Annotated in this window: 87 protein-coding genes, 1 tRNA gene, 1 pseudogene and 1 riboswitch (1 of these 90 cut by a window edge); of the genes and pseudogenes, 37 read left to right on the forward strand and 52 right to left on the reverse strand. The window is 53.7% G+C overall.

What is annotated here, in order from left to right:
- From K1V27_RS07230 to surE, 3 genes are all read right to left on the reverse strand, one after another.
- Positions 1–817, reverse strand: partial view of an ArnT family glycosyltransferase gene (locus K1V27_RS07230; RefSeq protein ID WP_258928957.1) — the beginning only. Its footprint begins 896 nt before the window's first position; only the first 817 of its 1713 coding nucleotides appear in the window; it begins with the start codon at positions 815–817; the stop codon falls past the left edge of the window.
- 253 nt (positions 818–1070) lie between these two features.
- Positions 1071–1343 carry a YMGG-like glycine zipper-containing protein gene (locus K1V27_RS07235; RefSeq protein WP_258928958.1) on the reverse strand — a complete coding sequence of 91 codons (273 nt, stop codon included), beginning with the start codon at positions 1341–1343 and terminating at the stop codon, positions 1071–1073.
- 337 nt (positions 1344–1680) lie between these two features.
- Positions 1681–2433, reverse strand: coding sequence for a 5'/3'-nucleotidase SurE (gene surE / locus K1V27_RS07240; protein ID WP_258928959.1), 753 nt, complete (start codon positions 2431–2433; stop codon positions 1681–1683).
- 250 nt (positions 2434–2683) lie between these two features.
- Between surE and K1V27_RS07245 the strand changes: the two genes are divergently transcribed.
- The 3 genes from K1V27_RS07245 to K1V27_RS07250 all read left to right on the forward strand — a co-directional run bounded on the left by K1V27_RS07245 (position 2684) and on the right by K1V27_RS07250 (position 3870).
- A complete protein-coding gene (locus K1V27_RS07245) occupies positions 2684–3214 on the forward strand; it encodes a hypothetical protein (protein ID WP_258928960.1) in 531 nt (176 codons plus the stop codon).
- Between the two features lie 51 nt (positions 3215–3265).
- On the forward strand, positions 3266–3439 hold the full coding sequence (locus K1V27_RS22765; protein WP_353740537.1) for a DUF72 domain-containing protein: 174 nt from the start codon (positions 3266–3268) through the stop codon (positions 3437–3439).
- A gap of 218 nt (positions 3440–3657) precedes the next feature.
- Positions 3658–3870 carry a dodecin family protein gene (locus tag K1V27_RS07250; RefSeq protein ID WP_258928961.1) on the forward strand — a complete coding sequence of 71 codons (213 nt, stop codon included), beginning with the start codon at positions 3658–3660 and terminating at the stop codon, positions 3868–3870.
- Positions 3871–4071: 201 nt separating this feature from the next.
- Here the strand turns inward: K1V27_RS07250 and K1V27_RS07255 are convergent, their stop codons facing one another.
- Complete coding sequence (locus K1V27_RS07255) at positions 4072–4713, reverse strand: Ntn hydrolase family protein (RefSeq protein WP_258928962.1); 642 nt, start codon at positions 4711–4713, stop codon at positions 4072–4074.
- Positions 4714–4742: 29 nt separating this feature from the next.
- Positions 4743–5354: a helix-turn-helix domain-containing protein gene (locus K1V27_RS07260; RefSeq protein WP_258928963.1), complete on the reverse strand. Its 612-nt coding sequence runs from the start codon at positions 5352–5354 to the stop codon at positions 4743–4745.
- 345 nt (positions 5355–5699) lie between these two features.
- Here K1V27_RS07260 and K1V27_RS07265 point away from each other — a divergent pair, with 345 nt between their 5' ends.
- The 9 genes from K1V27_RS07265 to K1V27_RS07305 all read left to right on the forward strand — a co-directional run bounded on the left by K1V27_RS07265 (position 5700) and on the right by K1V27_RS07305 (position 13303).
- Positions 5700–7313: a sigma-54-dependent Fis family transcriptional regulator gene (locus tag K1V27_RS07265; protein ID WP_258928964.1), complete on the forward strand. Its 1614-nt coding sequence runs from the start codon at positions 5700–5702 to the stop codon at positions 7311–7313.
- 452 nt (positions 7314–7765) lie between these two features.
- On the forward strand, positions 7766–7909 hold the full coding sequence (locus tag K1V27_RS07270) for a hypothetical protein (protein ID WP_258928965.1): 144 nt from the start codon (positions 7766–7768) through the stop codon (positions 7907–7909).
- Between the two features lie 85 nt (positions 7910–7994).
- Positions 7995–8402 (forward strand): 4Fe-4S dicluster domain-containing protein, encoded by a 408-nt coding sequence (locus K1V27_RS07275; RefSeq protein ID WP_258928966.1) that lies wholly within the window; start codon positions 7995–7997, stop codon positions 8400–8402.
- An 8-nt stretch (positions 8403–8410) separates the two neighbouring features.
- Entirely contained in the window at positions 8411–9310 is a 900-nt protein-coding gene (locus K1V27_RS07280; RefSeq protein WP_258928967.1) for a CoB--CoM heterodisulfide reductase iron-sulfur subunit B family protein, read from the forward strand.
- A gap of 143 nt (positions 9311–9453) precedes the next feature.
- A complete protein-coding gene (locus K1V27_RS07285) occupies positions 9454–10257 on the forward strand; it encodes a 4Fe-4S dicluster domain-containing protein (protein ID WP_258928968.1) in 804 nt (267 codons plus the stop codon).
- A 123-nt stretch (positions 10258–10380) separates the two neighbouring features.
- Positions 10381–12048, forward strand: coding sequence for an FAD-binding protein (locus tag K1V27_RS07290; protein WP_258928969.1), 1668 nt, complete (start codon positions 10381–10383; stop codon positions 12046–12048).
- Between the two features lie 131 nt (positions 12049–12179).
- Positions 12180–12407 carry a transcriptional coactivator p15/PC4 family protein gene (locus tag K1V27_RS07295; protein ID WP_258928970.1) on the forward strand — a complete coding sequence of 76 codons (228 nt, stop codon included), beginning with the start codon at positions 12180–12182 and terminating at the stop codon, positions 12405–12407.
- 1 nt (position 12408) lies between these two features.
- Positions 12409–12831 (forward strand): hypothetical protein, encoded by a 423-nt coding sequence (locus K1V27_RS07300; protein WP_258928971.1) that lies wholly within the window; start codon positions 12409–12411, stop codon positions 12829–12831.
- A 22-nt stretch (positions 12832–12853) separates the two neighbouring features.
- Positions 12854–13303, forward strand: a complete 450-nt coding sequence (locus K1V27_RS07305; RefSeq protein WP_258928972.1) for a pyridoxamine 5'-phosphate oxidase family protein — start codon at positions 12854–12856, stop codon at positions 13301–13303.
- Here the strand turns inward: K1V27_RS07305 and K1V27_RS07310 are convergent.
- The 3 genes from K1V27_RS07310 to lexA all read right to left on the reverse strand — a co-directional run bounded on the left by K1V27_RS07310 (position 13270) and on the right by lexA (position 18313).
- Positions 13270–16368 carry a DNA polymerase III subunit alpha gene (locus K1V27_RS07310; RefSeq protein ID WP_309573999.1) on the reverse strand — a complete coding sequence of 1033 codons (3099 nt, stop codon included), beginning with the start codon at positions 16366–16368 and terminating at the stop codon, positions 13270–13272. The genes K1V27_RS07305 and K1V27_RS07310 overlap by 34 nt on opposite strands.
- A gap of 50 nt (positions 16369–16418) precedes the next feature.
- Positions 16419–17618: a DNA polymerase Y family protein gene (locus K1V27_RS07315; RefSeq protein ID WP_258928974.1), complete on the reverse strand. Its 1200-nt coding sequence runs from the start codon at positions 17616–17618 to the stop codon at positions 16419–16421.
- Positions 17619–17701: 83 nt separating this feature from the next.
- Positions 17702–18313, reverse strand: a complete 612-nt coding sequence (lexA, locus tag K1V27_RS07320; protein WP_258928975.1) for a transcriptional repressor LexA — start codon at positions 18311–18313, stop codon at positions 17702–17704.
- A 165-nt stretch (positions 18314–18478) separates the two neighbouring features.
- Between lexA and K1V27_RS07325 the strand changes: the two genes are divergently transcribed.
- From K1V27_RS07325 to K1V27_RS07340, 4 genes are all read left to right on the forward strand, one after another.
- The gene (locus K1V27_RS07325; protein WP_258928976.1) at positions 18479–19477 is read left to right on the forward strand and encodes a helix-turn-helix domain-containing protein; all 999 of its coding nucleotides are present in this window, start codon (positions 18479–18481) and stop codon (positions 19475–19477) included.
- A 260-nt stretch (positions 19478–19737) separates the two neighbouring features.
- Complete coding sequence (locus K1V27_RS07330; protein WP_258928977.1) at positions 19738–19914, forward strand: hypothetical protein; 177 nt, start codon at positions 19738–19740, stop codon at positions 19912–19914.
- 259 nt (positions 19915–20173) lie between these two features.
- On the forward strand, positions 20174–20905 hold the full coding sequence (locus K1V27_RS07335; RefSeq protein ID WP_258928978.1) for an ABC transporter permease: 732 nt from the start codon (positions 20174–20176) through the stop codon (positions 20903–20905).
- 14 nt (positions 20906–20919) lie between these two features.
- Positions 20920–21030: riboswitch (SAM riboswitch) on the forward strand.
- 270 nt (positions 21031–21300) lie between these two features.
- Positions 21301–22821, forward strand: a complete 1521-nt coding sequence (locus K1V27_RS07340; RefSeq protein WP_258928979.1) for a HEAT repeat domain-containing protein — start codon at positions 21301–21303, stop codon at positions 22819–22821.
- Here the strand turns inward: K1V27_RS07340 and K1V27_RS07345 are convergent.
- Both K1V27_RS07345 and K1V27_RS07350 read right to left on the reverse strand, forming a co-directional pair.
- Complete coding sequence (locus K1V27_RS07345; RefSeq protein ID WP_258928980.1) at positions 22807–23592, reverse strand: histone deacetylase family protein; 786 nt, start codon at positions 23590–23592, stop codon at positions 22807–22809. The genes K1V27_RS07340 and K1V27_RS07345 overlap by 15 nt on opposite strands.
- Before the next feature lie 7 nt (positions 23593–23599).
- A complete protein-coding gene (locus K1V27_RS07350) occupies positions 23600–24049 on the reverse strand; it encodes a hypothetical protein (RefSeq protein WP_258928981.1) in 450 nt (149 codons plus the stop codon).
- 228 nt (positions 24050–24277) lie between these two features.
- Here K1V27_RS07350 and K1V27_RS07355 point away from each other — a divergent pair, with 228 nt between their 5' ends.
- Both K1V27_RS07355 and K1V27_RS07360 read left to right on the forward strand, forming a co-directional pair.
- Positions 24278–25327 carry an FAD:protein FMN transferase gene (locus tag K1V27_RS07355; RefSeq protein WP_258928982.1) on the forward strand — a complete coding sequence of 350 codons (1050 nt, stop codon included), beginning with the start codon at positions 24278–24280 and terminating at the stop codon, positions 25325–25327.
- A 33-nt stretch (positions 25328–25360) separates the two neighbouring features.
- A complete protein-coding gene (locus tag K1V27_RS07360; protein WP_258928983.1) occupies positions 25361–25834 on the forward strand; it encodes a SoxR reducing system RseC family protein in 474 nt (157 codons plus the stop codon).
- Here K1V27_RS07360 and rnhA read toward each other — a convergent pair.
- The 3 genes from rnhA to K1V27_RS07375 all read right to left on the reverse strand — a co-directional run bounded on the left by rnhA (position 25831) and on the right by K1V27_RS07375 (position 27470).
- Positions 25831–26268 (reverse strand): ribonuclease HI, encoded by a 438-nt coding sequence (rnhA, locus tag K1V27_RS07365; protein ID WP_258928984.1) that lies wholly within the window; start codon positions 26266–26268, stop codon positions 25831–25833. The genes K1V27_RS07360 and rnhA overlap by 4 nt on opposite strands.
- A gap of 9 nt (positions 26269–26277) precedes the next feature.
- Positions 26278–27321 (reverse strand): DHH family phosphoesterase, encoded by a 1044-nt coding sequence (locus K1V27_RS07370; protein ID WP_258928985.1) that lies wholly within the window; start codon positions 27319–27321, stop codon positions 26278–26280.
- 74 nt (positions 27322–27395) lie between these two features.
- Positions 27396–27470 (reverse strand) — tRNA-Gly (locus K1V27_RS07375).
- A gap of 154 nt (positions 27471–27624) precedes the next feature.
- Between K1V27_RS07375 and K1V27_RS07380 the strand changes: the two genes are divergently transcribed.
- Together K1V27_RS07380 and K1V27_RS07385 are read left to right on the forward strand one after the other, a co-directional pair.
- Positions 27625–28548 (forward strand): arginase family protein, encoded by a 924-nt coding sequence (locus tag K1V27_RS07380; protein ID WP_258928986.1) that lies wholly within the window; start codon positions 27625–27627, stop codon positions 28546–28548.
- Between the two features lie 115 nt (positions 28549–28663).
- Entirely contained in the window at positions 28664–29440 is a 777-nt protein-coding gene (locus tag K1V27_RS07385; RefSeq protein WP_258928987.1) for an RNA 2'-phosphotransferase family protein, read from the forward strand.
- Between the two features lie 40 nt (positions 29441–29480).
- Here K1V27_RS07385 and K1V27_RS07390 read toward each other — a convergent pair whose 3' ends face one another.
- From K1V27_RS07390 to K1V27_RS07425, 8 genes are all read right to left on the reverse strand, one after another.
- Positions 29481–30197 (reverse strand): ABC transporter ATP-binding protein, encoded by a 717-nt coding sequence (locus tag K1V27_RS07390; protein ID WP_258928988.1) that lies wholly within the window; start codon positions 30195–30197, stop codon positions 29481–29483.
- On the reverse strand, positions 30198–30965 hold the full coding sequence (locus tag K1V27_RS07395) for an ABC transporter ATP-binding protein (protein WP_258928990.1): 768 nt from the start codon (positions 30963–30965) through the stop codon (positions 30198–30200).
- Positions 30962–31870 (reverse strand): branched-chain amino acid ABC transporter permease, encoded by a 909-nt coding sequence (locus K1V27_RS07400; RefSeq protein ID WP_353740548.1) that lies wholly within the window; start codon positions 31868–31870, stop codon positions 30962–30964. The genes K1V27_RS07395 and K1V27_RS07400 overlap by 4 nt, the downstream gene beginning before the upstream one ends.
- Positions 31871–31925: 55 nt before the next feature.
- Positions 31926–32831: a branched-chain amino acid ABC transporter permease gene (locus K1V27_RS07405; protein ID WP_258928993.1), complete on the reverse strand. Its 906-nt coding sequence runs from the start codon at positions 32829–32831 to the stop codon at positions 31926–31928.
- Between the two features lie 80 nt (positions 32832–32911).
- Positions 32912–34033 carry a branched-chain amino acid ABC transporter substrate-binding protein gene (locus K1V27_RS07410; RefSeq protein ID WP_258928994.1) on the reverse strand — a complete coding sequence of 374 codons (1122 nt, stop codon included), beginning with the start codon at positions 34031–34033 and terminating at the stop codon, positions 32912–32914.
- A 219-nt stretch (positions 34034–34252) separates the two neighbouring features.
- A complete protein-coding gene (locus tag K1V27_RS07415) occupies positions 34253–34630 on the reverse strand; it encodes a hypothetical protein (protein WP_258928995.1) in 378 nt (125 codons plus the stop codon).
- A gap of 9 nt (positions 34631–34639) precedes the next feature.
- The gene (locus K1V27_RS07420) at positions 34640–34858 is read right to left on the reverse strand and encodes a hypothetical protein (protein WP_258928996.1); all 219 of its coding nucleotides are present in this window, start codon (positions 34856–34858) and stop codon (positions 34640–34642) included.
- Between the two features lie 56 nt (positions 34859–34914).
- Positions 34915–35577 (reverse strand): AsmA family protein, encoded by a 663-nt coding sequence (locus K1V27_RS07425; protein ID WP_258928997.1) that lies wholly within the window; start codon positions 35575–35577, stop codon positions 34915–34917.
- A 477-nt stretch (positions 35578–36054) separates the two neighbouring features.
- Between K1V27_RS07425 and K1V27_RS07430 the strand changes: the two genes are divergently transcribed.
- Entirely contained in the window at positions 36055–36705 is a 651-nt protein-coding gene (locus K1V27_RS07430; RefSeq protein ID WP_309574000.1) for a YiaD family glycine zipper/OmpA-like lipoprotein, read from the forward strand.
- 176 nt (positions 36706–36881) lie between these two features.
- Here K1V27_RS07430 and rsmG read toward each other — a convergent pair whose 3' ends face one another.
- Positions 36882–38363, reverse strand: a complete 1482-nt coding sequence (gene rsmG / locus K1V27_RS07435) for a 16S rRNA (guanine(527)-N(7))-methyltransferase RsmG (RefSeq protein WP_258928999.1) — start codon at positions 38361–38363, stop codon at positions 36882–36884.
- A gap of 29 nt (positions 38364–38392) precedes the next feature.
- On the opposite strand from rsmG, the gene K1V27_RS07440 reads away from it, so the two are divergent.
- From K1V27_RS07440 to K1V27_RS07450, 3 genes are all read left to right on the forward strand, one after another.
- Positions 38393–39175 (forward strand): RluA family pseudouridine synthase, encoded by a 783-nt coding sequence (locus K1V27_RS07440; RefSeq protein WP_258929000.1) that lies wholly within the window; start codon positions 38393–38395, stop codon positions 39173–39175.
- 121 nt (positions 39176–39296) lie between these two features.
- Positions 39297–39839 carry a nitroreductase family protein gene (locus K1V27_RS07445; RefSeq protein WP_258929002.1) on the forward strand — a complete coding sequence of 181 codons (543 nt, stop codon included), beginning with the start codon at positions 39297–39299 and terminating at the stop codon, positions 39837–39839.
- A 476-nt stretch (positions 39840–40315) separates the two neighbouring features.
- Entirely contained in the window at positions 40316–40483 is a 168-nt protein-coding gene (locus K1V27_RS07450) for a hypothetical protein (protein ID WP_258929004.1), read from the forward strand.
- Positions 40484–40532: 49 nt separating this feature from the next.
- Here the strand turns inward: K1V27_RS07450 and K1V27_RS07455 are convergent, their stop codons facing one another.
- The 6 genes from K1V27_RS07455 to K1V27_RS07480 all read right to left on the reverse strand — a co-directional run bounded on the left by K1V27_RS07455 (position 40533) and on the right by K1V27_RS07480 (position 45662).
- Positions 40533–40961 carry a sll1863 family stress response protein gene (locus K1V27_RS07455; protein ID WP_258929005.1) on the reverse strand — a complete coding sequence of 143 codons (429 nt, stop codon included), beginning with the start codon at positions 40959–40961 and terminating at the stop codon, positions 40533–40535.
- 187 nt (positions 40962–41148) lie between these two features.
- Positions 41149–42297 (reverse strand): acyl-CoA dehydrogenase family protein, encoded by a 1149-nt coding sequence (locus K1V27_RS07460; RefSeq protein WP_258929007.1) that lies wholly within the window; start codon positions 42295–42297, stop codon positions 41149–41151.
- A gap of 11 nt (positions 42298–42308) precedes the next feature.
- Complete coding sequence (locus K1V27_RS07465) at positions 42309–43160, reverse strand: 3-hydroxybutyryl-CoA dehydrogenase (RefSeq protein ID WP_258929009.1); 852 nt, start codon at positions 43158–43160, stop codon at positions 42309–42311.
- A gap of 36 nt (positions 43161–43196) precedes the next feature.
- Positions 43197–44372 carry an acetyl-CoA C-acetyltransferase gene (locus K1V27_RS07470; protein ID WP_353740549.1) on the reverse strand — a complete coding sequence of 392 codons (1176 nt, stop codon included), beginning with the start codon at positions 44370–44372 and terminating at the stop codon, positions 43197–43199.
- Positions 44373–44559: 187 nt separating this feature from the next.
- Positions 44560–44874, reverse strand: coding sequence for a DUF167 domain-containing protein (locus K1V27_RS07475; protein WP_258929013.1), 315 nt, complete (start codon positions 44872–44874; stop codon positions 44560–44562).
- Positions 44875–44969: 95 nt separating this feature from the next.
- Positions 44970–45662: a rhomboid family intramembrane serine protease gene (locus tag K1V27_RS07480; RefSeq protein WP_258929014.1), complete on the reverse strand. Its 693-nt coding sequence runs from the start codon at positions 45660–45662 to the stop codon at positions 44970–44972.
- A gap of 279 nt (positions 45663–45941) precedes the next feature.
- On the opposite strand from K1V27_RS07480, the gene lepA reads away from it, so the two are divergent.
- Both lepA and hemW read left to right on the forward strand, forming a co-directional pair.
- The gene (gene lepA / locus K1V27_RS07485; RefSeq protein WP_258929015.1) at positions 45942–47741 is read left to right on the forward strand and encodes a translation elongation factor 4; all 1800 of its coding nucleotides are present in this window, start codon (positions 45942–45944) and stop codon (positions 47739–47741) included.
- A 3-nt stretch (positions 47742–47744) separates the two neighbouring features.
- Positions 47745–48875, forward strand: a complete 1131-nt coding sequence (hemW, locus tag K1V27_RS07490) for a radical SAM family heme chaperone HemW (RefSeq protein ID WP_258929016.1) — start codon at positions 47745–47747, stop codon at positions 48873–48875.
- Here hemW and K1V27_RS07495 read toward each other — a convergent pair.
- The 13 genes from K1V27_RS07495 to K1V27_RS07555 form a co-directional block, all read right to left on the reverse strand.
- A complete protein-coding gene (locus tag K1V27_RS07495; protein ID WP_258929017.1) occupies positions 48872–49858 on the reverse strand; it encodes an aldo/keto reductase in 987 nt (328 codons plus the stop codon). The genes hemW and K1V27_RS07495 overlap by 4 nt on opposite strands.
- A gap of 26 nt (positions 49859–49884) precedes the next feature.
- Complete coding sequence (locus tag K1V27_RS07500; RefSeq protein WP_258929018.1) at positions 49885–51318, reverse strand: sigma-54-dependent transcriptional regulator; 1434 nt, start codon at positions 51316–51318, stop codon at positions 49885–49887.
- A 51-nt stretch (positions 51319–51369) separates the two neighbouring features.
- Positions 51370–52833 carry an ATP-binding protein gene (locus K1V27_RS07505; protein ID WP_258929019.1) on the reverse strand — a complete coding sequence of 488 codons (1464 nt, stop codon included), beginning with the start codon at positions 52831–52833 and terminating at the stop codon, positions 51370–51372.
- A gap of 146 nt (positions 52834–52979) precedes the next feature.
- Positions 52980–53738 (reverse strand): hypothetical protein, encoded by a 759-nt coding sequence (locus K1V27_RS07510; RefSeq protein WP_258929020.1) that lies wholly within the window; start codon positions 53736–53738, stop codon positions 52980–52982.
- A gap of 34 nt (positions 53739–53772) precedes the next feature.
- Entirely contained in the window at positions 53773–55086 is a 1314-nt protein-coding gene (locus K1V27_RS07515) for a hemolysin family protein (RefSeq protein ID WP_258929022.1), read from the reverse strand.
- Between the two features lie 86 nt (positions 55087–55172).
- On the reverse strand, positions 55173–56060 hold the full coding sequence (locus K1V27_RS07520; RefSeq protein WP_258929024.1) for a 3-methyl-2-oxobutanoate dehydrogenase subunit beta: 888 nt from the start codon (positions 56058–56060) through the stop codon (positions 55173–55175).
- A complete protein-coding gene (gene porA / locus K1V27_RS07525; protein WP_258929025.1) occupies positions 56050–57219 on the reverse strand; it encodes a pyruvate ferredoxin oxidoreductase in 1170 nt (389 codons plus the stop codon). Before porA ends, K1V27_RS07520 begins: the two co-directional genes overlap by 11 nt.
- Positions 57220–57237: 18 nt before the next feature.
- A complete protein-coding gene (locus K1V27_RS07530; protein WP_258929026.1) occupies positions 57238–59034 on the reverse strand; it encodes an FAD-dependent oxidoreductase in 1797 nt (598 codons plus the stop codon).
- A gap of 25 nt (positions 59035–59059) precedes the next feature.
- Positions 59060–59647: a 2-oxoacid:acceptor oxidoreductase family protein gene (locus tag K1V27_RS07535; protein WP_258929027.1), complete on the reverse strand. Its 588-nt coding sequence runs from the start codon at positions 59645–59647 to the stop codon at positions 59060–59062.
- 73 nt (positions 59648–59720) lie between these two features.
- Positions 59721–60323 carry a helix-turn-helix domain-containing protein gene (locus K1V27_RS07540; RefSeq protein ID WP_258929028.1) on the reverse strand — a complete coding sequence of 201 codons (603 nt, stop codon included), beginning with the start codon at positions 60321–60323 and terminating at the stop codon, positions 59721–59723.
- Between the two features lie 363 nt (positions 60324–60686).
- The gene (locus tag K1V27_RS07545) at positions 60687–61148 is read right to left on the reverse strand and encodes a hypothetical protein (protein ID WP_258929029.1); all 462 of its coding nucleotides are present in this window, start codon (positions 61146–61148) and stop codon (positions 60687–60689) included.
- A 351-nt stretch (positions 61149–61499) separates the two neighbouring features.
- Positions 61500–61736, reverse strand: coding sequence for a hypothetical protein (locus K1V27_RS07550; RefSeq protein ID WP_258929030.1), 237 nt, complete (start codon positions 61734–61736; stop codon positions 61500–61502).
- A gap of 55 nt (positions 61737–61791) precedes the next feature.
- Positions 61792–63156 (reverse strand): calcium:cation antiporter family protein, encoded by a 1365-nt coding sequence (locus K1V27_RS07555; protein WP_258929031.1) that lies wholly within the window; start codon positions 63154–63156, stop codon positions 61792–61794.
- Positions 63157–63664: 508 nt separating this feature from the next.
- Between K1V27_RS07555 and K1V27_RS07560 the strand changes: the two genes are divergently transcribed.
- The 3 genes from K1V27_RS07560 to K1V27_RS07570 all read left to right on the forward strand — a co-directional run bounded on the left by K1V27_RS07560 (position 63665) and on the right by K1V27_RS07570 (position 69678).
- Positions 63665–65275, forward strand: a complete 1611-nt coding sequence (locus tag K1V27_RS07560) for an efflux transporter outer membrane subunit (protein WP_258929032.1) — start codon at positions 63665–63667, stop codon at positions 65273–65275.
- 12 nt (positions 65276–65287) lie between these two features.
- Entirely contained in the window at positions 65288–66478 is a 1191-nt protein-coding gene (locus K1V27_RS07565; RefSeq protein WP_258929033.1) for an efflux RND transporter periplasmic adaptor subunit, read from the forward strand.
- Positions 66479–66561: 83 nt separating this feature from the next.
- Positions 66562–69678, forward strand: a complete 3117-nt coding sequence (locus K1V27_RS07570; RefSeq protein WP_258929034.1) for an efflux RND transporter permease subunit — start codon at positions 66562–66564, stop codon at positions 69676–69678.
- A gap of 13 nt (positions 69679–69691) precedes the next feature.
- Here the strand turns inward: K1V27_RS07570 and K1V27_RS07575 are convergent, their stop codons facing one another.
- The 8 genes from K1V27_RS07575 to K1V27_RS07610 form a co-directional block, all read right to left on the reverse strand.
- A complete protein-coding gene (locus K1V27_RS07575) occupies positions 69692–71050 on the reverse strand; it encodes a response regulator (protein WP_258929035.1) in 1359 nt (452 codons plus the stop codon).
- Positions 71051–71113: 63 nt separating this feature from the next.
- Positions 71114–71956 carry a CheR family methyltransferase gene (locus K1V27_RS07580; protein WP_258929036.1) on the reverse strand — a complete coding sequence of 281 codons (843 nt, stop codon included), beginning with the start codon at positions 71954–71956 and terminating at the stop codon, positions 71114–71116.
- A gap of 59 nt (positions 71957–72015) precedes the next feature.
- Positions 72016–73116 (reverse strand): protein-glutamate methylesterase/protein-glutamine glutaminase, encoded by a 1101-nt coding sequence (locus K1V27_RS07585; protein WP_258929037.1) that lies wholly within the window; start codon positions 73114–73116, stop codon positions 72016–72018.
- Positions 73117–73192: 76 nt separating this feature from the next.
- A complete protein-coding gene (locus K1V27_RS07590) occupies positions 73193–73657 on the reverse strand; it encodes a chemotaxis protein CheW (RefSeq protein ID WP_258929038.1) in 465 nt (154 codons plus the stop codon).
- Between the two features lie 23 nt (positions 73658–73680).
- A complete protein-coding gene (locus tag K1V27_RS07595) occupies positions 73681–75765 on the reverse strand; it encodes a methyl-accepting chemotaxis protein (RefSeq protein ID WP_258929039.1) in 2085 nt (694 codons plus the stop codon).
- A gap of 84 nt (positions 75766–75849) precedes the next feature.
- Positions 75850–79050 carry a hybrid sensor histidine kinase/response regulator gene (locus K1V27_RS07600; RefSeq protein WP_258929040.1) on the reverse strand — a complete coding sequence of 1067 codons (3201 nt, stop codon included), beginning with the start codon at positions 79048–79050 and terminating at the stop codon, positions 75850–75852.
- 393 nt (positions 79051–79443) lie between these two features.
- The gene (locus K1V27_RS07605; RefSeq protein WP_258929041.1) at positions 79444–82206 is read right to left on the reverse strand and encodes a PAS domain-containing hybrid sensor histidine kinase/response regulator; all 2763 of its coding nucleotides are present in this window, start codon (positions 82204–82206) and stop codon (positions 79444–79446) included.
- Positions 82207–82311: 105 nt separating this feature from the next.
- On the reverse strand, positions 82312–82716 hold the full coding sequence (locus tag K1V27_RS07610; RefSeq protein ID WP_258929042.1) for a response regulator: 405 nt from the start codon (positions 82714–82716) through the stop codon (positions 82312–82314).
- A gap of 428 nt (positions 82717–83144) precedes the next feature.
- On the opposite strand from K1V27_RS07610, the gene K1V27_RS07615 reads away from it, so the two are divergent.
- Positions 83145–83426, forward strand: coding sequence for a hypothetical protein (locus K1V27_RS07615; protein ID WP_258929043.1), 282 nt, complete (start codon positions 83145–83147; stop codon positions 83424–83426).
- Positions 83427–83587: 161 nt separating this feature from the next.
- Here the strand turns inward: K1V27_RS07615 and K1V27_RS07620 are convergent, their stop codons facing one another.
- Positions 83588–86182, reverse strand: a complete 2595-nt coding sequence (locus K1V27_RS07620) for a PAS domain S-box protein (RefSeq protein WP_258929044.1) — start codon at positions 86180–86182, stop codon at positions 83588–83590.
- A gap of 316 nt (positions 86183–86498) precedes the next feature.
- Here K1V27_RS07620 and K1V27_RS07625 point away from each other — a divergent pair, with 316 nt between their 5' ends.
- From K1V27_RS07625 to K1V27_RS07635, 3 genes and pseudogenes are all read left to right on the forward strand, one after another.
- Positions 86499–87155: a response regulator gene (locus K1V27_RS07625; protein ID WP_258929045.1), complete on the forward strand. Its 657-nt coding sequence runs from the start codon at positions 86499–86501 to the stop codon at positions 87153–87155.
- A 498-nt stretch (positions 87156–87653) separates the two neighbouring features.
- Positions 87654–89054 (forward strand): DEAD/DEAH box helicase, encoded by a 1401-nt coding sequence (locus K1V27_RS07630; protein WP_258929046.1) that lies wholly within the window; start codon positions 87654–87656, stop codon positions 89052–89054.
- 698 nt (positions 89055–89752) lie between these two features.
- Positions 89753–90210, forward strand: a pseudogene (locus K1V27_RS07635) (Druantia anti-phage system protein DruA).
- 145 nt (positions 90211–90355) lie between these two features.
- Here the strand turns inward: K1V27_RS07635 and K1V27_RS07640 are convergent.
- Positions 90356–91420: an OmpA family protein gene (locus K1V27_RS07640; protein WP_258929048.1), complete on the reverse strand. Its 1065-nt coding sequence runs from the start codon at positions 91418–91420 to the stop codon at positions 90356–90358.
- Between the two features lie 292 nt (positions 91421–91712).
- Between K1V27_RS07640 and K1V27_RS07645 the strand changes: the two genes are divergently transcribed.
- The 4 genes from K1V27_RS07645 to K1V27_RS07660 all read left to right on the forward strand — a co-directional run bounded on the left by K1V27_RS07645 (position 91713) and on the right by K1V27_RS07660 (position 95482).
- Positions 91713–92615 carry a poly(R)-hydroxyalkanoic acid synthase subunit PhaE gene (locus K1V27_RS07645; protein WP_258929049.1) on the forward strand — a complete coding sequence of 301 codons (903 nt, stop codon included), beginning with the start codon at positions 91713–91715 and terminating at the stop codon, positions 92613–92615.
- Positions 92616–92673: 58 nt separating this feature from the next.
- The gene (gene phaC / locus K1V27_RS07650; protein ID WP_258929050.1) at positions 92674–93888 is read left to right on the forward strand and encodes a class III poly(R)-hydroxyalkanoic acid synthase subunit PhaC; all 1215 of its coding nucleotides are present in this window, start codon (positions 92674–92676) and stop codon (positions 93886–93888) included.
- 4 nt (positions 93889–93892) lie between these two features.
- On the forward strand, positions 93893–94939 hold the full coding sequence (locus tag K1V27_RS07655; protein WP_258929051.1) for a GAF domain-containing protein: 1047 nt from the start codon (positions 93893–93895) through the stop codon (positions 94937–94939).
- Between the two features lie 123 nt (positions 94940–95062).
- Positions 95063–95482, forward strand: coding sequence for a MaoC family dehydratase (locus tag K1V27_RS07660; protein WP_258929052.1), 420 nt, complete (start codon positions 95063–95065; stop codon positions 95480–95482).
- Positions 95483–95881: 399 nt separating this feature from the next.
- On the opposite strand, the gene K1V27_RS07665 is transcribed toward K1V27_RS07660, so the two are convergent.
- On the reverse strand, positions 95882–96234 hold a 353-nt coding region (locus K1V27_RS07665), incomplete at its 5' end, for a hypothetical protein (RefSeq protein WP_258929053.1).

The following is a 96234-nucleotide window of genomic DNA, read 5'->3' on the forward strand; positions in this document are numbered from 1 at the left end:
GATAAATGTAAAATGGCTGCTTGTGATCAAATGGTTTGAAATACCGAACAATGTTTTCTCTGACCACCATACCGAACCCACTCGCCTGGTAGTCGGGGCGCGTGAAGGAAGCGTAACAGAAAGGCGCCAGATAGACGCCAAGGCCGAGTGCCAGAGCAGCCCAATGGGAGGCTTTGAATAACATGCGCCAGCGCTTTTCCCGCAAAATGTCCGGGAAGATGACAATTATTGGCACGACCACCGCAGTCAACCCTTTGGTCAGGGCCCCAAGAGCCAGAATCAAATAAAAGATCAGGAAACTCCTGAAGCCGGGATTGTCTCTTTGTGACCAGTACCAGGCCACTGCAATGATGATAGCGGCAACATTTTCCATATCTGCAGCGGCGGTACGCGACCAAAACAGAAAGCCATAGGTTGTCAGCAGAATCCATGCTGCAAGTCTACCAATCTCGGCTGACCATAGTCGACCGCCAATATCCCGGGTTGCCCAAATGGTGAGAAATCCACTGACTGCACTTGGCAGTCGCGCAACCCATTCATTCAATATTCCAGTCACCGCAGTGATTGCGGCAATCAGCCAGTAGCTCAGAAGAGGCTTATCGAAATACGGTTCGCCTCCAATGGTGGGATGCAAAAAGTCGCCGGTTAGAAACATCTCTCTGGTGACCTCAGCCCAGCGCCCTTCAGAACCCCATAGGCCGCGTGTGCCAAGGCCCCAAAAGAGCAAAAGGAGGGCAGCCAGAAAAAGGAAAATATCCGGCGAACGTCCTTCTCCGGTCGCTATTGGCCTGTCTTGATTGGGTTGGTGCGGACTCACCCTTTGCTCTCCTGAATCACTTGCATAAACCTAAATTGAACGCATGGTGGGAATCTCGAGCGAATCCGGCAGGCTCGCATCTCCAGCGACTGCGAAGGTAGCATAATATAAAGGGTTTGGAAATCATCCAAATGGATCTTTCGGGTGGATTGCTCTGGGACTGGCCGCTGGAGGGCCGTACTCCAGTGACCGGGAAGTACGAGCCTTGGCCAGGCAAATGATCATGGGTGAGCCTTGAATTGGCAGGCAGGATTTACTGAGAGGCGCGTCCAGCTTGATATCCCTGCTCATACGCCTTTTGTTCTCCCTCTTTGTGCTTGCCGTAGAGAAAACCACCACCGGCGCCGGCGGCCGCACCGATGACGGCTCCCAAGCCGGCATCACCAGCAATGGCTCCGATTAAGGCACCCGCGCCGGCACCCATGGCACCACCGCTCAAAGTCCTTTGTTCGGTTTCCGACATGCCCGCGCATCCAGCAAGCGCCAGGCCGATCACCAGAATCAACGCGATTACCGTCCTGTTCATAGTTCATTCCTTTCAAAGACACCAGGTTATTCCCTGCAAGGCTACTGTTCCATCATGAATCTGAACCGGGTTTCTACCGGCTTTTCATCCATATATCCCGGATGCGCCCTAGTCCAATCAATAAACATCTCGATTGCTTCGTTTCGGGACGGGGCCGGCTCAGGAAAACACACAAAACAACTTTCGATTCATGGCGTTTCTCCTCCTTGTGATGGTTTGAGCAAACCGCAACCGGTGGCCCGATGCCACGCTCGGCAGGAAGGTCCGGTCAGTCTCGGATGCGTTGGCAGGCGCCTGACGCCGTGGACGGTTCGCGTTGCCTCATGGGACTCCCTGATCATGGATACCATTTTCTCAACGTTTCAAGCATCGGGTAATGAGTCAGATCGTAATGTATCGGAGTGATGGATATATAATTGGCCAATACGGCAGACGAATCGGCACACGGGTCGGTATCAGGGAGGGGCGCAGAATTGCACAGCCAATAATAGACATTGTTGCGCGGATCCATACGCCGATCATAGCTTTCAATGTATTTCATATTGCCTTGATGGGTGACGCGGACCCCGCGGATTTTGTCCGCCGGTAGAGCCGGCACGTTCACATTTAACGAGACGCCGGCCGGCAACCCCTCTTGTTCCACCATCTGCAGCAGCATCGGCATGAACTGCAGCACTGCACTGAAATCAGTGGTCGTGAAAGAATCGATGGAAACGGCAACTGACGGGACCCCCATAACGGCAGCTTCGGTCGCAGCAGATACGGTGCCCGAATAGATCACATTGACCCCCACATTGGCTCCTTGATTGATGCCGGAAATGACCACCTCGGGCGGTGGTTTGATCAGCTCTGCAATGGCGATCTTCACGCAGTCGGCGGGAGTACCGTCTAACGCGTAACCAAAAAAGTGACCGTTGCGCTGAACGGATTTGATTCTGAGCGGATTCAAGAAGGTGATGGCGTGTCCGACCGCGCTCTGTTCGGTTTCAGGTGCCACCACGGTCACATCATGTTGGGTTGTGAGCGCTTCGTACAGGGCTTCGATACCTTTCGCGTAAATGCCGTCATCGTTTGTCAGTAATATTCTCATACACCACCACTCTGTCTGCCACTCCATTCATTCGCCGGTGCTCTATCCATATTGCAAATCATGACAATTTTCAACTCCGAGCATCTCTTTCAACAGATAATGATGGACAACAGCAGTGATCATGATTCTATTTCCCCCAAACCATCAGTGGTATAAGTTGCCTGAATCCTTTATACTGATAGAGCGGTTGGGGGAGGTAGATTTCGAGAAATTTTGCAGAACATTTAGAGGAAGTCGAGGGGGCGGCATCATGAGTGTCTGGCTTAGAAGCATTATGTTCGTTATGGCTGCATGTCTGATCGCTTCATGCACAATATTTCCGCAGGGAGTGTTTTCATCCGGGCAGGTAAAACTGCTGAGTATTACTATTCCCGGAAACATGGACGAGGATCTGCCTTATGATGTCGTGGTCACTTTTCGCGCACAAGGTGACGCTAAAATAAGAAAGGCCTGTTTTCGCTGGCTGGATAAAACGGAACTGGTTAAGCAGCCGTCACTCTACTGCTACACGCAGGAAGTAACAGACAACGTTCCAAGCGGTTCCGCATGCTGGCGCTGGTTGGCGGAAGGAAAATACTCGCAGGCATCCCCGACAATATGCACTGACATAGCCGAAATTAAGGATATCGAGTACGAGGACCCCGGAAGATTTACCCTGAGGCTCAGCTCCAAGAACGTGCGACCTTACTACAATGCGGTGGAATGCTATGTGCAATACCTTGCTGACGGCACCCTGAAAAACAGCAATCGAGTGAGCTCTATCATCACCGTGCAGGAATAAGCGTCAGAAAGGACAGAGGGGGAGCGCCATTGCTGCTGTCGCGCCAAAGGTATGAAAGATCAACAGCCCATACACATTGGGACATCGGGCTGGCATTATGCGCCTTGGGAAGGTCCCTTTTATACCCCTGACGTTCCAGCCGCTCGATTCCTTCAATACTATTCCGAACGTTTCCACACGGTAGAAGTCAATAATTCCTTTTATCGACTCCCTCCGAAGCAATGATTTCTGCTCACCGGCCCCTGCCGGTGGGATCCTTACTGTTGACTGTGATGGGGCCCGGTAGTATGCTCAAACGTAAACAGGATGGAAGCATGGGCTAGACGCTATACAGGCTGGCAGGAGCCGGCATTGATCGTCGAGCTCATTCGGGATGGAGAACAAAGCGGCGATCTCTTGTGCGCGAAGCAAGTCATTTGCTTGTGCCAGAAAGGGAGGAAATCATGGGCAGTGTATACAAGATCATCGAGTTGGTTGGAACGAGCGAGACCTCTTGGGAAGATGCGGCGAAAACAGCTGTGGAGAGAGCCAGCAAGACCCTGACGGACTTGCGGGTTGCGGAGGTTGGCGAACTGGACATGAAACTTGAAAATGGCAAGGTCACAGCCTACCGGGCCAGGGTCAAATTGTCATTTAAGTATAAGGGCGATGATTAGTGGTTGAATGAACCGCTGGACCGTCACCGGTTTTGATCCTCACGTAATTTCCGTAGTAGCCGCTTTGTTCTTCAACTCAATTTGTTTGACCGAACCGATGCGCCCACACAGGTGGGCGCTGTTCGATTCCTGGATAAGCGGGATGCACCCCTGCTCGTGGACGATGACGGTATTCCGCGATCACCACCGCCATTTTCCAATCTAATCGAGCAGTTCCTGCGTACGGACTTTTATTCCATCGGAACCGATCCGCACAAAGTAGAAGGGTGGTCCGACTTCTTCGGTTTCACGAGCCAGCTTGATCAAAAACCTCTCGCAAATTGTTTGGGCGTCCTCCAATTCTGACGGGGTCCTGGGAAGTCGGCTCAAACGAAATTCAATGCCCATTTGGCGGGGAATGGCCACTACTTGAGTGGTTTTGATGGGGTGCAGGGGATCTGTGAAATGTTCACATCCGAACAGTTCAAAACGATACGGATCGCCTGTCGAATCGGGAACGAATCCGGCCAAAAGAAAGTAAACCCGCTCCAGATCAGGGCGCTCACCAGCATAGATGTTTTCCGCATGTATCCGGTTGATCTGTTCCTGCAGGTAAGGAACGGTTTGTTCCCTGATGACCTCGAAGCTCAACTGCCCTTGAGACTTGATATGCGCTTGAAACCTTTCGCATGCCAACACCCCGTAGCCGGCCCCTCCAGTGACAAGGACGGCATGCGAGCTCAGCACAAAAATCTTCTGCACGGTCATATGTTCCATCTTGTTGTCTGGAACAAACGCAACCGCTTTGCTGTCGGTAGCCAGGCTGATCCCGTGCCTGCCCTTGTATAAGAGAATCTGAGTCATCGGTCAGTCAAAGCCCCCACCTGATAGGGTTACGTTTTGCTCCAGATCACCGCCAGTGCTTTGGCGGGCGTATCACTCACGCAGCGGAAGCTGTGGCTCAAATCGGATTCAAAGTAAATGCTGTCGCCCGCGTGCAATATTTCCACCCGGTCCAGGGTGCGAAATTCTACGCTGCCCGCCAGCAAGTACAGAAATTCCTCACCCTCATGGCTCATGAATACCATCTCCTCGGCGGTCTGGACAGGGAATTCCACCAGAAACGGATCCATGGATTTGTTGGTCTTTTTGGTCTCCAGCGCCACATAGATATAATTGACCTCACCCTTTTGGTGGTGGGGACGGCGCTCAACCTTGATCCTTTCTTCCTGGCGGGTGATAGAAATCTTATCGCTTCCTTCTTCATCTTGAAAGAAGTAGGTCATTCCCACATTCAAGGCTCGAGCGAGCTTCAAGAGAGTCGCTATGGGCGGAATGACGTGATCATTTTCTATTTGCGAAAGAAACGGCTTGGAAAGCCCGGTTCGCCCTGCCAAATCTTGCAGTGTGTATCGATTTTTCTGGCGCAGTTCTCTGACTTTCTTGCCAATTTTCAGTGCCTTGACGGCCAGGCCAATATCGGTATTTTGTACTGTCTGCGTCATTTCTTCTCCTAAACCTTCGCATGCATTCATTGAGACAAATCACCCCCCCGGAAGTTAACTAATTTATAAACTATGTTTGCTGATATAAAAAACAAAAAATTCAGAGGTGTTGCACCACTCAAGCGGACACTTCCCCAGTGGATCAAATTGTAGCAAAAATGCTCATCGGGGCGGGTAAAAGATTGACAGACAAACCATTTGCGTTTTTTAATGCGAGGTGTGATGCGTACCATACGCAATTTTGGGCAGTGACAGTTAGCAAAATCAATCAGTAGTGCCCCCAATCCAAGCCTCAGATTTACTAGATTTTTCACAGGTGAAAGCGTTCGAGGTGGACTGAAGATTATGACGGTAAAAAATGGTCCCGACAGAAAAAGCCATCTCAACCTGAACCGCGAAGCGGAAGAACTGAAAGTACTCCTGGAAATCAGCCAGACAGTCCAAGCCTATCGCAGCCTGACGGATCTTATTTACTATATCATTAAGAAGGTCCGGGAGATCCTGGACGTAGAGGGAGTCTCCATACTACTGCCCGATGAATCAAGCGATGAGTTCCTCATCTCCTGGACCGCAAATATCCATAAAGAATTCACTGCAAAACTGAAGGAGTTTCGTTTTCCCATCGATAAGGGAATAGCCGGCCGGGTATTTAAGAGTCGAAAGGCTGAGGTGATTCTGAACACTGAATCCGATCCCGACCATTTCAAAAAGGTCGACGATTTCACGGGCTTCCAGACCAAGTCCCTGATAGCGGTCCCATTGCAGGGCAACAGCGATGTCATAGGTGTCCTGGAAGTAGTGAACAAGAGGGAAGGCTGCTTTGACGCAAACGATGTTGATTTCCTGACGACACTTTCCTGCATCGTGGGTCTTGCACTTGAGAACGCGCGCATCCATGCCACTCTGGATCGAGCCTACAAAGAATTGCAAGTGATCGATAAAGCAAAAGATAACTTGATCGAACTGACCCGGGAAGAAAACATCCGGCTGCGTAAAGAGGTGGAAGGACGATACCGTTTTGACCTCATAAAGGGCAACAGCGATTCCATGCTGGAAGTCCTGAAATTGTGCGAGAGGGCCGTTCAGTCGGATATTACCGTGCTCGTGGAAGGAGAAACCGGAACCGGCAAGGAGCTCATCGCGCGGTGCATTCATTATAACAGCAGGCGCAAAGATAAGCCCTTTGTAGCCCAAAACTGTGGGGCCCTCACGGAAACATTGTTGGCCAGTGAATTGTTCGGCTATAAGAAAGGGGCCTTCACTGGAGCCTACAAGGATAAGAGAGGATTGTTTGAAGTCGCTCACGGTGGCACAATTTTTCTCGATGAGGTAGGAGAGATGTCGCCGATGATGCAAGCGAGTCTGCTGCGAGTCCTGCAGGAAGGAGAAATTAAGCCGTTGGGCGCCGAAATGTCGAAAAAAGTGGATGTCAGGGTGATTTCCGCCACCAACCGAAGTCTGGCCAGAGATGTGGAGGAGGGCAGGTTCAGGAACGATTTGTTTTACCGATTGAGCGTTTTCCCCATCACGATTCCGCCGTTGCGTGAGAGAACCAGCGACATCCCCATCCTTGCAATGCACTTCCTGAAGGACTTCAGTGCGAAGCATGAGAAATCCGTCAAAGGATTTAGCCCACAGGCTCTGCGATGCTTGTCGCGCTATCCTTTTCCAGGCAACGTACGCGAACTGCAGAATGAGATTGAGCGTTCAGTGGCAATGGTCGAACAGGGCAGGTATATAGAGATACACCATTTGTCCGAGAAGATGCTGAGCAAAGAGTGTACTACTCCACTTCAGGTTCCGCTGCAGGGATCCTTGAAAGAAATGGTGGAGACCTTGGAAAAGAGATTGGTGGCCGAAGCGCTGGAAAAGCACAACGGGAACAAAACCAGGGTTGCTCAAGAACTGGGTTTGAGTCGCTTTGGCCTGATGAAAAAGATGCAACGTTATGGTCTGTGACGGAACTCGTCGAGGGTGGAGGCAGAAAAAGTTTTCGAGCACATCACAAAGAAATTGACAAGAACAGAAAAGGTTGTAAAGATTTTAATTGAATTGGATTTCACAATCTCCTGCAAATCTTCGTAAACGCTCGATTAGTGGAGTCCCTGCAGTTCATACGCGTGCAAGATCCGATTCGAACAGGATGATCCGGTTTAATGCTCGGTTTAAATAGCCAATCCAACACCGTTAACGCGGTTTTTGCCAGTTTATTTGCCAGAACCTGTTTGGCCTTTCGTTGGGTTTGCCGAAGGCAAACCCAACGAAAGGCGCGCTCATTCCAAGGGAAGTTTCAAAGGGCAAGGGAGCGCGGCAATCGGTCGCTCTTGCTCTCCATCCCAGAAATTTCAGACCATTCTTCATTGCAGCCCACTCTGTCAAGTTCCTGCCCGAAGAAAGGAGATCTATCGCGAATGGACTCGTTGCGCCCGGCCATCGTGCCGGCGAAACGCAGCACAGCCGAACGGGGGCAAAATGAAATCGGTTTGAACGGTGCCGGGTGGTCCCCAATAGCCACCAAGGAACAGTCCCTGGATACAATGAATAGCCGTTCCTAACTTGGCCTTTTGTATGCTCAAATGTTATAAAAAAGAGCTTTTAGCATAGATCTTCGCACAAACCTTATGGAAGAAGAGGAAAGACATGCCGATCACTATCTCAGAAAAGACGATCAAGAGCGACTTTATTGAAAAGGTCAAGAAGCTAAGCGGGCAAAATATTCACAAATGCTTTCAGTGTGGAACCTGCGGAGGAGCTTGCCCAATGTCGGGTCAATTGGCGACTCTACCCCGCAAGATCATGCGCATGGCACAGTTCGGGTTGGAGAATGAGGTTGCCGAGAGCAAGACTTTTTGGACGTGCGCTTCCTGCCACAGCTGCTCGGTGACATGCCCCCGCGGTATTGACCTGGCCAAGGTCATGGAAGCCCTGAGACAGCTTTCTCTCAGGAAAAATGTCAACTATGTGGAACCATCCAAGCTGCCTTCTGAGACCGTTAAGGAAATGCCCCAGATCGCGATGGTAAGCTGTTTCAGAAAAATGACGAGTTGAGGAGTATCATGAAGATAAGCTACTACCCGGGATGTACACTGAAGACTAAGGCAAAAAATTTGGAGGATGCTGCACTCGCCTCAATGGCGGCACTGGAGGTTGATTTCGAGGAGCTGCCGAGATGGAACTGCTGCGGTGCCGTCCACTCGCTTGCCGACGACGATTTGATTCACCATGTGGCACCGGTACGCGACCTGATCCGCGCCATGGAAAGAGGAAGCGACAAGGTGGTGACCCTTTGTTCCATGTGCTACAACACTCTGGCGCGTGCCAATCTGCTGATGCGCGACGACGAAGTCAAGCGGAAGACGATCAACGACTTCATGGACGAGGAAAAAGACTACCACGGTGAAGTGGAGGTGGTACATTTCCTCAATTTCCTGCGCGACGAGGTCGGCTGGGACAAGCTTCGCAGCAAGATCAAGGTCCCGTTGGAGGGACTGAAGCTCGCCCCTTATTACGGGTGCACTCTGTTGCGCCCGAAGAATGTCTCCATCGAACCACCGGGCCATCCTAAAATTTTCAGGGAGTTTTTGGAAGTGCTGGGTGCCAGGGTGATCGATTTTGCAGCCTCGACGCTGTGCTGCGGCTCCTATCAAATTCTGGCGAATCCTGAGGCGGCCGAAACGGTTGCCGCCACGATACTCGAAGGAGGTATAAACTCTGGAGCTGAAGCGCTAGTGCTCAGTTGTCCGCTGTGTGAGTTCAATCTGTCCAAGAAACAGGGGGATTTGCTGCAGAAAAACATGTTGTCGCAGGAAGTGCCCACCTATTACTTCACCCAACTTTTGGCCATTGCCCTTGGACTGGGTGGCGAGGTTTGCCGCTTTGACCTGAACGACAAAATTTCGGCGGAGCTTTTGAAATCCAAAAGCCTCCCATCGTGCGATCAAGCGATTCTGACCTGAAATTTTTTTGGCCGCAAGGCATCGATGGCTGTCTCCGTTCGACGGGATCGCATGGATCAAATCATTGCTTTGGATACAGTACCCTTCATACAGGATTACCCATATTAAGCGTAACAGTTGCACATTGTTAAGGAGAGATGAACATGTCAGATGCACAAACAGCTCCAGCGAAAAGTACTCCAGCGCAACAGGTAGCCACAGGAGACCGGGCTATTCTCCCCGAGGGAGCCAAGACGATACCCATCTATGTCATGGGTAAGAAGTATGAGGTTCCGGAAACTCTGACCATCATGAAAGCCATGGAATTTGCCGGTTTCAAGTTCCTCAGGGGGTGCGGATGTCGCGGAGGAATCTGCGGCGCGTGTCCTACCGTATACCGCAAGGAAGGAGATTACAAACTGCACTTTGGCCTCGCATGCCAAACTGTCGTTGAACCGAACATGTACCTGGCGCAGATTCCCTTTTATCCTGCTAATCGCGCCGGCTACAGTCTGGATGAGATTGAACCCACCGCTGAAGCCATCTTCGCCCTCTATCCGGAGTTGTTTCGCTGTGTCGCTTGCAATAATTGCACAAAGGCATGTCCCATGGGTGTTCAGGTGCTGGATTACATCTCGGCTCTAAAGCAGGGAGACATTGCCAAGGCGGCCAAACTGTCGTTTGACTGTATCCAGTGCGGCCTTTGTGCCAGCCGCTGTATGGGCGAACTTCCCCAGTATCACATTGCTCAGCTGGCTCGGCGTATATACGGAAAGTATATCCAGCCGCATGCGGATCATTTGGCCAAGCGTGTGGCAGAGATTGAATCCGGCAAATACGACGAGATCCTGGGCAAGCTCACCGAAATGAGCAAGGACGAGTTGGCAAAGCTCTACAAGGAACGAGAACGCGAACCGGATCTGGCGCCGCTGGGCACCTGGATGCCGCAGGATACGCAATATCTCTAGTGAAATAGGGGGAGCCTCGGGGCTGTCCCAACGGCTCCGTCGACGAACATTGACAACCACCGGACCGGAAGGTTCGGACCAAGCCCAGCGTACGTACTGAACTGAGGACATGAGGAGAAGATCATGGGTTATACTCCCGAGATGAAAGAACTGATTAAGCGAGTGGAGGCCAGCAGGCCCGAGCGGGTCGAAAGGGCTCGGCGTGGAGAGCATTATCCGGCTTTAAGCCTGGAAGAGCGCGAAGTGGTGCTCAACAAGTTTCACCCGGACTATCAGCAGGAAGGGCGCCGTCCGGTGAGAGTGGGACCGAATAAGGGCCAGGCTTTTCCCGAGGAGGTTGCCGGCATGCTGGAATCAAGATCGATGCTGAGACCCGAACGAATCGATCTCAGCAAGGTCGATTTCGACACCGATGTGTTGATCATTGGCGGCGGCGGCGCCGGAACATCTGCCGCATTGATGGCTTCACAAGCCGGCCTGAACGTCATCATGACCACCAAACTGCGCCACGGCGACGCCAACACGATGATGGCCGAGGGAGGGATCCAGGCAGCCTCGCAGGAATGCGATTCGCCCTTTTACCACTACCTGGATACGATCGGTGGAGGACATTTCACCAACCAACCCGACCTGGTTGCGGCTCTGTCACATGATGCTCCCCTGTCCATCGCCTGGCTGGAATCCCTGGGAATGATGTTCAACAAACTTCCAGACGGCCGGCTCGATGTGCGTCACTTCGGCGGATCATCGCGCAAACGCATGCACTCTGCCGGTGATATGACCGGCGCCGAGATCATGCGCGTCCTGCGTGACGAAGCGCGCAACCGGCGCGATCTCATTACCACATTGGAATTCTGCCCGGCGGTCGAACTGCTTTTGGATGAAGAAGGCAAATGCGCCGGTGCCGTCCTGTACAATATGGAAACCCGTGAATTTTTTGTGGCCCGCGCCAGAGCGGTTATCCTGGCCACGGGTGGATTCGGCCGTCTCCATATCAAGGGCTTTGCCACAACCAACCATTATGGCGCCACCATGGACGGAGTGGTCATGGCCTACCGCGTTGGAGTGGGCACCAACTTTCTTTATTCGACACAGTACCATCCAACGGGAGTGGCGTATCCGGAACAGAATGTGGGATTGTTGATCACCGAAAAAGTGCGTGGTCTCGGTGCGCATGTATTGAACATCGATGGCGAGCAGTTCTGCTTCCCCCTGGAACCGCGCGATGTTGAGTCTGCGGAACTGATCAAGGAGGCTGTCGAAAAGAACAAAGCGGTGATAACGCCCACCGGCCGTTTTGGTTTGTGGCTGGATTCGCCGATGATTGACCTGCTTCATGGAGAAGGCACCGTGCGCAAGGAACTGCCGGCCAAATTTATCCAATTCGATCGCCACGGGATCGACATCAGCAAGGAACCCATGCTGGTCTACCCGACCCTGCATTATCAAAACGGCGGGATTGCTATCAATTCGGCAGCGGCAACGGCTATCCCGGGACTGTTTGCAGCGGGTGAAACTGTTGGAGGAATACACGGGGAAAACCGGTTGATGGGCAACAGCCTGCAAGACATTATCACTTTTGGCCGTCGGGCCGGAGTGAGCGCCGCTAATTACGCGTCCAACGGGGTTGAGCTGAAGAAGCTGACGCTGGATCACGTGAACAAATTTGAAAAGGAGCTGGCGGAGGCCGGTATCACCAATCCGCTGATAGCCCCGATTCTGCTGCCCGATTATGCCACCGACGAAGTATCCTCGCGCCGGCTCATGGATGCCCAAATGGACAGCGAATAAAACAACCCAATCGGAGCAAAGCTTTTCCTTCGAAAACAATCAACAAGACGGGAGCATCATTTGATGCTCCCGTCTTGTAAGTAGTCGAACCTATCAAATTGGTGTAAGCATAGCATGCAGGGAATGAATTTATGAGTAAAGACGCCCAGGTAGTGTATACTTTTCCGAAAAACCCACTGGAGGAAGTTCGGGCTTCCATCACGGTTTTCAAAGGCAAGCAATACGTGGATCTGCGTATCTATTATAAGGGGGACGACGGAGAATTCCACCCATCGAAAAAGGGTTTGACTCTCTCCCTTGATCTTTTCTCAGAACTCGAGCAGGCCGTACAAAAATTAAGTGAAGCGGTTGGAGAATGAAGTGAAAAAACTCAGTGCTTTTTTCATAACGGTTTTGTTTGTTTTGGTGGGGTGCTCGTTGAAACAGGGTGCCCAATTGACGGATCAGAGCGGAACACCGAGCGTTTTCTGCAAAGTTGTCCAGCAGCCGCACCCTTTGCTCATGGGAACCTGGGAATGCTCCTTTCTAAGATATAAGAAAGATGACAATTACTTCAAGTACACCCTGGTGAAACACGCCGACAAATATGCTCTTTACCAACAGCGCACATGGCGCAGTGGAAGAAAAAAGAAGATGGATTGGGTCGCATGGACCATCAACGGCGCTACCATCTATGGCGAACCGAGGAAATACGGGGTAAGGATATTCGTTGAAGGAAACGATGTGTATTACACCATTCGCGGGCTCGACAACCCGGTCAAGATGACGCGTGTGGACGGGTAGGGGAGAGGAAGGCACTGCCGGGATGAGAGAAACGATCAGAAAGCTGGTTCAAGAAAATAACATGTGTGTTTTGGCAACTTGCCATGACCATAGACCGCACTGTTCACTCATGGCCTATCTGACGAATGAACGGGCAGATGGCATTTACATGGTGACGCGTCGGCATACGCAAAAGTACCGGAATTTAACCGCCAATCCTCAAGTGAGTCTGCTCATTGATACCCGCACCCAAGTGGAACCCGACCAGAGGTCTCGAATTCAGGCTCTGACCATCTCAGGAACGTGCAGCGTTACGGTGGACCCAAAGGAACGCGACGAGATTTTGCGTCAGATTGTCATCCGGCATCCTCATTTGAAGGAACTGGCAGACCACCCGGACGCAGCCATCATCTCCATCCAGCTGCATTCTTTCCTGCTGCTGGACGGTGCCCTCAAGGCTTACAGCCTGACAGGAGGCGAAATGGAAGGTTGATTTTTTAGTGGATTGGGCTGCTCACCGTTCAAAGCAATCCGACGAAGTTGGCTCACCGTTAAGCTCACCGCATCGAATTCATTTTCCACCCTACCATGCAGCAGATAGGCTCTGTTGTGGTCCAGATCCTGGCAAAAGCGCCTGAAGGTGTCAGGGAAAAAAACGGCCTCATAAATCGCCGTCTGATCCTCGAAGGAAACAAATTCCATCGGCTCTCCTTCCTTTGTTACCACTTCTTTACGGGTAATCGGCCAGCCCAGCATCCAGACCTTTTGCCCAATGTGTTGTGCCAGATCTGATGCAGGCACAATCGGGCAGGGAAAGGCACGAATGGCTGGTTTCAACGTTTGCAGAGGATGCACCGACAACACAAATCCAAGAGTTTCAATTTCTTGCCGCCATTTTTGCTGCGCAGTCAGATCCGGCAGGGAAGGAACCCGGATTTTGCCACGCCGGCCGAACAGGTTCAGTTGGCAGGGCTTGTCGGCCATGCTCGAACGGCTGCTACGCCCATGGGAATTGAGCCTCGCTTCAACCAGCCAGAGAATCTGGGGGCGATTGAACGTTCCAGCGAGACAATCCAGTACGCCGCTTTTTACCAGAACAGGAGCATCGGCGGGGGAAAGGGCGACACGCAGCAAAAAATCTTCCAGAGACTCGAACGGTCCGTTCCTCTCCCTTTCGCATAAAATGTCTTCCAGGGCGCCGCGATGAACATTTTGCAACTGCTGGAATCCGACTCGAATGGTTTGTTCTCGCCCCCCATAGGTCCACTCGCTTTGATTGATATCCGGTCCCAAAACCGTTATTCCCATACGACGCGCTTCGGAAACGTAGGCGAATGTGCTGTAATATCCTCCGCCGTTGCTGATCACTGCCGCCATGAATTCCGCCGGATAATGCGCCTTGAGATAAGCGGCTTTGAAGCTCACCAGAGCATACGATGCCGAATGAGGTTTACAAAAGGAATATCCGGCAAAGGAGGTGAACATCTCCCAGATGCTGTCGACCACCTCTTTGGAGACGCCCCTCCTGAGGCATCCGTCACGAAAGCATTGGTGATAATGGGAGAGTTGTTGAGTGCTTTTCTTGCTGAGCACCTTACGCAGTCCGTCCGCTTCCGCCCAGTCAAATCCTGCCAGAATCATGGCTGCCTGGACCACCTGTTCCTGGTAAACCAGGATGCCGTAGGTTTCCGCCAGAGTTTCCCGCAGATCCGGATGCAGGGGCTGATAAGGAACTCCATGCAGGCGGCGGATGTATTCTTGAATGTAGCGATTGGCGGCCGGACGAATAATGGACGAATGGATGACCAGGTGCTCAAAGTCGCCGCGTCGAGTTTTTTGCTGCAGCTGCCGCATGGCCGGAGATTCCACGTAGAACACTCCCATGGTGTCGCCACGGCGGATTAATTCCAACGTTGCGGGGTCATCGAGGGGATTTAAGGAAGCGTAATCCAGCACTCTTCCGGTGTTTCTTTGAACCGCAGCCAGCGTATCTCGAATAACGGCCAGAGAGCGATTGCCCAATAGATCGATTTTTACCAGCCCCGCTTGTTCCGTCTGATCTTTTTCCCATTGAATGATATTGTTCCCCTTGGCACTGCGTTCTACGGGAACGTAGCGGGTAACGCGATCGGGAACCAGGATAACCCCGCCGCAATGCACCGCAAGATGCCTGGGAATGGATTCCAGGCGGGTTGCCAGAGCAAGAATTTCCGGCCACGGCGGATCGAGAGCAAAAGCACGGAATTTAGGGTGACTCTCCACGCGCTCCCGGATGCGCCCGGGATGAGTCCAAGAGCCCATGCGCCGGGTCACTTCTTTAATTTCGCCCGCCGGAATTCCGTACACCTTGGCTACTTCCCGCACAGCCGCCCGTCCGCCGAATCCGACATGATTGGCGACCGAAGCCATTCTCTGTGGACCGTAATGGCTGAGTAGCTCATCGAACAAATCGTCGCGCTCATCCCACGGAAAATCGACATCGATATCGGGGTGGTCCCGCCGCTGGGGATTTAGAAATCGGCCGAATAAAAGATTGTGGCGGATGGGATCTACGTGGGTTATTCCCAACAAATAGCTCACCAGGCTGGCTGCAGCGCTTCCTCGCCCGCAATGAATGGGACGGCGTCGGACAATGTCGGCCACTACCAAAAAATAATCCACATAGCCTTTGGCAACGATCAAATCGAGCTCTTCCGCAAGACGCCTTTCAATGGTCTCGTTGGTGCGCCCGTAGCGCCAGCGAATTCCGTCGCGGCATTGGTTCAGCAAAAGTGAAAAATGATCGTCTTGTCGATCCCGATAGTAAGGGAAGACGGTCCGTGAGTGATCCCATGCCGTGTGGCATTGCCGGGCCAATTTGACACTGTTGGCCAGCGCTTCCCAACTGCTGGGAAAATGCCGGATCATTTGCTGAGTCGTCTTGAACCAGCGCTGCGGTTCAACCACTTCGTTCGAAGGAAGGTCGCTCAGGGTGCGATTGAGATCAATCGCCCGAACCAGACGGTGCAGAGAGTAATCATCGGGGTGCGCAAAATAAACGGCATTGCTCGCAACCGGCGGGATCTTCAGACTATTGGCGATTTTCAGTGACTTGCGACTGGCAGGTCCGGCCACAACTTCCATCCAGCAATCGGCATGAGAACTTAAGGCCGTGAGAAGATGCGGATCACTGCTCAATAAAGCCAGATGGAGACGGTTATTGGGAAATTGGTGTATGAGTGAAAAACTTTCCTGCAAATGGCGGCGGGTGATCAAATCTGAGAGGAATTCATAACCCAGAGGAGTTTTCGCCAGGATAACGGCTTCTTCCGTTTTGGTTTGAAGGTGGGCTCCTAGGATGGGACGGATGCCGTATCGGCGGGCGGCTTCCAAAAAATGGATCAACCCGTAAAAGCCATTGGTGTCGGTCAAAGCAAAGGTGTCAAACCCCACTTCCTTTGCCTTCCTGCAAAGGGTTTCAGGGGAACTGACCCCCCTCATCAGGGAGTAGCTTGAATGCACGTGCAAGTGAACAAAGGAGCTCGGCATAGAAAGAATCCAGAGGAGGGAAACAAGCATTCGGTACGTTGTTATTCTGTTGGTATGCCGCTCGTTTAACCCATCCCTTTTTAGCCACGTTGACCGGCGTTCATCTGCGCTTGAAACCACTCATGGGTCTTGCCCCACTCGATTGCCCGGCGACCGAAACGCCGGCGAATGTGATCCATGGCTTGCTGCAGCTTTTCGGTGCGGCGGGTGGCAGCTTCTTCCCAAGGAAAAAGCGACATCTGCCGAAGGGGCACAGAAAACTCATAAAATTCCAAAACCATGCGGCGAACGGCGACGCGGCGCTGAATCAGCCGCTTGAAAACCGGAAGGATGAAGGAAAATAATCGGTAATCGACATGCGCGGCAACGCGCGGCAGGAAAGCCTGACTTTTAACAATTCTACCATCGGCATGGCGGATCTCCAGAGAAAATTTCCCCGGGCAGCGATTCTGTCGGCGGAGGAGCCAACCGGCTTCTTCCACCTGTTGAAACAGGATTGCTTCCAGGCGTTCTCGATCGATTTCGTCCCGCTCCAGGTTGTGGATCACCTTCAAACGGGGGGTCTCCCGGAATGGAAGTATGGGAGTGGAATCGATGCCCCGGGCAAGTCGCAGAAGCCTGGAACCGGCCTCACCGAAAACCTGGTAGAGGGATTTTGCCGGCAAATGAGCCAATTGACCGATCCGCCGGATGTTAAAATCGGCCAGTCGGGAGGCCGTTTTAAAACCGACGCCGGGAAGAAAGGTGACCGGTAAGGGAGCAAAAAAAAAGGTTTCCCCACCCGGGAAAATACAGCTTAAATCCCCTGGTGGAATGCAGTTTGCCGCCACCTGACTGATCAATTTGTTGGCGGCCAGTCCGATGCGCGCATGCAAACCATTTTGCGCCGCCAGTCTATGTTCCAGGCGACAGGCAACATCCGGAGCAGGTCCCCAGAGCCGTCGAGTACCGGTTAGATCGACAAAATAGCGTCCGGGAAGGGCTCCCTCGACCAAAGGGGAAAAATAACCGAGGCTTTCCAGGATATGTTGGTGCCGAGTCCTGTAGAACGACAAGTCGGGGGCAACGGTCACCAGCCTGCGGCAGAAGCGTCGTGCCCGGCTAAGCGGCATGCCTTCCCGAATGCCTTCCCTGCGCGCCATGCCATTCACTCCCTGGACGACAGCCCGCGGTCCATTTTCCGCCAGAGCCAATGGCCGTTTTATCCACTCGGGACGGCGCAGCTCCTCGAGGGTGACATAAAAATCGGGAACATCCAGATGGGCAATACATCGCTCCATGGCTTTACTCATTATATGTATTTAAGAGACTACAATTCCTGCCATCTCTGCGAACATCGCATCCTGTTCAGTCCCCGCCGTGTCTAACGCCATGACCGTCGATAATGGCGCAAAAGCCCTACCACCGTCCCCACGATCTCCACATCGCGGGCCGGCACCCGCAGGGATTTCATGCGGCTGTTTGCCGGTCGCAGTTCTACTTCTTCGCCGTGCGGATAAAATTTCTTGACGGTTGCTTCACCACCGACCAAGGCCACAATCGTTTGCCCATTTTCCGCATGCGACTGCTTGGTGATGATTAAAATGTCTCCCTCACGGATTCCTTCGTCTATCATGGAATCACCCCGCACCTTCAGGGCGAAATTGTTGCCGCTCCCCAGCAAGCTTTCCGGCACTTCAATCGATTCGGGAACCTCGATCGCTTCGATGGGAGTGCCGGCGGCAACCACCCCTAAAAAGGGAATGGAAGCGGCCCCTGTGCGCAGCGGCAACAAGTCCAGAGCGCGTTTTTGATTGCCCCAGGGACTCTGCAGGTAGCCACGTTTTTCCAGTTGCTTGAGATGCTTGGAAACGGCATTGAGGGATCGGAATCCCAAATTTGTTCGGATTTCTTCGTAAGAAGGGGAATAACCGTGCTGTTGCAGGTAGTCCTGCACAAAGCGATAGACTCTTTCCTGTGCCGGTGTGAGCCTCATGACGCCATCCTCCTGCGACTGGTTTCTGCCGCGTTTATTGTGTATGATTACAATGGAAAACTTGCCCATCTCACGGTTTTTAAAATAAGGTGAAAATAAGGTGAAAGTCAAGAGCGATTATTGTTTGCAGAATCGGCTTCACCCATTGAAAGCGCTGCATAGAACATGACGGCCGGGAAACCTTCCCCCCAAGACAGAATATTGCTCGAATTGGAAGCCATCCGAGATTGCTTGAGCCATTTCCAAGAGGCCTTGGCCGAGCTTGCCGACAAGAAACGGGGGTTTTCCCTGGAGGCGATTCTGGATGCTCTTTCAGCCCATATAGCCCTGCTGGACGAAACAGGCGCAATTCTTTTCACCAATCGCGCATGGAAGCAATTCGCCGCTGAAAATGGCATGTCCCAAGAGTTTGGCTGGATCGGTATCAACTATCTGGAAATTTGCTATGCCGCCACCGACGCAGATGCTCCCATTGCGGTCCAAATTGCTGAAGGAATAGAGAACGTCATCCGAGGGAAGATGAAGCAATTTAGCATGGACTACCCCTGCCACTCGCCCACAGAAAAGCGTTGGTTTCGCATTCAAGCGACCCGCTCTTCCATGAACCAAAAGGTATGTGCCGTCGTGTGCCATGACAATATTACCGGGTTGAAGTCGAGCTACGAGAGAATTCGTGCGCAGGAGGAACAATTGCACTTGAAGGCGGAAGAACTGGCAAGGGCCAATACCGCACTCAAAGAGGTGCTGCAGCGGGTCGAAACGGAAAAGCGGGAAGTGCAGGAAAAGATTGCTTTAAACATTCAGGAAAGTGTGTTGCCCTATGTGCAAAAAATGAACGCCATGAGCTTGCCGCCAGATATTCAAAACCACCTAAAATTACTGGAAAATGCTTTACTGGACATCCGTTCTTCCTTTGCCAGAGACTTAACAATCCGTTCAGTAGGATTGACTCCCAGTGAACGACGCATTGCAACTCTTATCAGAAACGGCCTGAACAGCAAAGAAATTGCCGTAATGTTGGGCTTGTCAATCCGCGCCATAGAATTTCACAGGCAAAATATTCGGCACAAACTCGGTCTGAAAAACAGCAAGGCCAATCTTCATTCCTTTTTACTCGAGATGCCGAGCATCACCCTGCCATCCGGAAACACACCCAACGATTGAAATGCTTTTCGGCCTCCTTAAGAGGTGACCTCTCACACTGCTGTTAAGAACAACACTGCGGCGGTCCCACCATGCCAGCGTTTCCGGTTACCACGCCTTGCCGCTTGCGTTGCGTTTGCCGTGCACCGGGCTACGAGTATTTCCCTGGTGTTTATCCAGCAATAATCAATCGTTGTTCCAATGGCAGTGGTGTTTATTTTGTGGTCAAGGACTGAGGCTGGATGAAAAATAACCAAGAATCAACTGATTAGGAGGCAACAATGAGCGAAGTAACGACACCGCAAGGCAGAACCCCGTTTGTTTGGGTCAAAGACAAGGCAGGCAATGAATTTATTTGTGAACTGGGTGCTTTGAAAGATCCTAAGAACGCATCCCAGGATGAATTGAAAAACTGTATCGATGACGCAAAATCTCCGCAGCCTTTTGCGGGTGGCTAACCATGCAGGTTCAGCCTTGGGCAGTGGCAAGATAACAGTTGTACAACCCAAGAGAAATGATCCCTGAGGGCGGTCCGTATGACCGCTCTTTTTATTTGCGGAGCAATCCTCGATTCTGCCGGTTGATCCCCCAAGGGCTGCGATTAACAAAAAGCCTCAAGGAGGATTGTTCGGGGCTCTCAACTTATCCAAACCCCGGGAGGATCTTGAATCCATCCGGGGGACAATTTCGTGTGCTGAGCACAATGTGCAGCGGGTTTTGCGAAAAAGCCTGAAAGGCAAGGAAGCAAACGTCTCCATTCTTGCCAAAATCACTCGCGAAGGAAATTACCTGGCTTCAACCGATACCAATCATGCACTAATTGGAGAGCTGCTTGCCAGGAATTTGCAGGTGCGTCTCGGCGATGAACTGGTTCTGCTGGGTCAGGGGCGGGACGGCTCTATAGCGGCGACCGTGGTTGAGGTGAAGGGGATTTTCAGCTCGGGCCAGGACGAGTACGATCGCAGCATGGTCCATATCCCGCTCAAGTTTTTTCAGGATGTGTACAGCATGAGCGGCTCCGTTCACGAGGCGGTCATTGTGGACGAATCACTGGAGGCCGTACCGGAGATTAAGCAAGAGGTAGCAGCAAAGCTAAGCGACATGCACGACCATGCCAATCTGGTTGTGCTTGACTGGAAGGAATTGATGCCGGGTTTGGTCCAGGCCATCAAAATGGACCTGGTGAGCGGATTCATTTTCTATATCATTCTGGTGGTAGTCGCCTTCAGCATTCTCAATACCTTCCTCTGTTCAACGTCTTTTTCACCATTATCAACAACATGGCCGATCCCCCCGGGATTCTTCAGCCGCGCGGCGTTTGGGATGTTACTGAGGATGTTCAGCTTATCTTTGCCAGTAACATTTTCTACGGCACAGGAGCAGACCTGTTCGACAAGGATTAAAAATTTCACCAAAAAATTCGTGACTTCTGAAAACAAATATGCTTAGCTGATAAAACAATATAGTCATGGAGAGAGGCGAGAGGGAACTGGCCCTGCGACCGCCCGGCAACCTTTTCCGGAAGTTGTATTTTTGGAAGGTGCCAACGCCAGCCCGCAAGGGAGCCATGAGGTCAAAGGCATGACAAACGGTACTTTGCCTCTTTGCAGTTCCTGCGAGAGGTGTTTTTATATCCCGGCAAAATCTTCGGCAACCAGAGATCCGCCGTCATCTCCCGCGCCATCACGCAGGGAAGCCCCATTTGACTCTAGACCCTACGCCCGTGGGTCGATTTGTGGCTTATTGCATCCCACGCAAATCAATGTTGCTAAAAGGCCGGCAAGGGTTCTGGCTGCTGTGATCAGCACGGCGACCCTGTGCAAGCCATGAAGGAAAGATTGTTTATGATCAATGCAAGAATCGACCAGAAAAGCTTCCTTGGAAATCCCGACAAAGTGCTGGGTAATGTCCTCGCCTATATCGAAGAGGTCAAATCTACATTTGAATCCGAAGTATTTAAGGGCCTTGGATTTGGGTTGATATTCTATCACTTGCATGCCGACGGCGGCGACGTCGTCGTCTTGTCAAGCAACCAGATTGTTCAAGAACTTGTCTCGTTCAAATCTAGGCCACCGCTCATCCTTTCGGAACAATCGGAGCAGTGGAATAAAGCGCTCAATATTCTGAGGGATTGGAAATACGTCGAACCTTTATTCATCACTCACGGGTGGAAAGACAAGCACTCCTTTGCATTTTCCCACAGCATGGCTATCCCCACCATGGCAGCCGGAGACTCGACGTCGCCTGCGAGCAGGGTTGTGGAGTGCCATATCTTTAAGTCCCTCCACCCCAATCTACTTCCTTTTGTTCTCATTGACGGCCTGTTGGCACCGCCCAGAGGCAATGCATTGTGTGTGGTCGAGGCAGCCCCTGAGGAAGAGCTTCTCTATTCCCGCTTGAAAAACAGGACTGAAGAAGAGCAGCAGGTGAAGCTCCACTTCGTTCGGGCACTACTCAAGAGCAAACGCCCCGCTGTCCTCTTGAAGGCCTTCAAGTGCCTGGGGCAGATGAGATGTGGAGAGGAGCTCTTCGAAACTGCAGTGGAAGTCTGTTTGGAGAATCTCCCCGGAGGTGGCGACAGGATGTTGAGTGCCATGGAAAAAGCTTTGTTCTCGGTACGCTTTCCGACCTCTCAAAAGCTCGCCGCTTTGATCAGGGAGACCCTTGGCAATCGAATTGAACTGTATCTGAATGATGGGGAACCCAGCCGCAGACGACTGGCAGCGCGCTTTTATTTTGCAGCTGAAGACCAGCCGGACGCGAACATCATCCAAAAGCTTGCCCGAGATCAGGACTTTTCTGTCCGACAGCTCACGGCCGAGCAGCTGGCTGGACGAACCGAAGTCGAATCGCTGCGTGCCATACTCTTCGAACTTCTGCAGGACACAAGCTCCGAAGTCCGCCTGAAGGCGGTAAAAGTGCTGGCGAGCCAGCCTGACGAGCTGACATTCCGCAGGCTTTTCGCTTTGACCGGGGATCCGGATTTGAATGTTAGAGCGGCAGCGGTCGGGGCTTTTGCTCATGAATCCGCTTCTCCGTGGGTCGAAAGTCTCATTGAGATGCTGCAGGATTCCCATAGCGAAGTTTTTAGGGCCGCCGCTAAAGCCTTGCGCTATGCAGCGCGCGAAAAGCACCTGCCGTCGATCAAAACCGCCTATCAGCGATTGAAATCCAACAGCCAAGCCAACGGGGCTCTGGTCGAGCTGGAGTGGACTATTCTGGCACTTGAGGGGAATATCTGTGAATTGGAAAAAATGCAGGAATCCTACGGGGCAAAATTCAGTCGCATATGGATCTCTCCGGTAATAAGAAGGGCCAGAGAGATTAAACAAAACCGTCACCAAACCGCTCTAAACGGCATCTGATTCGCCTTTTTTTCCTTCCAGACCTTGGCAAAAAGCCAAGACGTTTTTGCCAAGGTCGTTGAGAAAATATCCTCCCTCGAGCAGCGAAAAATATCGTCCCCGGGCTTTGGCATGAGCCGTTTCATGGATGGCGCAGCCGATCCGGTGAAAGTCGGATGATTCCAGCAGTCCCCCCCAATCTTCTACATACAAATCAAAACCTGCCGAAACAGCGATGATGTCTGCCTCCTCAACACGGTCTAGTTCATCCTGCAGAAGTTCCAGGTAAGCTTCACGCTGCCTCGACCAAACATCGATGACGCAAACCGACGAGGTCTCCGCAAAAATGTCTTGGGTACCGTCGCCCCGGTGCATGTCTATGTCCACAATGACCGCTTTACGGATGAGGCCGGTTTCCAGGAGCTCCGCTACGGCCACTGCGATGTTGTTAAAAAAACAGAAGCCCCCGTATCGAGATCTCCCGGCGTGATGTCCCGGCGGTCGGATGATCGCAAAGCTCGGTTGACCCTGGCAGGCCAGGTGAGCCGAACATAACGCCCCTCCGGCCGCCAGCATGGCGGTCTGATAGGTTTCCATGCTTTCCTGCTGGACCTTCTCCAAATGCTCTTGCGAATGAACTCGCAGAATGCTTTCCTTGGAGGCCTTTTCCGGCTCCACGGTTGCGTAGTAGTCCTTGAGCTTATTGTATATGATGGAAATTCGAAGCGGGTTTTCAGCCAACGAGGTGAAATAATCGGTCAAATAGTCTTCATGATATATGATCTTTAACACTTTTCACCTATCCTTGAGGACCGCCGGGAGTTCCTTCATCCCGTTCCGTCTGGTGACCACCCAGCCGCGCTTCCACCATCTTTTTGATAGTCCGGGCCAGGGAATGATATATGGCCAATGTGTCTTGCGAATCTTTATAACCCTTGTCAGCATGGATAAATACCGGTTGTCCATTGCCGTATTTGAGTTTGGACGACACTACCACATATGGAATATCACGGTTGTGATCGAGTTCATGGACCAGCGGGATGAAATGCCCACGGATGAGGATGAGATCAGGAGTCTTGCGCCTGGTGTGCATGTGATAGGAAAATAATTCCTCGCGGGGAAACTGGTGAATGCGGATGTTTAAATCGTATTGACGGCATACTTTCTGCAAAATCCTACCATCCAGTCCGCAGTGCAGCATGTAAAGCACTATTTCATCCGATTCGGCAGAATCTTCAGGGCTTATCATAAATCATCCTGATACCATCCAAATCAGCCAGCCGACATGGGTTGCATCGAGATTCTAAGATATGACTCTCTCGTCTGTGGCTTAAAGGCTATTTGAGCAACACTGGGAGTTTGACACTCCCTGGCTTTTCAAGTAAAAAAACTCATGCCGATAAACGATTTGAACTTTTGCAATTACGTACAACACAAAGTTATCATGTTTGGTTAGCCTTTTCCAGGAGGTTAATGGATGAGTCAAGATCCGGGTGAGGCAAAGCAGGATATGACACGCAGACACTTCGTGGCGATCTCGGCCTGGCTGGCTGTTGGTGCCAAGACGCTGGGCTCCCCCCTGGGTGCCGCCGCTGCACGTTTCAATAGAGAATTCTATCAGGTTACGGGCAGCCGTATGTGCATGGGCACATTCGTCAATCTGACCATGTTTGATCCTTCCAAGGAACGCGCGCAAGCGGCCATGGAAAAAGCTTTTGAAGAAATGAGCCGAGTCATCGGCATTCTCAATTGCCACGATGATTCAACACCCGTCGGGTTCCTCAATCGCACCGGCAACCTGAGAGACCTTCCCCCGGAGTTGCATGCGGTGATCCATTCATCCCTCCGATTTCACACGGCCACCGCAGGCGCTTTCGATGTCACCATAAAGCCCGTACTGGATCTTTACCGGGCCAGTTTCGAAAAGACTCACAGGCCTCCTGATGAGGCACTGGTAAAAGAAGCCATGCATTACGTCGGGAGTCAAAACCTGCATTTGGCAACCCATGAAGTATCCTTCCGGCAAGACCGGATGGAAATCACCCTGGACGGCATCGCCAAAGGATATGTGGTAGACCGAACCATGGATGTCGTTCGTTCTGCCGGGATCCGGCATGCCATGATCAATGCCGGTGGAGATATTCGTGTTCTGGGCCCGAAGGGCAACGGCACGCCGTGGATCATAGGGGTGCAGGATCCGCTCAATAAGGACAAGTGTCTGCAGAGCATAAGGATGATCAGCGGAGCTGTGGCCACCTCTGGAAACTATGAAGTCTACTTCGATCAGGAAAGGCTCTATCACCACATCATTTCGCCGGAACGCGGCTTGCCCGCTGTCGGGCTTACAAGCGTCTCCGTCATGGCACCCGATGCGATGACCGCCGATGCTCTCTCCACCAGCGCTTTTGTCATGGGAACAGTCGAGGGGACAAAGTTTTTGCAATCAATGAGAGAGAACGGGGTCAGGGGGTTGATCATTGCTCCCCAGCAGCGGAGATTTTCCATAGATTGGCCGCCCGCGGCTTGAAATGCATTCTGTTCGATCGACGGGGCCTCATCCATGATCACAGAAGAGGGCTTGGTTCAGGAAGTTGGCCCATCCACGGCATTGGTTCTTGTGCACCGATCATCCGCATGTGCCGGCTGCCATTCACGGGTAACCTGCGGTTCCTCCGAGCATGACGAAATGCTCGTGGAAGTCACCAACGAGATGCATGCACAGACGGGGGACTGGGTTCAAATCAGCGTTCCGGCGCGATCCTTGCTCAAAGCGACCTTTATCGTCTATATCCTTCCCGTATTGGCACTTTTGACGGGGACGATCCTCGGCAGCAAGCTGGCTCCTTCCATAGCCCTGGATGAATCCATGGGAGCGGTACTATGCGGTGTTTTATGCATGGTCACGGTATTCGGCATAGCGAAATGGTATGACACGCACGCCAAACCACACTATCGGTCAAGGATAACGGGGATTACACGGTGCACGGCGGAGCGCACCGATAACCGGCAATCGCTCTTCAATACGGGGCACTAGCGACCCTGCGAGGCGATTGCTGCGCGGGCCAGGCGGTCTGCCCGTTCATTTTCTGGATGTCCCGCATGCCCCTTGATCCAATGCCACACGATGGAATGCCTCTGCGCTTCTTTGTCAAGAGCTTCCCACAAGTCTTTATTTTTCACCGGCAACTTGTTGCTGGTCTGCCATCCGTTCTTCTTCCATGTGTGTATCCAGCTGGTGATTCCGTCTCTCAGGTAGCGTGAATCGGTATAAATGTCTAAACGGCAGGGTTGCTTCAATGCTCTCAGTCCTTCAACGACCGCCGTGAGCTCCATGCGATTGTTGGTAGTGGAAGGGGAGAAGCCGGACAGTTCTTTTTCTACGGTCTTGTAGCGAAGAATGGTTCCCCAGCCACCCGGACCAGGATTACCCGAACATGCTCCATCGGTGAACATTGCGACTTTTTTCATTGCTGCTGATCAGGAAAAGGGCGAGAGTCGTTTGCGAATGTATCTTTCAATCGCCGTCGAATTGCACCGGGGAAGGACTTCGGACAGGGCCTCCATAGGTATTTCGGCTCTGGCCATGGCTTTGTGTCCGCCCGCTGAACAATCCAGGTTCTTGAATGCCTTCTTAATGGCTTTACCGGCATCCTTGCGATAGCCATCATTGCGGATGATGACCACGAGATTTTGGTCCTGGATTCCAGAAATGATGCTCCAGGAAATGTCATGCACTTTGAGGAAAAATTCGGCAATCAGAACCAGGATGTCTGCCGTGGGCACCTCGTCAATATGGGCAAAAATGCGTTCTTTGACGACATGTTTGCGTTCAATTGCTTTCTGGAAGAATTTCAGATCGCGCAGGGACAGGTCTGATATTTCTACCTTGATCAAGATGTTATGATTGGCCAGACTATACAGATAGCGAAATGCTTCAATGTCCCGGGCAGTCGTATGCCGCTCAAAGTTACGCGTATCCGTCTTGATGCCGTAAAGCAGAGCGGTGGCCAGGGACTGTGAAGGTTTAATCTGAGCAGCTTTCAAGTATTCGGTCAACATGGTGGCGGTTGCACCATAATCGGGGCGAATATCCACAAACGGCGCATCTGCCGCCGACGGGGTCAGGGGATGGTGATCGATGACGACTGAATAGTCAAACTGAGAAAAAGCCTCATTATGGTTGGGCTGACCGTCGACAATCACGTACTTGGTGGTATCACTCTTGTATTCATTGATGTTGTCGTCGTCGAGCACCACCAGGGGGACCCTGAGCAACCTTATCAAGGTGAGGTTATTGAGCCTTTTCATTGGCCGAATGAGCCCGATGGTAGTAGACTGCACTTTGTGCCACAAGAGTCGTTTAAGGCCGAGTGCGGCGCCGATGGAATCGGGGTCCGGGTCGATGGTGATGAGCACCTGATCCTTGGACGTGAACTGCTCATAGAGGTTCTTGAGGATCTCCCTGGAAGAACGCCTTCTGGTGGCGATTTTTGTTGTGGGTGGCGTTTCTTTGTTCGTCATCGTTTTGAGTTGAGGCGGACGGAGCAGAGATCAGTCATAAAAAAAGGGTGGCTGGAACCACCCCTGATTGACGGTGGAGCGGGAAACGGGATTTGAACCCGCGACTTCAACCTTGGCAAGGTTGCACTCTACCGCTGAGTTATTCCCGCTCGGTTGCGCATTGATATGTAGTCAAAAACGCTTTGCTAGTCAAGTAAAAAGTTTCGTGGTGTGGTTTTGGCGAGGTGCGATTGAAGTCTGATAATATATATTATGTAAACTAAAGCGGCACGATGGAACTTTCCTCCAGGAGGCGATGTCACGATGAGCCAAATCGACAACAAACCCTTACAACACAAGTATCACACCGGCATCTTTTACCACCCGAGCTTCAGCCGCCGCAGCTACCTCACACAGGGATCCCGCCTGCAACACTTTCCTCATGCCCTCAATCCATTACTCGCTGATGATCGGTATCATCTGTATGAATCTCCGCCCATCGATGAGGAACTCATACTCAAAGTGCACACCGCGGAATTGCTCCGCCAGGTCAAACTGGACCCGTTGTGTGCCACCGGTTGGCATTCGGTGGGTGGCGTTGTGCTTGCTGCAGAAAAAATCGTTCAAGGAGAAATCCGCAACGCTTTTGCTTTCATCGGTGCCGGCGGACACCACTCAGGACGAGACTTCTTTGGCGGGTACTGCTGCTTCAACGATGTGGTGATTGCCATCCATGTGCTGCGCGAACGCTATGGCGTAAAACGATTTGCCATTTTGGACAGCGACGCCCATCATGGTGATGGAACGCGTGATTTGCTCAAAAATGATGCCGATGTGCTACACGTGTGCATGTGCTCTTCGAGCTACGAATCTGCCGATGGCACTAAGGTGGACGTGCCCGCTCCGGGAAGATTTCGCTGGTTTTCATCCAGTCCCGTATCCAGTGAGACCGATATCGACGAGCTCTATGCTCAGACGGCTGTTCAGGCATTTCAATCGCGCGTGCAGGATTTCAAAGCGGAGATGCTTTTTTGGTATTTTGGTTTCGATACGCACCAGGGAGATTACGGTGATTTGGGTCTGAGCCTCAAGGCGTACCTGCCCATTGCCAAAATGATGCGATGCATGGCCGAAGAACTGTGCACCGGACGTGTTGAAGTGGTTTTGGGCGGCGGCTCCAGGAGCGACATTGCTCGCACGGTTATTCCACCTGTCATAGGTGTCCTGGGCACACCTGACTTGTGCTGAGCAACGGTGGCAAAATCGTTTTCATGATCCAGCCCGACAACATTGCGGTTGCCCTTTGACTTAAAGTATTTTATTAATATAAACGATGTGTTAAGTTGACTCTTGAGGACAATTTATGGCTCGCTTATTGCCAAAAACTCTTGCAAAAACAATTTCTTACATTGCTTATCACGCTCCGGCGGAATATGGACTTTTTTGGGATGCCGACGGCACGATGCCGTGGAAAGAATTCTACTGGGCTCTTCAGGAAGATCCGGCATTGCGCTTTGTGCGCCAAAGCCATATTCACGAGCTCCACCATCTGCAAATTGAACTCCCTTTTACCGTTAAGGATAATCTACTCCATTTGCGAAGTCAGTTTCCCGTTCCCATTTACTCCATTGCGCACAAGATTCCGCCCAGGCTCTTCTACGCATGCACTCGGAAATACTACACTTTTGCATCAAGACACGGACTACGGGCAAGCGGACGTTCTTTTTTGGCGGCCTGCGCCGACAGGGATCTTGCCTTGAGGATCGGCAGGCGCCGTGATCCCTACTCCTTTCTTGTGGAGATCCTGGCACAGCAGGCTGCAGGTGACGATGTCGTGATTCGTGGCGCCGGTCACGATCTGTTCCTGTTTGAGGCCGTTCCGATGGAACATCTGCGGTTCCCTCCCGTAGGCGAGGAAGAATTGCTCGGGTCGCGCCCTAAAAAGAAGGATAGAACGCCGCAAAAGACACTTAGAGAGGAATTGCCGGGGTCGTTTGTAGTCGGTGTGGACCATTTTCGCGAGGCAGTGGGAGAAGCCGCGGTCCGAGCGACGGCCCGGAAAGGGAAAAAAAACAAGCAGGGGCCTCAATGGAAACGTGAAGCAAGAAAAGTCAAGGACCGCTGGAAAAGAACCGTGTGATCCATTCTGGCGGGCGCCAAGGGGGGATGCCGAGCCGAGATTAAGCTGGAGTACCCCCAAAATAAGCCGCCTGTACTTCGGAATTGGACATGAGGCTGGCGGAATCGTCTTCCAGAACAATGTTGCCGACTTCCATGACGTAGCCGCGATTGGCCAACTTGAGTGCCGCTCTGGCGTTCTGTTCCACCAGAACCATGGTGACCCCGGTTTCATTGATTTCTTCCAATGTCTGAAAGATCATTTTGACCAGGAGGGGTGCCAGCCCGAGGCTTGGTTCATCCAACAACAGGATTTTGGGTTGACTCATGAGAGCCCGGCCGATTGCCAGCATCTGTTGTTCGCCTCCGCTGAGAGTTCCAGCGAGCTGGTTGCGCCGCTCGGCGAGAACGGGAAGCATCTCGTAAATCCACTCCCTGGTTCTTTTTATCTGTGCCGAATCCTTACACGTGTAGGCTCCCAGACTCAAATTCTCCTGCACGGTGAGAGTGCCGAACATGCGCCGTCCTTCAGGAACTTGAGCAATCCCCTGCTGCACCACTTTGTGGGCGGGAAGTTTGTGCAGAGGATTCTTGTCGAAATACACGGCTCCACTGGAAGCTTTGACCAATCCACTTATGGCCAAAAGCGTCGTTGACTTGCCGGCGCCATTTGCTCCCAGAATGGTAACGATCTCCCCTTCCCTCACCTTCAGGTTAATCCCATGGAGGACTTCAATGCTGCCGTATTTTACTCTCAGGTCGACAATTTCCAGAAGCATCTATTCCTCATCCTCGGTGCCCAGATACGCTTCAATAACCCGCCGGTTCTGCTTGATCTCTTCCGGGGATCCTTCGGCAATCTTCGAGCCGTACTCCAATACCACTATATTTTCGCAAACGCGCATGACCAGGCTCATGTCATGTTCTATGAGCAAAATGGTGATGCCATTTTCCCGCATCCTGGTGATAAGAGCAACCAGCGAGGATGTCTCTTGTTCGTTCATGCCCCCTGCCGGTTCGTCAAGAATCAGCAATCTGGGTTCGGTGGCAAGAGCTCTGGCAATCTCCAGCAGGCGCTGATTTCCGTAGGAAAGATTCTTGGCCAGTTGCTCGGCCTGATCACTTAAACCGACAAATTCCAAGTACTGGAGCACCTTGACCAGTGCGGCACGTTCCTCTCTGCGTTGCCGCGGAGTGTGCAGGAGTGAAGAAAAGACTCCTGATTTCATGAGGCAATGTCGGCCCGACAACACATTTTCCAGCACAGACAGATTTTGGAACAAGCGAATGGTTTGGAAGGTCCTGGCGATTCCCAAGGAAATCGTTCGATGCGTAGGCAATCGGGATACAGCCTGTTGATCAAAGAGAATTTCTCCCTGGTCGGGCCGATAGATCCCGGTGATCAAATTAAAAACTGTGGTTTTACCCGCACCGTTGGGCCCAATCAAACCAACGATCTGGCCGGGTTCCACATCGAAAGAGACGTTGTTGACGGCGGTCAGACCTCCGAAACTCTTGGTGAGACGCTTGATCGACAGGAGACTCATGGACTCCCTTCCCCTGCCCTCAATTTGCTGAGCTTGTAGCTACGCGGTCGACTGGGAAGGATGCCCTGAGTGCGAAAAATCATCATGACCACCATGGCGGCACCGAAAATCAGCATCCGAGCGTTGGCGAATTCGCGAAAAATTTCCGGTAGCCCGATGATGAGAAAGGCCCCCAACAGGACGCCGGGGATGCTGCCGGAGCCTCCCAGGATGACAATGGTAAACATCAGCACGGATTCCCAAAAACTGTAAGACTCGGGTGAAATGATCGTCATTTTTGCAGCATAGATATTTCCGACCATGCCCGCCCACGCGGCCCCCACAACAAAGCAGGCCAGTTTATAGTGAGCGGTGTTGATCCCGCTTCCTTCCGCCGCCACTTCATCTTCTCGCAGATAATTGAGGGCGCGCCCGAAACGGGAATATTCCAGCAGGTGAAACAAAAATATGGTCAGACCGGCAAACGCCCAAATGAGATAAAAAAACTGGTAAGGAGATCGAACGGTGTAACCGAACACTGACGGTCGATCGATGCCAAAAATGCCGTTTGCCCCACCGGTCATCCCGAACACGTTATTGATAAGGGCAATGCGCACGATTTCGCCTACCCCGATGGTGACAATGCACAAATAATCGCCGCGCAGGTGTATGATGGGACGCGCAACGATCAGGGCGAACAGCCCCGCCGTCAAGGCGCAAAGGGGCAGCAGCCACAAGACCGGAACGCCAAAGCGTGTGTTGATAATCGCTGCCGTATAGGCGCCTATGGCATAAAACGCTGCGTGGCCGAGGTTGAAGAGTCCCGCGTGCCCCACGATGATGTTCAAGCTCAGCGCCAAAATCGCATATATACCGATGCTGTTCAGGACATCAACCCAGTAGGGATTGAGAAAAGCCGGCAGCATTGCCAGCACGACTGCAACCGCAGTGTAAACCGCGTTTCTGGGATTGATCTTACCGTTATACTTTTTCTGCAACCCGTTCACCTAGAAGGCCGGTCGGCCGAAAAATAAGTATCAGGATCAGGACACAAAAGGCAATGGCATCCTTCCAGGCGATGGAAAGGTAAGCCGCTCCCATCGCTTCAATAACTCCCAGCAGGATGCCTCCCACCATGGCTCCCGGTATGTTCCCTATCCCCCCTAAAATGGCCGCAGTGAAAGCTTTCAGCCCGTAGACCCAGCCCATTGTGAAATTGATCTGGCCATAGTAGAGACCCACCATCAAACCGGCTACACCTCCCATGGCTGGACCGAGCAAAAACACCATGAGGATGACGCGATTCACATCAATCCCCATTAAACGCGCCGCCCCCTGATCAATGGCAGCCGCACGGATGGCGGTGCCAACCTTGGTTTTTTGGATGAAAAAATACAGGGCACCCATCATCACAATCGAGGCGAGCAAAATTAGAATGCGAATCAGCGGAACGTAAAGGCCAAAAATATTGATGGCGGTCTTGGGCAAAATATTTTGTGGATACACCTGGAATCTTGCACCATAGATCAGCATCACGGTATTCTGGAAGAAAATGGAGGCTCCCAGAGCAGACACCACCGCAGATAGCCTGGGAGATTCTCTTAAGGGGCGGTACGCCAATCTATCGAGCAAGGCTCCTATCAGTGCCACCAGTCCCATGACCATGACGGCCAATACCGAAACACCCCAAACAGGGCCGATGTGTTCCGTCAGAGCCAGGGACGTCAGGAGCGTCAGACCAAGGTAGGCGCCGATGGTGAATAGATCGCCGTGGGCAAAGTTGATCAATTTGAGGACACCATAGACCATGGTGTAGCCCAGAGCAATGAGGGCGTAAATGGCCCCGACTGCCAGACCGTTGGTCAGTTGTTGGAAGAATTGTTCCATCAATCACTATTCGCAAACAAGAGGATAAAAAAAGATCAGCACACGGAAGAGAGTTCCATGTGCTGATCCGGGAAGGAACGTCAGGGCATCAGGATAAACTGCCCCTGGTCATCTACTTGGTAGACGCGGTAGACCTCGCCAACCCGGTCTCCCTTATCGTCAAAGGAGATCTTTCCGGTCAGTCCGGGAAAATCTTTGATGTCGTTGTGTAAAAAGTTTGCCACCTTATCCGGATCGGTCGATTTACTTTCCGCTATGGCGTGGACTAGGACACGGAATCCATCACCGGCCAGGACTGCGTAGATGGAACTGGGGGGATTGCCATACTTCTTGGAAAAGGCCTCCAGAAACTGCTTTGCGTCTTCCGAGGGGAGATCTTTGGGCAACGGAGCGCTCAAGAAATAGAAACCGGCCGCTGCATCCTGCCCGGCAATCTTGACCAGATCGGGGTTGTTGGTGGCATCGCCTCCGATAAAGGGCACATCCCAGTTCATCTCTTGCTTTTGTCGAAGAATAAGTCCGGCTTCAGGGTAGTAGCCGGTAAAAAAGACCACATCGGGCTCGAAGCCCTTCATCTTGGTCAAAATGGCTGTGTAGTCCCTTTCTCCCGGCACAATGGCCTCGAAGAAAACAATCTCTATGTCCTTATTGGCATCAAGGATTCCCTTTGCCTCATCGGCCAGCCCTTTGGCATAGGTGGTGTTGTCGTGCACGATGGCAACTTTCTTGAACCCCATCTTTTCTATGGCTTGTGCGCCGACTTTAGCCTGTTCATCGTCCCTGGGGCAGGTTCGGAAGAAATATTGCAGCCCCTTTTCGGACAACCGTATGGCGGTTGAGCCATTGGCAATCTGAATGATCTTGGCTTCATCGTAGATATTTTGCGTGGCTTCGGTGACAGAAGAGCCGTATGTGCCTATCACTCCGACAATACCCTGGGTGGCCAAACGCTGCGCAGCCAGAGCCGCAGTTCTGGGATCACCACCATCATCTTCGCTCACCACAACGACCTCTTGGCCAAGCAAGCCACCTTTGGCATTAAGCTCGGCTGCCAAGAGATCCAAAACCTGCTTCATCTCCTGTCCTTCACTTGCCCATGATCCCGTCATGGGTCCCATGAGGCCGATTTTTACAGGTTCGGCCGCATAGGCTGAACCGCATATCAACGCCAATGCCAGGGCAACTAATAAAAGTTTTTTCATGCAACCCTCCTTGCTGAAAAAAGATACCGTTAAGAACAGCCAACGTGCCTCGGAACTACCCCATTTCAATGATTGAAGTGTGCGGAAAATATCAGAGAAGAGGCCCTCTGTCAACTTACGCGTTAATCCCCCTCGAAGCCACACGGCACGGTGCTTGACGCACACGGCACCTGGCTCTCGGGCACATTTCCCGCTCATACCACAGCCTGCTCCCGTCAATCACAGACGCAGCGGCAGGCTCTCTTCCCGTTCCTCCCCCAACGTCCTCAATACCCGATATTCTCCCTCTTCATGAAGGGTATATTTTTCATTTCCGAACTCGAATTCGTTCTGATAGGCATAGGGAAGGTTATACTCTTCTGCTGCAGACATTGTTTCAAGAAGGAAAGAGAGAACATGGCTGTATCTCTCCAGCGATTCCAGCAGCGCTTTTGATTCAATGCGTATTTCCTTTACCCCAAAAAGGTCCTTGAGGCCTTCCGTTTCAAAAGAGTTCCGCTTCTTGTCCCACACCAACTGGATCAGCTCCAGAGGTTTTTTGCTGTTCTGGATCTGTAAAAGTACGATCCTGTCCTCGGTCTCAAGATTTGTCGTCATGAACACTCCTCACGGTTTCTTGCCGCCTTTTTTTTGCGATTTGCCTTCTGCCAGACAGGAGGCTCGGAAGCAGCATTCCGTTTGATCGCATAAGCCGCCAACTGCAGTTCCATAACAATCAAAGTAGCCTTCTTTCCTCTGAATCTCCCGGATCAAATCGATCTTCGTCTTGCCAAACGAATTGATTCCAAGCTCCCTTGCCCTGGCGCGAACTTCCTGCATTTTCATTGGGATCACCCCCCTGTAAGTTGCACATTGGCGTCGTGCCTGCAGTAAACCCGTTTCTATTGCAAAACGACATCCCCATGCCACTGGTCAAGTTGTATTTTCAAAACAGGAACATCGCCTCCGTCCATTACTCGAAACGGAACTGTCCCGGTAAAATTTTGCACCGAAAGGACCAATTCTCCTTGCTGAAATGCCAGAATTCGCCCCGATCGAACCTGCACTTGCGGCCAGGGAAAATCACGCCACCAAAACCCTGTTTGTTTGGAAACCCTATTTTTTTTCCGCGGAGGAACCTTGTCACTGCTGGTTGCCTGTCGCGGAATGGACCATTTCCCACGGCCATCCCTTTGCAGGCGGAATTCCGGTTTGTCCAGGAGAAGGACCGTGGGAATCACGTAGGGCCACTTGAACGACAGGCGATAATCCAGGAGCGCCATTTCACAACGCAGGAAATCCTCCCGACCCGACTGAACCCGCAACGATCCCAGACGCATTTGTGAAAACGGCACCCATTCGTATGACTCCACTTTAATAGTCATGGCTGTCAGTTTTTCAACTTTATCGAGCACTGCGCCCACCATTTTCCTCTGGGTCCAGGGAAGACTCAATACCATTGCGGCGCTTGCCGCTAGAAGCAGGAAACACAGGCCGGCGCGCCGAAGCCGGGCGCAATTCTTAGCCGTCGGTGCTACTCTATTTTCCTTCTTCTCAGGAAGCAACTGCAGGTCTCCAGTGGCAGCTTGTAGTTTGTCTTGTCATGTAACGCATTGCTTGGCAATAGGCAAACCAAATCAGGATCAGCAAGGCGTGCAGCGCTGCACCTATTTCCCTGCCGTTCATGGCGCTTTTCTGTTAATATGGCTCTCCTTTCAACTCCCGCTGGAAGGCGTTAAAAAAATCCCTCGCCGGCCGGGAGAACCAGGTTATGATGAAGCTGCCGGGAGGAGGCGGGAGACTCGCACAAGCCAGGGGATGCCTCCTTGCCAAAGGCAGCGGAGAGGTCTATTGTTGGAGTTGGAAGGAAGACCGTGGAAGCAGCCCGCGGTACAATTAATGAATGCAGCGGCACATCGTTTCATTCGCAGGAGTGGGAGTGATTCCGAAGGCATCCGACAGCACCTTATTGTTACGGAATCTGGCTGTGTTCAGAGAGTGTTGCATAGGCAGCTGATTGTGGCCACACCAAGGAGGTTAAAATGAAAAGCAGGATTGTTATTGCGTTGATCTTCGTATTCATACTTTCCGGTTGCGCCGGAATGAATAAGACGCAACAGGGAGCGGCCATCGGCACCGGCGTCGGCGCCGCCACAGGTGCCGCCCTCGGGGCTGCCATCGGCGGCGATACAGCCTCTACTTTAATCGGAGCCGGGGCGGGAGCGCTTGCCGGAGGGATCGCCGGGGGGTTGATCGGAAACTACATGGACAAACAGGAGCAGGAGCTGCGGCAGGCTTTTGCCAACGTTGAAGGTGCGGCTATTCAACGGGAACAGGATGTCTTGGCGGTGACTTTCAGGTCCGATGTGCTGTTCGACGTCAATTCCGCGGTGCTCAACCCGGGGGGATATACGGAAATCGATCGCGTTGCCGGCGTTTTGCAGCGCTATCCCCAGACCCGTATACGGGTGGAGGGGCACACCGACAGCACCGGGTCTGAGAGCTACAATTTGAGACTTTCTGAGGATCGCGCCAATGCCGTCAAGAATGCCTTGCTGTCCAGGGGAGTGGACCCTGCGAGAATTCAGGCGGTCGGCTTTGGGGAAGCCCAGCCGATCGCTTCCAACAATACCGAAGCCGGTCGCCAGCTCAACCGGCGAGTGAACGTCATAATCGTTCCGGTACAAGCCTAGAGGCCCAAAGGTAATTTTTGTCTGGAGCACGCCAAGAGCCGAGATTCGTCTCGGCGCTTGGTTGTTGCTTGCCATTTCCACGATTGGCCGCCCCGGCATGCAGCCGTGCGGCACTCATAAAGAAACCCGATAATAAATTCGTGGCAGCATCCAGTCGGTCCGGGCGCGGCGGTCTTTCATCGATCCGCTTTGATAGAGGACCACACATAGAGCGCAATGGCTCCAGCCACCGCAGCGTTGAGCGATTCGACGGCGGCCTCGATGGGAATGGAAACTGCTTGAGCCTTGAGACCCTCGGGTATTCCCGGCCCTTCCAGCCCCGGCAACAGACCGAAGGCGGAGGGAAACTCCACCTGCGCGATATTTTTGCCATGGGTGGAAAGCGGCACTATGGGCAGATCGGCGGGGATTTCGTGGAGGGCCGGTCCGTGCAGCAGCCTGGCGCGCAAAACCGCTCCGCCCGAAGCTCGCAAAGCCTTTGGGTGATACGGATGAGCACTTTCTGCAAGCAGAATCACCTGGGTGGCGCCGAAAGCAACAGCGGATCGAATCAATGCTCCGACGTTTTCCGGGTCCTGAAACGGTACCATTACGGTGCAACCCTCAGGAAATCCGAACGGCGGTTCCCAACGTTCCAGAGGCGGCACTGTGATGAGCAGCAGCGGCGCGTGTGTCCCAAATTGATCGATGGCTTGGAACAGCAGCGGCGCCAATTGATACCACACCATGTGATCCGGCGCTCCAGCCGGCGGCGGATCATTATCAGCCTTGCTGATCCACCCGACACATCGTTCCGGAAAATCTCGCAGCGTCTCGGTCACCTGCTTCCAACCAGACAGCAAAGCCTGGTTTTGTTTTCTGATGCCGCGTGCCGACAGCAGCTTCTTTAACCCTCTGAAGATTTCGTTTTGCTCGCTGTCGATTCGCCTGGTTGAAAAACGCTGCATAGCTTCCTGCTTTATTCTGCCGGGCGGTGCATGCCTGCGCTGGAAGACCACCAGGCGGCGTGCATGCGGAGTTCCGGGAATTCGGTAGGGGATGTTGTGAAGCAACTTGTAACCGTGCTCGAAGCGGTTGATGGCAGATTGAATTTCCTCATCACACTGCGGCCCTTTCATAAATATGGCCAGGCCGTCTTCGGCCAGGCACCCATGAATGCGATCCAGGGTGTCTTCTATGCGACCTACGGCTCTGCTGATGACCCCCGCCATGGGCTGTTCGAAGGAACGATTGATGCTCTGTCCGATCACATGAAGATGGTCGGCAACCAATGCCGCACAGACCTTTTCCAGAAAGGCGATCCTGTTCCGGCGACTCTCGGCCAGGTAGACGTCCAGGTGGGGGTAAACGATCTTCAGGGGGATTCCCGGCATCCCCGGCCCGGTGCCAATGTCCAGCAACGGAGAAGGAAGCTCAATCAACCGGCCCGGTATCACAGAATCAGCGTACAGTTTCAACACCATATTGGTAAAATTGCGAATGCGCGTCAGGTTCAACTCCGGGTTGTGTTCTCGAATGAGTTGGTGATAAGTCCATATCTGCCGGCGCTGTTCAGGTGTCAGATGTACGCCGCAGCCCTCGAGCAAGCTTGCCATATGCTGAGGACTGGCGTTTCTTGAGCCCGACGGCTCGGCACTAGTGCGATTTTTTCGCTGCATCGGCGTGACGCTCTCTTTAGGATTGATCAATGAGTGAAACTGTCAGTTTCTTTTTTTCACCCGAATGGCCCGTCTTGTACTTGGACAATCATCTCCTCGCTCTATATAAACCGGCTGGCTTGCTGGTTCAAGGAGACAAAACGGCGGACGTTTCACTGCTGGAGCTTGGCAAATTATGGCTTAAAAAACAATACGGCAAACCCGGCCGGGTGTTTTTGGGGATGGTGCATCGACTCGATAGGCCCGTTGCAGGAGTCGTTCTCTTTTGCCGAACATCGAAGGCGGCGGGAAGGATCAGCGAGCAGATTCGATCGGGGAGTGTCGCAAAGACCTATCTGGCGGTGGTCGAAGGTCGGCCGCCAGAGGGCCGGGGCAGATTGACAAATTTCATCGAAACGGGTGTTAAGCATAACAGAATTGTATCGCAATCGAACAGTAGAAGCCGGATTGCTACACTCTCATATCGACTGGTCGACACCGATAAGTCCCTCAGCCTGCTCGAAATTCGGCTGGAAACGGGAAGAAAGCATCAAATCAGACTGCAGCTTGCAAACATAGGACACCCGTTGCTCGGAGATAAGCGCTATGGCGCATCCTCGGCTCTGCCCCAAAGGCAAATTGCGCTTTTTGCCAGAAGTCTTCGCATCATGCATCCTACCCGCAAGGTGCAGATGGCGATACAGGCACCGCTGCCCAAAGGCTGGCCCTGGGCCGCAGAGCAGGCAGTTGCCAACGCCCCTCCCTGGAACTGGGATGAACTGCGCCCGCAGATTTATTCCTGCCTTCCCCTTGTTCATTCGACCGGTTTGTGAAAGAATTGCCCCGGATCCTTTCGCTCCTGTGCAGAGGAAGTTTCGATATATCTGATGGCAGCATGGTCAAAAATAACAATATGAAGGCAATGAAGGCACCAACCAAAGAGGAGAGAATTCTATGGGAGAATTGATGAAAGCCATCAAAGACAGGCGCAGCATTCGTAAATACGAAGACAAGATGGTTCCGGAAGAGCTCCTGAATCAGGTGCTGGAAGCGGTGCAGTGGGCACCCTCTTGGGCCAATACACAGTGCTGGGAAATCGTAGTGATCAAAGAGAGCGCCACCAAACAGAAATTGCAGGAGACTATGGGCAAGGGAAATCCAGCCACCAAAGCCATTGTGGATGCACCGGTGCTGTTGGCTGTTTGCGGTAAGCTCAAGAGCTCAGGCTTTTACAAGGATCAAGTGACGACAAAATTTGGTGACTGGTTCCTGTTCGATTTGGGAATTGCCACCCAGAATCTCTGTCTGGCCGCCCATGACCTGGGTTTGGGAACCGTCATCGTGGGGCTTTTCGACCACGCTAAGGCGGCCCAAATAGTCGGTCTGCCAGAAGGATATGAATTGGTCACTCTCATTCCCCTGGGCTATCCCGCAAAAATTTCTTCCGCACCCAAGCGTAGAGAAATCAGGGAATTCTCACACTACGAAAAGTTTTAGGTCCCCCGCAGGGCCGGGGGAAAGCCGCGTTGCTTTCCGCCCACCCTGCCGCCAGGCCGATCAGTCCATCCCCGAGAAAACCCGTCCTTTTCTCATATCACACATCCGGCACGCCAAACAGTCCCCCTTCAGGCACCCGCAAATGGGTGCTTGCAGCGGGCACACCCGGTTGCTCCAAAGTCGGTTCAACCCGGACAAGCACCCGAAGATGCCATGTATGCCCGGTTATCCTGGTTACAAATTGGTCATGTAAGACTACCCTTAGACTTCCAATGCGCTGCCATCGATCGTGCCAATATGATCGCCACTTCCGTATAAATCGTCTACCTGGTTTACACTCGACCGCACCAGCTCTCCGTGCAATACCTCGGAAACGGGCCAGGCGACGGAGAAATAAAGTCTGGCACCAAAATTGCCGATAGATCGGTTTGAAAATGCGATTCATTGTCAAACCTATAATCACGAAGGAAACTGAAATGAGGCTCCTACGATTGCTTTCGGGGATCATATTTGGCTTGACGGGAGTTCTGGTATTTGCCAACAACCCCTTTGCGGGCGGGGGGCTGGCTCTACTGGGAGGCGCCATGGTGCTGGATGCATCCTTCGAGCCGAAGATTCCGCCCAAGGATACCTGGTTGCGGTAGATGCATCGCCTGGCACGATCACTCATACCAGGCGATTGGAGTTAGTCGTTTATAACTTTTCCAGGATCTTGTTGAACTCGTTTTCCAAATCGTTCGTAAGGGTCCGGATGCCTGCCGCCATCTTTTCCCACTCTCCATCTTTGGCCGCCAGCATTTCTGCAAACTTCTTCCTGGCAGCCTCTTCCTTGGCCTTGAAGGCAGCCACTTGTGTTTCGAATTTGGACTTGGCCTCTTCACCCATCTTTTCCGCCCGGGCCTGCAGAATGGCTATACGTCGACCGAGCAGGTCGAGTCTGGCCTCAGCCCCTTTCAGGTGCACCACCTGTTGCTCCTTAAAGTATTTCTGCAGCGTGTCCAAAGCCTTTTGGGTCTGTTCCACAACCTCTTTGCTGCTCACCGTTTTGTCTTCTGTTTTGGGAGCGCAAGCCGTCGCACAAAACGCCAAACCAATCGCAATAACCCAACCCAATCGTCGCATAATCGAATCTCCTTCGTCCCTGACTGCAACCGTGGTTACCTTGCCGCAGAGAAATTCTACTCTGCACTGCTCAACCTTTGTTTTACATGGTCCCGTTGTACACCAGATCGGCCAATATTCTTATTACTTTTTTCCAGCAAAAACGAAGGTCGCCTGCCGTTGTTCAGCCTACACCCATTAACGACCTCTACCTCAACAGCTCACGGGCTATGATGAGCCGCTGAATCTCGCTGGTACCCTCATAGATGGTGGTCACCCTGACGTCACGATAGAAGCGTTCGACCGGGAAATCCTGGGTGTAGCCGTACCCGCCAAGCATCTGGATGGCATCGTAGCACGCTTTGTTGGCAGCCTCAGTGGCATACAGCTTACCCATGGAAGCTTCTTTGGAGTAGCTTTTTTTTTGGTCTTTGAGAAAAGCGGCGCGCAGCAAGAGAAGCTTCGCCGCATCCAGCCGTGTATAGTTGTCTGCAATCATCCACTGGATTGCCTGCTGCCTGGCCAGCGGCACGTCAAATTGCACTCTCTCCTGCACATAGTTGGTGGCAAAATCCATTGCAGCGAATCCGATCCCAAGTGCCATGGAACCAATACCGATGCGCCCGCCGGCGAGTTCGGCAACGGCAATACGGTAACCATCGTTGAGCTTTCCCAGGAGATTTTCTTTGGGAACCCGGCAGTCTTCAAAAATGAGCTCATTGGTCGAAGAACCGTGCTGTCCCAGTTTTTTCTCGTCCTTTCCCACGGTGAATCCGGGAAACGTGGGTTCCACCAGAAAGGCACTGATTCCCTTGCCTTTTTTGGCTTCTTTGTCGGTTACGGCCCAGACCACAAACACCCCGGCAAATTCAGCGCTGCTGATGAAAATCTTCTGACCGTTCAAAATCCAGGAGTTTCCATCCAGCACGGCGCTGGTTCGCATGGATGCGGGGTCGGAACCGGCACTCGTTTCCGTCAGTCCAAAACTTCCCGCGTAGTATTCTCCGCTGCAAAGGGGCGGAATGTATTTTTGCTTGAGCTCTTCACTTCCAACCGCCTGAATCACTTCGGCCACCATGTTGGTCACCGAAGCAGTCACCGTAGTGGCCGAACAGGCTCTTCCCAGCTCGGTCATGGCCAGGGAAAAGGCAATTGCCCCGGCACCGGTTCCACCGTATTCCGGGTCGATGTTCAGTCCCATGAATCCGAGTTCGGCCAGTTTTTTCAGGTTCCCCTTCAAGATGTCCCGGTTCTTTGTTTGATCCAGTTCAGCGGCTACCGGCTCCAGTTCACGTTTGGCAAATTTAGCGGCGGTATCCTGAATGATGCGTTGCTCTTCGGTGAGTTCAAAATTCATACTGCCCTTCCCTATTTGTATTCGTAAAATCCGCGTCCTGTTTTACGTCCCAGCCAGCCGGCCTCCACATATTTGCGCAGCAGCGGACAAGGTCGATATTTTGAGTCGGAGAATCCCACAAAAAGTGTTTCCATGATGGCGAGGCACGTATCCAGCCCGATTAGATCGGCCAACGCGAGGGGGCCCATGGGATGGTTCATACCCAGCTTCATGACGGTGTCGATGTCTTCCCGCGTACCGACACCATGGTACAAACAATAGACCGCTTCGTTGATCATCGGCATCAATATGCGGTTGGCAATAAAACCTGGATAGTCACTTGATTCTGCCGGTGTTTTGCCGAATCTGACGGACAGGTCCCAGGTCAGTTTATAGGTTTCATCGGAGGTGGTCAGGGCGCGGATCACCTCGACCAGCTTCATGACCGGCACGGGATTCATGAAGTGCATGCCGATGACCTTGTCGGGTCTTTGGGTTTGAGCGGCAATCCGACCGATTGGAATGGAAGAGGTGTTACTGGCAAGAATGGCATCTTTCGGGCAAATGCTGTCCAGGTTCTTGAAAATCTGAAATTTTATCGGTTCATTTTCGGTTGCCGCTTCCACCACAAAATCAACCGACGACATATCCGCCAAATCCACGCTGGGCTTAATACGTCCGAGCACCGCATCCTTTTCTTCAGCGCTCATCTTGCCCTTTTCAACAGCCTTCGTAAGCAGATTGGTGATGTTCTGCAGGCCTTTCTGCACAAACTCATCCTTGATATCGTTCATGATCACCTGCAGGCCGCTCATGGCCGCCACCTGGGCGATACCGTTGCCCATTTGTCCCGCCCCTACAACACCAAATGTTTTCACTTCCATCGCTGCTCATCTCCTTTCAACTCTCTATCGTCATCGCTAGCGCTTGATGAACAATGCAACCGCTTCCCCGCCACCCAGGCACAAGGAGGTCAATCCTGTCTTCTTGTCCTGGCGAATCATTTCATACAACAAGGTGACCAGCAGTCGACCGCCGCTTGCCCCGATGGGATGCCCCAAGGCTACACTGCCGCCGTTAACGTTCACCTTGGCCGGATCGAGCTGCAATTCTTTCAGTACCGCGACCGTTGACCCGCTGAACGCTTCGTTGATTTCGTAAAGATCTACATCTTGAATTCCCACGCCTTCCTTCTTCAAACATTTGGGAACCGCCCAAATGGGAGCTACCAGAACGTACTTCATGTCGATGCCGGCAGAAGCCTGAGCACCGACTGTAGCCAAAACCTTACACCCCAGCTCCTGAGCCTTGTCACGCGCCATGACCACCACGGCAGCAGCGCCGTCACTGATGATGGAGGCATTGCCGGCAGTCGTGACTCCGTCTTTCTGGAAGGCCGGCCGCATTTTCGACAACGCTTCATAGGTCGTTGGCCGCGGGCACTCATCCTGGGCAAAAAGCTTGGGCTCGCCCTTGCGCTGGGGAATGGGAACCGGCATGATTTCATCTTTAAACCGGCCTGTCTCTATGGCTTCCAAGGCTCTGCGGTAGGACTCTGCCGCATAGCGATCCTGATCTTCCCGGGTGACGTTGTATTTCTCCGAACACAGCTCGTTGGAAATCCCCATGTGAAAATCGTTGACGATGTCCCACAGGCCGTCGTGCACCATGTGGTCATGAAGAACACCATCACCCATGCGATACCCGGTACGCGCTTTGTCCAGGTAGAAAGGTGCCATGCTCATGTTTTCCATGCCGCCGGCCACCACAATGTCGGCATCTCCCACCTGAATGGCCTGGGCTGCCAACATGACCGACTTGAGACCGGAGCCGCACACCTTGTTGACCGTTATACACTCCACTTCCCACGGCAGGTTGGCCTTAACCGCCGCCTGCTTGGCGGGGTTTTGACCGTAGCTGCAAGGGAGCACCATACCCATAATCACCTCGTCCACCACTTCCTTGGCGATCCCCGCACGCCCCACAGCTTCCTCGATCACCATGCCGCCAAGCTGCGTCGCTCCGATACCGCTCAGGGATCCATTAAAGCTCCCCAATGGGGTGCGAACCGCACTCACAATAACAGCCTCTCTCATCATCGTCTCCTTATAGCTCGAATTAGTTCATCAACAGGATTTTCGCATGGTCAACAAATTTTTGTAACAAAATACCGGCTCTTTTTCAAAAAAAATGTAATCCCATCAAACAACACCGGATGGCATCCAGCCTCCCGCAGCGACCGCTTCAGTTGAGACCGTTGCCGCCACAGCAACCACCCATGCCTCAACAAACGCCTTTCTGCAGGATGACGCTTTCCGCTTGGCGCACTTCCAAATCGCGCAGCAAAAATGTCTTGTGGCGCGACTTCCGGCCCTGCAAAATCACTATGCTCGATTTGGGCAGGTTGAACAACTTGGACAGGAAGCGGATGCACTCCTTGTTGGCCTTGCCTTCAACCGGAGGAGCGGTCAGACGAATTTTCAGGCAACCCTCGTGAACGCCTGCCAGTTCAGTTTTGCTGGCGCGCGGTTGCACATGGACTCGAATAAGTGTTCCCGCTTGATCTTGCATCATAAAGTGACCGGAATCTCGGTTCATGGATTGTTCTCTCTTTGGCCTTTCGGTGCAATACCGGGTTATGACTCATCATCCTCCACCTGCAATCCCCTGGATCTCACTCAAGCCGATGGCGGCTACCAGCGTTTGGAGGCTTTCCGGGAAACCCCCTTGAACAGATGCAGCAAAAACATCCCGCCCACAAATCCACCCACATGGGCCCACCAGGCAATGCCCTGGTACTGCTCGCTGCGCGAAATCAGAGAAAAGGCTCCACTGAAAAACTGCAGTAAAAACCAGAACCCCAGAAACACGTATGCCGGGATCTCGATGAGGGTGAAGAAGAAAAAGACCGGAATCAGCGTGAGTATGCGCGCACGGGGATAGAGCAAAAAATATGCTCCCATCACTCCTCCGATGGCTCCGCTCGCTCCAATGGTCGGCAGGTTGGAATGAGGGCTGGTTATCACCTGAATGGAAGCGGCTGTCAGTCCACAGAGGAGATAAAAGAACAGATATTGAACGTGTCCCAACTCACTTTCCACATTGTCACCAAAAATGTACAGCACCCACATGTTGCCGATTAGATGCAACCATCCGCCATGCAGGAACATGGAGGAGAAAAAGGGCAGAATCTGCCCCACTTCATAACGGCGTGCCGTCACAGTAGTGATGACTCTGGCGGGCACGAGACCGTATTCCAGGAGAAATCCTTCGAGATGCCTGCCAAGTTGAAGTTCATAAAGAAAGACCGCAGTACAAATCATGATTACGCCAAAGGTTATCCAGGGGGTTTGACGCGAGGGGTTGGCATCTCGGATGGGGATCATGGATAGAAGCCTTTCTGCGGGTTGGGGAAACGATCTTTTGCCGCCGACCCAGGGTCGCACAATTGAATACCAGTGCACCTATAGCCATAGAAAGAATCCGGAGTCAACTCGCATCCCCCATGGAACCAACCGCGACTTCCAGACAAGGGAAGGCTGCGCGGCATGTTCCCCCTTCCCTTTCGCATGCTGCATGGTAAAATATCCGCTCACATGAAGGCTTTGGTTTTCAGCCCGTAGATTCGGTCCAGATTCATCAAAGAAAGTACAACAATCTACACTATGACAAAAGACATTCGAAATTTCAGTATCATTGCGCACATTGACCACGGCAAGTCGACGCTGGCGGATCGTCTGATCCAGCAATCGGGACTCATCACCGAAAGAGAATTCCGCGATCAGATCCTCGACAATATGGATATCGAGAGGGAACGTGGAATAACCATAAAAAGTAATGCCATCACGCTCCCCTACAAGGCCCAAGACGGTAGAGCGTATGAGCTCAATCTGATCGATACGCCGGGCCATGTCGATTTTTCCTATGAGGTCTCTCGCGCTCTCGCGTCCTGCGAAGGCGTTCTTCTGGTGATTGACGCGGCGCAAGGGGTGGAAGCTCAAACTCTAGCCAATCTCTACGCCGCCATGGAACACAACCTGGTGATCATTCCAGTCATCAATAAAATCGACCTGCCTTCAGCGGACATCGATCGATGCAGGGAACAAATCGAGACTGAACTGGGCCTTGACTCGGACAAGGCCATTCTCTGTTCAGCCAAACAGGGGCTGGGGATTGACGGGGTTCTTGAAGCCATTGTGGAACAGATTCCCGCACCCCGCGGCGACGCCGAAAAGCCCCTTTCCGCCCTCATATTCGATGCTCGTTACGATTCGTTTCGCGGCACCATCATAAGCTGCCGCATCTTCGAAGGCTGCCTGCGCCCGGGTGATGTGATTCGCTTCATGTCCAACGGGTCAACCTACAAGGTGGAAGAAGTGGGGGTATTCCGGTTGAACAGGGAGCCTCAGAAGGAATTGACCGCGGGAGCTGTCGGATACGTCATCTCAGGAGTCAAAACAGTCAGCGACACCAGCATCGGAGACACCATCACACACCATGAAAGGCCGGCCGCAGCACCCCTCCCCGGCTTTAAGGAAGTCAAGCCGATGGTCTTTTCTTCCATCTACCCCATCTCATCCGATGAATTTCAGTCCCTGGCGGAGGCCCTCGAAAAATATAAGCTCAACGATGCCGCCTTGATTTATCAGAAGGATTCCTCCGCCGCTCTCGGCCAGGGTTTTCGTTGCGGCTTCCTGGGACTGCTGCATTTGGAAATCGTGCAGGAGAGGCTGGAACGTGAATTCGACCAGTCGATCATCATGACGGTGCCGAGTGTGCAGTACCGTTTCACTCTCAATGACGGGCAAACGGTGATCGTGGAAAATCCTCAATATTATCCCGACCCCGCCAGTATTCAGAAGAGCGAGGAACCCTTTATCAAGGCCAGCATCTTCATCCCTGAACGCTACATGGGGGCTGTTATGAAACTCTGCATGGAGCGCCGGGGGGTGAATCCGCGCTTTCAGAACTCGGTGGCCGGCCGCATCGAGGTCATTTTTGAAATGCCGCTCGCCGAAGTGGTGTTCGACTTCTACGACAAACTCAAGACCATCACGCAGGGTTACGGTTCCCTGGACTATGATCTCATCGGATATCGCGATACAGACCTGGTCAAGCTGGACATTCTCGTGAACAGTGAAAAGGTGGATGCTTTGTCCCTCATCGTGCATCGTGACCGGGCCCGCGAATGGGGCGTTCAAGTGTGCGACCGCCTGAAAGATGAAATCCCCCGCCATCAGTTTAAAATCGCCATACAGGGGGCGATCGGCGGAAAGATCATAGCCCGCTCTACCATCTCCGCTTTTCGCAAGGACGTCACAGCCAAGTGCTACGGCGGAGACATCACCCGTAAACGAAAGTTACTGGAAAAACAAAAGAAAGGCAAAGCCAGAATGAAAATGGTCGGCTCTGTCATGATCCCGCAGAGTGCTTTCGTCGCAGTTCTCAGAGCGGAGCCCGATTGAGCCGTGCGGCCACCTGCTGAAGGCGAAAGCCCCGGCCTCTATGTGCATGTTCCCTTTTGCCGCAGCAAGTGTCCTTACTGCGACTTCTACTCGGTGACAGCGCCGTGCGCAGTAGCGGATTGGCTGTCGGCCATCGAGCGGGAAGCGGCTTTCTACGCCGGACGGTTCGGCCAATTCGAAACCCTTTACCTGGGCGGAGGAACTCCCACCTCACTGACGGATTCCCAACTTTCCCGGCTGATTGGGAGTCTGGCAAAGCATTTTGCTTTCTCCCGCGACGCCGAAATCACTTTGGAGTCAAACCCCGACGACATCACTCCGGAAAGGCTCGCCCATTTTTCCTCCCTGGGTGTCAATCGAATCAGCCTGGGCATTCAGTCGATGCACGATGCCGAGCTGGCATACCTTGGACGCAAGAACACGGCCAAACAAAACGCCAAAGCCCTCCAATGGGTCCGTTCCCGGGCCGCCTTGCAGCTCGCCGTGGATCTCATCTATGCGTTTGAAGGACAAACCCGGGAGAGCTGGCGGGACACCCTGGAATTTATCCTCACATTTCAACCGGAGCATTTGTCGTGTTACCAGTTAACGGTCGAGGAGGCTACTCCTTTTGGAGGCATGCAACGGGAAGGAACAATCCGCTTGCCGAGCGACGATGAACAGAGTGACCGATTCCTGATGACTTCCTCATTCATCGAGTCAAACGGCTACATCCATTACGAAATTTCAAATTTTGCCAAGACTCATGAGCACAGGTCGCGTCACAACAACAAATACTGGCGCCACGTTCCCTATCTTGGCCTCGGCCCCAGTGCACACTCTTTTCAAGGCGGAACCCGCTGGTGGAACGTCCGATCGGTCGGGCACTACTGCCAGGCTCTCAGCGAGGGCAGATCACCCGTAATGGGGCGGGAAAACCTTTCACGGCAACAGCTCGAACTGGAAATCCTCTATCTCGGACTGCGCACAAGGGATGGAGTCGACGTCCGTATCCTCCCAGACTCTCCCCGGGTCCGGCAAGCCCTGGCCCAACTGCAGGCAGCGGAGTTGGTGCGTCTACACCAAGGCATGCTCAGACCGACCCGAAAAGGTTTCCTGATAGCAGACGGTTTGCCGCTGATGCTGCTGGATTAAACGCCGGTGGGGGGAGCCATGAATTCCGCTCCCACCGGATCCTTGATACTTTCCGCCAAGATCGAGTCCACCGCCGACAGGACCGAAAGATCCATCGACCAACCGAAGATCTCGTCAATGGGGTCCATTTGTGACGGCTTGCGGCCACCCCAGATGGCTATGGGCACTCCTTTTTCAAGCACCCAACGAACCGAGAAAGCCAGTATGCTCTTGTTGAACCGCTTCCTTGCCATTTTTTCCAGTCGCCCCACCGCTTTCAAATACTGGCTCAATCTGGGCTCTTTGAACTTGGGATCAACCTTTCTCAGATCGTCCCCTTCAAAGCTTCGTTCCCGGCTCATTTTTCCGGAAAGCAGGCCGCGGCAAAGTGCTCCGTAAGTCATCAAAGCGATGTTGTTGGCCTCACAATAAGGCTTTACATCGGACTCGATGGTTCGCTCGAAAATATTGTAAGGCGGCTGGCATACGTGTATCGGGCATACTGAAGCGAACGTTGCCATTTGGTCCTGAGTGAAATTGCTCACTCCCACCGCCTTAACGGTCCCGTTATCAAACAGTTCACGCATGGCCCCGGCGGTCTCGACGATCGGTCTGGCACAGTCGGGCCAGTGAACATAGTAAACGTCAATGTAGTCGGTACGAAGGCGCTCGAGAGAATCTTCGACTTCCTTCATGATTCGCTCTCTGGAGCCGTTGCGAAAAACTTTGCCGTCTTTCCACTCCAGGGTCACCTTGGTCGAAAGGAACAGCTTATCGCGGTTTCCATATTCCTCAACCGCTTTGCCGACAATCCTTTCCGATTCCCCAAAACCATAAACGGGCGCAGTGTCAATCAGATTTACACCCTTTTCCAGGGCTGTATGAATGGTTTCTATGGACCGTTTTTCCTCCGTTCCTCCCCACATCCAGCCACCAATGGCCCAAGTGCCCAAACAGATGCGGGATACCTGCAAATCGGTTGCGGGAATCGTTACGTACTCCATTATGTCCTTCTCCTTTCGTTCATTGCTCACTGCTCGCTGGTGACCGAAGCCTCTATTTTAAGACGATATTTCTCGATCTTGGACAACAGAGTGGGCCGCGAAATTCCCAGAAGTCTGGCGGTGCGGCTGCGATTGCCTCCCGTCAACATGAGTGCTTCATTGATCAGGGTGCTGGCGAATTGATCCGTCAGCGCATCGAACAAATTCCCTTCGGCGCCGCTGGCCAGGGACCTCCGTATCCACTGGCGCACGGCTTCGTCGGAACCTTCCGGCATAGCCCTGGACGGCCCTTTTCTTCCATAGATTGCCTGAGAAATGTCCTCCTGGCAAATGGGACAGCCACGACTAAAAATCAAGGCCTTCTGGATGGTATTGGCAAGTTCACGGACATTGCCGGGCCAATGGTAGCTGTTCAAAATGTTCCTGGCAATCTCGGTCATGCCCGGATTGTCGATGTCCATCTCCTGGCCAAAGCGAGCCAGGAAGTACTCGGCAAGCAGGGGGATGTCCTCGAGGCGGTCGCGCAACGGGGGCAACCACAAGGTCACAACCTTCAGGCGGTAATACAGGTCTTCACGGAAGCGCCCATCCGCCAGGGCCGATTCAAGATCACGGTTGGTCGCCGCAATAATCCGGACGTCCACCGGGATCGGCTCACGGCCGCCGAGCCGCTCGATGCTCCTTTCCTGGAGCAGCCGAAGTATCTTGGCCTGGATGCTGAACGGCATGTCTCCGATCTCATCCAGCAGCACCGTCCCACCATTGGCCTGCTCAATCTTGCCGACGCGCCGGCTGATGGCTCCCGTGAACGCTCCCTTTTCGTAGCCGAACAACTCGCTTTCCAGCAGCGTTTCAGGAATAGCCACACAATTGATTACCAGGAACGGCTTGTCCGCCCGCAAACTATGCTGATAAATGGCCCGCGCAACGAGCTCCTTGCCCGTTCCCGACTCGCCCCGGATGAGCACGGTGGCATCGGTCGGAGCGACCCTTCCGATGGCTTTATAGACTTCCTGCATTGCCTTACTGCGGCCGATTATGGCATCGGTTGTGGCCTTCTGAGGCGCCACATCCATCTCCACCACGGAGCGCATAAATCGACCGGCCTCAAGGGCCTGTTCTATGAGCGTGAGGATATCTGGGATGTCAAACGGCTTCAAAACATAGTCGAAGGCACCCATCTTGGTCGCTTCAATGGCGGTCTCGGTAGTGCCGTAGGCGGTCATGATGATGACCGGGAGTTTGGGCTCGATCTCTCGCATGGCGGCAAACGTTTCGAGCCCATTCTTGCCGGGCAGTCGTACATCCATTATGACGAGGTCCGGCACACCCTTCTCAACGCTGGCAAGCCCCGTTTCCCCGCTGGGAGCGGTTCTTACCGCATGGCCCTCACCACTGAGAAGCTTTTCAAAGCTCTGCCTCAATTGAGGATCATCATCAACAATCAGGATGGTACTCACAATCCTCCCTATGATGCCGAACGGCACTGATTTGGACAGAATGTCATGGGGTCAGGGGAACGGAAGAGTTATCACGAATGTCGTCCCCTCACCTTCTTGCGTTTGAACCTGCAATTTGCCTCCGTGCTCTCCGACAATGCGGCTGGCGATGCTCAGCCCCAGCCCCGTACCCTCTTCCTTTGTGCTGAAAAAAGGCTCAAATATTTTGTCCTTGACCGATTCAGGGATACCGGGACCACTGTCCGCCACCTTGATGGTGAGCACTCTTCCCATTTCTTCAGTGGTGCGCTCCCTCTCCTCGATGACAATGGAACCACCGTCATTCATCACTTCACAAGCGTTTACCAGCAGGTTCACCAGCACTTCCTTCAGCTGTTCCGGGTCGGCTGAAATTTCGGGGAGCCTCCTCGCCCTCACCAGCTCGACATCCACTCCGTAGGACTCGAGCCTGTGTCTGAGCAGTTGAAGTGCCATGTCCACCGCGTCCGAAGGACTCACACTCTGCATTTTGAGCTTGGGAGGACGCGAGAACTCCAAAAAGTTTCGCACAATGGTATCGATATGCCGAATTTCCTCGGAAATCACTTCAAAATCCTCCTTTTGGCTCAGACTGAGGCGCAACGTACGTTCCAGAGAAAAGAGCCGCATCTTAACCGAAGTCAACGGATTGCGGATGCTGTGTGCAACGCCTGCCGCCAATTTTCCCACCTGTGCCAATCGCTCTGACTGCAACAAGTGTTGGTGACTCCACTTGAGCTGAGTCTGAGTCTGGTCGACATCTTGGATGAGATCGTGCACGCGCTGACTGAGCGCTTGTATTTCATCTGAATCGAGATGCGCATCACTCGCCGGATCAGTTGCCATCGCCAGTTGGCGGATCGGCTGCAGCACCTGTTTCATCAAAATATAGGCCAGAAACAATCCGATCAAAAGGGCCGCCGGCATGGCTACAAGCGCCAGGGAGTTGATGACCGTCACCTGCGATTTCAGCTCCGCGCGAGCCTCGTTGATCCGCCTTGCATGCGCCTCCTTATAAAGGTCCGTAAGGTCTCGGATGGCAAAGAACTGCGGACGGATTTCCTGGTGCAGGGAATATCCCGCTTCCCGTTTGCCGGCATTATAAAGGCTGATCACCTGATCACGCAGGTAGCTGTAGCGAATATACTTCGACTCGATCTGATTCAGTATGTCACGCTGAGTTGCCGTATAAGAAGTCTCTCTAGCCCTGTTAAGCAGCTCTTCAAAGGCCACTCGACGGGCCTCCAGTTGCTTGAGCCATTCACTGTTACCGTCCAGAAAGTAATAGGTGAGGAGCCCCTTTTGCATGACCAGCGCCGTTTCCAGCTCCTGGGCATTATCCAGGGCAACGACATCTCGATCCACAACCGAGCTGGTCAGTACCCCAATGCGGTAAATCAAGAGCATGGTCACCGACCCACCAACCAGCGCGGTCAAAACCAGCGCCGTCAGCAAAATCCATATCTTGGCACGCAGACTGATGCGGCTCCATGTCATCGGATCTATCCCAACAAAAAGTCATCACCGTTCAGTAGGCATATGAAAAGAATCGCAAATTCAGCTTATAGTTTACCATTCATGTTTGCGCAAGGATAGTTCACTCAGAAAATCTCATCGCATGGAAAAGATATGCCGGCAAAAAATCAAAAACTGATCTGCCTCTTTTCATAAAACTGGACCGGCACATAACCGAAAATGGCGTTCAGATGATGCAGAAAGGCGTGGCTCCCTTCCTTTTGCCAGAGCCTGTCTATGGAATCGTTGGCGGCAGCGTAGAGAGCCTGCAAATCTTGCAGGGACTTGCACCGCGCGCTGCCCGGCACCGGCTGGACATGGAGCTCGATCAAGCGCAGCCAGGTCTCACTGGCGCCCATAACAAAGTAAGGCCAGGCCTTTTGCAGGTCAGGAGACCAGTTGGGATCACTGGTATCCTCGATGTTTGGTTTGGCAATATTTCTTGGACTGTCATAGCTCACAGCGGCAACCAGACCCGCATTGCTTAACTGCGCCAGCGCGTCGCTGATTGTTACCTTTGCATAGACCATTTGTGCAGTCGCAGAAGGAGCAAAAAAAATGAAACTGAACTGATGCCCCGCTTGATCCCGCACCGCTCTGCGATGAAAGCGCCAAAGCTCGAGGTCTTTCTCAAATTGCCGGAGGATGGGTGAAACCACCCGATGCGCCAATATCAAGTCCAGGTACCAAGAGGGTTCTGCCCCCTCGGGCCAGGCCATCTTGAACCGAACGTACCACCAGCCCTTTGTGCCTTCCACACGCCGCCCAGTTTGCGCAGCAGTCGGGTACTGTGGCGCGGTGCTGCCCCGCGTAGCGCAACCGGCGGGGAGCAATGCCAGCAAAACAAGAATGGTTGGAAAATGCAGCAACGTGACTCTTTTGCCCATAAAAAACCTGCCGAATCGTTCTTACCAACACCCTCTAGACTTCAGGTTTCCTTTCCTGCAAGGCCCTCACCAGTACTTTACCGACTCGCAACCCGTCCATGGCCTCCACCACAAAGTCCAGACCGCAGCATTCAAAGCGCTCCCCTTCCGCCGGTATACGCCCAAGATATTTCATAATAAAGCCTCCCAGGGTTTCGAATTGATCGCTTTCTTCATTGGGCAGCGATTTGACGGAAAAAAGATCTTTAAACTCATCGATGGGAACCGTCCCTTCCAACATGCACGATCCGTCCGCGCGACAGACCGTCGTCGACTCGCCGGATCCACTTTCCGGAAATTTTCCGATCAGCGCCTGCAGCAGATCACTCAGAGTCAGCAGGCCCTCAATAGTGCCGTATTCGTCAACCACCAGCGCCATCTGGTTGCCGGTATTTTTGAGGAGCTCGACGACCTCAAATGCATGGGTTGCTTCATGCACAAAGACGGGGCGCTGCAGAACATCCTCCAGGGAAAAGGCATGACCGGCAAGCATTCTCACCAGCAAATCCTTGACCTCGACAAACCCGAGTACATTGCCCAGCCGTTTTTGGCAGACCGGGAAGCGGGAGTGAGGATGCTTCGCGATCTTTCGTCTTGTTTTTTCAGTGGAATCCTTGATATCCAGCCAGACGACTCGCTTTCTGGGAGTCATCAACGCCCCGGCCCGCCGATCACCCAAACGCAGCACCCGCTCCATCATCTTCTGCTCGGTTTCGTGGAATACCCCAGCCAATGTCCCCTGCTCCATAAGGACTTTAAATTCTTCTTCGGTAATCGGCGGTTCGTTGGATGGGCGCACCCGCAACAATTTGAGCACCACTTCTGTCGATAAGCTCAGCAGACGAATGGCGGGAGTAGCAACAACAGCCAGGGTGCGCATGGGTTTGGCGACCAGCGAAGCGATACGTTCCGGACTGTTCAAAGCAAGTCGTTTTGGCGCCAGCTCGCCTATGACCAACGACAGATAGGTTACCGCAACCACCACCGTGCCGATTGCTACGCTTTGAGCATATTCACCTACGTAGGGCAAATGGGCCAATAAGGAGCTCAATCGGTGCGCTACCGTAACACCACCGAGGGCCCCGGTGAGGACTCCAATCAGCGTGATGCCGATTTGAATAGTAGACAGAAAAGAATTGGGATCTTTGGCTATTAAAAGGGCTTCCTGCGCTTTCTCGTTGCCTTCTTCGGACCACTGTTGCAGCCGGGCCTTGCGCGCAGAAATGACAGCAATTTCAGACATGGAAAAGAAGCCATTGGCGATGATGAGCAGCAGTATGACCAGTATTTCAAGGTATTCCAAGTACATTAGAGAATTCTCCAGAGAACATCTCGGCGAAATGACGGTGCCTGACGGCGGCACCGGTCCACCCCTGCCACCGCCCGTCCGGGATGTCAGCCTTGCAACGGTACTCCCGCCTTGCGCAGCAGCAGTTCCCAGTCTTCCTCGACCATCGCTTGAATCTGATCCAGATCACTCTCGCTCAGGTGTTTGAAACGTCCCTGCAGCTTGAAATATTCTTTCACCAGATACCCTTTGGGCATGAAGTTGATGGTGTATTTCCGTCCATTTTCCACCTCATATAATGGGAAGATATTGGTCTGAACCGCCATGCGGGCAATTTTAACGGAAATTTCCGAAGGGATTCGCCAACCTGTCGGGCAGCTGGCAAAAATGTGCAGAAAGCGAGATCCCTTGATCGATCTGGCTTTGCTGACTTTGCGCAGCAAGTCTTCCGGGTAGGCAATGCTGGCCGTCGCCGCGTAGGGGATGCGATGCGCCACAAGAGCCTCCACGATGTTCTTCTTGCGCATTCTCTTCCAGTCGCGCCCGGGAGTGGTGGTAGTCCAGGCACCATAAGGGGTTGAAGAACTGCGCTGAATGCCGGTATTCATGTAGGCTTCATTGTCGTAGCAAAAATAGATGAAATCCTCATTCCGTTCGACCGCTCCGCTGAGCGCTTGAAAGCCGATATCGAACGTGCCTCCATCACCCGCCCAGGTGACCACACAGGTTTCTTTGTCTCCTTTGACGTCCAGCGCGGCACGGACTCCACTGGCCATCGCCCCTCCCGTTTCGAATGCGCTGTGGATCAGCGGAATCTGCAGGGTGGATTGCGGATAGGGTCCGGCAATAATGGACCAGCAGCAGGCAGGGAGCACCATTATGGTTTTGTTGCCCAGCGCCCGCAGGACAAACTTCATGGCAACAGCAGCCCCGCAGCCCGGGCAACCCACATGTCCGGAATGCATGTAATCGCGGTCAGGAACGTTAAGTTGCATGATGCACCTCGTGAAGTCCCATCCAAATACTGTCATCGGGACAATGCTCGCAATCCTTGGTGTGTCGGTAAATCAATTTGAGCACATCAAGAGTGACGTCACGTCCGCCCAACCCAGCAATGTAACTGAAAACCAACGGTCTGGCGGAAAGATTGCACAGAGCGGCGCGTACTTCCTGAGCAAAAATGCCGCCCGCACCGAAAGAACAGTTGCGATCAATGACCGCCACTTTTTGAGCGCCGCCCAGAATTCGACGCACCGCATCGGCGGGAAATGGACGGAACAGCTTGATTTTGAGGAGGCCAACCCGTTCGCCGTCAGCTCTCAATTGCTGCTGAAGCGCGCGGCTGGTGCTGGTGATGGTTCCAGAAGTGACCAGAATGATTTGCGCATCATCGCATTGCAGCGGCTCAACCTCGCCGTATCTGCGCCCGAAAACAACGCCGAAACCGTCTTCCATCTGCCCAAAGCGGCTCAGCACCTGGTCCATGGCCTGTTGAATATTGTGGCGCATTTCCATGTAGACATTGGGGGGAGCCAGCTGATTGAAAGCGCAGGGGTTCCGGGTATCCAGTTGAAATCTGGGCTGATAGTCCGGCAGAAAGCCATTGACCTGCTCCTGGGAGGGGATATCGACCGGTTCGTAGGTGTGTGAGAGAAAAAACGCATCGAGAATGACCATGACCGGCAAATTGACAGTTTCCGCCAGCCAGTACGCCTGCAGCGTCGTGTCGAGAACCTCCTGACCCGTTTCGCAGTAGAGCTGCATCCAGCCCGTGTCCCGCTGAGCCAGGCTGTCCGTTTGATCCGTCCAGATGTTCCAGCCGGGCGCGAGAGCCCGGTTCACCTCGGCCATAACGATGGGCAGTCGGGCCCCTGAAGCCCAGTGGAGCAGTTCGTGCATCAATGCCAGTCCCTGCGACGAGGTGGCGGTGAAGGTGCGTACCCCTGTGCTGGACGCTCCAATCAGCGCCGCCAGAGCAGAATGCTCGCTTTCCACTCGAAGAAACCGCGCATCCAGCCTGCCGTCTGCGCAAAAATCGGAAAGCCGCTCTACGATGTGCGTCTGGGGAGTAATGGGATAAGCGGAAATGACGTTGACCCGGGCCAGACGCACCGCTTCGGCCACGGCATGGCTTCCTTCCAGTACCTGTTTCATAACACCCTCAATGTGCAATCAAGTGAGGCGCCCATGGACACCCTCCTCAGCCGTATTCATCTGCGTCTGGTTCTCCTCTTCCAGCGCCATCGCATTCCTGGGGCATTCCACCACACAGATCCCACACCCCTTACAGTAATCATAATTGATGTGTCGGCCGCTGTCTGCGTCTTTCACTACGGCCAAGTCCGGGCAGAACAATCGACAATTGTCGCATTGATTGCATAGTCCGCAATTGAAGCAGCGTTCGGCTTCGCGCATGGCCAAGTTGGCAGAAATTTTCAGCTCGATTTCAGCAAAGGAGTCGATGCGCTCTTCCTTGAGTAGCCTGGGCTGTACGATTCTTGGACTGAGCTCAAAATAGTCCGCATTGATCTCGTCAAAGGCCACGACATGATCGCTTCTCCGGCAGCGCGGACCCTGCATGTGTATTTCCATGCTGAGAGCGCTCCCGCCGCCGACTCTGCAGTGCTTCATCCGCTCGCCAATTGCTTCAGCTCCCTCCTGAAACGTTATGTCCAGGGCTATGGCGGCTTCCTTAGCGGAAGCAACCGCGTGCACCACGCTCTTGATGGGATTGGCAACGTCGCCGCCGTAGGCAATGATTGGCGCGCCATCGGCATAAGCGAGAACTGAGTTGTTCAGGCGAATCACCCGATTTTCATTGGGAGGAGGATCGAACCACGATTCCGCCGCGGTCAGGCCGATGGCACGAAACACCTTGCTGACCGCGAGCCTTTCGCATTCCTGAGGTACCGCTTGAACACAGGCTTTGCCGGCGGCGGCGCAGTTCACAACCGGTACCTGCCGCAGCGTCAGTGTGTACTCCTCTCCGGCACGGTCGATCCGTTGGACTGTACGCAATTCGAGCAATTCTACGCCCTCTTCCAAAGCCATCTGAATCTCATCGGGAAACGCCGGCATATCCGCGCGCCGCCGGCGATAGATCAAGACCGGTTTGGCGCCCAGCCGCAAACTCGTGCGGGCCACGTCTACGGCCGTGTTGCCGCCGCCGATAATGGCCACCCTTCCGGTCAACCGCGGCTCATCCCCGCGGTTGACCCGCTGCAGAAACGACAATCCATCCGTCACGCCTTCCAAGTCTTCGCCGGGAATGTTCAGGAATGGAATTTTTGCGTGGCCGCAGCCCAGGTAGACCGCATCATAGGTGGCGCCGGCTTCCTGTAAAAACTCCCTGGAAAGCCGCCGGTTGCAGCGAATTTCAAACCCAGTCCGCCTCATCTGCTCAATTTCTCTTCTCAGCACCGCAACCGGCAGCCGATACGAAGGAATTCCCCAGCGCAGTACACCACCCGCTTCGGGCGTGGCCTCGAACACGTCACAGCGATAGCCCAGGCGGGTCAAGAAATAAGCCGTCGCAAGACCGCTTGGACCAGCGCCCACTACAGCCACCCTTTGTTTCCTGGGCGAGCGTCTTTCCAAGTCCGCTTGCAACTGGTATCGGGCGGCGGTATCCGCCAAAAATCTTTCCAGAGTGTGTATCGCTACAGCCTCGTCGAATTCCCCTCTATTGCATGCCGGTTCACAGGGATGAAAGCAAACCCGACCGCAAACCCCTGGCAAGGGGTTTTCTTTGAGGATAGCTTCCCACGCCTCTTTAAAGAGCCCCTGGGCGGTCAGCATTGCGATCCGCCCAATATCTTCCCCTGCAGGGCAGGCGGCACTGCACGGGGCGGTCTTCTCGTCGTAGCGCGGACGCAGAAATCGCCAGGATCCGGTTTTATTGCCAGCGGTAGAAACGTGAGAGCGCGGAATGAATAATGGAATCATCTTCATGGTCATGTCTTGCGCCATTGCGGTCCGTCCTTGTGTTTGCATGTCAACCGGCGGACGATTGCAGTTCAGGCCCCGTCAGCCCAACCAGTTGCACCTCGTCATAGGCATCCTTCGCCGCCTGGATGTTTTGCTCGGGCCTCACCGGGATCTCCTCTTCCACTGCCTTGGAGATGGCTTCCAGAGGCGGCATCTCCAGCATGCGGGCAAGAGCCCCCATCATGGCAGTGTTGACAATGGGATGAGTGCGGGTTCCCAATCGGTGGCGCAAAGCGATGCGCGTTGCATCCACAACAGCCAGTCGGTAACGGGAAAATTGCTCGCTGTTAGGGGGAATGGAAGACGTATTGATCAATATCCACCCTCCCGGTTTAAGACCCATGGTCACATCGATCCCTTGCAGCAGAGTTTTATCCATCACCACCACATGGTCCGGCTGATAAACATTGGTGCGCACCCAAATGTGGTCCTCATCAAGACGCAGGTAGGCTTCAACAGGAGCTCCCCGCCGCTCCACTCCAAACAGTGGAAAACTCTGCACATAGTAGCCCGCCCGAAAAAATGCCTTGGCCAGCAATATTGTCGCCACTACCGTACCCTGACCACCGCGTCCGTGAAAGCGAATTTCCAGCATGCAATGTCCCCCCGGCAATTTGTTGCTCAGTGCCTCGGCGCCGCACAATCCTCACAACAATCTCTTTCTGTGCCTACGGTCTGCTCCACACCACCACAATGGCTCTTGCAGGTTGCTCGCTCAGACAGCGAAAACTGTGACTGACGTCCGATTCGAAATAGATGCTGTCACCCGGGTCAAGGACTTCAACCCGGTCTGTCGAGCGAAATTCCAGCCTTCCATCGAGCAGGTGAAGGAACTCTTCTCCCTCATGGCTGACAAACACCATGTCACTGGTGTCCTGGGGAGGAAATTCAACAAGAAAGGGCTGCATCTGTTTTTCCGCCTTCTTAGCCTCCAACGCCTCGTAGATGTAATTGACCTCGCCTGGTTGATGATGCGGGCGTCGTTCCACCCGCGTGCGCTCACTCGCCCGGGTCACTGCAATTTTCTCACTGCCCGCCTGATCCTGGAAAAAATAAGACATGCTCACATTGAGAGCTTTGGCCAGCTTGAGCAGTGTAGCAACGGGTGGGTCAACCTCATTATTTTCCACCTGCGTCAGGTACTCTTTGGACAGGTCCGTCTTGGCTGCAAGGTCCTGGAAGGTGTAGCGATGCTTTTCCCGCATCTCTTTCATCTTGTCGCCGATCCTGAGCGCCTCGACATTGGGATCGATTGATTGCTGGTCAGCCATGTGTCAACCCTCCTAATTCACAGTCCATGGGCTGTTCAATGAAAAATGAATGCCACCGGTGCAGCTGGCGGATTATATAACGATCCGCTTCATATAAAAAGCTCTTCCGTTGCAGCCCGCACAAACCGATCCGCACAACAGGGCATTGCATACCACTGAAGCTCCCTTGTGACAGGCCATAGTCGTCATCTTGCCGGCGCACGCCGACATCCGGAAACGCAACACGGCTTCGTCTGGTTCTCCGCCATCCTGGAGGCATTTCACCGGCATGGCGAAGGGCTGCAGGTCCAATGGTCGGATTGGGGGGGCTAATAGATCTTCAGGAGGTCAACAAAGGAGTGTGAAAACCTATCCGATTGATGGTCAGTCATCTTCCTCGTCAATCAAGGCGCCATGAGTGCCCGGCAATTCAAAGAGATGTTGACGCCGGTCCGGTTCTAATTGGTGACAATAGCACTCGTGAATCAGATCGATGGTGCTTTCTGCTGTGGACATGAATTCTCCCCGACTGTGGTTTTCTCCCTCGCAGACCATGCTCCGGTACTGGTGCTCACTCTTTATGCGAAACGCCCTGGCGGGGAATACCTCCAAAAAAGCCTGCAGCAGCGCACCGTTGATCTTGGCAAGATCCCTCCCCACCCCGTTATTCAGCATCTTCTGAATGAGCTGCTCTTTATTGTCCTCGAAGAAGGCCGCTTGTGCACGATTGATTTCGGCAAATTGCTTGATGCAATGGGAGCTCTGTCTCACCCGTGCTGCCCTCAAGTCGCATTTCAGGATCTTGCTTTGGATACATTCGTCATAAAATACCTTCAGCGGTTTCATGATACAGCTCCTTTCCGGCTTTGGGTCTTGAGAGAAGCTCACCATTGGCGCCCGCCGCGCGAGACGTAGAAATCGGTTGTCAGTTGCATGGTTGGTGTGGACGAAGGGGGAACGGTTGGGACCGGCGCGTCACCTTTTTACACAAGATAGGGCAATTTCTGTGCCCGCGCCATGAGCAACTCGTTGCAGCACCGGGAAGAACATAATTCGCGCAATATAGTCAATACGTTATATGCCAATCACAAGAGCGCTCCAGCCATCCCCATCAGCGCGTCAGGGGAACCGTGTCCTTCAACTAAGTTGACGAAAGCTGCGTTGGGGCGAGCGCGGTTGACACGTCCGGCAAAAGCCCTAGGTATAATCCGATTGGAGCGAGAACTTTTTTCTGACCTCCAGCAGCAGCCGCCCCACCCTGGGAAATCGCCTGGCCGTCCAGGCCTCCATGCGGCCGAACAGCGGTACGTCCCTGGACAGTATGATGATGCCCAAAGCCAGGAACAGGCATCCCTGCAGTACAGGCAATACCAGCCCGGCCAAACCCAGCAGCAAAAAGCTTGAACCCAAAAGCAAACGCGCTAGACGTCGCACAAAAATCCCTCCGGCAATCTCAAAAATTACCTTCCACTGTTAAGCTCTAGCGGACCTATTTCTCTCCGGCGGATCGTGAAACCGCGCTTGTGCCAACTGACCCGAGATCAACCTGCACCGTCGGAGTGCCGAGGTCTACCGGCACGAGTTCCGGTTGCGCTCGCCCCCCCAACATCTCCGGTTTCATGCCACCCCAGAATGTGTATAGACTTTCTCGCGTCTTGAAAATGAAAAGCAGCGAGACAGTCACATAAATGAGAGAAAAGATCAAATGGATGTGTTCCGCACTGGGATTCAACGTCCAACGTCCCACAATGGGATCGAGCACATAGGGAGCGGTGAATTGACCAATAAAAAGCACCAGCAGCAGCAATGCTCCCTTGAGGCCAAGTCGCATACCCAGAATGAGCGCCACGGCCAGCAGGGACTGTGCTGCAGTCAGCAGTATTTCGTTCATCTGAAAACTTCCCATGGGGATCGGACTTTCCAGGGAACCGCTGGAAAGTCCATAAACACCCGGAATCATGCCAACCAGTAAGGTCCACTGGTTGAGTTTTGCGGACAGCAGGCTGGCCAGAGCGACACTTGCGTGGCCGCGCAACGCGAACATAACGGCGACAGTAAACTCCGGCGCTTCCGAAGCGATTGGTGCGAGCCATTGCACCAGCAAAAATTCGTTTATGCCGAACACCTTGCCGGTTGCCACCAATGACTCGCTGAAAGACTCCGCATTAGACAGAATCACACCAGCGGAAAAAAGGAACAAAAGGGATGTCGCCACTCGACGGTTGACCTTCGGCAGGTCGCCAAGCAGCTCCGCCGGGCCATCCAGCTCGCATTCCTGACAGGGCCGGCGGCTGGCTATCCTGATGTACCAGACAAACAGGCCGATCAACACCAGACCGTCGTACCACGCGAGGCTTCCCTTGATGGGAATGACAAAGGCATAAAGAGTGGCCATGCCAAGAAAAATGATCTCGGTGCGGCGGTCGTGTTCGAGCTCCACCGCCCGCCGAGTCTTCAGCCAGAAAATGGCCACGATGAGGCTCCACGCCACTCCGATGAGCAGCCGATTGGCACCGGTCATATTGGCGATGGCATAGTGCGAATAGTCGCTGTCCGGATACTGGCCCGCCTGCCAGGTGAAGTACATGTCCACGGCGTACTCGGGCAGCACCGCGATGAGCGCCACAACCGCCAGAGCCAGTGCCTGGGAAATATCTTTTTGGGCGGCATCGCAAGCCCAAAGGAGCAAAAAGGATGCACCCAGAATAGCGGCTCCGGTGATCAGTGCGGTCCACTGCGGTGCCAGTTCAATGGGGAACAGTCGCAACAGAAAACCTGGAAAGGTGAAAACCACGGCGACGACAATGGGGATTAATTTTTGGGTGTGGCGCATAGCTTCCTTTCTCAAATTCATAAAAGGCTCTCATAAACCATCATGACCTCGGGTCCGGGCAAAAAAAAACGAGACCTTCGGCAAAATCCATCACGCCAAAAGTCTCGCTAATTGACCTCTACAGTCAACGACAAAGCCAGGCGACGGTGCGCCGCCGTATTGGTGACTTTGTCTTGGCTAGCTACTCCCTTTTGTGGAAACCCATTGTAAATTGCTTTTCACAGATGTCAAGAAGAATGTCCCGGGATGTCGCATATGGCCATCAAGACCCGCGGTCCACAGCCAAGTCCGGAGGCAATGGTGGATTGATCACGCTATCGGAGCGTCTTTTTTTGTTACCTGTAACACATCGTTGAGTTTTGGGTTGACAAAACCAGTCATTGCATCCAATTAATTAGACCAACAGAGAGGGGCGCAATGGGGCGGGTCCTGTGCAAAGAGTATCCCCCCTGTCTTTACTTTTGGTCGCAGCGGTCATTTTGCCAGTCTTCTTCTTTCAGCAGAAAGACGTGGTTTTTGCGGAGAGCCAGTGCGAGACGCTCACACCCCAACGTGGAATGAAAAGCTTGGGTGGATCTTTGTGCTGCTGGCACTCGCAGTCTCGGCGTGCACGAAATTGGGGCCTGATTTCCGAACGCCTGGCACGGACGTCGCCGCTCAGTGGATCGAAGCAGATGATTCCAGAGTATCCAGCGACCAACCCAATTACAAAGATTGGTGGTCGGTTTTTGCTGATCCGGTTTTGAACCGGCTGGTACAACGGGCCTATCAGGAGAACCTGCCGCTGCGTATTGCCGGAATTCGAGTTCTGCAGGCACGCGCCCAGCTGGGGATTGCCGTCGGTCAATTTTATCCGCAAACCCAGCAGGCATTCGGTTCGGTAACCTACCTGCGTACCCCAACCAGTGCCTTGGGCATTGCCCCGGCGGGCGACGGCGGAAGCCGAAGTCTGGACTATTGGCAGGCGGATATAGGCGTCGCGCTGAGTTGGGAGCTTGATTTCTGGGGAAGGTTTCGACGCGCCATCGAATCCGCCGACATGAGCTTTTGGGGCTCCATTGCCGCTTACGATGCGGCGCTGGTGAGTCTTACGGCGGATGTGGCAAGCACCTACGTATTCATTCGAACCACCGAAGAGCGACTGCGCATCGCCAGGAACAATGTTGCTATCCAGAAAGAAAGCTGGAAGATCGCCGATGCACGTTTCCGCGGCGGCGCCACCAGCGAACGGGACGTCCAGCAGGCTCTCACTCAGTTGAATGCAACCGAAGCAACGATTCCTCAATTGGAAACTTCCCTGCAACAGGCAAAGAATTCACTGAGTGTTTTGCTTGGACTTGCGCCGTCAAAACTTGGCGATCTGCTGGATGGTGCCTGCAGCATACCGCAAGCGCCTGTGCAGATAGCCGCGGGCATCCCGGCGGACCTGCTGCGACGCAGACCGGATGTACGCAACGCTGAATTGCAGGCCGCAGCTCAGTGCGCTCAAATCGGCATTGCCAAAGCAGACCTCTACCCTGCCTTTTCCCTTTCGGGCAATATCGGCTTTTCCGCAACCGATCTCGGCACCTCCACTCTCGCTGATATGTTCAGCTGGAACAATAGAACCGGTTCCTTCGGTCCCTCCTTCAACTGGAATATTTTTAATTACGGACGTATCACTAACAATGTCAGGCTGCAGGATGCCGTTTTCCAGGAACTGCTGGTCAATTATCAAAATGTTGTGCTGCAGGCCCAGCAGGAAGTGGAGGACGGACTGGTCGCCTTCCTCAAGGCGCAAGACCGGGTGGTTTCCCTCAAGCGCGCCGCGGATGCGGCAAAACGTTCAGCCGATCTGGCTACGATCCAATATCGCGAAGGCGCCACCGACTACACCACTGTATTGACGGCACAGCAGGCTTTGCTGCAGCAGCAGGACGACCTCGCCGTTACCCGCGGTGACATTCCCCAGGGCCTTATCGCTACCTACCGTGCGCTGGGAGGCGGCTGGGAGATCAGTGTCGGACAGCCCTTCGTTCCAAGCGAGACGCAAAACGCCATGAGCGAGCGCAGCAACTGGGGTGGGGTTACTGGTCAAACCCATGTTGATGATGCAACAGCAAGGCAGACAGACACTCTATTTTCATCACCCGACTGGTAGCAGAGGAGCAGGATGGCAAAAGGACAGGTTGGACGCGATGCGCGCGCGGGTTTTCTGTTGCGGGGAACCGTGCAGATGTCTTTGCTGGCAGCGGCGGCTTGGCTGGGTATTGTTGCATGTAACGGTGACCGGAACCAGTATATCCCGCCGCCGCCCCCCCAGGTGACCGTCACTCGACCCGTCACGCAGGCCATAACCGACTATGTTGAGCTGACCGGCAACCTGCAGGCCTACGCAACGGTCGATCTGGTCGCCCGCATCGAGGGCTTCCTGAGCAGCATCGAATTTCAGGATGGCGACTTTGTCGACCAGGGGAAGCTGCTGTTCGTCATCGAGCCGCAGCCCTACGAGGCGCGACTGGCACTGGCACTGGCCAACGTGGATCAGCAGAAAGCACTGCTGCTGCGGGCCGAGCAGGAATACGCCCGTCAGCTCCGCCTGATCAAGGAGAACGCCACGGCCCAATCGGAAGTGGAAAAATGGCGGGCCGAGCGCGATGCGGCCAAAGCCGCCCTGAATCAGGCGTTGGCCAATGCTGACATAGCAAAAATCAACCTGGGTTACACCAGGGTCAATGCTCCCTTCCGGGGACGCATGGAAAGGCACCTGGTCGATCTCGGAAACCTGGTGGGAGCCGGACAGGCTACCAAGCTCGCCACCATTGTGCGGTTGGACCCCATTTACGCCTACTTCAACCTGAGTGAACTGGAGCTGGTTCGGTTACTGGCCAGAGATCGTGAGGACAATTCCCGCAGGGCTACGGACAAGACCATTCCGGTCTATCTGCAAATCGCCGGTGAACAGGACTATTCGCACCAGGGGCGGCTGGATTTTGCATCGGCGACGGTCAACGCGACAACCGGCACACTGCTGCTGCGCGCGATCTTCGAAAACCCAGTGGTGGGAAACACCCCTGTGCTGCTGCCCGGCATGTTCGCACAAATCAGGATACCGGTGAGTGTCAACGAAAATGCTCTGCTGGTGCCGGATTCGGCGCTCGGATTGAATCAGGGAAGGCACTACCTGCTCATTGTCAATGACAAAAACGTGGTGGAGCAGCGCCCTGTTGAAATCGGCAGCCTGATGGACGACATGCGGGTCATCAGGGACGGCCTCCAAAGTGATGACTGGGTGGTGGTCGAAGGAATTCAACGAGCCCGCCCGGATGCTACAGTCACGCCGGTCAAAAAAGCGCCCCGGTAAAACGGCAAGAGGGATTGTCTTGCACCCTCAGGCCGGCCGTCAACTCGAACCATCGGCCAAACCCTAGGTTGGAGTAGGATTTCATGTTTTCTCGGTTTTTCATTGAACGACCGATCTTTGCCAACGTCATCGCCATCGTCACCATCCTCATCGGTGCCGTCGCGCTCTTTCAGCTTCCGGTGGCACAATACCCCGAAATCACGCCGCCCACGGTACAGGTCACCACCAGCTATCCTGGAGCAAGTGCCAAGATCGTTGCCGACACCATCGCACTGCCCATCGAGCAGCAGGTCAACGGCGTGGAAAACATGTTGTACATGCAGTCGACCAGCTCCAGCGATGGCTCCTACAAGCTGATCGTTACCTTTGAAGTGGGCACCGACCTGGATTTTGCACAGGTGCTGGTGCAAAACCGCGTTGCCATTGCCATGGCTTCCCTGCCGCCCGAGGTGCAGCAGCAAGGGGTCACCACCAAAAAAGTTTCCACGGCGATTCTACAGGTAATCACCCTCACCTCTCCCGACAACCGCTACGACAGTCTGTACATGACCAATTATGCCTTAATCAACCTGAGGGACATCATCGCCCGCTTGCCCGGCGTGGGTGATGTGGTCATCTTCGGCATCGGTTCGTACAGCATGCGCATTTGGCTGGATCCGCACGCCCTGCAGACACTGAACTTGACCGCTTCGGACGTGATCAGCGCCGTCCAGGGCCAGAACCTTCAGGTGGCAGCCGGCCAGATCGGCAGCCCTCCGGCTCCTTCCAGCCAGAGCTTTCAATACACCGTCAATGTACGGGGCCGCCTGGATGAAGTAGAAGAGTTTGAGAATATCATCGTTAAGGGGGAATCCGGTGAAGGCGGCCGACTGGTCCGAGTCAAAGACGTTGCCCGCGTCGAACTGGGTGCGCAAACCTACAGTCAGTACTGTGAAAACAGTGGCAAGCCCTCCGCCGGTATAGCCATCTACCAGCTGCCCGGTGCCAATGCCCTGGCCGTTGCCAAAGAGATCAGAAAGACCATGGAAAACCTGAGCAGGTCCTTTCCCGCCGGGCTTGATTACAGCATTCCGTTTGATACGACACTATTCGTCAATGCATCCATCAACGAAGTCTATGAAACCCTTTACGAAGCCGCCCTACTGGTGCTGTTCGTGATCATGGTGTTCCTGCAGGACTGGCGAGCCATGCTGGTGCCCGCCACAACCGTTCCGGTCACCATCATCGGCGCCTTCATCGCCATGGCCGCCTTCGGGTTCACGGTCAACATCGTCACGTTGTTCGCCCTGATTCTCGCCATAGGAATCGTGGTGGACGATGCCATCGTCATTGTGGAAGGGGCCGCCCATGGCATCGAACAGGGGCTCTCGCCCAAGGATGCCGCCATCAAGGCCATGTCCGAACTCACCGGACCGATCCTCGGCATCACTCTGGTGCTGATGTCCGTGTTTCTGCCGGCGGCATTCATTCCGGGAGTCACCGGCCAGCTGTATCGCCAGTTTGCCCTGGTCATTGCAGCCACGGCCTTTATCAGCGCCGTCAATGCGCTGACGCTCAAGCCGACCCAATGCGCCCTGTACTTGAAGCCGAGGAAGGGCCGGCTGAACATTTTTTATCGCGCCTTCAACTACGTCTACGACCGATGCGAAAACGGCTATGCCGCGCTGGTCGGATGGATGGTGCGACGCAGCGCCTGGATGATGATTCTATTCCTCGCATTGATCGTATTCACCGGCTGGTCCTTCATGCGCCTGCCGACGGGTTTTCTGCCCACCGAAGATCAAGGCTATGTGATCGTCGGGGTGCAACTTCCCAACGCCGCATCACTGGAACGAACCAAGGCGGTAACCGATCAACTCAACCAGATCTTTCGAGACACCCCGGGGATCGCGGACTGGATCACCATCGGCGGGATTTCACTCATTGACAATTCCGCCACCCTCCCCAATGCGGCCGCTATTTACGTAGTCCTGGAAGACTGGGAAAAACGCGGACCGGACCTCAACCTGAAAAATATTTACGTGAATCTTACCCGCCAGCTTCAACGCGTCGAGGGCGCCATTGCTTTCGTTGTGCTGCCTCCGGCGATTCAAGGTTTGGGTGTCTCGGGCGGCTTTCAGATGCAAATCCAGCTCAAAGGGGGAAGTTTTGACTTCGCCAGGCTCGGTCAAATAGTTCGCGAGATGATAAGGGATGGCGGCACACAGACCGGGCTGCGCGGCCTGACCACTTCGTTCAGTCCCGATGTGCCGCAAATCGATGCCGAGGTGGATCGAACCAAAGCCGAAACTCTGGAAGTCCCGGTCAATAACGTCTTTTCCACGCTGCAAGCCTATTTGGGCTCCTATTACGTCAACCAGTTCAATAAATTCGGGCGGACTTTTCAGGTCTATGTCCAGGCGGATTCCAAATACCGGCTGCAACCCGACGACATCGAGCGGCTCTACACTCGCAACAAGAGTGGCGAGATGGTCCCCATCGGGACTCTCACCAACATCAGCTATGCCGAAGGCCCGGCTATCATCTCCCTGTACAATCTCTTTCCGACAGCGCCCATTAACGGCAGCTCGGCAGCCGGCTTCAGTTCCGGCGAGGCACTCAAAATAATGGAGCACATGGCCGCAGAAAAACTCCCCGCTGACGTTGGTTATGAATGGACCGGCATGTCCTACCAAGAAAAGTTGGTGGGCAACCAGGCTGTTTTCGTGTTCGCTCTGTCTGTTCTGCTGGTTTTCCTGGTCCTGTCGGCGCAATACGAGAGTTGGACCAATCCGGCCGCGGTCATTCTGGTGGTGCCCCTGGCTCTGCTCGGCACGGTACTGGCGCTTGCACTCAGAGGCTTTGACAACAATGTCTACACCCAAATAGGAATTGTCCTGCTGATTGCCCTGGCCAGCAAGAACGCCATCCTCATCGTCGAATACGCGCGTGAACAGAGAGCGGCCGGCCGGTCCCTGATCGACGCCGCAGTGGAAGCCTCGCGCAGGCGTTTCCGTCCCATTCTGATGACCTCTTTCGCCTTCATACTCGGAGTCGTGCCCCTGGCCCTGGCAACCGGAGCGGGTGCCGCCAGTCGGCAGGCGCTCGGCACCGCGGTGATCGGAGGCATGTTGGCCTCGACATTGCTTGCAGTATTGTTCGTGCCGGTTTTTTATGTGGTCATGCAGCGCTTCAGTGAATGGCGCTCCAAATCACCATAAACCCGACGCGCCGCTAACCAACGACCCGGTTGCGCCCTTCCTGCTTGGCCGTGTAGAGATTTGCGTCCGCCATGGATAGCAGCCGGTCCGGGGATACCTCCTCCCCGAGTGCAGCCCCATCGAACCCGGCCACCCCAAAGCTTGCAGTGATCGATATCGACTTATCCAGGCAGCGAATGGGGTTCTGCTCGATTTCCGACTGCAATCTCTTCGCCAGGATTCTTGCGTTGCCTGGCGAAGTCTCCGGCAGGACAATGACGAACTCTTCACCTCCGTAGCGAGCGACCCAATCCAGATCTTTTCTTACCGCATTTTGAATGATCTTCACAAATTCTATCAGAACTTCATCGCCACACTGATGCCCAAAAGTATCGTTCACCTTTTTGAAGTGGTCGATATCGCAAATGATTGCAGAGAGCGGCGATCCATAGCGGAGTGAGCGTTTGATCTCCTTGTTTATCTGCTCATTTAGATAGCCCCTGTTATAACAACACGTTAGTGGATCAATCATGGACAGCTGCCGGATTGTCTCATTGGCCTCTTTGAGCTGTTCGATGGTATCGCGCAGCTGTTTTTGAATACGATTCCTCTCGACGTGAACCAGCACCCGGGCCAGCAGTTCCTCCTTGGCAAAGGGCTTGACCAGGTAGTCGGTGGCCCCGACTCGGAAGAGCTCGGTCAATTCGGAAAGATCGGTTATCGCGGTGAGAAAGATCACTGGAATGTCAACCATGGAGAGCTCTTCCCGGATTTTACGACACAAGGCTTTGCCGTCCATGATGGGCATTATGACGTCACTCAGAACGATATCCACCTGCTCCTTTCGATCGGCAATGATTTCATACGCTTTTGCTCCGTCTTCCGCTTCCAGCACCCTGATCCCTTCGCGAGAAAGGCACCCGACTGCGATTTTTCGGGCTACCCGGCTGTCGTCCGCCACCAATGCAACAATCTCCGCATCCGCCCCCTGTTCCTCAAGGATCTTGTTGACGGCGCTCAGAATTTCACCTTCATTGAACGGCTTGAGGATGAAATCGACGGCTCCCAATCGGAAGCCTTTGCGTCGATCTTCGATGTTGTCGTTGCCGGTGATGAATATGATTGGAACCTGCCTGCCCCCATCGCAGCAGATGAATTTTGAATAGGGTGGGCTCCTCAATTTTTTGCATGTCTCAAAGCCGCCCATTTTCGGCATTTCAATGTCCAGGGTGATGAGATCCAGCGGAGCTCCCGAGGCGGCCCGGCAAATAGCTTCCAGCCCGTTGGTTGCCTCGATAACCTCGTAGCCGCCTTCCTCCAGTTCCTCGCGCAACTGCATCCGCATTGTCCTGCTGTCATCCACGATCATAATGCGCTTAGCCGCAACTGCCATAGCACGCGCCTCCCTGCAAAATTTTACTTCAAATCAGCCTTTGCCGCCAGGACCGTCCATCAATCAATCCACCAACTGATAAAACACCGAGCGCAAATATCTCTTGGGTTTAAAATAAGAACAGAGGGTCGTGAGCGATTCCGTTGAGCCGATGATCAAATAACCGTCCCTTTCCAACCTGTCCGCGATATTTTGAAATAGTCTCCTGCGATCTTCGACATTGAAGTAGATGGCGACATTTCGACAGAAAATGATATCGAATCGTCCCAGATCGAAATTCGGCTGCAACAGATTCTTTCTTTTGAAGGTGACCAGAGCCCGAACTTCATCCCTGATTTTCCAGCGGTCCCCGTCCTTGACAAAGTGTTTTCCCAAAACATCGGGCGCCAGCCCCCTCTGGATTTCAACACTGTTATAGCTGCCTCTGCTGGCGCGTGCTATCGCTTCTCCAGAAATATCGGTACCGATGATTCTGATATTGTATTGACTCAAGTCCTGCAGGAGCTCTTTCAGGGCAATGGCAATGCTGTACACTTCCTGCCCGGTGGAGCAGCCGGCACTCCATATACGCAGGGTGTGACGCCCTGTTCGCAGACCGTGGGCAGTGCGTCGATCGATCAGTTCCGGTAGAATCTTGTATTTGAACATCGCGAATGGCGAACCATCGCGAAAGAAAGAAGTTTCGGACGTTGTGATAAGATCGATGATCTTCTTTTCAATGGCCGCGCCGGCATCCGCCCTGGCTACCCGGTACAGTTCGCCAAATGTGGAACATTTGAACTCACGCAGCAGCCCCCCCAGGCGCGACTCGATCAAATAAGATTTATCAATTGCCAGGTGAATGCCGGATATTTCATGGATGTATTTGGACCAGATCAGGAACTCGGTGCGATCAATTTTAACCATTGTCTCACAAGGACAAGCCCCGCCATCAGGACGCCCGTCTTTTTTCATTCAACCGTTTTTTACCTGATGGTCAGGCAAATCTCCGCCACCAGTGATTCCAGTGGTGCTATCACATCCACTATGCCGATTTCTACCGGTCGCTTCGGCATGCTGTAGACCACACTTGTCACTTCATCCTGTGCAATAATACTCGCACCTTTCGCCTTCATCAGTTTCAAACCTTCCGTTCCATCCCACCCCATACCCGTCATGATGACCCCCGTAGCATTGCCGCCGTAGTGTTGTGCGATGGAGCCGAACAAATAATCCGCAGAAGGCTTACAGTTGTTGATGGGCGGATCATCGCTGATGCGAATGATTCTTGTTCCGCGCTGCCGATCGAGGGAAACTCGCATGTGTTTGCCTCCCGGAGCAAGGTACACTTTATTGGCAACCACCGGCTCTCCGTCAATGGCTTCAACCACTGCAATGGCGCTGATTGCATTGAGCTTTTGGGCAAAGGCGTGAGTGAAAACGGCCGGCATGTGCTGCACAATGAAGATCGGAACTCCTATGTCAGCGGGAAACTGGGGTATTATTCGGGTCAGCGCTGCCGGCCCTCCGGTTGATATGCCGATGGCGACCGCCAGGGATTTAACTGCACGCCGGGGCCGCACTTGCCGAGAAGCAGGCGCGGTCCGCTCCGCAGCGACACCGGGAGTCGCTCGTGCACCTCGACCTCCCCTGAGCAACTGGCGCACTTTTCGGGCCCGGTCGTAAGCCTCGATGATCGATGTCAAGGCCGATTTCAGGACCTTCTTATTGTCTTCCATGGTACGCTGCGAAGGTTTGGCCACAAAATCAAAAGCGCCAAGCTCAAGCGCCCGGAGTGTGAATTCGGCTCCTTCGGTGGTATGGGTACTGACCACGATCACACCCACCTCGGGAGCTGTCTCGCGTAGTTTCTCAAGCACCTGCAGCCCGTTCATTCCCGGCATCTCGATATCGAGTGTCAAAAGATCGGGCTTCAGCAGCGCCACCTTGCTCAATGCAACGCTTCCGCTGGGAGCGACCCCGATGACATGAACACGGCCGACCTCTCCCAAGATTTCCTGCATGATTTTGCGGTAGACTGAACTGTCGTCTACCACCAGCACTTTCAATCGTGTAGGATGCGCCATTGGGATATTCTCATCGTTAAGACTCATGCCGGGTGTCGCGGGGCGACTGCCGCCCTGCAGGAGGTTCAAACAACCATTATTTCAAGACCGGCTCCAAATTCAGTACGCCGATCAGGTGTTCCTCGGTACTCACTACGCCGCAGAAATATACCGCCTGAACTCCGCCAAGATTGGCCGGCGGTGGTTTGATGCCGCCGGGTTCCACGTGCAGGGCGTCACCGATGCCGTCCACCAGGAGTCCAATGGGCTCGTTGGAAGAATTGACGATGATGATACGACCTCCTTGCTTAGACTCCCTCTCGTCCAGCCCCAGTTTTTTGCCGATATCGATAATTGTCATGATTTGGCCGCGTAAGTTGAGTACGCCGTAGACAAATTCCGGGCTCCCGTATGCCTTGGTTACCTCCAACTGCCGAACAATTTCCTGCACCGCCAGAATGTCGATGCCAAACAGTACGTCCCCCAGATAAAAGGTGACGATATCCATCGAATGGCCTGTCCGGCCCAGGGGAGTGCCGACATTCAGACTGTGCTCCGGCATCTGCTCTGCTCCGGCACCGGTATTCATGCGTTGGCACCGCCTTTGACCTTGAATATCTTGACCATCGCCTTCAGGTTTTCGGCCAGCTCTCTGAGTTGCTCGGCGCTGGCCTTGATCTGTGAGCTGCTGGTGGATGTTGCCATGTTGCCCTGATTAACATCCGCGATGGCTTCGGCAATTTCGGCCGCTACCGCAGAACTCTGGGAGACGTTGACGGCCACCTCCTGCAATCCCTGCGCAGCTTGGGACACGTTGCCGGCAATGTCCTGGGTGGTTATGGACTGCTCCTCAACGGCGGTGGCGATAGCCATCACAATATCGTTCACTTCATTGATAACCGCTGATATGCGCTCTATTTTGGCAACGGTGTCCGTGGTAACCTCCTGAATCCCCTCAATGCGGTATCTGATCTCGTCGGTGGCTTCGGCGGTCTGGCGCGCAAGCTCTTTGATTTCGTTTGCCACTACGGCAAACCCCTTGCCGGCCTCCCCTGCCCTGGCCGCCTCGATGGTGGCATTGAGGGCCAGGAGGTTGGTCTGGTCGGAAATGTCCGTTATGGTTTCCGTCACTTTACCGATTTCCCGTGCCGCTTTGCCCAGCTCATCGACGGTGACCGAGGCAGTTTGCGCCTTTTCCACCGCGCGTCCGGCAATATTGCGCGCTTTTTCGCTATTCTTGGCAATCTCGTTTATGGTGGCCGTCATTTCCTCGGCGGCACTCGCCACCATGCCCAAGTTGATGGAAGTCTGCTCGGCAGCGGCCGACACGGAAGTCATGTTGGTGCTCATTTCCTCGGCGGCGACCGCCACAGTATTGGACTTGTCGGAGCTCTGACCGGCGTAGGTTGACACCTCCTGGGCAATGGCAGAAAGCTTCTCCGACGAATCGTCCAGAGTCTCCACGGTGTCACTGATCTCTCCGAGCATTTGGCCCAATTTACCGACCATTTCATTCAACGCACCTCCCAGCACTCCCAACTCGTCCTTTCTCTGGACATGCAGGGTATCGCTAAAATCTCCCTGGGACATGCGCTTCGTGAATTCAACACTTTCATCAATGGGTTTGCTGATAGAGTGTGCGAAAAGGAACGCCACAACCAGGATGAGCAAACTCCCCACAACCGCAATGACGCTCATGACCCATTCGAGAGAATCAAGGGATGCAAACGCCTCGTCCTGATTAATTTCAGCCACGATGGCCCAGTTCAGGTCGCCGATTCCGAGCGGAGCAAAAGCGGAAAGAACTCGATTGCCGGCGTAGTCAACCAGGATTTCTTCGCCCGTATTGCCGGCCAGCGCTTGCCGGGCGGCTTCGGTATCCACTTTGCCGGCTTCCGGATTGGCGAAGGAGGCCTTCACTGAAAATTGTTTCGGCTTAATATATGAATCGGAGCGCATCAACTTGTCAGGCCCGATCAAGTAGGTTTCTCCGGTCTTCCCCATACCGGCTCGCTGCTTCATGATACTGTTGATGTGGTCGAGAGAAAGCTGAAAGACGATCACGCCCCGCAACGACCCGTTCTCCGCAGTGATGGGATAGCCGGCAAAAGCCGACGGTTCGTTGTTTTTTGCGGGATATGGAGCAAAATCCACAACGGCCGGCTGTTTGGTCGTGACCACTTTCTCCCAGAGCCTGGCCAGGTTGGTCTCCTTGTAGGGACCTGCCCTGAGGTTCGTGCCCTGGTCGGCTCCGCCGGCGCATGAGAACATGACGTGTCCATGGCTGGAACATATCAGATACACGTCTTCGTATCCGGTATCCTTCCAGAAATGAATGATGTTTTCCCCGTAGTCGTCATGAATTGATTGGTACTGGCTGGATTTGACGTCGAAGGGTCCGTCCGGATCCACATCCGTCACCAGATGATAGTCGAAAAGTACGTCATAAAGGCTTGATACGTCTTTGCTCCGGCTGAATACTTCCATGTCCAGGAAGGAATTCTGGAAATAATCTTCCATTTGTTTCTTCTTCAGTTCTCTTACCGCAATGAGCTCCTGGTAGGCTTGATTCTCGAGCGCGCCCAGCGACTTGCTGCGGGAAATCAGGCCAACGGTCAGGAAAGGAATAATGCCCACCGCCAAAAATGCCAGCATGAACTTTGTCCGCATACTGAGATTTCCAAAACTCAACATTGCCGCCCCCCCCTCCTCATAAACCGAATACCGTCACAAGCCAAAACCAGCGACCCTGTATCAGTTGCCTTTGTTTAAAAGATTTCTGACACTTTCGATGAATTTTTCTTTGTCCAGTTTTATCTGATAGTCGTCCACGCCCAGCGCCCTGCCCCGTTCGATGTCCTGGTCATCGGCAAGAGTGGTGAGGGCAATCACCGGGAGACCGGAGAGCCGATCATGATTCCTGATTCTTCTGGTGAGATCAAACCCGTCCAGTTTAGGCATTTCCAGATCGGTCACCACCAGCGCCACCTCCTCCATGGACTGCTGCAACAGTGCCCAACCCACCTCTCCGTCCTCGGCTGCGAGCGTCGAGTATCCTTCCTCTTCCAGCAATTCCGTAATGTGGGTGCGAAAGAAACTGGAATCTTCGACCACCAGGATGGTCGATCGCCGCTTCCTGATGGCTGCATCGGCGGTGATCTTGTCGAGCCAGTTCGGATAGCGGTGTCGCGTCAACTCCAAGATGTCTACCAGCAGCGTGGTTCTGCCGTCGAGTATGAGGGACCCGCTGATGCCGGGCTGCGCAAGCGTGCGGGTATCAATGTCAACCGCCGTTTGCACGGAATCCAGAGGTCCATTGGCCAACAGGCCCACTTCATGGCCTTCCACGCAAAAGATGATGGCCACCATGGTTTCCTTTTCCGCCAGCGGCTGCACCGTGGCCACTTCGTGCACCGCGAGAACGGGCAGGCTTCTTCCGCCATACGGCATGACCCGCATGCCGCCTGCCGTTTCCAGGGAAGAGAATGGGATGCGCTGAATTCGAACCACCTGATCCAGCGGAACCGCCATCGGTTCGTCCTCCGCGTTGCGAAACGTGAGCAGGAAGTTCTGCCGTGCGGCATCACTTCCGGCACTCTCCTTGGAACGTTCCGCCGCATTGTCCACAGCCGCCAGCTGAGCAAGGTTGGCAAGTCCCGCCAGATTGCCCACATCCAGTATGAACGCCACGCGACCGTCACCCATGATGGTGGCACCGGCATACGCCTGGCAATCTCTCAGGTGATAGCCGAGTGGTTTAACGACTATTTCCGCCGAATCCAAAAAGCTGTCCACGATGAGACCATATTTGGTCACCCCCGCATCCACCACAACGATGCTCAGAGAACTCGATGCGTGATAGCGTCTATCGGCGCCGCTCCTGGCATCCTGTCCCTGCACAGGGGGGCTCTCTTCAGCCTCGGCAGAAATTTCCCGACCGCTCTCGTCCCACTTCCTGGAACGCCGATCAGCGATGTTGTCCCGCTGATCCGGCTTTCTCTCCATGGTCTTCGGATCTATATAGGTCCTTTCAATGTTCAGTGTGTCTGACAATCTCACCAAGGGAAGCAGCTCCCCTCTCAACCTCAGGACGGGTGCCTGCCCCACAATTTCCACTCGGCGTTTGACCTGGGCGGCGGGTATCCGGAGCAGTTCCTCGATGTTGATCTGCGGGATGGCATATTTTTCCGCCTCCACGCGCACAATCTGGCAGGGAATGATGGCCAGAGTGAGAGGCAGCTTGATCCGTATCCGCGTTCCTTTGCCCGGCAGCGAATCCAGATCGATCACTCCGCCCAGATTGTCAATGTTGTTTCTGACCACGTCCATGCCCACGCCACGCCCGGAAATTTCCGAAACGTCGCTGGCCGAAGAAAGACCGGGGAGGAACACCAGGTTCATCTTTTCCCGCAGACTCATGCGCTTGACCTGGTCGTCCGCAACAAAACCCTTGGCCACGGCAGTGGAGGCCAAGCTTTCCGTATCGATGCCTCCCCCGTCATCGGACACTTCGATGATAACCTGCCCCGCCTGGTGAAAGGCACGCAATTGGATGCTCCCGATTTCACCCTTGCCAAGCCGTTTGCGCACCGCAGCCGGCTCAATGCCGTGATCAATGGCGTTGCGCACCAGGTGGGTGATGGGATCGTTGATCGCCTCTAAAAGCTTGCGGTCCAACTCGACATCCTCGCCGGATATTTTCAATTGAACTTCCTTGCCCAAGTCTCGCGCGATATCTCTTGCCATACGATGGAATCTGTTGAACAGCCGGCCAACGGGCTGCATGCGCGTGAGCATGATTGCCTCCTGCAATTCGGAGGTCACCATGTCCAGTCTTTGACCAACCAGCTCAATCTTTCTGGCATTCCTGGTCGCAATGGCCTGCAACAGCTGATTGCGGCCGAGAACCAATTCACTGGCAAGGTTCATCAGGGATTCCAGAAGTTGCACTTTGACGCGCACGCTGGATGGCGAGCCCGCCTGGGGCACATATGGTGCACGATCGGCGGAACTGCGGCGGGAATCATCACACGGCAAAATTGTGTCGGACATTGCAGCAGGCCGAACGTCTTCCGGTGGCGGTGTCTCTGGGTCCCGTCCTTCTTCCAATCTCCGGCGCAACGATGCTTCCCGATCGGACGGTGGGGCCTCGGGCTGATCACATTTCTGTTTGAGTTCAATGCACCGGTAATCGTCGTCAATCAGATAAACGTCCTCGCTTCCCCCCTCAAACAGCAAGACAATATCCTCAGGTTGAAGAACGCAGCTGAATATAATGTCGCGATGGTCATTGGAACCCTGCTGTGCGCCCCGCTGCTCATGATCGTCACTGCTCGCAAGGATGTCGCCATAAAAACCCAGCCGTTCAGCCCACGGCCCGCATGCCGCGACCTCGGAGGTATCGCAGGCCGCCCGGCTGAATCGAACCAGGTACAGGTTCCTTCCGTGCTCTTTTGCTGCGGCGGCCTGCTCGGCCGTCAGGTCGAACACAAGGCTGCCGCCCGAGGTGGCCAATCGAATGCCCTGTCCATCCCCACTGCCGATGTCGGCATCCTGCACCGGCATGTGGTTTTGCGAGGCGACTTCACTCAATCCCTCAACGAGATGGGCAACATCCTGCTGCTCGCCCTGCTCGAAGTTGTCAATGAGCCTTTTCAACACATCGGCGGCGGTCAGCAGCAGAGTTACGATTTCCGCATTGGGAACAAGCCGGCGAGCTCGAACCAGACCCAGAACATTTTCCATGCCATGGGAAAGCTCCCTGATGTTGACGAGCCCTATGAAAGAGGCTCCGCCCTTGATGGAGTGCACTGCCCTGAAAACCTTGTTGACCAATCCTTCATTGACGGCTGCTCCGTCGCTTTCGATTTGCAGGAGGTCTTGCTCGATATCTTGAAGGTGTTCGAGAGATTCCTCGATGTATACCTGCAAAGTCTCATCGTTGCGATCGACCATGGATTAAGCCCCTTCCGGCGTTAGTACCTAACACTTCATTATTCCAATGAAAAAACACCGGAGTCAAGTGATTAAATTGACGGCGGGGGAAGCGCACAGGGATTATTTCCTCTCCCCACTGCCGTTGCAGCCGGCCCAGGGCGGATTGGGGGCGGCGGACTGAAAGCCGCAGAGTGTAGAGAGTGCAGGTTGGGTTGAGCGCAGCGAAACCCAACGACTACGTGAGAGCGCCCAGGCCATGTTGGGTTGAGCCACGCGTACCGCGTGGCTCAACCCAACCTTCTACGGAATTCGGCCACTTGATGGTGTGGAGCCGTGCCAGGGGAGAGCCGGTAAGACGCTTTGTGGGGGGTGACCCGTCCGGGAACCAAACCGGGCGCTCCCTGTGCTGCGTCAGTTTTCCTGCCGTAGGCGCGAGCTAGTGGCGGTCGTCGCAACGAGACTCCCGGGATCATCACCTGCATCGAGAACCGCACGAATTGCCTGCAACAGCTCTTTAACTTGGTACGGCTTGCCGATGAAACCCTTGGCCCCTTCCTCGATGAGGGTCCTTATCGGACCCGTATCGGTATAGCCGCTCGCCATGATTATGACGGCACCTGGATTAATTTCCAAGAGCCGTTTAAGACATTGCCTGCCTCCCATACCGGGCATGATGACATCCAGAATGATCAGATCAATCCGTTCCATTTCCGCCCGATAGGTATCGAGAGCCCTTTCCCCATCGGGGGCGGTGATCACCGCATAGCCGAATTGGGTTAGCATTCGCATGAGCATGTTGCGTACAGGTTTTTCGTCATCCACCACCAGAATTGTTTCCTTCCCTCGGGGCGGTGAACTCACTGCGCGGCTTTCAGCCGGCTCGGCGGAGGTCGGCAGCGACGGCAGGTAGACGTCAAACCGCGTGCCCCTTCCCGGTTCACTGGTGCATTCGATGTACCCCCCATGGTTTTTGACTATACCATAGACGAGGGAAAGCCCAAGCCCGGTGCCTTTACCCACCTCTTTGGTGCTGAAGAAGGGATCGAAGATGTGCTGCAGGGTGTCCTGGTCCATGCCTGCCCCGGTGTCTGAAACGCTCAGCAAAACATAGGCTCCCGGCTTCACTTCGGGGCGTTTTCGGCAGAACTCGGTATCCAGGTTAACGTTTCTTGTGGCAATGTTGATTCGTCCTCCCTCAACCATCGCATCCTTGGCATTCAAGCCGAAATTGATGAGAATCTGTTCCATCTGAACCGGATCGGCGTTAACCAGATCAAGCTCCTCCTGCAGTTGCAGGTCAATGGAAATCATTTTGGGGATGGTCCGCCGCAGCAAATTTTGTGTTTCCTCTATTTGCCGATTGAGAGCAACGGGCCGCAGTTGACTCTCCATTTTACGGCTGAAGGTCAGCAGTTGTCTGCTCAGTTGCGCGCCACGCTGCGCAGCATGCTTAATTTCTCTCAGCTCCTGGTAATCGTTGTCAGATGGCTCTCTGCCCAGCAACAGCAGCTCCGCGTAACCCTGAACCGCTTGCAGCAGGTTGTTGAAATCATGTGCAATGCCGCCTGCAAGTGTGCCCACCGCCTCCATCTTCGCTGCATGCAGCAGCTTCTGCTCCATGAGCTTCTTTTCTCTCAGATCCTTGGCCAGGCAAAGACTACCCACCTTGTTGCCGTCGCCGTCACACAACAGATTCATGGACAATTCCATGGGCACCGCCTGCCCGTCCTTGCGTCTCATGAGCATCTCCACCTGCCTGACCACCGATTCCTTTCTCAGAGTGTCGAGCAGCTGGTTCATGGCCTGCTGGTCTGCATACATGAATGAATAGTGCTGGTTTTTAACCTCCTCATGGAGGTATCCGAAGATCTCCTCGGCGCGCTTATTCCATAACACGAACTTGCCTTCAAGGTTCACTATGCCTATGGCTTCCACGGCGTTATCGATGACATTTTCAAGGTGTTCTTTGGTCTTTTGCAGCTCTTTTTCCATGTGTTTTCGTTCGGTAACGTCACGAACGATGTTTTGGATCACCCGTCTGTCTCCAACCGTGAACAAACTGGAAGAGACTTCCGCCGGAAAGAATTCGCCGGACTTCTTCCTGAATTGATTTTCAAAATTGACGAACCCCTTTTGGACCAGAGTGTCGATGGCTTTCTGCATTGGATCGACGGCATCGGGAGAGAGAAAATCCTGGATGGTCAGGTTGTGCGCATCGGACTTGTGCACGCCGAATTGTTCCAGGACCTTGTTGTTGACGTCGATGATGTTTCCCTGCAAATCATGAAGAAAGATCCAATCATTTGAGTATTCGAAAAGATTCCTGTACTTCTCCTCGCCGGCCCGCAAATCGGCTTCCATTTGCCGCCGCTCATGGATCTCCCTGGAAAGTTGCTCATTAGATTGGACCAACTCCGCGGTCTTTTCCCGAACAGCCCTCTCCAGGTGCTGCTGATGTTTCTTCACCTTTTCTTCGGCATTTTTTCGCTCGGCAATCTCCAGTTTCAAGCGCTCGTTGAGCAGCTCGGCCAATTCCTTTCTCTGAGCCAGGTGAGCGACGAGGTTCTTATTCTCGAACCTGAGTGTCAATGCATTCACCACCACACGGTGCAAGCGCACGACATTCAGGCTCATCAGCACCAGAAACAACAGCAGCATGGCGGCCATGGCCCAATGGACAGGGTCTCCCAGCAGGGAAAAATGGCAGATCAAGGGCATCAGCGCAGGCAGGGCGTAGGCAAAAAAAACCGTCCTGATGGCAGCATAGACGACCGCTGCCCCGGCCACCATGCCCCCCAGTACGAACGGCACGAAGATCTGGTGGAGGGTCGATGCCTCGGGCAACAGAAAGATCCCCGCCAGTCCCCAGACCGCTCCGGAACCGGCAGCGCCCGCGGTGAACAGACGTACCCACCGGTCGATCTGTCCCCGCCGCAGCAGCTCTTTTTGATAGTTCCTCAGCAGCAGATATCTTCCCGCGGTGACCAGGATCATCAGGCTGAACCACGCAAACAATATTGGTTGTGGCGTGACTCTCCATTGCACCAGCACCAGGATGGAGGCATTGATCAGCGTGGCGATGAATCCCAGATGCTCGACTGACTGGAGTTGCTTTGCCTGTTCGGCATAGACTTGATCGTTGCGATCAAAATGGCTGGCCCGGCTTGCTGCCAATCGAATATCCCCCTCACTCAAACCGGTCAAAAAACCTGACCTGTATCTGACTCGCATGCTCTTGACCGCGACCTCGAGACGGGCAGAAAGGCGCCGACGCCCTCTCTATTCCCGACCTTCGGAAAGCTGCTTGAAGCGCCTTAATTTGCCGCGAACCGCCGCAATGAGGGCATCGGGCATGATCGGCTTGGTGAGATAATCGTCTACTCCCAATTCCCTCCCTTTTTGGATATCATCGATGGAATCCTTCATGGTGAAGAAGATAAAAGGAATGCGACGCCATTCGGGCCTGGTTTGTACGTTTTGGAAAAAGGTGTAACCGTCCATTTCGGGCATCATGACATCGGAGAGAATCAAGTCCGGGGTGAGGCCCGCTTCGAGCTTATTTAGCGCGGCTCGACCACTTTCAGCGGTTTCGCAATGAAACCCCATTTTGTTCAGGATCATAGAGACCAGCAGCCGGGTATCTTCGTTATCGTCTGCAACCAGTATCAATGGCTTTTCTTCCATAGCATTCCTCGGTATCTCAATTTTCCCAAGCTTGCCTTGAAGAGTATAACCTTTCGATCCGTTTCACAACCTATAAAACCCACCTGTAGTTTGACTCCCAAGGATCGCTCGCTGACCATCGAAAATTTTTCACAATCTCCTTCGAGTATAGCGATAATGCCGACGGTGATACAAGGCATTTTGCAGGCATGCCCAAATGCCCGAGCAGCCATTTGCGGTCAGGGGCCGTTTTCAAATCCGGTTCAAATCCTGTGAAAAAAGTCAAAAAAAGCCTCCTGCTCCGTTCAGTTCACTCGGAAAGTGTTCTAATTACCGCCTGCTCATTTTGCCTGCAACGCTTCCGTGTTGTACCCTTGGCTTACCTCTGCCGGTCATATTTTTTGTATGAATCATCCATAACTTCCAAAACGCCATGAGAAGGAGAGAGGATGCCTCAGCTGCCCAAATTTATGCGCGGAGGAAGGATCGATTACTTCGGTAGAAAGCGCATCAAAAAAGATGTTGCACTGTTCATTGAAGATCTGAATTTCTGGCTGGATAGGGTCTTTGTCTACCAGAAGAACAGGACGACCCGGGAAGCGGAGCGCTTCTTGAGGCAACTCGCTGAGGGCGTCAATGGAGAGCTGTTCAGCATGATACAGGATCCGGCTCCGGAGTGTGACCGCGGCCCAACAACGCAGGCAAGTCTGCGTGCACACCGCCGCTCCTGAAAAGCTGTGCCGGAAGACCGGGCTGATGCCAGACCGGCGCACTGCCGCACCGCCGGCAGGAATTCATAAATGCGGATGGTTACCGGGTTTCGATGTTCGCCGCATGGACGGAAAAGCGCCAATGAAACATTCTCGGGCAGGCTCCCGCGCCTGCAGGACGTCTAAACGGGCCAGGAAGCCCGTATGATTGTCCCGTGCCCCGGAGAGGATTCAATCGTGCATGTCCCGCCTGAGAATTCCGCCCGCTCGCGCATGCTGGTGAGTCCCAGCCCCCTCTCAGCATCCTCTCTGGCGAGCACCGCATCCAAATCAAATCCCCCGCCGTTGTCCTCGATTGTCAGCTCAAAAGCTGCACTTCTTCTGCCGAGGGAGAGCGCCACGAAGTCCGCCCGGGAATGTTTTGCAACATTGTGCAAAGCCTCCTGCATGATGCGATAAATGATGATCTTGAGGTTTTCGGGAAGATCGCCTTCCTGGATATCAATCCTCTGCTCGATGAGGATGTCTTTGTGGAGCCTCTGAAAAGACCTGCAAAAGGAGTCGATGGCGGGAATCAGACCGAGATCATCCAGGATCGAGGGGCGCAGCGCAGACATGATTCTTCTTGCTTCCTCCATCGTTTGTCGAGTGAGCAGAAGGAGACTTTCGATCACTCGCGAATCCTCCCGATTACCGCCGACCTGCTCCAGCAGATTTTCCAAACCAATCTTGATGGCACTCAGGGAAGAACTGATGCTGTCGTGCACTTCCAGCGAAATTCGTTTTCTTTCTTCTTCCTGACTTACAAGAAGCTTTGCCGACAGCAGGCGCAACCGCCTCTCCGAAATCTGAAGAGCCTTTTCAGCAGTCTTTTGTTCCGTGCTGTCGAGGATACTCCCAACCTGGTAAACCGGATTGCCCTCCTCATCCTTTACCACCGCCAGCAAATGACTGAGCCACCGGTAGGAGCCATCCTTGTGCTTGAAACGGTATTCCAGTTTGGTCCGCTCTTTGCCCAGCTGTGTGGCCTCAGCCAGCATTTGTTCCACCCGTTGTCGATCGTCGGCATGGATCAATGCGAGGATCTCTTCGGTCGACATCGCATGGATCTCATCGGGCTCATAACCGCATAACTCCAGTATTCGAGGACTTATATAATCATAGCGGTCGGTTTTCAGATCTCTCCGGTATGAGACGTGCAAAGAGGTTTCCAGGACTTCTCGAAAACGCTCCTCGGCCTCCCGCAGATCCTTCTCCATCCTCTCTCTTTGGGCAATCTCCCTGCGCAAGGCCTGATTCGATTCCTGCAACTCGGCGGTGCGCTGCCGAACCCGCAGTTCGAGCTCGTCTCTGCTTTTCTTCACCGCCTGTTCAGCCAATTTGCGCTGCGTGACGTCGCTGGCGGCTCCAAACCATTCTTCAATCTCACCTGCAGCATTCCTCATGGGAACCGCCCGCGAAAAAACCCACCCCAGGGTCCCGTCGGCGCGCCTGACGCGGTGCTCCAATTCAACCACATTGCCGCTCCGCACCGCGCTGTCAATGACTTCCTGAAGGGAGCTCGCATCGTCCGGATGGATATAATCTGACATCCAATCACGGTTCGGCTGTTTCGTGTCGGCAATGAAACTGCCTCCATGGAGCTCGCGCATCTCTTTAAAGTCGGGACTCATGCGAAAGATCGCCTGGGAACTGGCATCAATCAGCGCCCGGTAACGTTGTTCACTGTGCCGCAGCGCGTCCTCGGCCCGTTTATATTTAAAGGCCTGAACCATTGCAGGTGTGATGGCTTCCAATGTCTGCCGGTCGTTGTCGGTGTAGCCGCCCTCGCGGTTGGCGAGAGCCACCAGCCCCATTACCACGTCTCCATCGAGCAGCGGTACTCCCAGAAAAGCCTGCAACGGCGGGTGTCCATCCGGTACGCCAATACTGTCGGGGTGCGATGCAGGGGAATTGCTGAAAAACCCTTTGCCGTTCAGCAACACACGGCTGCACAGGCCGTGAACCTCGGGGCCGGCGCCGAGCCAGCGGTGGCCGCCGGCTGAATCCAAGCGGCAGGCGATCTGCCCGCCACGGCTGATTGCTAGAGTGTCCAGGATGCCTTCGTTATTGATCTCGCCGATGAACCCGCATCTGCTCCCGGTTGTCTTTTCCGCCACTTCCAGGCACAAGCCTCCCAGCTCCTCGGATGTCTGGCACACCAGGGCCTCCTGGAGAATGCGGTTGATTCCATTCAAAATGAGGTTTTCCTGCAACAATGCCCGCTCCCTCCGGCGCTCGTCGATGTCGGTGAACACGACAAGCCAGCCGGCGGGGGCGCGGGAATACTGCAGGGAGGCAACCTGGAAGTGAACGTAAAAGTATTTTCCCTCCCTGGGCTCGAGTCTCAGTTCACCGCCATGCCGCGGCGGGCACCCTGTTGTGCAGACGCGCTCCAGGGTCTCAAAGTATCGAGCTCGATCCTCATCGCAAATGAACTGCGAGAATGCCAGGTGAATCAACTGGTGTTTCGGACGACCCAGCAGTTCAGAGGCAAGACGGTTTGCCTGGTAAATGATTCCCTTTGGGTCAAGCGCAAGATACCCCACGGGGGCCAGATCATAGAGCCGTTCGAAGGCATCCTGCCGCACTTTGGTCCCGCTTGCGGCTCTCGGAAGCAGCCCGGTTTGAAGCAGAGGCCCCTCCGGGGGGCTTTCCGGCTCATTGCCCAAACGGTCTGAATCCCTTGAGGTCGATGCAAGGTCAACAGTCCCTCTCCGCTCCCTTTTCTCAGACATAGTTCCCGCCTTCCCCCCCGCAGGTTTTCAAACATGCAGTCGTGATCCGTCGATTTGGCATTATAGAAAGTCAGGGGTAACGGGTCAATTGGAGGCCGCGCCGATCAGACACCCTGTCCCATCCCAGGCGCCCTTCAACGCGCGGCAGTATTGCTGGGGCATGAGGTCGATCTTAGCTTAAAAGGGAAGTTGATGGTGGGTCAAAGTATCATTTTGGTCTGATTTTGGTCCAGGTGTTGCCGGCATGACAAGGGTGGGGCCATGAAATCACTGAATGGGGGAGATGGTTTCCCGTCCAGGGGGAAGTGTGCAGGTCATGAAAAGACGGGTTGTATTGGCGGAAGACCACAATATTTTGCGACAGGGATTGACAAAGATCGTTGCCTCTCTGCCGGATTGTGAAGTGGTCGGTGAAGCCAGGGACGGAGTCGAGGCTATTCGGGTAGTCGAAGAGTGCGAGCCGGATCTTATCATTATCGATTTGTTGATGCCTCAGTTGAATGGAGTTGATGCCATAGGGGCACTCAGGTCCAGGCGGCAAAAATTAAAAATCATGGTGTTGACCGCTTATAAGGACGAACAGTACGTGATGGCGGCCTTTCGTGCAGGAGCCGATGCCTATCTTTTGAAAGATGACTCCAAGCAGGTGCTGATCGCAGCCATTAGAAAGGTTTTTGAAGAGAAAAAGTATATCAGTCCCTTCCTTGCATGTGACTACGATGCCGGGTTTCTGGACGGCGACATCAACACCCGATGTCCACCGGCAGCGACGCTCACAACACGTGAACGGCAGGTTCTCGAGTTGATCGCCAGAGGCCATACGACCAAGCAAATATCCGGTATACTCTCGATAGCAGTGAAGACAGTCTCCACCCACCGCACCAATCTCATGCGCAAGCTCAATCTCAACGGCATATCCAAGCTCACCGCCTACGCATTAAGGAGAGAGACCGCAACGGGTGGAACAGAATAGACCTGAGCACCGGAAGGTCGATTGTCATTTGCAGCGTGAATCACGAACAAGGAATAACAGCGCAGCGCCCGCACGGCAAAAAACAGCTTGTCAATTGAGAATTACAGGGTATGATTAGCCTCGATTGCTTCTGAGACCTTGCTGGAAATGGTTTTGCACATCACGGTTATCAATCGATGCACCAGCCATTGAGCTCTATCGATCACTAGCCTTTTGCCTTCCCGAAATATTCATGCAAGGCAGCACATCAGGTTGGCGACGATGTTTCAGGAAAGTCGCTCTATGCTGTGCTGCAGCCGCCGGCTCTGTTGCTGCGCGGTTCTATCCTGCAGCCCTTAGCGTGTAACCGGTAACACGATTTCTCTTTTTGAACGGATCGCTTACGGTCTTCCGTGAAGGATGAACGGTTGCGGCGCGTCCTTTGGTGGATGGCTCTCAGCTGCTCTTCGCACCGGCCGCAAGTGGTTTGAATCAAGACCTACAAAGGATTGACTTCTTATGAATTTTGAAAGTCTGCAACTCGTTTCACCCATTTTAAAGGCCATCCATCAATGCGGCTACCAGCAACCCACTCCAATTCAAGCCGAGACCATTCCGCGGGCCCTGGCAGGTCGCAACCTGCTGGCTTCCGCACAGACGGGCACCGGCAAGACAGCAGCCTTTGTGCTGCCGATGCTGCAACGGCTGTCTTCGAGTGCACACGGCCGCAATAAACACGTGCGTGCCCTGGTGCTCGCCCCCACCCGCGAACTGGCCGAACAGATTGCTCAGGCTGTGCGCACCTACGGCAAGTACCTGCGGCTGGCGTGCATCACCATCTTCGGAGGCATGCCGTTCCGCGAACAGATCATAGCTCTATCCAAATCCCCGGATATCGTCATCGCCACACCCGGTAGACTGCTCGACCACATGGACCATGGTCGCATCGACCTGTCACATCTGGAGATGTTCGTCCTGGATGAAGCCGACCGCATGCTCGACATGGGTTTTATCGACGACGTCAGGCGCATCTCTGCGGCCGTTGCAAATCCATGTCAGACCATGCTGTTTGCTGCCACCGTAGGCCAAGCCACCACCCGGTTGGCACAAAACCTCCTGGAAGATCCCGAAAGAATCCAGGTCGCACCGGAAAAGATCACCCATGCCGCGATTGAACAGCGCTTGCACCTGGCAGACAGCATCCAGCACAAGAACCGTCTGCTGAAGAAACTGTGTGCCGACAGCAGTATGACCAAAGCGATCATCTTTTCCGCCACTAAGAGCGGCGCCGACAGTCTGGCACACTCTCTCACCCAGCATGGCTACCCGGCGGCGGCACTGCACGGAGACATGACTCAGAACGCTCGAAACCGGACCGTCCTGCGCATGCGAAACGGCAAGATACGGCTGCTGGTGGCCACCGATGTGGCCGCCCGCGGGCTCGACGTTGCCGGAATCAGCCATGTCATCAACTTTGACCTGCCGCGTTTTGCCGAGGACTATGTCCACCGCATCGGCCGAACCGGCCGCGCCGGACAATCGGGAATCGCCATTTCCTTCGCCCTGCACAGCGACTTTCCCTACCTGGATCGGATCGAACGATACACGGGACATAACCTGTCGGTTCAAACTATTCCAGGGCTGGAGCCGACCACTCAATTGCGCGCCTCGACCTCCAGGCAGAAAAGCGCCGGGAAGTTTCCCGCAGTTGGAACAAACAACCCCGGCAAGAGAGGCAGGCGAGCGGTCCACTCGTTCGCACGGAAACAGGCCGAGGATAACATGCTGTTCTCCGGCATCAGGAAGCGTGGCACATCGACACGCAAAGTTGCAGTCGAACAGCGCAACCTCGATCCCCATCCGACAAACCAATCCAAAAACAGCAAGATCCGCAGAAGAAAGCCCTCGAACCCGAGATAGAACCAGAAGTCACACATGTGGGCCGGTTCGCTTTCTGAGCAATGCGGCCCGTCCGCCTCTGCAGGAATATGCCATCCTCTTTCGCCGGTATGCTGAACACGCAGTCACGGCGGCCTTCGTGGCGGTACCCAAGGTGCCGCCACGTACATTGAATATCACTGAGCCCCGCGCACAAACCTGTGCAGCAGTTGGAGGCAGCGCAATTCATCCCTCTCCCCCCCTCTATCCTTCATAGGGTGAGGTAATGACGGCCCCAAGGACAGCGTTGGTCGCTCTTTTGGCTCTCCCTTGGCAAGGAACGCGGGCCGGCGGTCTTTGCTTGCACCGCCACCCGTCAACCGACCGTGCTGTAGCGGTTTGTCCTGACCCCTCACATCCTTCAGCCCATATCCGACTTCCAAAACCAAAGTTGCTGCATGATATCAGCTCATCGCAACGATTCTCTTGGATGTTGGCTTTCGGATTTATGGTGAAGTACGCATGAAAAAAATGAGCACGCGCGGTAATGGTAGGAAAGATCTGCGTCGGCCAAGTGGGCAGGACTGCCGGCAAAAATTTCAAATGATCTTTAATGAACGACTGGAACACGGGCAGACCCTCTACACGCCCTGTCTCGGCTGGAAAGAGTTCACCCCAAGTCAGACACCCCCGGCAAAGCCGGAGGCTTGATGAGCGGGGCCGTCTCAAAGACGGGCGCCATGGTTCTGAGCTCAGTGAATTCTACCTCCGCAACGCTCAAAGCTTTGCAAGTCTCACTGGTCGAACCAGTGGCTTACCGATTTGAGTTATTCTCGGGAGCAGCTAAGGCATTGCGGGAGCGGGATCGGTGGATTGGTTGGAGTACAGCCGAGCGATTGAACCGTTTGGGCTGGGTAGTGAGCAATACTCGTTTTGTGATCTTTCCCTGGGTACGGTGCGAAACCTGGCAAGCCATGTGCTGGGGCAAGCGGCAAGGCGTATTGAGAAAGATTGGCAGGAGCGGTGGAATTACCGGCCGGTATTGCTGGAGACTTTCGTTGATTCTCGCTTCTATGAGGGGACCTGTTACCGGGCGGCCAATTGGCGCTATCTGGGAATGACAGTGGGAGAAGGGCTGGTTCGCAAGGGTAGGTGCTACACGACGAGCCCCAAAAAGATTTGGCTCATCGCGGATTAGTGGGGTTCGTGTTGGTTTAAGCAAACTCCAGGGTATGAATTCAAGAATGAATTTGAGGGGTTCTTTCAACTCCTCTCCATAAGCGTCGGGTCGGGCACAGGGAGCCGCCTTGCAGACTTCAGAGTGCGGCAAATCCCTATCCAGTTCAGTTCTCGACAAGCTCAACACGGCGGTTTTTGGCCCGGCCTTCATCAGATCTATTGGATGCAACGGGGCACGCAAAGGCGACACCCACGGCAGTGAGACGGTTCCGGTCGATGTCGTGCTGGCTTGCCAGCGCATCCACAACGGCATTGGCGCGGCGTTGCGACAAGTCCATATTGAAGGAGAGGGATCCGACATTGTCGGTGTGACCTGCAACCAAAAGTTTCAGTTCAGGGTCGCCATGCAAGAGCCTGGCGACCTGCTCCAAGGTGGGCTGGGATTCAGGCTTGATGTCAGCTTCATTGAAATCGAAGTAAATCCCGTAAAGTGCAATGCTGCCTGTAGTCGAGATTTTCTGGGCCATTTCTTCGGCCTTAACCGTGACCATTTTTTGTTCGCGCTGTTTCGGCTCTACGATATCCACAACGGCAACCGTCCGCGTATTGAGCGCACGGCAGGAAGAGCTCGCTTTGACCGTATAGGTTAACACGGAAACATGTGCTCCGGTTTCACTCCACATGCCCACGGTGTATCTCTGGCCCTCGATATATGTGGCTTGTGCACACCTGCCGTTTGAGAACAGCGGATCTTTGATGAGCTCGTTTGGTCGAAGATACATTGCCAGGCTCATTCTTCCCCCGCCGCCTTCGCTGCCCCTGCCGGGATCCCCACCGCATTCCTCCTGCTTGCACTCATAGAGAATCTCTCCACCTTTGTTTTTGATTTCCTCTTGATAATTGCGCACGACCTCTAAAGGCGACACGTTTTCCGGCATCAGGTAGACCAGCCGAGTATGCTCCGCCTCCAGGACTTTCTTTTCTTTTGGCTCAAAATAGTAGTTGTTATGGTTGTCTTTCTTACCTTCCACCCTTTCGAGCTTGGACAGTGGGAGCTTGAATTCATCAAAATCCATGTGGTCATAAGAAACGATGAGCGACCCCTTGTAACGCCCTATCAGCGGATTATCCCTGCTGTCCTGAAGGTCCGCGGTTGGGATGCTGGCATCGGCCAGACCGTTTGTTGCCGACGTCAAGAGCATCATGGCGGCGATCAATACTTTGAACATAATCCCTTCCTCCTTCATGCGGCTGTTTGCTGGAGCTCGCTGTGAAACGGCTGTAGATTGGCTATCATAAATTACTAAGCCGCCCCTTCACAACAAGAATAACGCCGACATTGCGGTCTTTACAGCCGCTGAGCAGGAATGCACTGGCGAACAGAAGACAATAGAGTTAAGATGAATGAAACTTCCCGGAGAAATTGACGTGGAGCTTTAGCTACAGAACAGACTTCAGCTTGATGAAGCGTTTAGCAGAGATTGCGGGTTCACGATACAATAATATTCGAACGAGGCAAGCATGACCGTTAAAGACAACGAATGGAGTTGGCCAAGTTCCTTATTGAATGCATGGACTCAAGCGACCGCCGACTTTTGGGCCACCGCCAGCCAGGAATGGTCGGCAGGATTCCCCGGCTTATCTGGCAATTTTGGCCCGGCAGCAGGAGATGCCCAAAGCCGCACACAGGAGCAGTGGCAGGCCGCACTCAAGATGTGGCAGACAATCTCTTCCAGTTTCAGCTCTCCTGAAGCTACAGAAGCTCTTCTCAAAGGAATGCAGACCTGGCCCGAAATCTCCTCAAAGTTGATTCGCACCATCTGGGAAGGCTACTCCCACCTCCACCAGCACTGGCTGAGAAAACTGGGACGACTGGGCGAAACCACCGAGGCCTACAAATTCGAAAATCTTGATCAGGAGATCTTTAAAACCTGGCAGGAGCTATACCAGAAAGAGATTCAACCTTACCTGCAGGCGCCGCAACTGGGATTGACGCGGTTTTACCAGGAGCGGGCGAACGACGCCGTGGACAAATTTCACCTTTACCAAGCGGCTGTCGGCGAATTCATCCACATGCTCCATCTGCCCATGGAAAAATCCGTACGGGTGGTCTACGAAAAGATCGAGGAGTTGGCAAAAGAAGGGCAGCTTTCAGAGGACTTCAAGGAATACTACAATATCTGGATCAAAGTCCTCGAGGGTCACTACATGACCTTGTTCAAATCGCCCGATTACCTACAGTGTCTCGCGCAAACCCTCAATGCCGCCAATGAATTCAAAATGGCGCGTCACCGGTTGCTGATCGATATGCTTCAGCCTCTCCCATTGCCCACCAATAGAGAGATGGATGAGCTCTACAAGGAGCTATATTTGCTGAAGAAAAGAGTCAGAGAGCTGGAGCAGAACACGGGAGAAAAGGGTTAGACAGCAGCAGTCGGCAGCCTCAGAGCAGCAAAGCCCGATAACCTGAAAGGGGGAATGTATGAGCCCGTCAAAAATCCCGGTAGATGCCATTCTGTCTAAGTTGGCCGAAGATGTGGAGAAGTCTCAAGACAGGATGATGAAGTCTCAGGATGTATTGCTTGGCCCTCTGGATACCGCCATTGCCACCACACCCTACGATGTGGTGTATGAAGAGGACAGGGTCAAACTCAAACACTATCGCCCCGCCAAAGAGATTCAAATCAAGACTCCTCTGCTTATGGTGTATGCCCTGATCAACAGGGAAACCATGCTCGATCTGCAACCCGGCCGCAGTGTGGTGCAGAACTTCCTCAATGAAGGCATCGATTTGTACATGATCGATTGGGGATTTCCTACCCGCAAGGACCGCTATTTGACCATTGACGACCACGTGAGCGGCTACATCAATAACATCGTCGATTTCATCAGAGAACGCCATGGGGCGCCCAAAATCAATTTGATGGGAATCTGCATGGGCGGATCTTTTTCCGTCATGTACTCGAGCCTCTTCCCGGACAAGGTGAAGAACCTCATCACCACTGTGACTCCGACCAACTTCGATACCGACAAAGGTCTTTTGCATGTGTGGATGAAGACAATCAATGCCGACCGCATGATCGACACCTATGGCAATATGCCGGGAGACCTCCTCAACATGGGCTTTTTGCTCCTCAATCCGGCCCGTTTGATGATCGATAAATACATCGGGTTTTTTGAAAATATGGACAACAGACAATTTGTGGAAAACTTCATCCGCATGGAAAAATGGATATTCGACAGCCCGGATGTGCCGGGAGAGACTTTTCGCCAGTTTGTCAACGACTGCTATAAGAAAAACCTCCTCATTCACAGTAAAATGCAATTGGACGGCAAAATCATCGATCTCAAGAAGATCCAAATGCCGCTCATGAACATCTACGGCCGGTACGACCATCTGGTCCCGCCCGAGGCTTGCGAGCTGCTCACCAAAAAGGTGGGCACCAAAGATACAGAGGACATCTGTTTGGATACCGGGCATATTGGCATTTATGTCAGTTCAAAAACCCAGAAAGAACTGACCCCGAGGATTTTTCGGTGGCTTAAAGAAAGGGATCAGGCAGAAACACCTAACAAGATCAAAACGGCCAAGAGAACTTCGAAAAGAACGGCCAAGGCGGCCGAAAAATCCAAATCTGCGCCGACCGGCAAGAAGCGGACTGAGGGCGTTAAGAAACGTGCAACGGCGGGGGGGTAGAATCATGGAGCAGGATAGGAGTTATTTCAAGGCCATCTGTAAAATCAGCAGAGCATTCGGAACAACACATAATCTTGAAGAACTTTTAGATCTCATTGTCGACAGTGCCATTGAAACCATGCAGGTGAAAGCTGCCCGACTTTTTCTTTATGAGGAAGAACAGGAAGAGTTTATCCCGGTTGCCCAGCGAGGACTTTCAGATAAATACGTACGGCGAGGTCTCACCCACCCTTCAACGATTATTCCGGTACTTGTCGAAGACGGTTTTCTTTATTCGCAGAACGCCGTCACAGATGATCGACTCAGCGGACATGAGGCGAAAAAAGCCGAAGGCATTGTCTCCATATTGGTCGTTCCCGTCAAAGTGCGAGGTAAGTTGATCGGCGGTCTTTCACTTTTTGCCGGCGAACGAAGAGACTTTTCCGAGGACGAAATCGAGTTTGCAACCGCCATTGCCGAGCAGGGTGGAATGGCCATAGCAAATTCCCAACTGATTGAAAGGGTCATGGAAAACTCCAATATGTTTTTGGATCTGGCGGTGAATATCAATTCCAGCCTGGATGTAAAGAAAATCCTGCACATTTTGACGGCGGACGTAGCTGATTCCATGAACGTCAAAGCCTCCTCCATCCTGCTGGTGGATGAAAAGAACAAATCGCTCGAATACGTGGCCAGCTACGGACTGAGTGAAAAGTATCTCCGGAGGGGGCAGCTTTCCATTGATCCCAGCGTAGAAGAGACGCTGGCCGGCAATGTTGTCCGCGTCCGGGACATGTCCGCCGATCCGCGCGTATCTTTCAAAAAAGAAAAACAAAATGAGGGGATCGTTTCCATCCTCTCGATTCCAGTAAAGACCAAAGAGAAAGTGATCGGCGTTCTGCGGCTCTACACTGGAGCGCCAAGAGAGTTTTCAGATGAAGAAACCACCATGGTAACCGCCGTGGCGCAACTGGGTGGCCTGGCCATTCGAAACGCTTCGATGTACCTCCTGCTGGAAAAAAACATGAAGCACTTGCAGGAAGATATCTGGAGTCACCGGTCCTGGTTTTGACGCGGAATGTTTACGGTAATCACCTGGGCGCTCAATGTAGCGACTGTTAAGATAACGATGCCTGAATCGAACGATTTGTGTGGATTTGCAGCCCGATTGCCAAAGGTGAAGAAGGGGGATTACATGCAGGGAAAGACGATCGACGAAATCAACGTGGGTGACAGCGCGGAATTTGTGAAAACCGTTTCTGAATCCGATATCTACCTTTTCGCCGGAGTGACGGGTGACATGAATCCGGCCCATATCAACGAAGTTTATGCGTCACAGACCTTTTTCAAAACCAGGATCGCTCATGGCATGCTGGCAGCCGGCTTCATTTCCGCGGTCCTGGGTATGCAGTTGCCCGGCCCCGGAACGATCTACCTCAAGCAGGAGCTCAGTTTTCTAGCCCCGGTTCGCATCGGAGACACCATCACCGCACGGGTTGAAGTGACCGAAATCCTGGCGGAAAAGAAACGAGTCAAGCTGAAAACAACGTGTTTCAACCAGGAAGGTACGGTCGTTCTCGACGGTCAGGCGACGGTGAGTCCCCCCAAACGCTGAGAGCGGTTCCGCCAGCGACAAGACAACCAAGAGTTCTTCGATCGTGTCAAGAAACCGCCAATCCGTCACCCCGACGGAAGCCGGGGCCCAGCGAACATCGCAGGCTCTGGATTCCGGTTTTCAACGGAATGACGACGACGGGCTTCAAAAGACTTTCATGTTTGGTTGTGACCGCATGAGTCATGACTGATCGCTGGGATCTCGAAACGGGCGTAAAACGCATTCTCGTACATACTCTTAGAGAAGCATCTGTTGGATGCAGGCCGAACACCGATACGCTCTTAAAACCGCGACGGTCCATGCAAATGCTTGATTGGCGAGATTAGGTCGGCAAGAAACGCCGCAGATGCAACGGTCATTTTGTTGCCAACTGGTATAGAGAGGCCTGCCACACCGAGGTCAGCCTTCATTGGCCGGGGGGGCGTCATTTGTTTTGAAGAACCGGCCGAATTGCTCCATCAGGTTCTGAAACTGCTCTGATTGCTTTTGCATCAGACCGTCAAACTGCTTTGAGGCTTCTCGGTATTCCTTTTTGGTGGCCTCCGCGAGCAGCATCTGTAGATGATTGATTGTCTCTTCCTGAGAAGCCGCCTTTGTCTTCAGTTCTTCGTATTTCTGCATCAGTTCAAGATGTTCAGAACGGGGCACAAACCCAACCAGGCTAAAAAACTCGCTGAAGGATTTGCGGAAGTCTTCCTGAGCCTTCATCCACGCCGCCAAATAATCCGGGCTGCCCTCTTTTTCCCGATTCA

Origin of the sequence: Desulfoferrobacter suflitae (assembly GCF_022603395.1) — a bacterium.
Lineage (GTDB): Bacteria > Desulfobacterota > Syntrophobacteria > Syntrophobacterales > Syntrophobacteraceae > Desulfoferrobacter > Desulfoferrobacter suflitae.

What these genes read in the sequence shown, in the direction of transcription:
- K1V27_RS07280 (WP_258928967.1), top strand. Translation starts at nt 8,411, where the DNA reads ATGAAGATAAGCTACTACCCGGGATGTACACTGAAGACTAAGGCAAAA.
- K1V27_RS07465 (WP_258929009.1), bottom strand. Translation starts at nt 43,160, where the DNA reads ATGGAAGTGAAAACATTTGGTGTTGTAGGGGCGGGACAAATGGGCAAC.
- K1V27_RS07430 (WP_309574000.1), top strand. Translation starts at nt 36,055, where the DNA reads ATGAAAAGCAGGATTGTTATTGCGTTGATCTTCGTATTCATACTTTCC.
- K1V27_RS07660 (WP_258929052.1), top strand. Translation starts at nt 95,063, where the DNA reads ATGCAGGGAAAGACGATCGACGAAATCAACGTGGGTGACAGCGCGGAA.
- K1V27_RS07270 (WP_258928965.1), top strand. Translation starts at nt 7,766, where the DNA reads ATGGACTCGTTGCGCCCGGCCATCGTGCCGGCGAAACGCAGCACAGCC.
- K1V27_RS07295 (WP_258928970.1), top strand. Translation starts at nt 12,180, where the DNA reads ATGAGTAAAGACGCCCAGGTAGTGTATACTTTTCCGAAAAACCCACTG.
- K1V27_RS07640 (WP_258929048.1), bottom strand. Translation starts at nt 91,420, where the DNA reads ATGTTCAAAGTATTGATCGCCGCCATGATGCTCTTGACGTCGGCAACA.
- K1V27_RS07470 (WP_353740549.1), bottom strand. Translation starts at nt 44,372, where the DNA reads ATGAGAGAGGCTGTTATTGTGAGTGCGGTTCGCACCCCATTGGGGAGC.
- K1V27_RS07350 (WP_258928981.1), bottom strand. Translation starts at nt 24,049, where the DNA reads ATGATAAGCCCTGAAGATTCTGCCGAATCGGATGAAATAGTGCTTTAC.
- K1V27_RS07290 (WP_258928969.1), top strand. Translation starts at nt 10,381, where the DNA reads ATGGGTTATACTCCCGAGATGAAAGAACTGATTAAGCGAGTGGAGGCC.
- K1V27_RS07455 (WP_258929005.1), bottom strand. Translation starts at nt 40,961, where the DNA reads ATGCGACGATTGGGTTGGGTTATTGCGATTGGTTTGGCGTTTTGTGCG.
- K1V27_RS07285 (WP_258928968.1), top strand. Translation starts at nt 9,454, where the DNA reads ATGTCAGATGCACAAACAGCTCCAGCGAAAAGTACTCCAGCGCAACAG.
- K1V27_RS07535 (WP_258929027.1), bottom strand. Translation starts at nt 59,647, where the DNA reads ATGCTGGAAATTCGCTTTCACGGACGCGGTGGTCAGGGTACGGTAGTG.
- K1V27_RS07325 (WP_258928976.1), top strand. Translation starts at nt 18,479, where the DNA reads ATGACGGCCGGGAAACCTTCCCCCCAAGACAGAATATTGCTCGAATTG.
- K1V27_RS07265 (WP_258928964.1), top strand. Translation starts at nt 5,700, where the DNA reads ATGACGGTAAAAAATGGTCCCGACAGAAAAAGCCATCTCAACCTGAAC.
- K1V27_RS07610 (WP_258929042.1), bottom strand. Translation starts at nt 82,716, where the DNA reads ATGGAAGAAAAGCCATTGATACTGGTTGCAGACGATAACGAAGATACC.
- K1V27_RS07315 (WP_258928974.1), bottom strand. Translation starts at nt 17,618, where the DNA reads ATGGAGCGATGTATTGCCCATCTGGATGTTCCCGATTTTTATGTCACC.
- K1V27_RS07405 (WP_258928993.1), bottom strand. Translation starts at nt 32,831, where the DNA reads ATGGAACAATTCTTCCAACAACTGACCAACGGTCTGGCAGTCGGGGCC.
- K1V27_RS07630 (WP_258929046.1), top strand. Translation starts at nt 87,654, where the DNA reads ATGAATTTTGAAAGTCTGCAACTCGTTTCACCCATTTTAAAGGCCATC.
- K1V27_RS07580 (WP_258929036.1), bottom strand. Translation starts at nt 71,956, where the DNA reads ATGGTTAAAATTGATCGCACCGAGTTCCTGATCTGGTCCAAATACATC.
- K1V27_RS07460 (WP_258929007.1), bottom strand. Translation starts at nt 42,297, where the DNA reads ATGAATTTTGAACTCACCGAAGAGCAACGCATCATTCAGGATACCGCC.
- K1V27_RS07385 (WP_258928987.1), top strand. Translation starts at nt 28,664, where the DNA reads ATGGCTCGCTTATTGCCAAAAACTCTTGCAAAAACAATTTCTTACATT.
- K1V27_RS07370 (WP_258928985.1), bottom strand. Translation starts at nt 27,321, where the DNA reads ATGACGAACAAAGAAACGCCACCCACAACAAAAATCGCCACCAGAAGG.
- lexA (WP_258928975.1), bottom strand. Translation starts at nt 18,313, where the DNA reads ATGAGGCTCACACCGGCACAGGAAAGAGTCTATCGCTTTGTGCAGGAC.
- K1V27_RS07440 (WP_258929000.1), top strand. Translation starts at nt 38,393, where the DNA reads ATGAGTGAAACTGTCAGTTTCTTTTTTTCACCCGAATGGCCCGTCTTG.
- K1V27_RS07395 (WP_258928990.1), bottom strand. Translation starts at nt 30,965, where the DNA reads ATGAGTCTCCTGTCGATCAAGCGTCTCACCAAGAGTTTCGGAGGTCTG.
- K1V27_RS07340 (WP_258928979.1), top strand. Translation starts at nt 21,301, where the DNA reads ATGATCAATGCAAGAATCGACCAGAAAAGCTTCCTTGGAAATCCCGAC.
- K1V27_RS07530 (WP_258929026.1), bottom strand. Translation starts at nt 59,034, where the DNA reads ATGGCGCAAGACATGACCATGAAGATGATTCCATTATTCATTCCGCGC.
- K1V27_RS07575 (WP_258929035.1), bottom strand. Translation starts at nt 71,050, where the DNA reads ATGGCAGTTGCGGCTAAGCGCATTATGATCGTGGATGACAGCAGGACA.
- K1V27_RS07555 (WP_258929031.1), bottom strand. Translation starts at nt 63,156, where the DNA reads ATGAATTTGAGAAAGGAAGCTATGCGCCACACCCAAAAATTAATCCCC.
- K1V27_RS07595 (WP_258929039.1), bottom strand. Translation starts at nt 75,765, where the DNA reads ATGCGGACAAAGTTCATGCTGGCATTTTTGGCGGTGGGCATTATTCCT.
- K1V27_RS07475 (WP_258929013.1), bottom strand. Translation starts at nt 44,874, where the DNA reads ATGAACCGAGATTCCGGTCACTTTATGATGCAAGATCAAGCGGGAACA.
- lepA (WP_258929015.1), top strand. Translation starts at nt 45,942, where the DNA reads ATGACAAAAGACATTCGAAATTTCAGTATCATTGCGCACATTGACCAC.
- K1V27_RS07620 (WP_258929044.1), bottom strand. Translation starts at nt 86,182, where the DNA reads ATGTCTGAGAAAAGGGAGCGGAGAGGGACTGTTGACCTTGCATCGACC.
- K1V27_RS07480 (WP_258929014.1), bottom strand. Translation starts at nt 45,662, where the DNA reads ATGATCCCCATCCGAGATGCCAACCCCTCGCGTCAAACCCCCTGGATA.
- rsmG (WP_258928999.1), bottom strand. Translation starts at nt 38,363, where the DNA reads ATGCAGCGAAAAAATCGCACTAGTGCCGAGCCGTCGGGCTCAAGAAAC.
- K1V27_RS07450 (WP_258929004.1), top strand. Translation starts at nt 40,316, where the DNA reads ATGAGGCTCCTACGATTGCTTTCGGGGATCATATTTGGCTTGACGGGA.
- K1V27_RS07305 (WP_258928972.1), top strand. Translation starts at nt 12,854, where the DNA reads ATGAGAGAAACGATCAGAAAGCTGGTTCAAGAAAATAACATGTGTGTT.
- K1V27_RS22765 (WP_353740537.1), top strand. Translation starts at nt 3,266, where the DNA reads ATGAAAGATCAACAGCCCATACACATTGGGACATCGGGCTGGCATTAT.
- K1V27_RS07420 (WP_258928996.1), bottom strand. Translation starts at nt 34,858, where the DNA reads ATGAAAATGCAGGAAGTTCGCGCCAGGGCAAGGGAGCTTGGAATCAAT.
- K1V27_RS07355 (WP_258928982.1), top strand. Translation starts at nt 24,278, where the DNA reads ATGAGTCAAGATCCGGGTGAGGCAAAGCAGGATATGACACGCAGACAC.
- K1V27_RS07250 (WP_258928961.1), top strand. Translation starts at nt 3,658, where the DNA reads ATGGGCAGTGTATACAAGATCATCGAGTTGGTTGGAACGAGCGAGACC.
- surE (WP_258928959.1), bottom strand. Translation starts at nt 2,433, where the DNA reads ATGAGAATATTACTGACAAACGATGACGGCATTTACGCGAAAGGTATC.
- K1V27_RS07415 (WP_258928995.1), bottom strand. Translation starts at nt 34,630, where the DNA reads ATGACGACAAATCTTGAGACCGAGGACAGGATCGTACTTTTACAGATC.
- K1V27_RS07655 (WP_258929051.1), top strand. Translation starts at nt 93,893, where the DNA reads ATGGAGCAGGATAGGAGTTATTTCAAGGCCATCTGTAAAATCAGCAGA.
- K1V27_RS07540 (WP_258929028.1), bottom strand. Translation starts at nt 60,323, where the DNA reads ATGGCTGACCAGCAATCAATCGATCCCAATGTCGAGGCGCTCAGGATC.
- K1V27_RS07245 (WP_258928960.1), top strand. Translation starts at nt 2,684, where the DNA reads ATGAGTGTCTGGCTTAGAAGCATTATGTTCGTTATGGCTGCATGTCTG.
- K1V27_RS07445 (WP_258929002.1), top strand. Translation starts at nt 39,297, where the DNA reads ATGGGAGAATTGATGAAAGCCATCAAAGACAGGCGCAGCATTCGTAAA.
- K1V27_RS07505 (WP_258929019.1), bottom strand. Translation starts at nt 52,833, where the DNA reads ATGACATGGAGCCGCATCAGTCTGCGTGCCAAGATATGGATTTTGCTG.
- K1V27_RS07495 (WP_258929017.1), bottom strand. Translation starts at nt 49,858, where the DNA reads ATGGAGTACGTAACGATTCCCGCAACCGATTTGCAGGTATCCCGCATC.
- K1V27_RS07400 (WP_353740548.1), bottom strand. Translation starts at nt 31,870, where the DNA reads ATGCTGCCGGCTTTTCTCAATCCCTACTGGGTTGATGTCCTGAACAGC.
- phaC (WP_258929050.1), top strand. Translation starts at nt 92,674, where the DNA reads ATGAGCCCGTCAAAAATCCCGGTAGATGCCATTCTGTCTAAGTTGGCC.
- K1V27_RS07260 (WP_258928963.1), bottom strand. Translation starts at nt 5,354, where the DNA reads ATGACGCAGACAGTACAAAATACCGATATTGGCCTGGCCGTCAAGGCA.
- K1V27_RS07510 (WP_258929020.1), bottom strand. Translation starts at nt 53,738, where the DNA reads ATGGGCAAAAGAGTCACGTTGCTGCATTTTCCAACCATTCTTGTTTTG.
- rnhA (WP_258928984.1), bottom strand. Translation starts at nt 26,268, where the DNA reads ATGAAAAAAGTCGCAATGTTCACCGATGGAGCATGTTCGGGTAATCCT.
- K1V27_RS07615 (WP_258929043.1), top strand. Translation starts at nt 83,145, where the DNA reads ATGCCTCAGCTGCCCAAATTTATGCGCGGAGGAAGGATCGATTACTTC.
- K1V27_RS07565 (WP_258929033.1), top strand. Translation starts at nt 65,288, where the DNA reads ATGGCAAAAGGACAGGTTGGACGCGATGCGCGCGCGGGTTTTCTGTTG.
- K1V27_RS07625 (WP_258929045.1), top strand. Translation starts at nt 86,499, where the DNA reads ATGAAAAGACGGGTTGTATTGGCGGAAGACCACAATATTTTGCGACAG.
- K1V27_RS07520 (WP_258929024.1), bottom strand. Translation starts at nt 56,060, where the DNA reads ATGCAACTTAACGTTCCTGACCGCGATTACATGCATTCCGGACATGTG.
- K1V27_RS07380 (WP_258928986.1), top strand. Translation starts at nt 27,625, where the DNA reads ATGAGCCAAATCGACAACAAACCCTTACAACACAAGTATCACACCGGC.
- K1V27_RS07235 (WP_258928958.1), bottom strand. Translation starts at nt 1,343, where the DNA reads ATGAACAGGACGGTAATCGCGTTGATTCTGGTGATCGGCCTGGCGCTT.
- K1V27_RS07390 (WP_258928988.1), bottom strand. Translation starts at nt 30,197, where the DNA reads ATGCTTCTGGAAATTGTCGACCTGAGAGTAAAATACGGCAGCATTGAA.
- K1V27_RS07600 (WP_258929040.1), bottom strand. Translation starts at nt 79,050, where the DNA reads ATGGTCGATCGCAACGATGAGACTTTGCAGGTATACATCGAGGAATCT.
- K1V27_RS07545 (WP_258929029.1), bottom strand. Translation starts at nt 61,148, where the DNA reads ATGAAACCGCTGAAGGTATTTTATGACGAATGTATCCAAAGCAAGATC.
- K1V27_RS07645 (WP_258929049.1), top strand. Translation starts at nt 91,713, where the DNA reads ATGACCGTTAAAGACAACGAATGGAGTTGGCCAAGTTCCTTATTGAAT.
- K1V27_RS07310 (WP_309573999.1), bottom strand. Translation starts at nt 16,368, where the DNA reads ATGCTTGTTTCCCTCCTCTGGATTCTTTCTATGCCGAGCTCCTTTGTT.
- K1V27_RS07515 (WP_258929022.1), bottom strand. Translation starts at nt 55,086, where the DNA reads ATGTACTTGGAATACCTTGAAATACTGGTCATACTGCTGCTCATCATC.
- K1V27_RS07570 (WP_258929034.1), top strand. Translation starts at nt 66,562, where the DNA reads ATGTTTTCTCGGTTTTTCATTGAACGACCGATCTTTGCCAACGTCATC.
- K1V27_RS07275 (WP_258928966.1), top strand. Translation starts at nt 7,995, where the DNA reads ATGCCGATCACTATCTCAGAAAAGACGATCAAGAGCGACTTTATTGAA.
- K1V27_RS07330 (WP_258928977.1), top strand. Translation starts at nt 19,738, where the DNA reads ATGAGCGAAGTAACGACACCGCAAGGCAGAACCCCGTTTGTTTGGGTC.
- K1V27_RS07590 (WP_258929038.1), bottom strand. Translation starts at nt 73,657, where the DNA reads ATGCCGGAGCACAGTCTGAATGTCGGCACTCCCCTGGGCCGGACAGGC.
- porA (WP_258929025.1), bottom strand. Translation starts at nt 57,219, where the DNA reads ATGAAACAGGTACTGGAAGGAAGCCATGCCGTGGCCGAAGCGGTGCGT.
- K1V27_RS07360 (WP_258928983.1), top strand. Translation starts at nt 25,361, where the DNA reads ATGATCACAGAAGAGGGCTTGGTTCAGGAAGTTGGCCCATCCACGGCA.
- K1V27_RS07255 (WP_258928962.1), bottom strand. Translation starts at nt 4,713, where the DNA reads ATGACTCAGATTCTCTTATACAAGGGCAGGCACGGGATCAGCCTGGCT.
- K1V27_RS07585 (WP_258929037.1), bottom strand. Translation starts at nt 73,116, where the DNA reads ATGGCGCATCCTACACGATTGAAAGTGCTGGTGGTAGACGACAGTTCA.
- K1V27_RS07410 (WP_258928994.1), bottom strand. Translation starts at nt 34,033, where the DNA reads ATGAAAAAACTTTTATTAGTTGCCCTGGCATTGGCGTTGATATGCGGT.